Annotated in this window: 123 protein-coding genes, 3 pseudogenes and 1 CRISPR repeat array (2 of these 127 only partly in view); of the genes and pseudogenes, 26 read left to right on the forward strand and 100 right to left on the reverse strand. The window is 71.8% G+C overall.

Annotated elements, in window-relative coordinates:
* From ACN20G_RS33160 to ACN20G_RS33180, 5 genes are all read right to left on the reverse strand, one after another.
* Positions 1-176: the 5' end (the start) of an ABC transporter ATP-binding protein gene (locus ACN20G_RS33160; protein ID WP_424217435.1), read on the reverse strand. It extends 592 nt beyond the left edge of the window; the window shows 176 of its 768 coding nt (coding positions 1-176); the start codon lies at positions 174-176; the stop codon falls past the left edge of the window.
* A gap of 67 nt (positions 177-243) precedes the next feature.
* Entirely contained in the window at positions 244-1,284 is a 1,041-nt protein-coding gene (locus tag ACN20G_RS33165) for an ABC transporter substrate-binding protein (protein WP_424216946.1), read from the reverse strand.
* A gap of 79 nt (positions 1,285-1,363) precedes the next feature.
* A complete protein-coding gene (locus tag ACN20G_RS33170) occupies positions 1,364-2,239 on the reverse strand; it encodes an ABC transporter permease (RefSeq protein ID WP_424217436.1) in 876 nt (291 codons plus the stop codon).
* A 5-nt stretch (positions 2,240-2,244) separates the two neighbouring features.
* Complete coding sequence (locus ACN20G_RS33175; protein WP_424216947.1) at positions 2,245-3,360, reverse strand: LLM class flavin-dependent oxidoreductase; 1,116 nt, start codon at positions 3,358-3,360, stop codon at positions 2,245-2,247.
* Between the two features lie 363 nt (positions 3,361-3,723).
* Entirely contained in the window at positions 3,724-4,032 is a 309-nt protein-coding gene (locus ACN20G_RS33180; protein ID WP_424216948.1) for a hypothetical protein, read from the reverse strand.
* Positions 4,033-4,680: 648 nt separating this feature from the next.
* Here ACN20G_RS33180 and ACN20G_RS33185 point away from each other — a divergent pair.
* Complete coding sequence (locus ACN20G_RS33185; RefSeq protein ID WP_424216949.1) at positions 4,681-5,862, forward strand: serine hydrolase domain-containing protein; 1,182 nt, start codon at positions 4,681-4,683, stop codon at positions 5,860-5,862.
* A gap of 49 nt (positions 5,863-5,911) precedes the next feature.
* Here ACN20G_RS33185 and ACN20G_RS33190 read toward each other — a convergent pair whose 3' ends face one another.
* The 3 genes from ACN20G_RS33190 to ACN20G_RS33200 all read right to left on the reverse strand — a co-directional run bounded on the left by ACN20G_RS33190 (position 5,912) and on the right by ACN20G_RS33200 (position 9,381).
* The gene (locus ACN20G_RS33190; protein ID WP_424216950.1) at positions 5,912-6,811 is read right to left on the reverse strand and encodes an NAD-dependent protein deacetylase; all 900 of its coding nucleotides are present in this window, start codon (positions 6,809-6,811) and stop codon (positions 5,912-5,914) included.
* Positions 6,812-7,081: 270 nt separating this feature from the next.
* On the reverse strand, positions 7,082-8,266 hold the full coding sequence (locus ACN20G_RS33195) for a cytochrome P450 family protein (RefSeq protein WP_424216951.1): 1,185 nt from the start codon (positions 8,264-8,266) through the stop codon (positions 7,082-7,084).
* 173 nt (positions 8,267-8,439) lie between these two features.
* Positions 8,440-9,381 carry a hypothetical protein gene (locus tag ACN20G_RS33200; RefSeq protein ID WP_424216952.1) on the reverse strand — a complete coding sequence of 314 codons (942 nt, stop codon included), beginning with the start codon at positions 9,379-9,381 and terminating at the stop codon, positions 8,440-8,442.
* Between the two features lie 310 nt (positions 9,382-9,691).
* Here ACN20G_RS33200 and ACN20G_RS33205 point away from each other — a divergent pair, with 310 nt between their 5' ends.
* A complete protein-coding gene (locus ACN20G_RS33205; RefSeq protein ID WP_424216953.1) occupies positions 9,692-10,573 on the forward strand; it encodes an SAM-dependent methyltransferase in 882 nt (293 codons plus the stop codon).
* A 72-nt stretch (positions 10,574-10,645) separates the two neighbouring features.
* Here the strand turns inward: ACN20G_RS33205 and ACN20G_RS33210 are convergent, their stop codons facing one another.
* The gene (locus tag ACN20G_RS33210) at positions 10,646-11,167 is read right to left on the reverse strand and encodes a hypothetical protein (RefSeq protein ID WP_424216954.1); all 522 of its coding nucleotides are present in this window, start codon (positions 11,165-11,167) and stop codon (positions 10,646-10,648) included.
* A 154-nt stretch (positions 11,168-11,321) separates the two neighbouring features.
* Here ACN20G_RS33210 and ACN20G_RS33215 point away from each other — a divergent pair, with 154 nt between their 5' ends.
* Entirely contained in the window at positions 11,322-12,152 is an 831-nt protein-coding gene (locus tag ACN20G_RS33215; protein WP_424216955.1) for an SDR family oxidoreductase, read from the forward strand.
* Positions 12,153-12,169: 17 nt separating this feature from the next.
* Here the strand turns inward: ACN20G_RS33215 and ACN20G_RS33220 are convergent, their stop codons facing one another.
* The 25 genes from ACN20G_RS33220 to ACN20G_RS33340 all read right to left on the reverse strand — a co-directional run bounded on the left by ACN20G_RS33220 (position 12,170) and on the right by ACN20G_RS33340 (position 31,895).
* A complete protein-coding gene (locus ACN20G_RS33220) occupies positions 12,170-14,482 on the reverse strand; it encodes an FdhF/YdeP family oxidoreductase (protein WP_424216956.1) in 2,313 nt (770 codons plus the stop codon).
* 423 nt (positions 14,483-14,905) lie between these two features.
* Complete coding sequence (locus tag ACN20G_RS33225; protein WP_424216957.1) at positions 14,906-15,895, reverse strand: YgjP-like metallopeptidase domain-containing protein; 990 nt, start codon at positions 15,893-15,895, stop codon at positions 14,906-14,908.
* 96 nt (positions 15,896-15,991) lie between these two features.
* Positions 15,992-17,518 (reverse strand): ParB/RepB/Spo0J family partition protein, encoded by a 1,527-nt coding sequence (locus ACN20G_RS33230; protein ID WP_424216958.1) that lies wholly within the window; start codon positions 17,516-17,518, stop codon positions 15,992-15,994.
* Between the two features lie 60 nt (positions 17,519-17,578).
* Positions 17,579-18,205 (reverse strand): hypothetical protein, encoded by a 627-nt coding sequence (locus ACN20G_RS33235; protein WP_424216959.1) that lies wholly within the window; start codon positions 18,203-18,205, stop codon positions 17,579-17,581.
* A 21-nt stretch (positions 18,206-18,226) separates the two neighbouring features.
* Positions 18,227-18,586 carry a hypothetical protein gene (locus ACN20G_RS33240; protein ID WP_424216960.1) on the reverse strand — a complete coding sequence of 120 codons (360 nt, stop codon included), beginning with the start codon at positions 18,584-18,586 and terminating at the stop codon, positions 18,227-18,229.
* Positions 18,587-18,809: 223 nt separating this feature from the next.
* Positions 18,810-19,205, reverse strand: a complete 396-nt coding sequence (locus ACN20G_RS33245; protein WP_424216961.1) for a hypothetical protein — start codon at positions 19,203-19,205, stop codon at positions 18,810-18,812.
* A 62-nt stretch (positions 19,206-19,267) separates the two neighbouring features.
* Positions 19,268-20,353, reverse strand: coding sequence for a phosphoadenosine phosphosulfate reductase family protein (locus ACN20G_RS33250; protein ID WP_424216962.1), 1,086 nt, complete (start codon positions 20,351-20,353; stop codon positions 19,268-19,270).
* A complete protein-coding gene (locus ACN20G_RS33255) occupies positions 20,350-21,402 on the reverse strand; it encodes an N-6 DNA methylase (RefSeq protein WP_424216963.1) in 1,053 nt (350 codons plus the stop codon). Before ACN20G_RS33255 ends, ACN20G_RS33250 begins: the two co-directional genes overlap by 4 nt.
* 67 nt (positions 21,403-21,469) lie before the next feature.
* Positions 21,470-21,916 (reverse strand): hypothetical protein, encoded by a 447-nt coding sequence (locus tag ACN20G_RS33260; RefSeq protein ID WP_424216964.1) that lies wholly within the window; start codon positions 21,914-21,916, stop codon positions 21,470-21,472.
* A 49-nt stretch (positions 21,917-21,965) separates the two neighbouring features.
* Complete coding sequence (locus ACN20G_RS33265; protein WP_424216965.1) at positions 21,966-22,889, reverse strand: hypothetical protein; 924 nt, start codon at positions 22,887-22,889, stop codon at positions 21,966-21,968.
* A gap of 130 nt (positions 22,890-23,019) precedes the next feature.
* Positions 23,020-24,024 carry a DUF3560 domain-containing protein gene (locus tag ACN20G_RS33270; protein ID WP_424216966.1) on the reverse strand — a complete coding sequence of 335 codons (1,005 nt, stop codon included), beginning with the start codon at positions 24,022-24,024 and terminating at the stop codon, positions 23,020-23,022.
* A gap of 11 nt (positions 24,025-24,035) precedes the next feature.
* Positions 24,036-24,236: a hypothetical protein gene (locus ACN20G_RS33275; protein ID WP_424216967.1), complete on the reverse strand. Its 201-nt coding sequence runs from the start codon at positions 24,234-24,236 to the stop codon at positions 24,036-24,038.
* Positions 24,233-24,625, reverse strand: coding sequence for a hypothetical protein (locus ACN20G_RS33280; protein ID WP_424216968.1), 393 nt, complete (start codon positions 24,623-24,625; stop codon positions 24,233-24,235). Before ACN20G_RS33280 ends, ACN20G_RS33275 begins: the two co-directional genes overlap by 4 nt.
* On the reverse strand, positions 24,622-25,050 hold the full coding sequence (locus ACN20G_RS33285; RefSeq protein WP_424216969.1) for a hypothetical protein: 429 nt from the start codon (positions 25,048-25,050) through the stop codon (positions 24,622-24,624). The genes ACN20G_RS33280 and ACN20G_RS33285 overlap by 4 nt, the downstream gene beginning before the upstream one ends.
* A 15-nt stretch (positions 25,051-25,065) precedes the next feature.
* Entirely contained in the window at positions 25,066-25,365 is a 300-nt protein-coding gene (locus ACN20G_RS33290) for a hypothetical protein (RefSeq protein WP_424216970.1), read from the reverse strand.
* A 53-nt stretch (positions 25,366-25,418) separates the two neighbouring features.
* Complete coding sequence (locus tag ACN20G_RS33295) at positions 25,419-25,724, reverse strand: hypothetical protein (protein ID WP_424216971.1); 306 nt, start codon at positions 25,722-25,724, stop codon at positions 25,419-25,421.
* A gap of 88 nt (positions 25,725-25,812) precedes the next feature.
* Positions 25,813-25,983: a hypothetical protein gene (locus tag ACN20G_RS33300; protein ID WP_424216972.1), complete on the reverse strand. Its 171-nt coding sequence runs from the start codon at positions 25,981-25,983 to the stop codon at positions 25,813-25,815.
* A gap of 288 nt (positions 25,984-26,271) precedes the next feature.
* Entirely contained in the window at positions 26,272-26,736 is a 465-nt protein-coding gene (locus ACN20G_RS33305) for a hypothetical protein (protein ID WP_424216973.1), read from the reverse strand.
* A 138-nt stretch (positions 26,737-26,874) separates the two neighbouring features.
* On the reverse strand, positions 26,875-27,666 hold the full coding sequence (locus ACN20G_RS33310) for a hypothetical protein (protein ID WP_424216974.1): 792 nt from the start codon (positions 27,664-27,666) through the stop codon (positions 26,875-26,877).
* A gap of 89 nt (positions 27,667-27,755) precedes the next feature.
* Positions 27,756-28,898, reverse strand: a complete 1,143-nt coding sequence (locus ACN20G_RS33315; protein ID WP_424216975.1) for a hypothetical protein — start codon at positions 28,896-28,898, stop codon at positions 27,756-27,758.
* Between the two features lie 67 nt (positions 28,899-28,965).
* A complete protein-coding gene (locus ACN20G_RS33320) occupies positions 28,966-30,048 on the reverse strand; it encodes an AAA family ATPase (RefSeq protein WP_424216976.1) in 1,083 nt (360 codons plus the stop codon).
* A gap of 29 nt (positions 30,049-30,077) precedes the next feature.
* A complete protein-coding gene (locus ACN20G_RS33325; RefSeq protein ID WP_424216977.1) occupies positions 30,078-30,425 on the reverse strand; it encodes a hypothetical protein in 348 nt (115 codons plus the stop codon).
* Positions 30,426-30,577: 152 nt separating this feature from the next.
* Positions 30,578-31,165: a hypothetical protein gene (locus tag ACN20G_RS33330; RefSeq protein WP_424216978.1), complete on the reverse strand. Its 588-nt coding sequence runs from the start codon at positions 31,163-31,165 to the stop codon at positions 30,578-30,580.
* Between the two features lie 146 nt (positions 31,166-31,311).
* Positions 31,312-31,491 (reverse strand): hypothetical protein, encoded by a 180-nt coding sequence (locus ACN20G_RS33335; protein WP_424216979.1) that lies wholly within the window; start codon positions 31,489-31,491, stop codon positions 31,312-31,314.
* Complete coding sequence (locus ACN20G_RS33340) at positions 31,488-31,895, reverse strand: hypothetical protein (RefSeq protein ID WP_424216980.1); 408 nt, start codon at positions 31,893-31,895, stop codon at positions 31,488-31,490. The genes ACN20G_RS33335 and ACN20G_RS33340 overlap by 4 nt, the downstream gene beginning before the upstream one ends.
* A 284-nt stretch (positions 31,896-32,179) precedes the next feature.
* On the opposite strand from ACN20G_RS33340, the gene ACN20G_RS33345 reads away from it, so the two are divergent.
* Positions 32,180-33,418 carry a helix-turn-helix transcriptional regulator gene (locus ACN20G_RS33345; RefSeq protein ID WP_424216981.1) on the forward strand — a complete coding sequence of 413 codons (1,239 nt, stop codon included), beginning with the start codon at positions 32,180-32,182 and terminating at the stop codon, positions 33,416-33,418.
* Positions 33,419-33,551: 133 nt separating this feature from the next.
* On the opposite strand, the gene cutA is transcribed toward ACN20G_RS33345, so the two are convergent.
* The 14 genes from cutA to ACN20G_RS33415 form a co-directional block, all read right to left on the reverse strand.
* Complete coding sequence (gene cutA, locus ACN20G_RS33350; RefSeq protein WP_424216982.1) at positions 33,552-33,875, reverse strand: divalent-cation tolerance protein CutA; 324 nt, start codon at positions 33,873-33,875, stop codon at positions 33,552-33,554.
* Between the two features lie 141 nt (positions 33,876-34,016).
* Positions 34,017-34,256: a hypothetical protein gene (locus tag ACN20G_RS33355; protein WP_424216983.1), complete on the reverse strand. Its 240-nt coding sequence runs from the start codon at positions 34,254-34,256 to the stop codon at positions 34,017-34,019.
* Positions 34,253-35,041 (reverse strand): N-acetylmuramoyl-L-alanine amidase, encoded by a 789-nt coding sequence (locus ACN20G_RS33360; protein ID WP_424216984.1) that lies wholly within the window; start codon positions 35,039-35,041, stop codon positions 34,253-34,255. The genes ACN20G_RS33355 and ACN20G_RS33360 overlap by 4 nt, the downstream gene beginning before the upstream one ends.
* Positions 35,042-35,104: 63 nt before the next feature.
* Entirely contained in the window at positions 35,105-35,458 is a 354-nt protein-coding gene (locus ACN20G_RS33365) for a hypothetical protein (RefSeq protein ID WP_424216985.1), read from the reverse strand.
* A gap of 36 nt (positions 35,459-35,494) precedes the next feature.
* Positions 35,495-36,046 carry an RNA polymerase sigma factor gene (locus ACN20G_RS33370; protein WP_424216986.1) on the reverse strand — a complete coding sequence of 184 codons (552 nt, stop codon included), beginning with the start codon at positions 36,044-36,046 and terminating at the stop codon, positions 35,495-35,497.
* A 4-nt stretch (positions 36,047-36,050) separates the two neighbouring features.
* Positions 36,051-36,473, reverse strand: coding sequence for a hypothetical protein (locus tag ACN20G_RS33375; protein ID WP_424216987.1), 423 nt, complete (start codon positions 36,471-36,473; stop codon positions 36,051-36,053).
* Between the two features lie 215 nt (positions 36,474-36,688).
* On the reverse strand, positions 36,689-38,923 hold the full coding sequence (locus ACN20G_RS33380; protein ID WP_424216988.1) for a hypothetical protein: 2,235 nt from the start codon (positions 38,921-38,923) through the stop codon (positions 36,689-36,691).
* Position 38,924: 1 nt separating this feature from the next.
* Positions 38,925-40,013 carry a hypothetical protein gene (locus ACN20G_RS33385; protein ID WP_424216989.1) on the reverse strand — a complete coding sequence of 363 codons (1,089 nt, stop codon included), beginning with the start codon at positions 40,011-40,013 and terminating at the stop codon, positions 38,925-38,927.
* A complete protein-coding gene (locus ACN20G_RS33390) occupies positions 40,013-40,939 on the reverse strand; it encodes a hypothetical protein (protein WP_424216990.1) in 927 nt (308 codons plus the stop codon). Before ACN20G_RS33390 ends, ACN20G_RS33385 begins: the two co-directional genes overlap by 1 nt.
* A gap of 46 nt (positions 40,940-40,985) precedes the next feature.
* Complete coding sequence (locus tag ACN20G_RS33395) at positions 40,986-41,885, reverse strand: hypothetical protein (protein WP_424216991.1); 900 nt, start codon at positions 41,883-41,885, stop codon at positions 40,986-40,988.
* Positions 41,882-46,843 (reverse strand): phage tail tape measure protein, encoded by a 4,962-nt coding sequence (locus ACN20G_RS33400; protein ID WP_424216992.1) that lies wholly within the window; start codon positions 46,841-46,843, stop codon positions 41,882-41,884. Before ACN20G_RS33400 ends, ACN20G_RS33395 begins: the two co-directional genes overlap by 4 nt.
* A gap of 92 nt (positions 46,844-46,935) precedes the next feature.
* Positions 46,936-47,094 carry a hypothetical protein gene (locus ACN20G_RS33405; RefSeq protein ID WP_424216993.1) on the reverse strand — a complete coding sequence of 53 codons (159 nt, stop codon included), beginning with the start codon at positions 47,092-47,094 and terminating at the stop codon, positions 46,936-46,938.
* A gap of 212 nt (positions 47,095-47,306) precedes the next feature.
* Positions 47,307-47,888, reverse strand: coding sequence for a hypothetical protein (locus tag ACN20G_RS33410; RefSeq protein WP_424216994.1), 582 nt, complete (start codon positions 47,886-47,888; stop codon positions 47,307-47,309).
* 51 nt (positions 47,889-47,939) lie between these two features.
* The gene (locus tag ACN20G_RS33415; RefSeq protein ID WP_424216995.1) at positions 47,940-48,428 is read right to left on the reverse strand and encodes a hypothetical protein; all 489 of its coding nucleotides are present in this window, start codon (positions 48,426-48,428) and stop codon (positions 47,940-47,942) included.
* A gap of 212 nt (positions 48,429-48,640) precedes the next feature.
* Here ACN20G_RS33415 and ACN20G_RS33420 point away from each other — a divergent pair, with 212 nt between their 5' ends.
* The 4 genes from ACN20G_RS33420 (at position 48,641) to ACN20G_RS33435 (ending at position 50,122) form a co-directional block, all read left to right on the forward strand.
* The gene (locus ACN20G_RS33420; protein ID WP_424216996.1) at positions 48,641-49,303 is read left to right on the forward strand and encodes a hypothetical protein; all 663 of its coding nucleotides are present in this window, start codon (positions 48,641-48,643) and stop codon (positions 49,301-49,303) included.
* 42 nt (positions 49,304-49,345) lie between these two features.
* The gene (locus tag ACN20G_RS33425) at positions 49,346-49,576 is read left to right on the forward strand and encodes a hypothetical protein (RefSeq protein ID WP_424216997.1); all 231 of its coding nucleotides are present in this window, start codon (positions 49,346-49,348) and stop codon (positions 49,574-49,576) included.
* 165 nt (positions 49,577-49,741) lie between these two features.
* Complete coding sequence (locus tag ACN20G_RS33430; RefSeq protein WP_424216998.1) at positions 49,742-49,897, forward strand: hypothetical protein; 156 nt, start codon at positions 49,742-49,744, stop codon at positions 49,895-49,897.
* Between the two features lie 60 nt (positions 49,898-49,957).
* Complete coding sequence (locus ACN20G_RS33435; protein ID WP_424216999.1) at positions 49,958-50,122, forward strand: hypothetical protein; 165 nt, start codon at positions 49,958-49,960, stop codon at positions 50,120-50,122.
* A 16-nt stretch (positions 50,123-50,138) separates the two neighbouring features.
* On the opposite strand, the gene ACN20G_RS33440 is transcribed toward ACN20G_RS33435, so the two are convergent.
* The 10 genes from ACN20G_RS33440 to ACN20G_RS33485 all read right to left on the reverse strand — a co-directional run bounded on the left by ACN20G_RS33440 (position 50,139) and on the right by ACN20G_RS33485 (position 55,627).
* On the reverse strand, positions 50,139-50,564 hold the full coding sequence (locus tag ACN20G_RS33440) for a hypothetical protein (RefSeq protein WP_424217000.1): 426 nt from the start codon (positions 50,562-50,564) through the stop codon (positions 50,139-50,141).
* On the reverse strand, positions 50,561-50,800 hold the full coding sequence (locus ACN20G_RS33445) for a hypothetical protein (protein ID WP_424217001.1): 240 nt from the start codon (positions 50,798-50,800) through the stop codon (positions 50,561-50,563). Before ACN20G_RS33445 ends, ACN20G_RS33440 begins: the two co-directional genes overlap by 4 nt.
* A complete protein-coding gene (locus ACN20G_RS33450; RefSeq protein ID WP_424217002.1) occupies positions 50,797-51,204 on the reverse strand; it encodes an HK97 gp10 family phage protein in 408 nt (135 codons plus the stop codon). Before ACN20G_RS33450 ends, ACN20G_RS33445 begins: the two co-directional genes overlap by 4 nt.
* Positions 51,201-51,620 carry a DUF6093 family protein gene (locus ACN20G_RS33455; protein WP_424217003.1) on the reverse strand — a complete coding sequence of 140 codons (420 nt, stop codon included), beginning with the start codon at positions 51,618-51,620 and terminating at the stop codon, positions 51,201-51,203. The genes ACN20G_RS33450 and ACN20G_RS33455 overlap by 4 nt, the downstream gene beginning before the upstream one ends.
* Positions 51,613-51,921, reverse strand: a complete 309-nt coding sequence (locus ACN20G_RS33460; RefSeq protein WP_424217004.1) for a hypothetical protein — start codon at positions 51,919-51,921, stop codon at positions 51,613-51,615. Before ACN20G_RS33460 ends, ACN20G_RS33455 begins: the two co-directional genes overlap by 8 nt.
* Before the next feature lie 913 nt (positions 51,922-52,834).
* Positions 52,835-53,158, reverse strand: a complete 324-nt coding sequence (locus ACN20G_RS33465; RefSeq protein ID WP_424217005.1) for a hypothetical protein — start codon at positions 53,156-53,158, stop codon at positions 52,835-52,837.
* 56 nt (positions 53,159-53,214) lie between these two features.
* On the reverse strand, positions 53,215-53,403 hold the full coding sequence (locus ACN20G_RS33470; protein WP_424217006.1) for a hypothetical protein: 189 nt from the start codon (positions 53,401-53,403) through the stop codon (positions 53,215-53,217).
* Positions 53,400-54,449 (reverse strand): major capsid protein, encoded by a 1,050-nt coding sequence (locus tag ACN20G_RS33475; protein ID WP_424217007.1) that lies wholly within the window; start codon positions 54,447-54,449, stop codon positions 53,400-53,402. The genes ACN20G_RS33470 and ACN20G_RS33475 overlap by 4 nt, the downstream gene beginning before the upstream one ends.
* 1 nt (position 54,450) lies before the next feature.
* On the reverse strand, positions 54,451-54,927 hold the full coding sequence (locus tag ACN20G_RS33480; protein WP_424217008.1) for a head decoration protein: 477 nt from the start codon (positions 54,925-54,927) through the stop codon (positions 54,451-54,453).
* Positions 54,928-54,952: 25 nt separating this feature from the next.
* Positions 54,953-55,627, reverse strand: a complete 675-nt coding sequence (locus tag ACN20G_RS33485; protein ID WP_424217009.1) for a hypothetical protein — start codon at positions 55,625-55,627, stop codon at positions 54,953-54,955.
* A gap of 113 nt (positions 55,628-55,740) precedes the next feature.
* Here ACN20G_RS33485 and ACN20G_RS33490 point away from each other — a divergent pair, with 113 nt between their 5' ends.
* Positions 55,741-56,238, forward strand: coding sequence for a hypothetical protein (locus tag ACN20G_RS33490; RefSeq protein WP_424217010.1), 498 nt, complete (start codon positions 55,741-55,743; stop codon positions 56,236-56,238).
* Here the strand turns inward: ACN20G_RS33490 and ACN20G_RS33495 are convergent.
* From ACN20G_RS33495 to ACN20G_RS33510, 4 genes and pseudogenes are all read right to left on the reverse strand, one after another.
* Positions 56,195-57,811, reverse strand: a complete 1,617-nt coding sequence (locus ACN20G_RS33495; protein WP_424217011.1) for a hypothetical protein — start codon at positions 57,809-57,811, stop codon at positions 56,195-56,197. The genes ACN20G_RS33490 and ACN20G_RS33495 overlap by 44 nt on opposite strands.
* A 54-nt stretch (positions 57,812-57,865) precedes the next feature.
* Positions 57,866-58,591: a hypothetical protein gene (locus tag ACN20G_RS33500; RefSeq protein ID WP_424217012.1), complete on the reverse strand. Its 726-nt coding sequence runs from the start codon at positions 58,589-58,591 to the stop codon at positions 57,866-57,868.
* 104 nt (positions 58,592-58,695) lie between these two features.
* Positions 58,696-59,400, reverse strand: a pseudogene (locus ACN20G_RS33505) (terminase large subunit domain-containing protein); the annotation flags it as partial.
* Positions 59,387-59,938 carry a hypothetical protein gene (locus ACN20G_RS33510; protein ID WP_424217013.1) on the reverse strand — a complete coding sequence of 184 codons (552 nt, stop codon included), beginning with the start codon at positions 59,936-59,938 and terminating at the stop codon, positions 59,387-59,389. The gene ACN20G_RS33510 and the pseudogene ACN20G_RS33505, both read right to left, overlap by 14 nt.
* A gap of 208 nt (positions 59,939-60,146) precedes the next feature.
* Here ACN20G_RS33510 and ACN20G_RS33515 point away from each other — a divergent pair, with 208 nt between their 5' ends.
* Positions 60,147-60,620: a HalD/BesD family halogenase gene (locus tag ACN20G_RS33515; RefSeq protein ID WP_424217014.1), complete on the forward strand. Its 474-nt coding sequence runs from the start codon at positions 60,147-60,149 to the stop codon at positions 60,618-60,620.
* A 56-nt stretch (positions 60,621-60,676) separates the two neighbouring features.
* Positions 60,677-61,608, forward strand: a pseudogene (locus ACN20G_RS33520) (IS5 family transposase).
* Positions 61,609-61,623: 15 nt separating this feature from the next.
* On the opposite strand, the gene ACN20G_RS33525 reads toward ACN20G_RS33520, so the two are convergent.
* The 17 genes from ACN20G_RS33525 to ACN20G_RS33605 form a co-directional block, all read right to left on the reverse strand.
* Entirely contained in the window at positions 61,624-62,127 is a 504-nt protein-coding gene (locus ACN20G_RS33525; protein ID WP_424217015.1) for a hypothetical protein, read from the reverse strand.
* 37 nt (positions 62,128-62,164) lie between these two features.
* On the reverse strand, positions 62,165-63,613 hold the full coding sequence (locus ACN20G_RS33530) for a ParB N-terminal domain-containing protein (protein ID WP_424217016.1): 1,449 nt from the start codon (positions 63,611-63,613) through the stop codon (positions 62,165-62,167).
* Positions 63,606-64,280 (reverse strand): ParB/RepB/Spo0J family partition protein, encoded by a 675-nt coding sequence (locus ACN20G_RS33535; protein ID WP_424217017.1) that lies wholly within the window; start codon positions 64,278-64,280, stop codon positions 63,606-63,608. The genes ACN20G_RS33530 and ACN20G_RS33535 overlap by 8 nt, the downstream gene beginning before the upstream one ends.
* A gap of 332 nt (positions 64,281-64,612) precedes the next feature.
* Positions 64,613-65,671 carry a serine hydrolase domain-containing protein gene (locus ACN20G_RS33540; protein WP_424217018.1) on the reverse strand — a complete coding sequence of 353 codons (1,059 nt, stop codon included), beginning with the start codon at positions 65,669-65,671 and terminating at the stop codon, positions 64,613-64,615.
* Positions 65,672-65,765: 94 nt separating this feature from the next.
* Complete coding sequence (locus ACN20G_RS33545) at positions 65,766-66,872, reverse strand: glycosyltransferase family 4 protein (RefSeq protein WP_424217019.1); 1,107 nt, start codon at positions 66,870-66,872, stop codon at positions 65,766-65,768.
* Positions 66,869-67,408, reverse strand: coding sequence for a dCTP deaminase (locus ACN20G_RS33550; protein WP_424217020.1), 540 nt, complete (start codon positions 67,406-67,408; stop codon positions 66,869-66,871). Before ACN20G_RS33550 ends, ACN20G_RS33545 begins: the two co-directional genes overlap by 4 nt.
* Positions 67,405-67,938, reverse strand: a complete 534-nt coding sequence (gene dcd / locus ACN20G_RS33555) for a dCTP deaminase (RefSeq protein WP_424217021.1) — start codon at positions 67,936-67,938, stop codon at positions 67,405-67,407. The genes ACN20G_RS33550 and dcd overlap by 4 nt, the downstream gene beginning before the upstream one ends.
* Complete coding sequence (locus ACN20G_RS33560) at positions 67,935-69,164, reverse strand: bifunctional metallophosphatase/5'-nucleotidase (protein WP_424217022.1); 1,230 nt, start codon at positions 69,162-69,164, stop codon at positions 67,935-67,937. The genes dcd and ACN20G_RS33560 overlap by 4 nt, the downstream gene beginning before the upstream one ends.
* Positions 69,161-70,486 carry a UDP-N-acetylglucosamine 1-carboxyvinyltransferase gene (locus ACN20G_RS33565; protein ID WP_424217437.1) on the reverse strand — a complete coding sequence of 442 codons (1,326 nt, stop codon included), beginning with the start codon at positions 70,484-70,486 and terminating at the stop codon, positions 69,161-69,163. The genes ACN20G_RS33560 and ACN20G_RS33565 overlap by 4 nt, the downstream gene beginning before the upstream one ends.
* 341 nt (positions 70,487-70,827) lie before the next feature.
* Entirely contained in the window at positions 70,828-71,007 is a 180-nt protein-coding gene (locus tag ACN20G_RS33570; RefSeq protein ID WP_424217023.1) for a hypothetical protein, read from the reverse strand.
* Positions 71,008-71,048: 41 nt separating this feature from the next.
* Positions 71,049-71,249, reverse strand: a complete 201-nt coding sequence (locus tag ACN20G_RS33575; RefSeq protein ID WP_424217024.1) for a DUF5999 family protein — start codon at positions 71,247-71,249, stop codon at positions 71,049-71,051.
* Positions 71,250-71,508: 259 nt separating this feature from the next.
* The gene (locus tag ACN20G_RS33580) at positions 71,509-71,982 is read right to left on the reverse strand and encodes a hypothetical protein (RefSeq protein WP_424217025.1); all 474 of its coding nucleotides are present in this window, start codon (positions 71,980-71,982) and stop codon (positions 71,509-71,511) included.
* A 50-nt stretch (positions 71,983-72,032) separates the two neighbouring features.
* Positions 72,033-75,053 (reverse strand): lantibiotic dehydratase, encoded by a 3,021-nt coding sequence (locus ACN20G_RS33585; protein ID WP_424217026.1) that lies wholly within the window; start codon positions 75,051-75,053, stop codon positions 72,033-72,035.
* The gene (locus ACN20G_RS33590; protein WP_424217027.1) at positions 75,053-75,217 is read right to left on the reverse strand and encodes a hypothetical protein; all 165 of its coding nucleotides are present in this window, start codon (positions 75,215-75,217) and stop codon (positions 75,053-75,055) included. The genes ACN20G_RS33585 and ACN20G_RS33590 overlap by 1 nt, the downstream gene beginning before the upstream one ends.
* A 171-nt stretch (positions 75,218-75,388) precedes the next feature.
* Positions 75,389-75,823 carry a hypothetical protein gene (locus ACN20G_RS33595; RefSeq protein ID WP_424217028.1) on the reverse strand — a complete coding sequence of 145 codons (435 nt, stop codon included), beginning with the start codon at positions 75,821-75,823 and terminating at the stop codon, positions 75,389-75,391.
* On the reverse strand, positions 75,820-77,682 hold the full coding sequence (locus tag ACN20G_RS33600) for a glycoside hydrolase family 15 protein (RefSeq protein ID WP_424217029.1): 1,863 nt from the start codon (positions 77,680-77,682) through the stop codon (positions 75,820-75,822). The genes ACN20G_RS33595 and ACN20G_RS33600 overlap by 4 nt, the downstream gene beginning before the upstream one ends.
* Positions 77,683-77,816: 134 nt before the next feature.
* Positions 77,817-79,124: a UDP-N-acetylglucosamine 1-carboxyvinyltransferase gene (locus tag ACN20G_RS33605; RefSeq protein WP_424217030.1), complete on the reverse strand. Its 1,308-nt coding sequence runs from the start codon at positions 79,122-79,124 to the stop codon at positions 77,817-77,819.
* Between the two features lie 177 nt (positions 79,125-79,301).
* Here ACN20G_RS33605 and ACN20G_RS33610 point away from each other — a divergent pair, with 177 nt between their 5' ends.
* Complete coding sequence (locus tag ACN20G_RS33610) at positions 79,302-80,561, forward strand: helix-turn-helix transcriptional regulator (RefSeq protein WP_424217031.1); 1,260 nt, start codon at positions 79,302-79,304, stop codon at positions 80,559-80,561.
* Positions 80,558-81,091 carry a flavoprotein gene (locus ACN20G_RS33615; RefSeq protein ID WP_424217032.1) on the forward strand — a complete coding sequence of 178 codons (534 nt, stop codon included), beginning with the start codon at positions 80,558-80,560 and terminating at the stop codon, positions 81,089-81,091. Before ACN20G_RS33610 ends, ACN20G_RS33615 begins: the two co-directional genes overlap by 4 nt.
* A 457-nt stretch (positions 81,092-81,548) precedes the next feature.
* Positions 81,549-81,824: direct repeats of the CRISPR family, unit length 32 nt; unit sequence CGGGACCTCCCCCGCACGCGTGGGCGCCGGCG.
* A gap of 205 nt (positions 81,825-82,029) precedes the next feature.
* Here ACN20G_RS33615 and ACN20G_RS33620 read toward each other — a convergent pair.
* The 11 genes from ACN20G_RS33620 to ACN20G_RS33670 all read right to left on the reverse strand — a co-directional run bounded on the left by ACN20G_RS33620 (position 82,030) and on the right by ACN20G_RS33670 (position 87,989).
* Entirely contained in the window at positions 82,030-83,448 is a 1,419-nt protein-coding gene (locus tag ACN20G_RS33620) for an RNA-guided endonuclease InsQ/TnpB family protein (RefSeq protein ID WP_424217033.1), read from the reverse strand.
* A gap of 56 nt (positions 83,449-83,504) precedes the next feature.
* Entirely contained in the window at positions 83,505-83,768 is a 264-nt protein-coding gene (locus ACN20G_RS33625) for a hypothetical protein (RefSeq protein WP_424217034.1), read from the reverse strand.
* Between the two features lie 73 nt (positions 83,769-83,841).
* Positions 83,842-84,105: a hypothetical protein gene (locus tag ACN20G_RS33630; RefSeq protein ID WP_424217035.1), complete on the reverse strand. Its 264-nt coding sequence runs from the start codon at positions 84,103-84,105 to the stop codon at positions 83,842-83,844.
* Positions 84,106-84,387: 282 nt separating this feature from the next.
* Positions 84,388-84,708, reverse strand: a complete 321-nt coding sequence (locus ACN20G_RS33635) for a VRR-NUC domain-containing protein (RefSeq protein ID WP_424217036.1) — start codon at positions 84,706-84,708, stop codon at positions 84,388-84,390.
* Positions 84,705-84,959 (reverse strand): hypothetical protein, encoded by a 255-nt coding sequence (locus ACN20G_RS33640; RefSeq protein WP_424217037.1) that lies wholly within the window; start codon positions 84,957-84,959, stop codon positions 84,705-84,707. The genes ACN20G_RS33635 and ACN20G_RS33640 overlap by 4 nt, the downstream gene beginning before the upstream one ends.
* Before the next feature lie 190 nt (positions 84,960-85,149).
* A complete protein-coding gene (locus ACN20G_RS33645; protein WP_424217038.1) occupies positions 85,150-85,341 on the reverse strand; it encodes a hypothetical protein in 192 nt (63 codons plus the stop codon).
* Complete coding sequence (locus ACN20G_RS33650; protein WP_424217039.1) at positions 85,338-85,604, reverse strand: hypothetical protein; 267 nt, start codon at positions 85,602-85,604, stop codon at positions 85,338-85,340. Before ACN20G_RS33650 ends, ACN20G_RS33645 begins: the two co-directional genes overlap by 4 nt.
* A 69-nt stretch (positions 85,605-85,673) precedes the next feature.
* Positions 85,674-85,982, reverse strand: a complete 309-nt coding sequence (locus ACN20G_RS33655; RefSeq protein ID WP_424217040.1) for a hypothetical protein — start codon at positions 85,980-85,982, stop codon at positions 85,674-85,676.
* A 264-nt stretch (positions 85,983-86,246) separates the two neighbouring features.
* Positions 86,247-86,465: a hypothetical protein gene (locus ACN20G_RS33660; protein WP_424217041.1), complete on the reverse strand. Its 219-nt coding sequence runs from the start codon at positions 86,463-86,465 to the stop codon at positions 86,247-86,249.
* Positions 86,466-86,532: 67 nt separating this feature from the next.
* Entirely contained in the window at positions 86,533-87,528 is a 996-nt protein-coding gene (locus ACN20G_RS33665; RefSeq protein WP_424217042.1) for a ParB/RepB/Spo0J family partition protein, read from the reverse strand.
* 164 nt (positions 87,529-87,692) lie between these two features.
* Positions 87,693-87,989: a hypothetical protein gene (locus ACN20G_RS33670; RefSeq protein WP_424217043.1), complete on the reverse strand. Its 297-nt coding sequence runs from the start codon at positions 87,987-87,989 to the stop codon at positions 87,693-87,695.
* A 403-nt stretch (positions 87,990-88,392) separates the two neighbouring features.
* On the opposite strand from ACN20G_RS33670, the gene ACN20G_RS33675 reads away from it, so the two are divergent.
* From ACN20G_RS33675 to ACN20G_RS33690, 4 genes are all read left to right on the forward strand, one after another.
* Positions 88,393-88,899: a helix-turn-helix domain-containing protein gene (locus tag ACN20G_RS33675; protein ID WP_424217044.1), complete on the forward strand. Its 507-nt coding sequence runs from the start codon at positions 88,393-88,395 to the stop codon at positions 88,897-88,899.
* A gap of 143 nt (positions 88,900-89,042) precedes the next feature.
* Positions 89,043-89,684 (forward strand): hypothetical protein, encoded by a 642-nt coding sequence (locus ACN20G_RS33680; RefSeq protein ID WP_424217045.1) that lies wholly within the window; start codon positions 89,043-89,045, stop codon positions 89,682-89,684.
* Positions 89,685-89,723: 39 nt separating this feature from the next.
* Positions 89,724-90,869, forward strand: a complete 1,146-nt coding sequence (locus ACN20G_RS33685) for an MAB_1171c family putative transporter (protein WP_424217438.1) — start codon at positions 89,724-89,726, stop codon at positions 90,867-90,869.
* Entirely contained in the window at positions 90,866-91,462 is a 597-nt protein-coding gene (locus ACN20G_RS33690; protein WP_424217046.1) for a phosphatase PAP2 family protein, read from the forward strand. Before ACN20G_RS33685 ends, ACN20G_RS33690 begins: the two co-directional genes overlap by 4 nt.
* Positions 91,463-91,522: 60 nt before the next feature.
* Here ACN20G_RS33690 and ACN20G_RS33695 read toward each other — a convergent pair whose 3' ends face one another.
* Entirely contained in the window at positions 91,523-92,497 is a 975-nt protein-coding gene (locus tag ACN20G_RS33695; RefSeq protein ID WP_424217047.1) for a recombinase zinc beta ribbon domain-containing protein, read from the reverse strand.
* A 204-nt stretch (positions 92,498-92,701) separates the two neighbouring features.
* Positions 92,702-92,950 (reverse strand): DNA-binding protein, encoded by a 249-nt coding sequence (locus ACN20G_RS33700; RefSeq protein ID WP_424217048.1) that lies wholly within the window; start codon positions 92,948-92,950, stop codon positions 92,702-92,704.
* Positions 92,951-93,142: 192 nt separating this feature from the next.
* Here ACN20G_RS33700 and ACN20G_RS33705 point away from each other — a divergent pair, with 192 nt between their 5' ends.
* Positions 93,143-94,657, forward strand: a complete 1,515-nt coding sequence (locus ACN20G_RS33705; protein ID WP_424217049.1) for a tyrosine-type recombinase/integrase — start codon at positions 93,143-93,145, stop codon at positions 94,655-94,657.
* A gap of 98 nt (positions 94,658-94,755) precedes the next feature.
* Here ACN20G_RS33705 and ACN20G_RS33710 read toward each other — a convergent pair.
* The 4 genes and pseudogenes from ACN20G_RS33710 to ACN20G_RS33725 form a co-directional block, all read right to left on the reverse strand.
* A pseudogene (locus ACN20G_RS33710) lies at positions 94,756-95,022 on the reverse strand (hypothetical protein); the annotation flags it as partial.
* A 167-nt stretch (positions 95,023-95,189) separates the two neighbouring features.
* Positions 95,190-96,713: a serine/threonine-protein kinase gene (locus tag ACN20G_RS33715; RefSeq protein ID WP_424217050.1), complete on the reverse strand. Its 1,524-nt coding sequence runs from the start codon at positions 96,711-96,713 to the stop codon at positions 95,190-95,192.
* Between the two features lie 87 nt (positions 96,714-96,800).
* Positions 96,801-97,478, reverse strand: a complete 678-nt coding sequence (locus tag ACN20G_RS33720) for a response regulator (RefSeq protein WP_424217051.1) — start codon at positions 97,476-97,478, stop codon at positions 96,801-96,803.
* Complete coding sequence (locus ACN20G_RS33725) at positions 97,475-98,890, reverse strand: sensor histidine kinase (RefSeq protein ID WP_424217052.1); 1,416 nt, start codon at positions 98,888-98,890, stop codon at positions 97,475-97,477. Before ACN20G_RS33725 ends, ACN20G_RS33720 begins: the two co-directional genes overlap by 4 nt.
* A 133-nt stretch (positions 98,891-99,023) precedes the next feature.
* On the opposite strand from ACN20G_RS33725, the gene ACN20G_RS33730 reads away from it, so the two are divergent.
* The 4 genes from ACN20G_RS33730 to ACN20G_RS33745 all read left to right on the forward strand — a co-directional run bounded on the left by ACN20G_RS33730 (position 99,024) and on the right by ACN20G_RS33745 (position 102,460).
* Positions 99,024-99,944, forward strand: coding sequence for an ATP-binding cassette domain-containing protein (locus ACN20G_RS33730; protein ID WP_424217053.1), 921 nt, complete (start codon positions 99,024-99,026; stop codon positions 99,942-99,944).
* Positions 99,941-100,792, forward strand: coding sequence for an ABC transporter permease (locus ACN20G_RS33735; protein ID WP_424217054.1), 852 nt, complete (start codon positions 99,941-99,943; stop codon positions 100,790-100,792). Before ACN20G_RS33730 ends, ACN20G_RS33735 begins: the two co-directional genes overlap by 4 nt.
* Before the next feature lie 193 nt (positions 100,793-100,985).
* On the forward strand, positions 100,986-102,227 hold the full coding sequence (locus ACN20G_RS33740) for an SDR family oxidoreductase (RefSeq protein ID WP_424217055.1): 1,242 nt from the start codon (positions 100,986-100,988) through the stop codon (positions 102,225-102,227).
* Between the two features lie 77 nt (positions 102,228-102,304).
* A complete protein-coding gene (locus ACN20G_RS33745; RefSeq protein ID WP_424217056.1) occupies positions 102,305-102,460 on the forward strand; it encodes a hypothetical protein in 156 nt (51 codons plus the stop codon).
* Between the two features lie 54 nt (positions 102,461-102,514).
* On the opposite strand, the gene ACN20G_RS33750 is transcribed toward ACN20G_RS33745, so the two are convergent.
* Both ACN20G_RS33750 and ACN20G_RS33755 read right to left on the reverse strand, forming a co-directional pair.
* Entirely contained in the window at positions 102,515-102,811 is a 297-nt protein-coding gene (locus tag ACN20G_RS33750; RefSeq protein WP_424217057.1) for a hypothetical protein, read from the reverse strand.
* 136 nt (positions 102,812-102,947) lie between these two features.
* The gene (locus ACN20G_RS33755; protein WP_424217058.1) at positions 102,948-104,171 is read right to left on the reverse strand and encodes a saccharopine dehydrogenase family protein; all 1,224 of its coding nucleotides are present in this window, start codon (positions 104,169-104,171) and stop codon (positions 102,948-102,950) included.
* A 179-nt stretch (positions 104,172-104,350) separates the two neighbouring features.
* Between ACN20G_RS33755 and ACN20G_RS33760 the strand changes: the two genes are divergently transcribed.
* From ACN20G_RS33760 to ACN20G_RS33775, 4 genes are all read left to right on the forward strand, one after another.
* Complete coding sequence (locus tag ACN20G_RS33760; RefSeq protein WP_424217059.1) at positions 104,351-105,076, forward strand: TetR/AcrR family transcriptional regulator; 726 nt, start codon at positions 104,351-104,353, stop codon at positions 105,074-105,076.
* Positions 105,077-105,270: 194 nt separating this feature from the next.
* Positions 105,271-106,599 (forward strand): extracellular solute-binding protein, encoded by a 1,329-nt coding sequence (locus ACN20G_RS33765; RefSeq protein ID WP_424217060.1) that lies wholly within the window; start codon positions 105,271-105,273, stop codon positions 106,597-106,599.
* A 491-nt stretch (positions 106,600-107,090) separates the two neighbouring features.
* Positions 107,091-107,933 (forward strand): carbohydrate ABC transporter permease, encoded by an 843-nt coding sequence (locus ACN20G_RS33770; RefSeq protein WP_424217439.1) that lies wholly within the window; start codon positions 107,091-107,093, stop codon positions 107,931-107,933.
* Entirely contained in the window at positions 107,930-108,817 is an 888-nt protein-coding gene (locus ACN20G_RS33775; protein WP_424217061.1) for a carbohydrate ABC transporter permease, read from the forward strand. Before ACN20G_RS33770 ends, ACN20G_RS33775 begins: the two co-directional genes overlap by 4 nt.
* 837 nt (positions 108,818-109,654) lie before the next feature.
* On the opposite strand, the gene ACN20G_RS33780 is transcribed toward ACN20G_RS33775, so the two are convergent.
* Positions 109,655-110,059, reverse strand: a complete 405-nt coding sequence (locus ACN20G_RS33780; protein ID WP_424215958.1) for a transglycosylase SLT domain-containing protein — start codon at positions 110,057-110,059, stop codon at positions 109,655-109,657.
* Positions 110,060-110,343: 284 nt separating this feature from the next.
* Positions 110,344-111,125 carry the 3' portion of a GNAT family N-acetyltransferase gene (locus ACN20G_RS33785; protein WP_424217062.1) on the reverse strand. It continues 610 nt past the right edge of the window, so the window shows 782 of its 1,392 coding nt (coding positions 611-1,392); its start codon lies beyond the right edge, outside the window; its stop codon occupies positions 110,344-110,346.

Genomic DNA, 111,125 nt, shown 5'->3' on the forward strand with positions numbered 1-111,125 from the left:
AATCCGGCCACCACCCGCAGCAGACTGGTCTTGCCGCAGCCGGAGGGCCCGACCAGGACCACGAACTCCCCGGCGGACACCCGCAGGTCCACGTCGGCCAGCGCGGTCACCGCCCGTTCGCCGGCCCCGTACCGCACCGAGATCCCGGTCAGCTCCACGACCGGCTCGGCCCGCACGACCGCGACACCGGCCGCGCCCGCACCGGCCGCGCCCGCACCGGCCGCGCCCGCACCCGTCCCGTCGTCAGCGCGCGGCACGGGCCAGCTCCTCCACCGCGAGCGCCCGCTCGAACACCGCCGTGTCCGGCACCGCGTCGACGGCCTTCTGCCCCTTGAGGAACTCCGCCGCGTCCCGCAGGTTCGCCGCCAGCTTCCCCGGCTTGCCGGGCGTGCCCAGGTACTCCGGGCCCGCCTGCTCCTTCGCGTCGAGCAGCACGAGCTCCGCCAGCTGCCGCTTCGCCTCGTCGGCCGGCAGCCCCAGCTCCGCCCCGATGGACTTCGCGGCCCGGTCCGGCTCCGTGCGGGCCTGCGTGACCGCCGCGTCCTGCGCCTTCACCCAGGCCGTGACCACCTCGGGGTGGGCGGCGGCGAACGCGTTCGTGACCACGCCCAGGTCGGCCGTGGGCTTGCCCCGCTCCGCGAGCTGCCGGCTGCTGACGAGCACCTTGCCGTCCTTCTTCAGCTCGCCCAGGGTCGGCGTCCACACGTAGGCCGCGTCCACGTCCCCGCGCTTCCAGGCCGCGAGGGCGTCCTGCGGCTGGAGGTCCACGATCGACACCTTCGACGGGTCGACTCCGGCCGCCGTGAGCGCCGCCAGCAGCGAGTAGTGCGCGGTCGACCCGAAGGGCGTGGCCACCTTGCGGCCCGCCAGGTCCTTGACCGAGCCGATCCCGGACTTCGCGACGAGCGCCTCGTTGTCCCCGATCAGGTCATGCACCCACAGCACCTTGTACGGGATGTTCAGCGGCGCCGACAGGCCCTTGGTCACGGGGCTGGAACCGGCCAGGCCCAGGTCCACGGCGCCGGCGATGACGGCGGTGTTCACGTCGCCCCCGGACTCGAACTTGACCCACTTCACCGTCACGTCGGGCAGGGCCTTCTCCAACAGGCCCTGGTTCTTCACCACCAGATCGGCGTTGGGGATCGCCTGGTACGCGATCCGGACCACGGGCCGGTCCCCGCCCTCGGCCGTGTCCCCACCACCCCCGCAGGCGGTCGCGCCCACGGCGGTCAGGGCGAGGGCGGCGGCGAACAGCAGGGTGCGTCGGGACGGGTTTCTGGGCATGACGGATCTCCGGTGTGAAGGGTGAGGACAGCGAGAAGGAAGGGGGAGGGGCGGGGTGGGATGGGGATGGGGGGCGGGCTCAGGCTCGGCCGCGCCACGGCACCGCCGAGCGCTCCAGCAGCCGCAGCAGCGCGTCTAGGACGATCCCGGACACCCCGATCGCGAGGATCCCCGCGATCACCAACGCCGTCTGGTTGTAGCGCTGGGCGTCGCGGATCATGCCGCCGATGCCGGGCACGCCGTTGATCGTCTCGGCCGCGACCACCGAGGTGTACGCGACGCCCACGGCGATCCGCACGCCCGTGAGGATCTCCGGGAGCGCCGCCGGCAGGCGCACCGACAGGAGCAGGGACACCGGCCCGGCGCCCAGGGCCCGGGCCGCCTCCACGAGGTGCCCGGGCACCGCGCGCACCGCCGCCGCCGTGGCCGCCGCGATCGGCGGCAGCGCGGCGATCACGAGCAGCCAGATCTTCGGCGCCTCGTCGATGCCGAACCAGATCACCAGCAACGACAGGTAGGCGAGCGGGGGAAGGGTCCGCAGGAACGTCACGGCGGGTTCGAGGACCACGGCCAACGGCCGCACCGTCCCCAGCAGCAGGCCCAGCGGCACCCCCACCAGGACGGCGTACGCCGAGCCCGTCCCGATCCGCCCCAGGCTCACGCCCAGGTGCTCCACGAGCAGGTGCCCGCCGTAGCCGCGCACCCCGTCGTGCATGGTGGACGCGAGGAGGAACTGCCGCCACACCTCGCCCGGCGAGGGCACCAGCACCCGGGGCCACACCCCGGCCGACACCACCGCCTGCCACGCCGCCAGCAACACCGCCAACGCGAGCAGCCGCAGCAGCCCCCAGCGCACGGCGAGCCGCCACCGCGCCCGCGCCGGCGAATCCGCGCGCCGCGTTCCCGGGCCGTCGGGGGCCGGGGCGGCCGGGGTCTCGGCCGGGGCCGTCGTCAGCGCGCTCACGCGGCCGGCTCCGCCGTCAGGGCCCGGAACCGGGGCGCGACCTCTTCGCCGAACCGATACGCCTCCTCCAAGTGCGGGTACCCGGACAGCACGAACTCGTCGATGCCCAGCGCCCGGTACTCGGCCAGGCGCGCGGCCACCTCGTCGTGCGAGCCGACCAGCGCCGTGCCCGCGCCCTCCCGGACCAGCCCGACGCCCGCCCACAGGTTCGGCGCGACGGTGAGCCGCGCCGCGTCGGCGACGCCGCCGTGCAGCGCCGTCATTCGGGCCTGACCTGTGGAATCCATGCGGGCGAAACGTTCCTGCGTCGCCCGTACCGCCTCCGGGTCGATCCCGGCGAGGATCCTATCGGCCTCCGCCCATGCTTCCGCCGCCGTGTCCCGACTGATCACGTGCACCCGCAACCCGAACCGCACCGTGCGCCCCACCGCCCGGGCCCGTTCCCGCAGCCGCGCCACACGCTCCGCGACGGCCGCCGGCGGCTCCCCCCACAGCAGTTGCACGTCGGCCCGGCGAGCCGCGACCTCCTCGGCCGCCGGGGACGCGCCGCCGAAGTACAGGGGCACCGGATGCCGCAGCTCCGGATCGGCCAGGCGGGCGCCGGCGACCCGCAGGTGCGCGCCCTCGTGGTCCACCTCCCGCCCCGCCAGCAGCTCGCCCAGCACGGTCATGACCTCTTCGGTGCGCGCGTAGCGCTCGTCGTGTCCGAGGGTGTCGCCGTAGGCCCGCTGTTCGGCCGGATCACCGCCCGTCACCACGTTCAGCGCGATCCGGCCGCCCGCGAACCGGCGGAAGGAATCGGCCTGTTGGGCGATCAGGGTGGGACTGGCGAAACCGGCCCGGAAGGCCACGAGGAACCCGATCCGGCTGGTGTGCTGGGCCAGCGCCGTCGTCACGATCCAGGGATCGGCGCACCCGAGCCCCACCGGCGTCAACAGGGAGTGAAAACCCGCCTGTTCGGCGGCGCGCGCCACCTGTGCGAGGTACGGGATGTCGGCCGGACGCCGCACGGCGGCCTCCGTGCGCCCCTGCACGACGGTGGCGCCGCCGGGATGACGGCCGTCACCGCCGGTGGGCAGGAACCAGTGGAACAGGACGGGGTGGTGCGACATGAGGGGACCTCGACGGGACGGCAACGCGCCGCACCCGCCGTCCGGGCGCGGCGGAGCCACGCGCACGGGCGCGGGGGCGGTGAGGCGGTGCGGAAGGGAACGGGAAGCGGGCCGGGGGGCGCGGGGAGCCCTCAGGGGCGCCGGCGGATCAGCGGATCAGGGGATCGGCGGATCAACAGCCGGGCGAGGGGCGGGAGAAGGCCCGACACAGCATGGTCGACACACGCAGCAGATCCACGTGACGACGCGAGGTGAGGGAGGGGGCCATGGGCCCCATCCTGTCGGCGGCGTTCCGCCCCGCGCAACACCTGTCCACATCCCGGACGATACCGTCCCGTATCGCGGGCGAACAGGCGGTCGGCCCTACCGCGCGGGAGTGGCCTCGCTCCTCGCCGGTCCCCCGTGAAGCAGGAGTTGGGCGAGGCCCGCCATGGACACGAGGGCGCCGATCGTGTACCAGAGGCCGTCCGCGAAGACGCCGGTCAGCAGCGTTCGCGCGGAGGGCCCGGCGGGCAGCTCCGCGGGGTCGAGCCGGTCGAAGAGGATCGGCGCGGTCAGGGCGGTGCCGACGGCGATGCCGAGTTGGATGGCGGTGTTGAAGACCCCGGAGGCCGAACCCGCGTGCCGCTCCGGGATCCGGGCGAGGGCGAGGTCGGCGAGCGGCGCTCCCACCAGGCCGGGCCCCGCCCACCCCGACCGGCCCGGGGGCGGCGCGGGAGCGCACGCCGACAGGGCGAGGAACAGGGAACGACGAAAAGGTGTGTGGCGAGGCCCGGGCCGAGGGACACCGCCGTCCGGACGCACGTCGGAGTTCCGCCACGATTGGGGGCGGAACACCGGGAAGCGACTCGGGACGAGCGCTACAGGGCCTGGGAGATACGCCATCACCTCGAAACACGGCGCCGACCCCGGGGCGGGGAGCGGCGGAATCCCCCCAGGCTGTCCGGGCCGGGAGCCCCGGGCGACCGGATTGCGGACGGTGGGGGCCGGGGCGTACGCCCCCGATCGGCTGGGGCGGAAGTCCGGCCTCCGTACCGCTTCCGTGCCGCGGCCGTGTCGCACGCGTGTCGCTCCGTGCCGTTCCCGCGGCGCGTCCGGTGCGGGAGGGGCGCGGCGAAACCGACGGCGCGCGCCGGAGGCGACCCCGAGAGAACTCGGGGTCGTCCCCCAGGGGTTCACCTCGCGCACCCCTCGTGGATCTCCGGGTGTGCCCTCCCCCGTGCGGGGGATCCGCCGGCGGGGTCAAGATCGTGAAGATGGTGCTCGTTCCCGAGGGACACGGGAACACCCAACACCCGCCCCAGCCACAGGAGTCACCCCGTGAAGACCGTCACCCGCGCCGCCATCGCCGCCCTCCTCGTCGGAGCCACCCTGGCCCCCCTCGCCGGCGTCGCGTCGGCCGCGACCGACCCCGCCGCCCGCACCGCGCCTGCCCGTGCCACCGCCGAGACCACGACCCCCAGCGCCGGGGTCCTGGCCCTCCGCGAGGCACTGAAGGGGGTACCGGACGCCGATGTCTCGGCCGCGCTCATCAGAGTCGGCGGCACCGAGACCTGGTCCGGGTCGGCCGGCGTCCGCGACCGGATCACCCAGGCGCCCGCCAGGCCCGACGCCCGCTTCCGCGCCGGTTCCACCACCAAGATCGTCACCGCCGCCACCGTCCTCGACCTCGTCGCGGAGGGCCGGGTCGAACTCGACGCCCGCGCCGACCGCTACCTGCCCGGCGTCTTCCCCGCCGACTTCCCGAGCGACCGCGTGCCCACCGTCCGACAACTCCTCGACTACACCAGCGGCCTGCGCGACGGCGCGAGCCTCGGCGGGACCGAGGACGAGCTCTACGCCAATCGCTTCCGCACCCTGACCCCCCGCGAGGTCGTCCGGGCCTCCCTGGCCGCAGGCTCCCTCTCGGCGCCCGGCACCGTCCAGCGCTACGCCAACATCCACTACACGGTCCTCGGCCTGCTCATCGAGAACGTCACCGGGGACAGCTACGCCCACCAGGCCGAGCTGCGGGTGTTGCGCCCGCTGGGGATGCGGGACTCCGGCTTCCCGAAGGGCGGGGACCCCTTCGTGCACGGCGTCCACAACCGGGCCTACGAGCAGATCGGCGGGAAGCGGGTCGACGTCACGGAGTGGAACATGACGGACCGGCGCGCCGCCGGCGACCTGATATCCACCACCGCCGACCTCGAACGCCTCGTGACCGGCCTGTTCTCCGGGAAACTGCTGCCCACCCCGCTCGTGGACACCATGCTGAGCCTGCCGAGCGGCCCGGTGGAGTACGACGGGAACCGCCGCTACGGCATGGGCTTCCAGCGGCTCGACCTGGGCGGCGGCAAGGTGATCTGGGCGAAGACCGGATCCCGCCCGGGCTACCACACGGTGATCGGCGCGGACCGGGGGCTCACGCGCACGCTGGTCTACTCGGTCAACGCGGAGAGCGCGAAGGAGGACGGTGAGAAGCTCGCCCAGCGCTTCGCCCTCCCGGGCTTCCTCGGCTGAGGCGGGAGGCGGGTGGCGGGCCGGATGAACGGGGGGCGGGGGCGGGGGCTCAGGGGGGTGGTGCGGCCGGCAGACGCAGGCCGAGGCGGTCCGCGACGGCCGTCAGCGTCGGGCCCAGGGGAAGGCCGATCCGCAGCGCGGCGTGCCGGTCGCCCCGGGTGGGGGCCTGGTTCACGATCAGGACCGGGATCCGGGCCTCCGCCGCCTGGCGGACGAAACGAAGCCCCGACATCACCGTCAACGACGAGCCCAGGACCAGCAGGGTGCGGGCGCCGGCGACGATCTCACGACAGTGCGCGACCCGCCGGGGCGGGACGCTCTCCCCGAAGAACACCACGTCCGGTTTGAGGACCCCGCCGCACACCTCGCAGGGCACCACGACGAAGTCGACGACCTGTGCGTCGGTGAGGTCGGCGTCCCCGTCGGGATTGAGGGCGGCGGGCGTGGGCGCGAACCCGGGATTGGCCTCGGCGAGCCGCTCCGCGAGCGCCCGACGGCTGCCGAGGGTCCCGCAGTCCAGGCAGATCACACGGTCCAGGCCGCCGTGGAGCTCCACCACGTCCTCGCTGCCGGCGGCCTGGTGCAGCCCGTCGACGTTCTGCGTGATCAGACCCGAGAGCAGATCGGCCCGTCCGAACGCGGCGACGGCCCGGTGGCCCGCGTTCGGGCGGGCCCGGCCGAAGGTGCGCCACCCGAGATGGCTGCGGGCCCAGTAGCGACGGCGGGCCGAGGGCGCGCCCGTGAACTCCTGGTACGTCATGGGGGTGTGCCGGGTCAGGCTGCCGCCGGGGCCCCGATAGTCGGGGATGCCGGACTCCGTCGAGATCCCGGCGCCGCTGAGCACCACCACGCCGCCCGCGCGCAGGGCGTCGGCCACCGGCTCCGGGTCGGTGCCGGCGGGGCTCGGCTCTCCGTCGGGGGTCCAGCTCAGCGTGGGACGCGTCCGCATGCGCCCAGCCTACGAAACCCCCCGCCCCCACGCCGACCCGGCCCGCGAGGGCGGGTCGGGGGCGTGGCGTGGGGGCGGGCCCGTGGGACCGGCCCGGGGCCGGAGCTCGGGTGTGGCCGGATGCGTGCGGACCCGGCCACGCCCGAGCCCGAAGCCTGAATCCCACCCCCGGCCCGGGGGCGTCATCAGGTGACGGGGAGGGGGCGGCCCGGCCACACCCACACGCGCACTCGCGCCCGGGGCCTGACCCTCACCCCCGGCCCCGGGGTGTCACCAGGTGACGGGGAGGGTCTTCGTGCCCCGGATCAGGGTGCCCGTCGTCCATTCGGGTTCGGGGGCCTTGCGGTCGTGGGCGAGGTCCGGGAAACGTTCCAGCAGGGCCCGCAGCGCGATCTCCGCCTCCATGCGGGCCAGCGGCGCGCCCACGCAGAAGTGGATGCCGTGGCCGAAGGCCAGGTGGCTGCGGTTTTGGCGGTGGATGTCGAAGCGGTCGGCGTTCTCCCACCGTTCGGGGTCGTGGTCGCTGCCCGCCAGGCAGACCAGGAGCGCGTCGTCGGCCGCGATCGCCGTCCCGTGGAACTCGACGTCCTTCAGGGCGCGGCGGTAGGTGGAGTTCTCCACGGGCCCGTCCCAGCGCAGCGTCTCCTCGACGGTCGGGCCGAGGAGCCGGTCGGGATCGGCGCGCAGGTCGGCGAGTTGGTCTGGGTGGTCGAGCAGGGCTCGGACGGCGTTGGCGATCAGGTTGACGGTGGTCTCGTGCCCGGCGATGAGCAACAGGTAGGCCATGCCGACGAGTTCGTCGGGGGAGAGGCGGTCGCCGTCCTCGTCGCGGGCGCGGATCAGCGCGGACAGCAGGTCCTCGCCGGGCCGGGAGCTCTTGGTCTCGATGAGTTCGCGGAGGAAGGCCACGAGCGCGGACAGGGTCTCGGGCATCCGCTCGGGGTCGGTGGGGGCCACGAGCTCCTGGGACCAGGCGCGGAACCGGTCCCGGTCCATGTCGGGGACGCCGAGGACCTCGCAGATCACGGTCATCGGCAGCGGGTAGGCCAGTGCGGCCACCAGGTCGGCGGTGTTGGCGTCCTGGGTCGCCATGGCGTCCAGCAGTTCCCGGGTGATCTCCGCGACGCGGGGCCGCAGGGATTCCACGACGCGGGAGGTGAACGCGCCCACGACCAGCTTGCGCAGCCGGGTGTGCCGGGGCGGGTCGGCCTCCAGCATGTTGGTGGCCGCCGCCGCGTACGCGGGGTCGAGCGCGAGCGCCGCCGGCGGGGTCTTGCCGAAATCGGGGTGGGTGAGGGCCTCGCGCCCGGCCTCGTACCCGACGACGAGCCACAGGGGCATGCCGTCGCGGAGCACGATGCGGTGCACGGGGCCCTGCCGGCGCAGGGCCTCATAGGTCGGGTAGGGGTCGGCGACGAACTCCGAACCGGGGTCCTCGAAGGTCAGATGCGACATGACGACACGTTAGCCCGAGCCGGCCCCGGTGACACCCGGTGGGCGGGAATCCGGCGCCCCGGTGGACGGTTGACGTCACAACGGGGCGCCGGGGTCGGAGGTCGGGCGCGCTCGCGTGGGAGATGCGGCCGACGGTCGGGCGTCGGCGGACCGGGCCGCCGACGCCCGGTCTCTCAGCGGCCGGCGCGGCGGCGGCGCAGGGCCACGAAGCCGAGTCCGCCCGCCGTGAGGGCGGCGGCCCCGCCCACGCCGGCGAGCAGCGTGTCGGTCCCGCCCTCGGCGCCCGTGCCGCCGGCGGCGACCCCGCCCTTCGGGACGACGGGCGCGTGCGTGGCGTGGGTGGCGGTCGGTTCGGGCCTGGGCTTGGGCGGCACGGGGGTGGGGGTGGGCCGCGGGCGGTCCTGTTCGCTGTGCCATCCGTCGGGGTGGAGGACGCCGACGAAGCCGTTGGCCTGGTTGAGTTCGTAGCGGAAGCCGTTGACGGTGGCGGTGGGGTGGTCGGGGCCCAGGTTCGCGATGCGGGCGCCGTTGAGGGTGATCCAGGCGGTGTACCCGCCGCCGGGCAGGGTGTGCACGTGGGCCACCGCCCCGTTGGAGAGCGACAGGTCCTGCTCGTCGGGGTCCGGGGTGGGGGTGGGCGTCGGGGTCGGCTTGGGCTTCGGCGGGGTCGGCGTGGGGGTGGGGGTCGGGGGCAGCGGACGGGGGCGGTCCTGTTCGCTGTGCCATCCGTCGGGGTGGAGGACGCCGACGAAGCCGTTGGCCTGGTTGAGTTCGTAGCGGAAGCCGTTGACGGTGGCGGTGGGGTGGTCGGCGCTCAGGTTCGCGATGCGGGCGCCGTCCAGGGTGATCCAGGCGGTGTAGCCGGCGTCGGGCAGCGGGAAGACGTGCGCGACGGCCCCGTTGTCGAGGGTCTGGCCCTGGCCCTGGCTCTGGTCCTGGCTCTGGGTGCCGGGGTCGGTGTCGTCGTGGGGCGTGGCCGTGCCGGTGACGGAGGTGTCGGCGCCGGGGGAGGTGTCGGCGTCGGCGGCGAGGGCGCTGCCGACGGGCAGCGCGAGCGCGGTGATCAGGCCGGTCGTGGCCGCGACCGTCAGGCTGCGGCGGAAGGTGGTGCGCATGGGTCCTCTTCACGGATCACGGTGGTGTCGCCCGTGCGGCGGCATCAACGACGCTAGGAGGCCCGCCCGGCGAACGTCCGTCGGATGTGTAACGAATGTCCGATTCTGTTGCGACGGTCACGTAAAGCAATGAACCGGTCAAGACCTTCCCTCGTCCGGGTCAACCGGCCCCGCCCGCCCTCTGATGCGCGGGCGCGCGCCGGACGGGCCCACAGCGCCCGCCGCGCGCCCTTGTCCCCGTCGCCCGCCCCTTCGAGGATGACCAGTGCACGGGCCGCGCGAACCAGGACGAAACGCACAGGGGTGGAGCATGACGACGGAGCGACCGACCCTCCGGGAGGACCCCGCGCCCGAACCCTCGGGGGACACCGCCCGCCGGGTGGGAGAGTTCTACGACGCGACCGAACTGGCCTGGGAGGCGACGCTCGGCAGGTCGACCCACCACGGCTACTGGGACGACCCCGCCGACACCTCCGTCCCCCTGGACCGGGCCCAGGACCGCATGATCGACGTGGTCGGCCTGGCCACCGGCCTTGTCGCCGGTGGCCGCCTGCTCGACGTGGGCTGCGGCCGCGGCCAGGCCGCGCTCCGGCTGGCGGCCGCCACCGGGGCCCGCGCGGAGGGGGTCTCGGTCAGCCCGTTCCAGATCGCCGTGGCCGGCCGGAGCGCCGTCGAATCGGGGCTCGCCGACCGCGTCGCGTTCCGCGTCGCCGACGTGGCCGCGCTGCCGTACCCCGACGGCGTCTTCGACGTGGCCCTGCTGATGGAATCGGCCTGCCACTTCCCCGACAAACCCGCCGCGCTCCGCGAGATCCGCCGCGTGCTGCGGCCCGGCGGGCGACTGGTGCTGGAGGACGTGCTGACCGCGCCGTGGGCGGGAGCGGAACGCTGGGCGGAGGTCAACGCGCTGATCCCCGTCTCCTTCGTCACCAGCGGCACCTGGGTCGAACTGCTGGAGGCGCAGGGCTTCACCTCGATCACCGTGCACGACCTGAAACCGCACGTGCGCCCCACCTACGCCGCGCAGCTCGTGAACCTCGCCCGCAACCGGGAGGCGCTCGCACGCCGCATCGGCGAGGAGCCGACCGCGCTGATGGAACGGCTGTGCCGGGCCACGTCCGCGCTGGGGGAGGAGGGCGTCATGTCCGTGGAACTGCTCACCGCGGTCGCCCCGGGGGCCGCCACACACTGACCACGCCCCCTGACCACGCCCACGGACCATGCCCCCTGACCACGCCCGCCGGCGCCCGCGGACCGGGTCCGCTCACCGGGCCGTGTGGTCCGGGTGGCCCTTGGTGCGGCGGCGTTCCTTCATTTCGGCCTCGTACACGTGCGGCCTGCCCTCCAGCAGCTCCTCCCGCAGGGCCCGTTCCACCTCGGCGAAGGGCGCCCAGTAGGTGCGGTCGTACTCCTCGACGAGCTGGAAGGTCCAGTGGCCGGGGACGACGTTGCGCCCCAGGATCTCCCGTTCCACCCGGTCGGCAGCGGCCCCGTGCCCGGCCTCCCGCAGCAGCCGGACGGCGTCGTCGAGCTTCAGGTCGGCGCCGCCGGTGAGCTGGTGGAAGGTGTAGAGGGCGCCCCGGGCCCGGATCGTGGTCTCCCACGCCTCCGACAACGCGCCGAGCGCGGCCACGGTCGCGTCGTCCGCGCCTGCGGGCCGCCGGTGCCGGGCCGCCGGCCGTTCCTCGGCCGGGTCACGGCCCCGGTCGTCCCCGGTACGGTCGCCGCCGTCGCCCCGACCCCCTGCGTCGCGTCCGTCCCGCCCGCCGCGTGCGTCTTCGTCCATGCCCGGAGCCCTTCCCGCCCCCCACCCCGCGCACGCGCCGCCATCCGTGGCACCCGACTCGCCACCACGCCATCGCGCCACCACGCCATCGCGCCACCACGCTCCCACCGTGCGCCCTTCGGGGCCCGCCCGGGCCCCGGCTACGGTGCCGGGCATGCGGATCCTCGTCGTGGGCGGCAGCGGACACCTCGGACGGAGCCTGGTGCGTCGCGCCCTGGCCGCCGGACACCGGACGGCGAGCACGTACCACCGCCGGCCCGCGCCCGAGGGCACCCCCGACGGCGTCGACCGGTACCGGCTCGACATCCGCGACCCCGACCGGATCGCCGCCCTGTTTCGACGCTTCGCCCCCGACGCGGTCGTCACCTGCGTGTCGGGAGGCGCGGACCGGGAGGTGACGGCCGACGGACCGGCCCGCGTGGCCCGGATCGCCGCCGAGACCGGCGTCCGCCTCGTCCACGTCTCCAGCGACGCCGTCTTCGCGGGCGACCGGGCCGCCGCCTACACCGAGGACGACGCACCCGACCCGGTCACCCCGTACGGGGTCGCGAAGGCCGACGCCGACGCCGCCGTCCTCGCCGCGCACCCCGGCGCCCTCGTGGGCCGGCCCTCCCTCGTGGTCGGCGACGGCCGCTCCCGCCACGAACGCCTGGTCCTCGACCTCGCGGCGGGCCGGCGCGCCGGCGCCCTCTTCACCGACGAGATCCGCTGCCCCGTCCACGTGGCCGATCTTGCCGAGGCCCTGCTGGAGGGGGCCGCCCGCGGCCTGTCCGGCGTGCTGCACCTCGGGGGTGCCGATCCGGTCAGCCGGTACGAGCTCGGGCGGCTTCTCGCCCGCCGGCACGGGTTCGACCCCGGTGCGCTGCCCACGGCCCGGCGGGCCGACTCCGGCCTGCCCGGTGGTGTCGACGTCCGCCTCGACAGCACCCGCGCCGCCCGTCTCCTGACCACCGAGCTGCGCGGCGCGCGCGCCTTCCTCTCCTGACGCCCCGAGGTCCCGGGTCAGATGACGACCACGGCCTCCGGGCCGCTGTCGGGTTCGCACCGGATCAGGACCGACTTGTAGGCGGGCGTGTTGCTGACGTCCGAGGTGTGGTCCAGGGGCACCAACACGGTGGCCTCCGGCATGTACGCCGCCGCGCAGCCCCGGGCCGTCGGGTACGCGACCACCTTGAAGTGCGCCGCTCGTCGCTCCCGCCCGTCGGGCCACTCCGACACCAGGTCCACGTACGCGCCCTCGACCAGGCCGAGGGTGGTGATGTCCTCGGGGTTGACGAGGACCACCCGCCGACCGTCGCGGACACCCCGGTACCGGTCGTCCAGGCCGTAGATCGTGGTGTTGTACTGGTCGTGCGACCGCAGGGTCTGCAGCAGCAGCCGGCCCTCGGGGATCTCCGGCACCACCATGGCGTTCACGGTGAAGTTCGCCTTCCCCGTGTGCGTGGGGAACGTGCGGCTGTCGCGCGGCGCGTGCGGCAGCGCGAAGCCGCCGGGCCGCCGGACCCGCGCGTTGAACCCCTCGAACCCGGGCAGCACCCGCGCGATCCGCTCCCGCAGCGTGTCGAGGTCGGTCGCGAACCCCTCCCACGGAATGTGATCCTCCGACCCCAGCGCCGCCCGCGCCATGCCGCACACGATCGCGGTCTCCGACCGCAGCGTCGGCTCCCCCTTCAGCCGGCCGCGCGAGGCGTGCACCAGCCCCATCGAGTCCTCCACCGTCACGAACTGCGGCCCCGCCGCCGTGCGGTCCTCGTCCGAGCGGCCCAGCGTGGGCAGGATCAGCGCGCGCCGACCCGTGACCAGGTGGGAGCGGTTGAGCTTGGTGGAGATCTGCACGGTCAGCGCGCACCGCCGCACCGCCTCCTCCGTGACCGGGGTGTCGGGGGCGGCGGCCACGAAATTGCCGCCCATGCCCACGAACACCCGCACCGCCCCGTCGCGCATCGCCCGGATCGCGTTCACCGAGTCCAGCCCGTGGCGCCGGGGCGAGGTGAACCCGAACTCCGCGTCCAGGGCCGCGTGGAAGGGCTCCGGCATCCGCTCGAAGATGCCCATCGTGCGGTCGCCCTGCACGTTGGAGTGCCCGCGCACCGGGCACACCCCCGCCCCCGGCCGCCCCACGTTGCCGCGCAGCAGCAGGAAGTCCACGATCTCCCGCAGCGTGGGCACCGAGTGCTTGTGCTGGGTCAGGCCCAGCGCCCAGCACACGATGACGCTCTTCGACTCCAGGACCATCTCGGCGGCCCGCTCGATCTCCGTACGGGTCAGGCCGGTGGCGGCGAGCACGTCCGCCCAGTCCGTGCCCCGGGCGTCCGCCGCCCACTCCGCGAACCCGAGCGTGTGCGCGGTGATGAACTCCTGGTCCAGCACGGTGCCCGGCGCGGCGTCCTCGGCGCGCAGCAGCAGCAGGTTCAGGGCCCGGAACAGCGCCAGGTCCCCGCCGGCGCGGATCTGGAGGAACAGGTCGGTCAACGGGGTGCCGGCGCCGACGACCCCGCGCGGCCGCTGCGGATTCTTGAACCGTTCGAGACCGGCCTCGGGCAGCGGGTTGACGCTGATGATCCGGCCGCCGTTGTCCTTCGTGCGCTCCAGGGCGGCCATCATGCGCGGATGGTTGGTGCCCGGGTTCTGGCCCGCGACGATGACCAGGTCGGCGTGGTGGATGTCGTCGAGCGACACGCTGCCCTTGCCGACGCCCAAGGTCTCCACCAGCGCCGAACCCGTCGACTCGTGGCACATGTTGGCGCAGTCCGGCAGATTGTTGGTGCCCAGCCGACGGGCGAAGAGCTGTAGCGCGAACGCGGGCTCGTTCGGCGTGCGGCCCGAGGTGTAGAACACGGCCTGATCGGGATCGTCCAGGGCCGCGAACTCCTCGCCGACGATCTCGAAGGCCCGCTCCCAGCTCACCGGCGCGTAGTGCGTCGCGCCCTCCTCCAGCAGCATCGGATGCGTCAACCGCCCCTGCTGCCCCAACCAGAACCCGGACCGGCCCAACAGATCCGTCACCGAGTGCCGCGCGAAGAACTCCGGCGTCACGCGCCGCCGCGTCGCCTCCTCGGCGACGGCCTTCGCGCCGTTCTCGCAGAATTCGGCCTTGTGGACCTTCTCCTCCTCGGGCCACGCGCAGCCGGGGCAGTCGAAGCCGCCCGGCTGGTTCACCCGCAGCAGGGCGCGGGCGCCGCGCACGGCGCCCATCTGCTCGTGCGCGATCCTCATGGCGTTCGTCACGGCGTGCACGCCGACCGCGTGGTGTGCGGGCGCGCCGATCCGGGGGGCGTCCTGCACGGGGTCGGCTGCGGGCGCGCGGCTGCTCATGGTGCTCCTCGCTGAGGGTCTCCCGACCCCTCGCGGCGTGGATCACCGCAGGTCAACGAGGGCAGGGACCTCGTCACAGTACGACGGACGTCCCGAAACGGACACGCCCCCAAAGCCCCCTCCTCCCCAGGCCCGAGGCCCCACGATCCCCACCCGAAAGTCCCCCGCCCGGCCCGGCGGCGAGGCCCGTGCTCCCCGTGCCCGACCGTCTCCCTGTGAGGAGGGCACGCGTCCTGGGCTCGCCCGGCGACGAGGAGGCGCGCCCCTGATCGGCCGGTGCTGTCGTCTCCGATCCGGGCCCTTCCTCGGCCTTCTGTCCCCCGCCTGTCCCCCGTCCGGGGGTTGTCGCGGGTAGATGGGCCTCGGATTGCGGGAAGGTGAGGAGTGCCTGAGCAGGACTTTCGTGGAACTGGGTGTCGCCGTTCAGGATTCACGCTGCCGAAGGTGGCGGCGGTCGCTCGCGGGGGACAGCACCATGCGCTGCTCGGTCCGTGACCAGCCGCAGAGCCTGCGGAGCCGGTTGAGGTCCGGGTGGGCGCCCGGGTCGTCGTGATTGCAGGGGACGAACCGGCCGCCCAGGAACAGGTAGAAGAGTCCGTACTCCTCGCACTCGGCGTGGCCGGGGCGGCGTCCGGTCCAGAGGGTGACGCAGGTGGCGCGGGGGTGGTCGCAGTCGTCGCGGTAGCGGCCGGTGTAGGCGCACCAGGAGATCATGCACTCGGCGGCGTGGAGGGTGTTGGGTTTGGCCCCGCAGGAGGGGCAGGTCGGGAGTTCCTGGGGTGGGAGGGTGAGGTCGCCGCGCCACAGGCCGGCGAGGGTGCGGGCGAGTTCGGGGGTCGGCTTGATGCGGTGGTGGATCCGGCCGATGTAGTGGTGGAGGTCGAGGGGGGTGAGTTGGGCGAGGCTCCAGTTCAGGGTCAGGGACGGTTGGCGGAGGGTGTGGAGGTGTACGCGTCCGGTGGTGCTGAATCGGATGGTTTCGTAGCGGCGGGGGAGCTTGGCGGCGTTGTTTTTCAGCCATTCTTCTCCGGCTTCGGCGAGGTGGTTGATCAGGATTTTGGTTGCCTTGTCGCGGTTCGTGGTGGCGAACGAGGGGATGGTGATCGTCGGTTGGGTGGAGGGCGCCAGGGCGGTGCCGGCGAGGTGCAGGCGGTGGGCGACGCCGAGGACGAGGATGTTGCGGGTCGTTCCGAGGGCGAGGGTGGGGCCGTTGCGGGTGGCGTTGGCGGCGAGGCGGCGGTAGATCCACTCGCGGCGGCGTGAGACGAGGTCTTGGGCGTCGGTGTCGGTGAGGGTGTGGGGGCCGCGGACGGTGATGTCGCCGGCGGGGGAGACGGTGAGGTCGGTGGTGGTGCGGTTGCTGGTGCGGATGTGTATGGGTTGGCCGCCGAGGCTGGTGGTTCGGGTGGTCATGGTGGGGGCTCCGTTGGCGGGGCGGTGGTGAACACCGCCCCGCATGGTTGAATTCTGGTTCCGTTGCGGGTGTGGGTCGGCCTGGGTGGCGGTGGGCTACTGCTTCGGCTTCGAGGCCGGTCCGAGCCTGCGGCGCAGGTCCTCGATCAGCTCGGCTTCGATCTCGTGCGGGGTGTAGCCGTGGGCGGTGAGGTGGTCCCACCAGCGGAGCATGGAGGCGGAGGGGGCCCGCCAAGCGGCGTCGTGCATCACCTGGTCTTCGAACATGGCGGCGACCTCGGCGAAGAGCAGCGACCAGCGTCGGGACTTGGGGAGGGTGGCGATGGTCGGCCCGAAGGGGTCCTTGCTGCGGTCGTGGTCGCCGTTGGCGTTCGCGTTGGGGTCGGCCAGGCCGAGGAACTTGGCGACGAGGGTGGCCGCGTTCGTGGATCCGGTGTGGCGTCGGTACTCGTAGGAGGTGCCGGTGATGACGGAGAGGATCAGCGTCCAGGTGGCGTCGTCGGCGTCGCCGGAGGCCGCGCACAGGCTGGTGACGAAGTCGCGGCGGACGGTCCGGGCCTGCCGCCACGCCTTGTTGTAGCGGATGACCTGCCGGCGTTCCTCGGCCGCCTCCTCGCTGGCCTTGGGGGTGGCGCCGGCCTGCTTCGCGGCGTCGGTCAGGTCGTGCTCGGCGGCCTTCCAGTCGGTGCACACCAGCTCCATGACGGCAGACGTGGGCGAGACGGCTGCCGCGTGCCCGGGGCAGCGGACGTGTGCTTCTTCGGTGAGGGGGTTGCCCAGGGTGGTCACGAGGTCGGAGAGCGCGCGGACCGGGCTGCCGGTCCAGTGGTTGGGCAACGGGATCACCCTCACCCCGGCGGCCTTCAACTCGGTGATCATCCGCTCGCGCACCGCAGCTTCGGAGACCTGCTCCTTCAGGGCGGTGAGGGTGTGCGCCCAGTGGCCCCGTGTGCCGTCGCCCTTCTTCGTGTCGCGCATCTTGGCCCGGAACAGGGTGGATATGGCGCCCGGGATCGTTTCGACGGACTGGAGGTCGGCCATCTCGATCAGGTCGAAGTCGGCGCGGACGGCCTCGTCGAGGTTGCGGTCGGTGAGCTTGGCGGCCGTCGGGGCGGCGGCGACGTCGGCTGCGGTGAGGCCGATGGTGCGGGCGGCCCGTACCCGCTGTTCGTCTCCGAGGGGCATCAGGGCCAACTGGTGTGCCACGTCAAGGATGTCGCGGCCGGTGGGGTCGGCGCGGTACAGGTTCTCGGAGAGGGAAGAGATCAGGGTCTCGTCGTCGGCGGCCCGCAGGTCCTCGCGGATGAGGACCGGGACCAGGCGGACGGGGTCGCCGGCGGCGATGGCGTACTCGGCGGCGAGTTGGGCGGCCTTGAGGCGGCGTTGCCCGGCGACCACGCCCAGGCGGCCGTGGTGCATGCCGCCCTGGGGGCGGACGACGAGCGGAGTGGTGACGCCGATGGCCATGACGGAATCGATCAGGCCGGGGTCGGGCTCGGTCGAGTTGTCGTCGTCGTCGCGGGCCTTGCGGTGGTTGAAGGCGTCGATGAGGAGTTCGCGGGGGTCGGCCCAGCCGAAGGTGCCGAGGTGCTGCACGGTGCCGGGCTCGGTGGTGGTGGTCATGGTGAGGGCTCTCCTTGCGGGGGATCGAGGGGCGGGGTGTGCTCCCGCCCCTCGGGATGGTCAGTTGGCCGGTGGGGTGGTGGTCGCGGGGGCCTTCTTCTTCGCGGGGCTCTTTTTGGCCGTGGCCTTGCGGACGGCGGGCTTGTCGGTGTCGGGGGCCGGGCTGCGGGGGGCCCTGGTGCGGCGGACAGCGGGGGCCGGTGTCGCGGGGGTGGAGGCCGGGGTGTTCGTGGGGGGCGGCGTGCTCGCCTTGCCGGGCTCGGTGGCAGCCGCGGCCCGACTCTTGCGGGCTGGCCTGGCGGGGGGTGCCTCTGCCGGCTGGACGGGGACGGTGGTGAGGATCTTCCCGGACTGGGTGAACACCGCCCGGTAGCCGTCGAGGACGGGCAGGAGGCGGGTGGTCATGGTGTGCATGACGGCGTCGGGGTTGATGTCGGCGCCGGCGACCATGACGCCGGCGTTGAAGGGGCGGTCCTGCCAGGGGGTGATCGTGAAGTGGATGCAGAAGCCGTCCCAGAGGCGTCGGGCGGTGAGGGCGGCCCCGTCCGTGCGGTGCATCGTGAGGGAGAGGTCGAGCAGGATCTCGGGGGGTCCCCAGGAGCTGTCGAGGTGGTCGGCGAGGATTTCGGCGACGGTCTGCATCTCCTTGCGGGCGCGCTGGCGGTGGCCGAAGGCGGTGATGGACACGGTGGGCTCTTTCGGTTGGCGTCAGAGGGTGGCGGCGGTGATCGCGGCGATGACGTCGGGGTGCAGGCCCTGGAGGGTTTCGGTGTCGGTGTCGAGGCCGGCGAAGACGATCGGGCCGACGAGGGTGCGGGGGTCGGGGTCGTGGCCGAGCTCCCGACAGGCCATGTCCGCGACGAAGTTGGAGTACTCGCCTCGGTTGAGGGGGCTGCGGGCGATGATGGCGACGGTGCCGGTGGGGTGGGGGATCCGGTCGACGACGCGGCAGGGGCCGAGGAGGGCGCGGGCGACGGTGCGGTTGACCTCGGTGGGGCCGGACGTGTCGGGGATCTCGTAGGTGCGGTGGTGGCCGGCCTCGTCGACGCTGATCACGGTGGTGGGCATGGTGGCTCCTTCTTGGGGTGTTCGGAGTGATGAGGGTGGTGTTCCGGGTGTGACTCCCCCTCCCTCATGCCTTAATTCTAGTGCCTTCAAGGGGGGCGTCAACTGTGAACGCGCAGGTCAGGCGGTTCGGCGTGGGGCGTTGTGAGGGCGAGGGGAGCCCGGGCTCCCGGGGCCGCCGGACCCGGCCGGGGCGAGGTGGACCGGCGCCCGGCGGCGCGCGGCGCTACAGGGCCCTTCGGGCCGGGGTCCAGGAAGCGGTGGCGGTGATCATGGCGGCGTCGTCGGAGTGCAGGCCGCGCAGGGTGTCGGTGTCGGGTTCGTAGCCGACGAAGACGGCCGGGCCCACGAAGTCGTAGGGGACGAGCCCGTGGGTGCCCAGCTCGTAACAGGCGTAGCGGGCAGGTCCGTTGATCGGCCCGGCGTCGGCGTCGCGGGGGCTGCGGGTGAAGACGAGGATGATGCCGCTCGGGCGGTGTATCTCGGCGACCAGGTCGGGGACGTCGACGAGGGCGCGCGCGACGATGGTCGGCCGGTCGGTGGAGAGGTCGGTGTGAAGGTCGGGCAGCTCGTAGGCGCGGGTGCGGCCGTCGGGGCTGACGCGGATGGCGATCTCGGGCATGCGGGTTCCCTCTTCGTTGTGTTGCGGATCGGTTCCGCTGCGGGGGTCTCGGTGCCCGCAGGTCAAGCGGCGTGCTCCAGGCCCTCGTGCACCCTGGTCAAGTAGTTCGCCGTCGTGCGGCGCCCCACGTAGCGGGCCAGCGCCGTTCCCGCCGGCGGCCGGGGCGCGGGCCCGTGCGCCCGGTCGAGGGCGGCGGCCCGCTCGATCACCTCTCCCATCGACAGGCGGTGTCGGAACGTCGCCCCGACGGAGGCTTCGACGGTCGCGTACTCGGCTGCGGCCTCGGGTGCCAGCCGTGCGGCCAGGACCAGATCGGAGGTGCAGCCCAGCACGCAGAACCGGCACGACAGGCGAGACATCCCCCAGTCGTAGGCGCGGTGGTAGGGCAGGCCCGAGCGGGCGATCTCCCGCCACACGTCCGCGTCCGACCACGAGTGGATCGGCCGCCAGATCGTCACCGTCTTGCGGCCCGAGCTGGCCCCGGTGTCGGCCTGCACCGGTGCGAGTCGGGCCCTGGCCGAGGACTCGGCGGCCCGCTGTCCGATGCACGACAGGATCCGCACCGGCCGGGTGATCCCCGCCTGGCGGGCTTCTCCGGCCAGGGCCGTGAACAGCTTCCGGATCGGGCCTCGCTTCAGGTCGGACGTGCACCAGCGTGCTCGGGCCGAAGGCCAGGCGGGTGCCACCGTCGCGGCGTTCGGGTCGGCGCCCTGCCGCGCAGCCTCGGCGTGGGCCTTCGCCCGCAGGCGCTCGTGCCGGCGGACCGTCCGTTCGAGGAGGGAACCGTCGGCCCGGACCACCGCGAACCGCGCCCCGAGCAGTACCGCCTGCCGCTCGGCAAGTTCACGGGCCCCGGGCCACTCGGCGTCGCCGAGGTCCGCGTGCACCACGACCAGCTGCCCACGTGCACCCAACGTCCGGTGTCGTGCGGCCACGTGGGAGGCCGCGGCCTGGCTGTCCTTCCCCCCGCTGCTGCTGACCACCACGTAGTCGGCGGCCCGCAGCAACTCGTTCGGATCCTCCGGCGCGACGGCGTGGGGGGCCGGTGCGAGACCGGTGGCCGACACCGGCAGCAGGGTCAGCTGTCCGGCCGGGACCCCGAGGGCCGCGTGTCTCCGCGAGCGGCCCCAGGGTCGCGTGGTCCTCACGCGACCCTGGCCAAGAACGCCTGTGCCCGGCGTACGTTCGTTGCGAGCCGCAGGGTGCCCACCACGGAGTTGCGGTGCTCGATGACCTCCCGAGCCCGCTTGCGGGCGTCCTCGACGGCGCGGGCGTTCGCCAAGGAGTCGTCGCAGGCCACGGTCACGTTCGTCCCGTTCCCGTTGGTGAGGCCCCAGACGATCGCGTTGGTGGCCGCGCAGGAGGCGGCGATGGGGTCGATGTCGACCATCGCCCAGGTGAACTCGGCCGGGTCCATGCCGTGGCGGCGGATGACCTGGGCAGCGGCCCGCATCAGGCCGCCGGAGCCGGCGGCCGGGTCGAGGATGCTGTCCCCGGGCTCGGGAGGCATGACCGTGATGACGGCCATGGTCTCGGCGATCGGGGGCGGGGTGTGGAACTCTCCGAGGCCGTCGCGGGCGCCGTGGGAGCGCAGCATCTGGATCACGTGGGACAGGACGTCGGCGTGGGCGCGGTCCTCGGGGGCGTGGTGGCCGGTGAGGCGGAGCAGGCCGGTGCGGAGGGCCGCGTGCACGACTTGGCGGACGGCGTACCGCTCGTTCTGCGCGAGATCCTGCTCCAGCCAGCCGTGGATGGGCAGCGCCCGGTCGACGAGGTGGGGGTAGGACATCCAGTGCTGGGACCAGATTCGGGCCAGCAGCGGTATCAGGTCGTCGGTGGAGAGGCTCATGATCTGCTCGCCGAGCGGGGGCCCGTCCGGGTCGCGTTGGGCGACCAGCGCCAGTGCGGCGACCGCGCCGATCGGCATGGCGATGTTCGAGCCGCCGTGGGCCGTGTGCCAGGCGTGCGCGACGGACTCGGCGATCTTCACCGCGAGGTTGTCGGCCCAGCTGGAATCGGCCGCGATGCCGGTGAGGTCGGGCCGGGCGGAGGTCGAGGAGGGCGTGGGGAGGATCCGCGGCGTGGTCGGCTTGGGCCGGGCAGGGGTGGCCGGGAGCAGGGCCGGGGTCGAAGCCTTCGGGAGGGGAGCGGGCGCGGGGTCGTCGTCGGCGAACAGGTCGAGCTGCGTGAGCTGCATGAGGCGTCCTCGAAATGGGCCGGGCACCCCTCGCGGGAGGGGTGCCCGGGGCGGAGGGAGGAAGGGGCTACAGGGCGGCGCGGAGGTTGCGCAGCAGCAGGGCGTGGAGGTCGGGACGCCGGCGCCACAGGACGGCCGCGTGCCAGGTGGCCTGGGCCTCGTGGTCGCGGCGTTCGGCGTCGCTCAGGGGCACGCGGACGACGGGGCCGAGCGGCCCGGCCGGCCACGAGGGGCGGTGGCGTGCGACGGACCGCACGCTGTGCCAGAGCGCGCCGGCGTACAGGACCTCGTCGCTCTGGCGTTCCGGGGGGATGCCCTCCAGGGAGCGGACGCGCCGGGGGTCGGCGGTGATTCGGACGGGCAGGGCTCCGTCCGGCCGGGCCAGCCAGAGTTCGGGGTAGGGCTGGTCTTCGGAGTCTTCGACCTCGATGACGAGGACGTTGAGAGCGACGGCCAGGCCGTGTGTGGCGGAGACGTAGCCGTAGGCGACACGGTCGCCGGGGCGGAAGTACACGATCACTCCAAGACTTAAAAGCAGTGCCAATTTGGGTAAGGGTGTGCGGTCATCGCCAGGAGGCCGGCAGCAGGGCCGGGCTGAAGGTCACCCGGATGTTCCGCCGCTCGCCCTCGACGGCGTGCAGCATTGCCTGTTCGCGGTGCGCGTCCTGCTCCGCCACGGACAACGCCGTGTCGACGCGCGCCCCGTGACGCCCCTCGGGCCAGCTGCTCCGGACCGAGTCGCGGTGGGAGCGGTGCATGTGCCACAGGAAGTCGGCGAGCAGCTCCTCCGCCGGACGCTCGTGGAGCGGGCGAGAACCCGTGTGCCGGGCGTAGTCGGGGTGGGCGGGGACCTCCAGGAACCTGGTGTCGGCGTCGGTCGGTGCGTCGGTGTACAGCGTCGGGGTGTCGTTCGGCCGGTCGATCTCGATGACCACCCGGTTGTGCGCCCACCGCATGTGGCCGTCGACGGTGCGGTAGAGCACGGACAGGCGGTCGCCGGGCGCGTACTTGCTGAGGGTCACGCCGAGCGGGCGCACGGAGGGGACGACGGTCTTGGCGGCGCGCGCCCGGCGTCCGGAGGCCGCGCACCGGCCCAGGCACCTTTCGGCGGCGATGGCGGCGGCCTCGGTGTCCCCGGCGGCGTCGGCGACCATCCAGGCGGTGAGTGCCGTGTGGAACGCGGCGGCGGTGACGGCGTGGATGGTGCAGGAGGGGTGCCCGCCGATGCGGCGGATGTCCAGGAGGCGTTCGGCCTGCTCGGGCGGAACGCACCGGTGGCCTCGGTCGTAGGTGGGGTTGCGCAGGTCGGCGTGGGCGTGGGGGCCTCGGTGTCCGCAGAGCTGGCAGAGGACTTCCCGCCAGGTTCCGGCGGGGCCGGGGTAGCCGCTGACGGCGGTCCATCCGCGTCGGCGGAGTCGGTCGAGGGCGATGGCGGCGGCGGCGATGTTCTCGGGGGTGACGGGCAGGCCGTCAAGGTGGTCGGTCATCTGTTCCTCCTGGGCTGTGGGTGAGGGGGGCGGCGGGTCCGCCCCCCTCGTGGTGGGGGTTCCCCCCTCACTCCATGCCTTAATTCTAGTTCCATTCAAGAGGGCGTCAAGAAGAAACCGAGCCCCCGGCCTACCCCTCCACGAGCTTCGCGGCCATGTCCTGAGCCGACATCCGGCCGCCCACCGCGTCGTACGGCAGCCGCTCCGTCCAGCTCAGGTCGCTGTTCTCCAGCGTCACCACGGTCGTCGTCGCCTTCAACGTCGAAGGGACGCTGAGCGACTTGGCGTTCACCCGCAGCACCTCCAGCCAACGCCCGCGCGACCGCACGAAGTCGCCCTTCGCGAAGTCCTCGCGCCCCCACACCTTCGCGCCGGCGGCCTCGGCGGCGGCGACAACGCCACGCCAGTGCTCCAACTGCTCCAGCACCTCGTCGCGGCGACGCGTCAACTCGGCCACCGACTCCGGGTTCCCCAGGTCCCAGCCGTGATCGACCTGCCCGGACAGGATCCGCTCCAGGCCCCGCCGATCGGCCTCCAGCCGCTCGATCCGCCGCAGGCTGCGCGGCACGTTGTTGCGGGCCTGCTCGTACCCGGCGGCGGCCCGCCGCCGGTTCTCGTGGTGGACGACCTTGGCCTCCTCGGCGAGCGACGCCCGCATGTGCCCGTCGATGCGCTCCTGGTCCCGCTCGGCCCGCCGCTGCGAGTGGTGTCCGACCAGGATGGGCTGGCCGAACGGAATGTGCCGCATGATGTCGCGCGCCGCGGCCTCCCGCCCGGCGGCCCGGGCGGAGGCCCGGTCGGCCAGCGCCTCGGCTCGCTCCGCCCGAGTCTGCGCCCGTTCGGCGCGTTCGGTCTCTGCCTCGGCGAACGTGCGGCGCACCGTTTCGTCGACGCGCACCTCCACCTCGTGGCCGGCCGCCCGCAGCAGCTCGGCGGCCCGCTCGATGACCTGCGAGTCCGCCTGGTGGTCCCGCGAGTGCGGCAGGTACCAGAAGCCCTGGGTGCGGCTCCAATGGAACTTGGCCCGACCCCAGCCGAACTGGCGCGTGCCGAGGATGGCGGCGGTGCCGTCCCCCTTGCTGGTGCCGGTGACGATGGTCCCGCCGGCGCGGGTGTGCTCGATGGTGATGGACACGGCGGCCCCTTTCAGGTCGAGATGAGGCGCAGGGCCGGGTGCCAGCCGTCGACCAGGGCGACGGTGGCGGGGTCCTCGCTGGTGAGCCGGCATCGGGCGTCGGGCCCGCTGTCGGCGGTGGCGGTGACGGTGAAGGCGATCGGCCGGCCTTCGCGGCCGGCGAGCGGCAGGCCGTTCTCGCCGCGTACGAGGACGCGGGCGCCCGGCTTCATCCGCCGGCCTTGGCGGCACGGGCCAACAGGAGCGCGGTCCTCATGCACACGGCCCAGTCCGGCCTGTCGAAGGCCAGGCTCAGGCACACGCGGTGAGCGGGGCTGGAGGTGTTCAGGAACGTCTCCTCGTCCTGCCCGGCAAGGCCGGCGCCCGCGGCCAGGTCCGTGAGGAACTCGGCGTACTGGATGCTCGGGTCCTCCCCGGTGTCGATCACCGAACCCCGGGCCTCCCACGCCGCCAGCATCAGGACGTCCGCCTGGAACTCGGGCTCCAGCCCCCGCCACAAGACGCTGTCCCCCGAGAGGTCGCCGGCGCCGTCATCGTCGAGGGCGGGCTCCGTCGTGCTCGGCCGGCGAAGCCATGTCAGGATCTGCTGCGGAGTGGTCATGCGAACACCTCGTTGTCCGTTTCGGTGGTGGGTGATGCCGCTTGAGCGGCGTAGAAGTGCAGGGCGACCAGCAGCCCGGCCCATCGGCTCTGCGAAGTGACGAGGGCGGCGGCCCGGCGGGCGTGTTCGAGGTCGTTGAGGAGGGCCCGGGCGGATCCGCCGTTGCGGTGGAGGGTGAGGCGCACGGCGCCCATCAGGAGGCGCATGTTGTCGCCGACGGGTCCGGGCGGCGCGGTCGGGGGCCTGTTGCGGGCCCGGTAGGCGCATCCGAGGAGGATCCTGCCCTGGTCGGACGGCGAGCAGGAATCCCAGGCGGCGTGGAGGGGCGGTACCTGCTCGATCCAGGTCTCGGGGTGGTGGGCGGTGGAGTCGAAGAAGTGACCGGCGATGCGCAGGGCGGCCTCGGCGGTCAGCCGCTGTTGCACGGCTCGTCCTTTCTGTCAGGGGCGGAGGTCGTCGACGTCGCGAAGGAACGCCTTGGCGTTGGCGCTGTGGCCCTGCACGTGCAGGGCGCAGGCCGCGTAGGCGGCCGTCCAGGTGCCCGTGTCGAGGGCCGCGAGGTGGTCGGCGAAGGGCCGTTCGGCGCGACTGTGCGCGGGAAGGGCCCGGTGGTGCCTGGTGATGATCTCGATCGTGAAGCCGAGGGCGTCCGTGCGCTGTTGGTCGGTAAGGCCGAGTTCGGCCGCGACCTCGCGGGTGGCGGCGGCGAGGTGTGCCGGCGGCTCGGTGGGGCTGTTCACGGTGGTGTTCTCCTGTCCGGGTGGGCGCGCCGGAGCGCGCCCACCCGACCCGATCAGTAGGAGGCGACCCCGAAGAACAGCCAGCCGCGCTCGCCGTCCCCCAGGTCGATGGGGATGGCGCCGGCGGGGCCCCACTTGGAGTCGAACCGGCCCTCCCTCAGGAGCTCGTGGGCGCGGGTCTCGGCGTCCATCTCGCTCTGTACCGGTTCGCCCGCGACAACCTCGTATTCGTCCTTCTCGGCGATCGAGCCGGTGTAGCCACCGTGTCCGTGCAAGTGGCGGGCCTCCATGACCGCGTGGCTGAAGGCGAGTTCCGGCTGTTTCCCGGGGCCGGTGGTGAAGAAATCCAGTGCTCCCACGATGTCCTCCTTGACTGTCCTGCTTATGACTTAATTCTAGTTCCTTCGTGGGGGGCGTCAAGCATGAAGTTCCAGGTCGAGCGGAATGTCAGCGGATCCGGATCCGGCTGCGCCCCGTGCGGATCGGGGAGGCGGGGCGCCGCATCGCGACGGTGCGCGGGGCCTGCGGGCCACCTGTCGGCGAGAGGGTGTCCGGGTGCTCCGGCGGCCAGGTCGTGAAGTGGTGCGCGTCGTCCGGGTTCGCGCTGGTGGCATTCATGCGGGTTGCTCCTGGGTGTCGTTCTGGCGGAATCACCTTGAGGTGATGGCTAAATACTAGTTCCAATACAGGAGGTGTCAACACTTGAAATCGCAGGTCAGGCGGTGTGTGTGATCCATCTCGGTGCGCCTGTCCGTGGCAGGGGGCAGGGTGCTGCGCGAGGGTGCGCCCGTTCGCGCGCCCAGGGGTTCGCGTTCCGCATCGCTCCACGGTGCTGCAGGTCGGTGAGCTGCGGCGGGGGTGGGTGGGGCGGACGGCGTCTGGGGTCCAGGGCGCGGTCGTCGGCCGTCAGGCGGACGCCTGGGCGCTCGTTGTGGCGCGACGGCCTCGCGTGCGAATCGTGGCCGCGCCCGCCGCCCGAGATCTGGCCCGCATGTCCAACGCGCGACAGGCTCCGCACAGCGGCTCCCCGGCGCGGCGGTGGCCTTGGACTCCGCTCGTCTCCCCGCACACCCCCGCCCGCGAGGGCAGCGCCTTGGGCAGGGCGGGCGCGTTGGGGGACGCGCCCCGCTCGCGCCCGTTGACCCACAGGCGGGCGGCGCACACCCCGTCGAACGCGCTGCCGTTCGGGCGCACCCGGTCGTAGCAGGCCGCGAGGACGGGACAGGTCTCGCAGGCCCGCATCAGCGGGGCGGTAGCCCGGCGCAGTGTCGACAGGCCGGCGTTGACCTGATCGGCGGACAGGACGTAGGCGGGCTGGCCCTGGCAGGCGGCGCGGTCCACCCAGCCGGTCATGGCGGTGCTGTTGATCACGCGTCCTCCGATGTTGAGGGCCCGTCGCGGGCGGGTTGGTTGCCGGCCTAGTTGGCCCCGTGGCTGGCGCGCACTTTGATGCTGTAATCCGTCAATCACGCAGGAGTAGTGTGCCATCTGTGGCCGTCAGTTTACGGCCTAATTCTTGCGCCGCTGTCCACGGGTGGCCTTCTGCGTGGCCCGTATGGTGGCAATGGCGGCCGAGGCCGCCTCCGACAGCTCCGACACCGGCTGGGCGCCTTCAGCGAGGACCTGGGCGTCACGGGCCCTCTGCCGAGCCTCCCGCGCTTGGCGCGCCTCGTCCGCCTGCGCCCTGCGCGCCTGCCGCTCCGTGGTCCCGCACGCCCGACACCGCCGCCCCGGCCGATCGGGGTGTGCGACACACCCCGTCGACCCGGCCCCGACCGGGGCCTGTTCGACAGGCGAGGCCGAAGCCCCCGGCGCCTCGGCGGCGGGGGTAGGGGGGTTATTGGTGTGAGTACTTGTTTGACCCCCCGACTCTCCGCCCTCCGGGGAGCCGACCCCCGGGGAGCCGACCCCCGGAAACCCGGGTTCGGTGGTCTGGTCGACCTCGACCTTCGCGCGCCGCCGCGCCAACCGCTTCGCCTCCGACTCTCGGAACTCCTCGGCCGCCCACGGCTGCGCCGTGTCGTAGACCTCCGTGATCGACGTCCAGGTGCCGGCCTTGGCCCTTTCCCGGACCACCCGGTAGTAGCCCAGCTTCCGCAGCTCCCGCATCGCCGTGCGCACCGCCTCCACACCCTCCTTGCCCGCCCGCGCTATCCGCTCACCGGAGACCGCCCAGTCGTCCGGCTTGGCCAGCAGGTAGACGAGGATGCCACGCGCCCGGAACGACAGGCGGGTGTCGTCGATGGTGGCGGTGGGCAGCACGGTGTACCCGGTGCTGAGGTGGCGGCGAAGGATGGTCACAGCGGGGGCTCCAGAACGGTTGTACGGGGTTCAGCGGGGCGAAAAAAGGGGGAGCGGCCCCCGGGGTGGATCCGGGGGCCGTACGGTCGTCAGGCGGCCGTGGAAGGCGCCTGGGGCGCGGGGCTGATGCTGATGGCCCGGGTGGTCCGCTTCCGGGACGGCCGCATCGGCACGACTAACCCGGCCGCCTTCATCAACGCGATCATCCGGTCCGTGTCCGGGGTCATGGGCACCGTCAGGTCGGCCTCGTCGAACGCGTCGACCATGGCCTGCACGTCGACCTCCTCCTTCTCCTTCCCGCCCGTCCATCGCAGGCTGTTCTCGCCGTAGATGCCCTCCGGGGCGGAGTCGAGGGTCTTGCGGATGAGCTTCTTCGCCGCATCCGCGCGCCGCCACCGCTCGTGTGCGGCCACGTACTCGGCCAGGGCCTCGGCCCGGGCCTCGTCGTCCTGGACCAGGATCGTCTGGGGCGCTGTGCCCGGCTCCTGCTCCGGCCAGCACGACCGGACGAAGGGGCAGTTGTCGCAGACTGCCGACAGACCGGGACCGTCGTGGTCGCGCCGAAGATCCTCGGGGTCGCCGGCCTCGTGGACCCGTTCCACCCACCAACGGGCCTGCTCCAGAAGCCATTCGTCGATCGGGATCGTCTGAACGTGCTCGGCGCCCGTGTCCCGGCAGATGAACCGGAACCGGACCGCCTGGACGTTCAGCGGGCCGAGCCGGTGCAGGTACCGCTGCCCCGGTATGTCGGCGAACCCGACCCGCCGCAGCAGATCCACGTACAACAGCACCTGCCGCATCTCGGCGGCCGTCGCGCCGAACCGCACCACGCGGTCCCAGCCGCCCAGGCTCTTGGTCTTGATGTCCTCGACCGTCACGACGTCGGCCGGGACCCTGGGCCGGTGTCGCTTCGGAACGCGGGCCGCGGTCTCGGCGTCCAGGTGCACCGCGTCGATGTGTCCCCGCACCACACCGTCGCTCACCTCCTTCTCGACCAACCAGCCGTCCTCGCGGCGGGCCGACTCCAGCAGGCCGGTGTGGATGTACGTGCCGAGGATCGCGCGCCGCTTGTCCGCGTGGGGGTTGTCGCGGGGCGCGCCGGCGAGGATGTAGCCGGCGCGGCGCTGGCAGATCGTGTCCGACGCCCCCAGCGCGGTCTGTCGGGAGCGGGGGCGGCGGGCGTCGTCGGTGTGCGCCGCGTCCCAGATGGACGGACTGTCCGTCATGGTCATGGTGGACTCCAGGAAGCCGCCGGGGCCCCGCGAAGGGCCCCGGCGGAGAACGAGGGTGAGGGAGGGGTCAGGCCGCTTCGTCGTCGAACTCGGGGTCCGGGGGCGCGTCCGCCTTCGCGGCGGCCTGCCGCAGGCGCGCGGCGTCCCCGGTCGGGTCGTCCAACGTCGGCGGCGCCGCCAGCGCCGCCGCCGCCCGCTCGATCGCGGAGCGCACGATCACCAGGTTCTCCCGGTCCAGCGCCCGGTCCTTCTCCGCGACCACCCACAGCCGCTTGAGGGCGTCCACGCCCTGCTTCGCGGCCGCGTCGACCCTCGGCTGCCACGCCTGCGCGAGGTCCCCCGTCAACTCCGGGGTCGCCGCCGGCTGGGTGTGCACCGTGCAGCCCATCAGCCCGAAGATCAGCCCCTCCACGGTGAAGTCCGGGAGCGGCTTCGGCCGGCGGCTGTCGCGCGGCACCTGGAACCGCAACGAGCGGGCGCCGACGATCGACGGGGCCTCGTCGCGGCGCAACCGCACCCACACCGTCGCGTCGTAGGCCAGGCTTTTGTGCCCCTCCACCCGCCAGTCCGACGAGCGGGGGATCGGGTCGCCCTTGTCGTCGACGGCTGCGACCTCCTTGCCTCGGGCCAACAGCAGCACGATCCCGGGCATCGTCCGCACCAGGTACATCACCCGGCCCCATCGTTCACCGGCGTCGTTCCACAGGTTCATCGTGGGTTTGATCTCGGCGTCCGGGTCGGCCACGAGCCGCTTCTGTCCGGCCTGGGAACGGCGGGCCCGGTCCTGTGTCCATCCGACCAACATGCGCCACAGGTTCGACACCGAGTCGATGACGAGGACGACCGGGGCCTCTTTGGCGCGGGCCGCACGGGTCGCCTCGGCGTGGACGGCTTCGAGCTGGCCGAGGATGTCGGCGTAGGTGCCGTTGTGTTCGATCAGGAGGTAGTCGGCGCCGGGGACGGCGGCGTACTCGTCGGCGGTGTCCTCGCCGAGCTGGAGCCAGTACGCCTGTCCGGTCTGCTCGGAGCCGGTGAATGCGGCGGCGACGTAGGACTTGCCGGCCTTCTCCTCGCCCTCGATGAGGACGACGGGCCAGGGGATGACCCCGGTCGGTTTCCGGGTGCGGAGTTTCGGTGTGGTTTTCGACATCACATCTCCATGAGAGTTGACGGCCTAATTCACGCGGTGCGGAGGCCGCGCAGTTCGAAGGCGGGGGACCACTCCGGGTGCCGGTCGAGCAGTAGCCGGGCGTAGCGGGATCGGTAGTCGTTGTTCAGGCGCCAGGTGTCCCCGGTGGTCGCCCGGCCGTACTCCCAGCGCAGGACCTCGAACAGCATCCCGATGCCCACGCGGTCCATGCCGCGCTCCAGGCAGTCGGCCGTCATGCCCTCCAGGCGGTCGAGGATCCACGGGTTCAACTCGTGGAACGCCTCGAATCGCTGCTGGATGGTCAGCCGGCCGCTGCCGCGCTCGGGGTGGACCAGGGGGGCCATGGGCAGCTCCAGCTGCACGGGGCTCGGTGTCACGGCCGGACTCCTTTCATCAGTTGATGGCATATTTCTACGGCATCGGGTGTTCTTCACCCAACCCCCCCTTCCTTCATGTCTCAATTCTAGTTCCATTTGAGGGGGCGTCAACCATCCCCGCCGCGCACCGCGACCGGGCGCGCCCGCCGCCCCTACGCCGAGTCGGCGGCCTTCGCGTGAACCCCCCGCGCCGCGATCGTCGACCCCGGCCCGTCGTACGCCCCCACCGTCAACGCCTCGATCACCGAAGCATCCGCCCTCCACCGCCCCGGCGACGTCCGCGCCGCAGCCGACACGGCCTCCGTGTGCTCCACCCCGGCCGTGATCGTCTCCAGTATCCACACCGGCGAACCGGAGATCGTCCAATCCGGCTCCGGCAACATCTTCTGCGCCGCGTTCATCCCCTGGTTCACGTAGATCTGCGGCACCCCGAAGATCGCCGCCACCTCGTGCGACCCAACCAGCCGCGGCATCTCCTCCGCCTTCATCGGCGCGTACCCCGCCCCCTGCTCCACCTTCAACGCGGCCAGGGCCTCGGGGTTCAACTGCCGGCCCCGCTTTCCGGGCTCCTTCGCCAGCGACACGATCAGACCGCCCGGCCACACGGCCTTGCCCGAAACGATGGCCGCGCTGTCGTACCCGAGGACCCCGCGCGGCACCCACTGCGTCGTGATCGCCTGCACCCCGATCCCGTACACCCGCGCGATCTCCTGGCGCCCCATGATCAGCGGCTTCGCCATGACGAACCAATCTCCCCAACTCGACAATGGAACTAGAATATGGGCATCTCCGGCTGTGATCCACCGGCAGGCCGCCGGGACCGCACGGGAACGTTTCCCCCTCTGCCCTTTCGGCCGCCACCCGCGCAGGCCCCCGGCGGACGCCCTCACACCAACGGGGCGAACGCCCAGCCGAAGAACACCATGAGCGTCGTCCAGACCAGCCCCACCGCCACGGTCAGCCAGGGCGAGAACCCCCACTGCCGGTCGAAGTAGACCAGCGGGTGCCGCAACACCCACAGCAGACGGGCCCGCCACCGTAACTCCTCGCGCGCGGCCCCGCTCACCTGGACACCACCGGCAGCGGCACTGCCAACGCGTAGCCCCCGCCCGCCAAGGCCCGCAGTCGCCCGCCCGCCGACCCTGCCACGGTGAGCGTCCCGTTCGGCAACTCCGGCGTGCTGTGCGCGATGACGTCCGACAGCTCCCCATCGCCGACCATCAGGACCACCAGCCAGTCCTCCTCGGCCAGCCGCACCGCGATCTTCGGCCTCGACCCCTGCCAGAGGACCATCGTCACCAGGTCGGAGGCCACGAACCGGACCACGTCCCCCATGTCCGCGGGGAGCTGCGCGTGCTGAGCCCACGTGCCCACGAGGCGCCGAACGACCGCCGCGAGCCGCAGGTCGCGATCAGTGAGAACGGCGCCCTGCCGGCCGTCGACGTCCACGGCGATGGCCAGATCCCCCAAGGGCCGGTCCGACTCGCGACGCGCGGCACGGCACCCGTCCACGAGCGCGGCCAGCGCCTCGCGGCGATTGGGGGCGACCGTCCGAGGAGGTACCGGTCGAGGACTGCTGGCGGCGCGGGCTCGGGCCGCGCCGGCGGAGAAAGCTCGGATGTTGGTCACCCGGCCATGTCACCGCCACGCCCCTCCCCATCCCAGGGGAACCCCACGGGGGAAAACCGGCGAAGGGGGGAAGCTGAGGGGGAACTGAGGGAATCATGGAGCTGCCACCACCCCCAGGAGCCACAATGCCAGAGCAGTTCGGCGCGTTACTCCGGTCCCTGCGCGAGCAGGCAGAACGGACACAGGATCAGCAGGCCGACGCGGTCAACCTGCTCTCCGGCCGTCCGACCACGACCCGCAGGGAGATCTCCCGCTACGAACAGGGGGAGACCATCCCCACCCGTCACAGCCTCGTCCCCATCACGGCCAGCTTCGGTCTGCCACCCGGAGCACTCGACCAGGAGGCCGCCGCCGCACGGGCCCGCCGGCGCGCCGCCCGAGAACACCGCGAAGGAGACGACGACATGCGCCGCCGCACCGCCATCACCGGAGGAGCCGCCCTCATTGGGACCGCCCTCACCTCCACGCCCTGGGACCGCCTCGCCCACGCCCTGGCCCGCGGCTCCAGCATCGACCAGACCACCGCCGACACCCTCGTCGGCCGTGCCGCCCAGCTCCACGTCGCCGAACTCGACTTGCCCGCCGTCGCACTCCGCGCCGACGTCGAGACCCACCTCGACACCATCACCGCCGCCCTGCCCCGCGCCGGAACCCACGAACGCGCCCTCGTCGTCGCCGCCGGCGAGACCGCCGCCCTCGCTGGGTGGCTCGCATGGGACCTCGGCGACCGCCACGCCGCCACCGGCTACTACGGCGTCACCATGCACTGTGCGGCCCGCGCCGGGCACCCGCCCCTGCGGGCCCTCGCTCTCGGCTACACCTCCTACGGCGCGACCACCCCGGGGGAAGCCCTCGAAGCCCTCGCGGAAGCCGCCCGACACGTACGTGGTCCCGGGAACGCGACCGCAGCCGCCTGGATCTACGGCCGCTACGCCGAGGAAGCCGCCCACACCGACCCGACCGCCGCCCTCTGCGCACTCGACCGGGCCCGCACCGTCTACGACTTCGCCGACAACACCGAAGCGGCCTGGGTCCGGTTCATGACCCCCGCCCGAGTCGACGCCCTCACCCTCTCCGTCTACGGCCTCCTGGGCCGCCCCGAACTCGCCACCACCGCCGCCGAAGCAACGCGCCGCCTCGGCCACGACCGTGCGGAATCCGGCGTCGTCATCCTCGGAGACCTCGCCCTCGCCCTCCTCCGAGGCGGCCGAGCAGAGGAAGGCGCCGAAGTCGCACACGAGTTCGCCACGGCGGCCGGCACCAGGCCCACGGCCATGGGACGCACCCGGGCGGGCCTCCTCGCAACCGCCGTTCCCACAAACCGCGGCGGCCTCGCGGAGAGGCTGCACGCCCTTGCCGCGTGAACGCTTGCCCACAGCCGTAGAGGTGCAGAGCCGCGCCCACGAGCACACCGTAACGTTACGGTGTGCTCTGAACGAGGCTACGGAAAAGGCCAGATGGAGGTCCCCATAACGTTATGGGGACCTCGATGGGGCGCTACTGCGGCGCGGTTTCTGCCGCAACCCACCGCAGGTAAGCTTCTGCGCCGCCGGCCAGGGGCAGAAGAATCCACTCCGGCACCTCGTAAGGGTGCTCGGCCGCGACCCACGCCCAGAGACGGTCCGCGCGGTCGGCCGGGACTTTGAAGCTGACTCGCCACTCCCGGGCAAACTGGACCTTCTGATCCCACCAGTAGACCGCGTCAAAAGGGGCGTCTATGTGGGCGCAAGCCGCCAGCCGCGCTTCGACGGCGCCCCTGGCGAGCGCCTTCGCCTTGACCTCGTCGTCGATGGTCGTCTGCGCGATCACGATGCCCGTCATGGCCCTCCTCCTACAGCGGGATGTTGCCCTCGACCCTACCCAGCCGATGCGCAACGGCCAGCGGGGGTTCCGGCCGTCGACAACGACGCGCAGAACCGGGGCCACGCGGAAGCGCGGCCCCGGTCGAGGGGAGGGCGAAGGTCAGTCCGCCGAGCTCGGCGGGGTGGGGTTCGAGAGCCAGTCCGGCAGCAGGGTGGGCATCACGGGCAGAGCCATCACACGGGTGACGGCACCCGCGACGGCCAGGACCACGGCAACACCGGCCGCGGACTGGGGGATGCCCGCCGCACCGACAATCAGGGGGAGGCCGGCGGCCAGCCCGAGCAGCGTCTGGAACAGGGTGCGCAGGGTGCGGCGCGTCGCCTCGCTCGGGCGGCTCAACGCGGGACCTTCAGGACCTGGCCCGGCGTGAGGGTGTACGGCTCAACGAGATCGTTGACGAGGGCGAGTTCCTGCCAGGGCACACCGAGCTGACGGGCGATCGAGGACAGGGTGTCGCCGGCCTTCACGGTGTACGTGTTCGCACCGCCGCCACCACCGCCGTTGTTGCCGCCGTCGCCCTTGTTCGGCGGCGAGGCGAGACGGGTCGCGATCCGCTTCCGCATGTCGTTCATGGAGAAGCCCTTCGGGTCGACCTTCCCGGGCTGCCACTCCAGGTGACCGATCACGGACTGTGCGGTCCAGCCGTACGACCGACAAACGGCCGCCGACGCTCGCTCGATGGCCTCCAGCTGGGCCGCCGGCCACGGGTCGGAGCCGTCGCCCATGTTCTCGCACTCCCAGCCGATGAAGCGGGGGTTGCCGTCGACGTCGGCCTTCGTCGGCTTCGGGAACGTGGCCTTCTCCGCGATCACCGCGTTCAGCACCGAGCTGTCTCCGGCGCCCGCGTGGTTGGCCCGGCCGTAGCCGATCAGGTAGACCACGCCGTCCTTGCCGATCACGCCGTGGCACAGCGGGCCGGGCAGGCCCTCGTAGCCGGTCGAACACAGGTCGACGGTGTGCTGGGTGCCCTTCGTGACCGTGTGGTGCACCATCACGCCGTTCACGGGCCCCCAGGCGCCGACGTGGTTGCGGTTGTGGGTGCGCCAGCCAGGTCGCTCCACGACCTTCACGCCCTCGGCGATGAGGGCCGCGAGGAACTGGTCCGCGCTCTTCGGTGTTGCCATGTCGTATCTCGGATTCTCCGCGCCCCAAGATCGAACAAGTCCGGCGTCGAGGCCGGGGGAAGGTCACGTCCCGCGCGACATCAGCCACATCTGTGCCACCATCAGCACGAGTGGGGCGACGAAAGCCGAGATCACCAGCCGCCGGGTCGCAGCGGCCTGGGTCACGTCCTCTCGACGCAGCGCCTCGCCCCGGTCCTGCGCCTGGTCGTGCTCTCCGCGCAGCGCGGCGAGACCGGCCTCCACCTGGCCGATGCGCTGCTCCACCGCCCGCTGATCCGCCCGGTACACGTCCTGGGTGACGACGTGATCCAAGCGCGCTGCCAGATGAGCGAGGTCCCCGCGCAGGTCTTCCCGGAGCTGCTGCACCGCACGGTGCAGTTCCCACAGGGTGGGCTCCGCAGACGGCGGCACGGACATGGTCAATCACTCCAGGCCCCGCGCCTACAGCTCATATTAGTGCAGTGGGTCAGGCGGAGGAGCCTCGCTTGTAAGGACTTCGGCGAGTCTGCGCCTCGCCTTGTGGAGATGGACATTGACCGTTGAAATGGTGATGTCAAGCAGATCGGCAACCTCTTGCCTAGGGAATCCGACTAGATAGTGCAACTCCACCACTGTGCGTTGAACCTTAGGGAGCGTTTCGAGTGCTGCGGAGAGGTCTGCGTAGTCGTTCGGCTCTGTCTGGTATCTGTCTAGGATGATCTCCTGTGGCGACTCTACGCGTTCTCTCCTGAGCTTTGCCCTCATGTAATCGGTGGTCAAGTCAGATGTGATCCGATATGTCAAGGCGAGAGGGTTCGGATGGGACTTGATTTTTTCCCACTTGGTATAGATGCGCAGAAGAGTGGCGCTCCATACTTCTTCGGTATCGTGATGGTTTAGCGTTCGCAGGTAGATTACGCGGGTAAGGAGCGCGAAGTGCTCGCGAATGAACGTTTCGTATTCGGAGGGAAGGGTGGAAGGGGGCAGTCCCTCCACCCTCCCTTGGCGGCTAGCCTTTTCCGTCATGCACTTAAACGTCTTTTTTCTTGGCGTTTACCTTGAGGTTGAGTGTGCCCGACCATTGAAATTCGAGCCTGTTCGCTCCCTTTGTTGCCAGGAGCATGGTGCCGGATGCGATGCAGAGCAGCGCGACCGGGGTCGTGGCTGCGGAAATGTCTGGTACTTGCAAGATGTATTCATGCATGGAATCTGAGGTCGCCGTCAGTGCGCAGATCACGCCTGTGGTCAAGGTCGCTCGATTTAGTGTTTTATGCGCAGGCAATTGGCTGCCTTTTCTTTGGGGTTTGCTTTTCCGATCCGGCGCTGCTTCGGGCGGAAGTGCTCGGATGTGGGAACTCTCGCGTACTCGGCGATGCTCGACAAGAGTTGACGCCAGTTCGAGTGAAGAAGCGGCATGCCGAGTGCGCGTACCCGGATGATCTGGTACGCGCACTCGATTCACCTGCTGATCTTGCTTCGCCCGAAGCTCGGCAGGTGATCGTGACGAGAGTGGATGCAAACCCCGTCGCATGTTCACCGGTCGAGATGTCGGCCAGCTTTACGGGTGGCTTGAAGATATCGCTAGATGGCTTGTTTTTGTGCAATGGCTATCGGCATTGAATGCCTTCAGGGGGCGCTTGGGTGGAATGTACTGAACCTCCCCTATGGCTACTTTATGATGTTAATTCTGATTTGCGGAGGGTACTGCTGCCCCACGCCGTGCGCTCGGCCGTAGTAGCTGGGTGTGGTGATAGCCGGGTCGAGGGTCACACCCCGCCACGCCCCGCCGGCCGTCCACAAGGACGTGATGTCCACCCACTTGCCCTCGGCCCGGCGCCACGGGACCGCGATCGACTTCGAGTCCGTGCTGAACGTGGCCGGCCGGCTGTTGTGCCCGTGCAGCCGGAGCACGGCGGTGCCGCCCGCTGCCTCGTACCAGTGCTCGAAGTGAAGGAACACCTCCACCTTCTCCACCGTTGCCCCGGCCAAGTCCGTTGCGAGCGCAGGGGCGAAGCCGACGAGGGAGGCGGTGAGGCCGTTGGTGGACGAGTAGTAGCCCTGGAGCATCTGCGCCCCGTGGTACGAGCTGTACGCGGACCGCCCCGTGTAGGTCCCGGACCAGGCCGCCTCGTACGTCCTCGTGACGCGCTGCACCGGCGGCGTCGTGGGCTCGGTGCCGCCGCGGTTCAGGGCACCCGTCGAGGCGACAGCCCGGCCCGTGTCCTCGACGAGCATGACCGCCGGGAACGTAGGCCCGCAGCGCCACGTCAGGGTTCCACCAGCCGGCCCGCCCCGCCACTGCACGGTCGACAGCAGCCGGTGTTGCCCACCGCCGAGAGCGGAGCCCGGCGCCGTGTACTCCAAGCGGACCCGGCTCCAGCCGCCGGTCAGGGGGGTGATGCTGCTCTGGAGCTGTCGCGAGGTCACCGTGGGCGCGGCCGTGCCGCCGGTCCGGAGCACCAGCCAGACCTCGCCGCCGGCGGCGGACGGTGACGCGTACCCGTCCACCATGATCCGGTAGTGCCGCGCCGGATCGATCGTGACCGGCAGCTCGACCCACCCGAACTCCGCGCCCACCGTTCCCTGCACGGTGTCGGTGCCGATATACGTGGCCACCACCCCCCGGGCCAGTCCAGCGAGCCGGGCATCCAGGGGTTCGCCCCGCAGGGACAGGCCACCGGCGACCGCGAGGTCTCCGAACGCGGCGCCGCCGTTCTGGTCGATCGAGGCGACGGTGCGCCCGCCGGGGGTGTTGATGGTGAGGTACTGGGGCTGCCCGGCGACGAGGGAGACGAGGGCCTGGCCCTCGGCGTCGAAGATCCGCAGCCCGTCGGGGGAGACCTCCGCACGGCTACCGGGCCCGGTCGAGGTGAGGATCGGCCGCACCACCACGTTGTCCCAGCTGACCGTGCCCGCGTACGCGGCCACAGCCCGGAGGACAATCCGGCCGGTCACCGTCTGCGGCGGCGCCCCGACCGCCGGACTGCCCGAGATCGAGAGCCAGCTCCGGCCCGGAGCGTCGGGGGGAGCCGACAGGACGCTCTCCCCGAGGGCAGCACCGTCCGGGCCTTCCCACAGCACGGCAAGGTCGGCGGACCGCCCCACCCACGAAGAGGACACGACCACGTCGGCGGCCGACCACAGCCGCGTCCCGGGGGTCGCCGGGAAGCTGCCCAGCTCGTGGCGGAAGTCCGTTGTGGCCGGGGACGTGCAGGTGACCGTGATCGCCTTCGGGGTGTCCCGCCCCGGAGTAAGCGACCACCCAGTGCCGGGCACGATCCGGGCGGCAGCGGCGTCCCCCTCGAACCCGGGGTCGGCCACGAGGTTGCCGTCGACGCCGACCGCGATCCGGTCCGGGCCCAGCCCGCCCGGTTCCACGTCCTGCCCGGTGACGGGTCGGGGCGCGCCGGCGACGGCCGCCGACGCCGGCCCGGGCCGGCCCGACGTGGACACCGCGACCAGCCGCACCCACCACGGCCCGGCGGCCGGGACCGCGACGGTCACGGATGCCCCGGCGGCGGACTCGATCGTCGCCGCCGGGTTTCGCACGTCCACCGGCACGGCCTCGTCGCCCGCCACGTGCACCTGGATCCGGGCCAGGTTCAACGGCGGGGCCACCGCGTCGGTGAAGTCACCGTCCCAGGTGATACGGAGAGCCCCGAGCGCCGGCGCCACCCACGGGGCCGTCGGCGTCGGCGGCGTCGGCCCGTTCACCGTGACCACGCCCGTGGTGCCGTCCGCCTGCACCCCGACCACGCCGGTCAGCGACCCGGCCTGGTCGTACACGTCGATGGCTCCGCCCTCCAGCGAGGCGTGCGACAGGCGGGACGCCCGTCCCTGCCGCACCACCTGCTTCTCCAAGGCGGCGAGGCGGGCCGCGAACTGCTGCACCTCTCGACTCACGTCAGCCTCCGTAGGTGTAGCGGTCGGAACGGCGCAGGTGCAGCGTGATCTGCTCGGGGTCCTTTCCGCGCGGCGGCCGGATCGTCCACCCCGTGATCCGGCACCATCCCGCGTACTGCCCCCACCCGCCGTCGACGCGCACCGGCACGTCGTCACCGACCTGCCACGACCCCACGGGGGCCGCCGGATGGTCGATGACGTCGATGTCCGTGATCTCGCCCAAGATCTGCCGGGCCAGGCGTTCGGTGCGGGCCCGCGCCGCAAGACGGTCCTCCCCGCGTTCCCCGGGCACCTCCAGCACCGATTCCAGGCGCAGACGGCCGTCCCGGACCGCGTCCACGGCCCGCCGCCGGGCCCGGCCCTCACCGGCCCCGAGAGCGATGACTACCTGGGCGAACTCGTCGCCGTCGTGGGACTGCGGCGGGGCCGAGATCACGTTGACACCAGTCGTGAAGGCGATGTCCGTGCGGCGCGTACCCAGCCGGGGCCACCCCAACCGGATCCGGCCCCGCGGAACGCCCTTCTCCCAGACGGTGTCCTCCGTCCACTCGGGCCCGCCCTCGACCTTGACCATGTCGTCCACGATGTCCCCGAGAACGGGCATCTCCCACCAGTCGGACCGGTACGGCTCGGCGGGGCTGCCCACCTTCGCCTGGCTCACGACAGGGTCGACGACGACGCCGAGGTCACCGTCCGGGGCCTCCTGCGCGTACGCCCACACGTCCCGAACGACTTTGCAGGGGTCGGCGTTCACCCACGGGCCCCGCCCGTTGAGCATCCCGTGCAGGTCGTGACGGCGGTGGAGGTAGGAGCCCCAGCCGGAGGCCTCGACGGGGAGGGCCGCCCCGTCCGGTTCGGTCCGCCACACGATCCCGCCCCACAGGCCCAACCCGTCGCGTTCCACCGTGAGCAGGGTCGCGCCCGGCGCCAGCACCTCCGTGCCGATCAGAGGCAGGCGCACTGGGATCTCCCCGCTGAACTCGCCAGCCGCGTTCAGCCGCGGCCCGAACTCGACGTCGCCGAGCTGGAGGTCCTGGAGGAGGGGCCGGCGGGTGAGAGCGTCCCACGTCCGGTACCGGTACTGCGGCATCAGTACACCCCCTCCTCGAACTCCACATCGCAGATGAGGGTGGTGGCGGTGTCGGCCTCGACGGACGCCCCCGGCGTGGTCTTGAACATCAGCATCGTTTGGACGGTCTGCGTGGTGCCGCGCAACGCCTTCGGCACGGTCAGGGTGTCCGCGACGATCACCTGTACGCGCACGTCCCCGGACGGAGCCCCGTCGTGCACGATGACCCCCTGCGCCTCCACCGTCCCCAGCCGGAACGTGGCCCAGGCGTGCACCGGTCCGAGGACCTGGAGCCCGGACAACGTCACGATGATCCGCGCAGTCACCGCCCACTCCGGCACCGCGACCGCCCACTTCCCGACCGAAGGCCAGTCCACCCAGTCCCCGACGCCACCCTTGTTCACCTCATCCTTGAGGGGGCTTGCCGTCGCCAGGCGCCGCGTCAGCCGGGGGTTGGCGACTTTCCGTAGATCGGTGACCATCGCGGCCGTCACCACCGCCGTGGACGCCGGCAGGTCCACGCGGGCGAGAGAGACCGCCGTCATTCCCGCCGGCGCCGACGTCGTGGTGCGCGGCACGTTCGGGACGACGTGGAAGTACCCGATGTCGTCCCGATCCGGGAGCCGCGTGCCCTCGTACTCCGGATCCTCGACCCGCAGCACGATCAGGTCCGACCGGGCCGCCGCCCCCGTCGGCGCGATCGGCACCACGGCCGGGCCCACGTTGTACTGCGTGTACGCGCCCTGCGCCGGCTGCGCCCCGAGCACCACTGCCGACCCGTCCGCGACGACGACGCTCGCACCGGGCGTGGTCGCGGCCGACACCCGCAGGTCATCGCCCTCGGTCACCCCCTGAGAGCCCCGGGCCAGGTCCCGGATCATCATGCGGAACGCCCGCGCCGAGTGCGTACCGCCGTGGGTGAGGAGCGGGGGGTTGATCAACGTCATCGCGAACTCCAAGAGCAAGAACAGAACAAGGGGGGGCAGGCCGGGGTCACAAGGACGGCCACGGGGCACGCCACGTGACCTCGCACCGGGTATCGGCGGTGTAGTCGCGGGCCGTCCACCGGATCTCGGACCGCCCCGGCGGAATCCGGAACTCGTGCAACGGCGGGGGCGGCACCGACCCGAGATCGGCAAGACCACCGGACTCCCGCCGCACCCACCGCGTACCGGGCCGCGTCGCGACCTCCACCCGTTCCCCGGCCGGCACGTGCAGCCCGGACAGGTCGATCACGCGGCCCGACTCCGAGTGCGTGATCAAAGGCCCGGTGCACGGCCCGGTGATCCGCACCGTCGGCCACGCCGGCCGCCGCCCGCCGTTCACGACCCACCCGCGCCGCTCGTCGGGCACAGCCACCCCCGTGGTCACGGGAGCGACGATCGGGGCCCGCAGACCCCCCAGCCCGGCAGCGGACAACCGCAGCACGAGCGCGGACTCCCGATCGTCGTAGATCAGCGGGTCGACGGCGACGAAGAGCAGATCCAGCGGGATCCACCCGGCCCCCACCCGCTCCATGCCCGCCTCGACCTCGCGCAGCCGGCCGAACACCCGGCGCGGGCCCCGCCCCGGCCAGCGCAGCCGCAGCGACGTCGTCGCCCCCGGTACGAGACGTACGGCCGGATCGTCCGCAACCTCCTGCAACCTGGCCAACACGTCCAGCGCGGCCCCAGGATCCCCCGGGGTGGCGATCCCAGCGGTCACCCGAACCTCCCGCGCCCCGTACCAGTCCACGCCGACCAGACCACCGTCCCCGAGCGGGTTCTCAGCGTCCTGAGCCCGGGTCTCCACCATCCCCAGCCCCTCCACGTCGGCCACCCGCACCGACGTGCCGGGCCCGAGCAGCACCCCGCCCACATCCATCTGCCACTCGGCCAAGTCCACGTCCGTCACGCTCGCCCTCCCCGCTGTGCCGCGCGCAGCCGTCGCATCACGGCCGCGCTGATGTCCCCGGCCGATGCCCCGGGCGAGGTGACCGTCACGGGCATCGACCCGACCAGCGGACGGGAGTCCGGCTCCCGCACGACGACGACCTTCACCGCCGGCGCCGAAGCCGGCACCGTTCGCACCGGCAGCGCCGACTGCCCCACCCCGAACCGGCCCGCGACCTCCCCGAGGACGCCGAGCGCCCGCCGCCGCTTCGACGTCGCCAGCGGGATGAACGCCTCCCCACCGGTCTCCGCCTCCGCGAACTTCACAAGCCCCTGGCCCCGCCCGGGGTAGATGCCCGGTTCCCAGATCCCGCCGGACGCGTACGCCAGACCCTTCTGCGCCTTCCCCAGGTCAGCCAGGAACTTGGCGGCCTTCGCGCCCGCGGCCTTCTTGATCTGGTCGACGGCGAGACCGGCGACCTCGATGACCCGGTCCTCGTCCAACTGGGCCGTCTCCGCGACCGTGTGCAGACCTCGACCGGAGCCCAGTGCGGCAATGATCTTCACCAGGTCGGCGAGCTGGTCACCGGCGAGCAAGCGGCCGGTCTCCTTCGCGGCCTTGTCGGCCTCGGCCGCCTTGCTCGGGCTCGCCACCGCCTCCCGCGCCAGCTTCGCCGCCGTCTCGTCACCCTGCTCCGCGAGCCGCGCCGCCAGACTCCCGTACCCGGCACCGGCGAGCTTTGCCAGGTTCTCCTGGAACGCCTTGCCGTCCTTCACCCGGGCCTGCGCCTGCACCGTGAAATCGGACAGGGAGCCCTTCGCCGCGTCGGCCAGCTTCTCCAACTGCGCGGCCATGTCCGCCACGTACTTCGCGGACCCGCCCGCCATCTTCTTCGTCAGCTCAACGCCGTCCTCGCCCATCTCCGCGAGAGCCTGCGCCACGCCCGTGCCGGCCCGCTGCGCCACCTTCACGAGGTTCGCCCGCCACTCCTGCGCCGCCGTCACCGACGACTTGAGTCTCTTCTCGAACAGCGACAGGCTGAACTCGCCCTCCTTGTCACGGGCCATCGTCACCACCGACGAGATCCCGAACGTGCTCGACCCCCTCGGCTCGTACGACCAGTCCCCGCCGCTGACGCTGCCCGACGCGTGGTAGGACACCTCCCCGCCGAACCGGCGCGCGACCTCCCCCAGGATCGCCTTCGACCTGGTCCGCTTTGCCGACGCCAGCGGAATGTACGCCTCACCGCCGGTCTCGTCCTCCGCCCAGACCCGCCACTCACCACCCCGCGCGATCTGCGCGACGTGCTGCTCCTGCCGCATACCGCCGGCCGCGTAGTAGGTGAGGATGCCGCCCTGGGCTTCGAACTTGTAGCCGCCCGCCCACGGGCCCGCAGGCTGGCCACCGATGAAGTCGTACACCGTCGTGATGTGCACGGTCCTGTCCTGAAGCGAAGCGATGGCACCGGCCAGCGCGGACACGTTCGCGGAGGCATCGCCCGTCGGCGCGGTCACCGTCACGTTCTTGCTGTTCGGGACCGCCGCGATCGTGAACCCCAAGGCCTCAAGCTGCGAACGGGCGTAGTCCGTCGGCGCCGCCACCGTCACCGTGCGCAGCCACGGCACACGGGCGATCTCGGCCTGCACGAGCTGGAGACTCGTCATCGCGGCCCCGGTCACCGAGGTCACGTTCACCGTCTTCGCCGACGGGGTCGCCGCGATGCGCGAAATCACCCCGTCCAGGCCGATCCGGGCTGCCTCCGTCGACGCCGTCACTTCCACACGCCGATCCGGCAGATCCTTCAGGCTGAACCCGAGCTCGGTGAGCTTGCTCCGCGCCTCATCCGACAGCGTCGACACCGTGACGGTCTTCTCGTCCGGGGTGGCCTTCAGGCTCTGCTGGACAGCGATCAGCTCGGCCGTCGCCTCGTCCATGCCGGCGGTCTGGAGCAGCATCGACACCTGCTCCGGAATCAGCCCTGCCGCGTCCGCCAGCCGCGCTGCCTCCTCGGCGCCCAACCCGTACCCCCGTGCTGTGGAGATCGCCGCCTGCCGGGCCTTCTCCATCTGCTCTTGGGCGGCCTCCAGCGACGCACCGACGTCCTTCCCGTTGGTCTGCGCATACTGGTATGCGGCCAAGCTGGCATCTGCGGCGCTCGTGCCCAGCCCCTGAAACGTGTCGTACAGCCGCTGCCCGTTGCGGGTGACGGTCGACAAGGTCCCGTCCATGTTCAACAGGGTCTTCCCGTACCCCTGCGTCTGGTCCACGCCCTGGCTGATGGACTCGTTCGCGCTGGACACCGCCGAGTTCAGCCGGTTCTCGGCCGCGCTGAGGGACACGGAACCGCCCGCCAAGACCGTCAGAGCCTCGTGCAGCGCGCGAGCCCGGGAATCAGCGTCGGAAGTCGAATCCGACAGCCGGCGCATCGCATCACTGAACCGCCCGAACGGCCCAACGCTGTCCGCTGCGGACTTCGCCCCCAGGGCCTGGGCGTCGGCGAGGTCCCTCGCTGCCGACATGCCGCTCTCCAGCTCGCCCTTCACCGCCCCCAGCGCCTTCGCGGCCCGCGCCGCCGCGAGGCCACGCTCGGTGTAGTCCACCGCACCGCCGGCGGCCGTCACGATCGCTCGGCGCTCCGCCTGGGCCGTGGCTTCCAACTGTGCTTGGAGCCCAGCCAGACCGGTGCCCTGGCCCAAGTAGGCGTCCGTCACCTGCCGGGCGGTGACCCCGGCCTCCTTCATGACGTCGACCAACTTCTCCTTCTCGCCGAACACCTTGGTGTCCATCACGTTCTGCGCGGCAGTCGCCCGCACGCTGTCGGTGATCGCGCCGTTGGATTCCCGCAACGCCTGGGTGAGACTGCTGACGCGCGCTTGGTGTGCTGCCGTCGCCGCTGCGGCCTTCTGCTGATGCGAGGCCAGCAGCCCAAGACCGACACCGGCCGCTGCGAGAGCCACCCCCCACGGGCCACCCAGCGCGCCCATCAGGCCGCGCGCGGCACTGCCGAGCCCAGCCCCCATCGCGCGAGTCAGCCCCTGGGCACGGGTCTCCGCACTTCGGAACGCCGCACCCATCTGCCCGATCACCGGGACACGCGCCTGGAGCACGGCCAGGTGCTGACCCATCCGGGACACGGACTCGCCGGATGCGGCTGCCGCCGCCGCATGGACCCGCATCTGCTCCCCCCACCCTCGGTAGGCGGAGACGAGCGGGCCGGACACCTGCCCCGCCAACCGGGACATCACCGGCGTGACCCGGGACGCCATCAGCATCGAGATCATGGCCAGCTGAACCGGCCCCGGCAACGCGGTGAACGCCGACACCAGCCAGCCCACCACAGACCCGATCGGTCCCAGCGCGGCCGACGCGCCCACGCCGGCGTCGATCACGAGGTTCAACGCCATCGTGATCATGTCGACGGCCGAGGCGCCCGGCCCGGCCTCGCCCACGAGCTCGGCGAGAGCGTCACCGACGGGCGCCAGGCCCTCGCCCAGGTTCTCGATGACCTCCAGGCCACCCTGACCCGCGTTGGCCAGCAGGTTCAGGCCCGACACCAGCAGATCGAACGACAAGTCCCCGAGCGCCCCGCCGACCCCGTCGAAGGCATCGCCGATCTTGTCGAAAATCTCCGCGAGGTCTACGCCGAGGCCCGGGCCGGCCAGCGTGTACAGGTCGTGCAGGTAGTCGAGCGCACCCTCCATAACGGGTGTGGCCGCCCCCAGCCCCGCCGTCGCCAACCGCGTGAACGCCTCCAGACCGGGCGCGGCCGCGGTGTACAAGGTCTGGGTCGTGGTCTGCCACTGCGACTTCAACTGCGTGACCGCACCCGCGAGCCCCTTCGTCTGCGAGGCCGCGATCTCCCCGGCCGCCCCCGTCCGACCGATGGCCGTCCGAAGCTGGTCGAAAGAAGCGACACCCTGGTGCGCGAACGCAAGCGCACCGGCCAACGCCGGTTTGCCGACGAGCTTGCTCATGGCCGCGTTGAACTCCTGCGGGTTCATCCGCTTCGAAGCCTGCTCGAAGCCCTCGATCATGTTCCGCAGGCCCTTGAATCGGCCCTCGGCGTCCCACGCCTCGATCCCCAGCTCGGCCAAGCCCTGCTTCGCACGCTTGCTCGGCGCCGCCAAGTTCGTGAGCATGCCCCGCAGCGACGTGCCCGCCTTCGACCCGAGGATGCCCGAGCGAGCCAGCATCGCGGTCGCGGTCGCGGTGTCCTCCAGGCTCACCCCGAGCTGAGCCGCAACCGGCCCCGTGTACGACATCGCGTAATAGATGTCGATCAGCCCGCCCGAGGCTGCGTTCGCACCCGACGCCAGCACATCAGCAGCCCTACCTGCATTGTTCGAGCTGAGACCGAACTGGTCCATGACGTCACCCAAATACTTGGCGGCGTCGGCGGCGGACAGGTTGTCGGCGGCGGCCAGCTGCATCGCGGCCCGCGCGTTCGAGATGGACGAGAACGAGGTCTGCCCGGCCTTCGCCAACTCGACCATCGCATCGGCCGCTTTCGCCGCCGACGTCCCCGGGATCGTGAGATCGGACCCGAGCTCGCGGGCCTTCGCCGCGGCCCGCACCATCTCCACCCCGGACGCGTTCGTGACCGCGCCCCACTTCTGGATGCTCCGCTGGTATTCGTTGCCCTGCTTCGCGATCTCCGCGATGCCGGCGACGATGCCCCCGCCGACGAGCAGCGACCGCAGGTGGTGTGCCTCCTGACGGGCGCTGAGCAGGCCCCGGTGCAGTCGCCGAGTGCCGTTTTCGCCGTCGGCACCGAGACCCCGCAGGCCACGCCGAGCAGCGTCGGTGTCGCCGGCCAGACCACGAAGGCCCGCACCGCTCGATCCGACCCGACCGAGAGTGCGGTGCATCCGGTCGACGTCCTGGCCCAGCGACCGGAGGGCCCCGGACGCGGTGCGCAGCCCGGACAGCAACTGCGCGGCGTCGGCGCGCATCTGCACGTTGAGGAGGTACGACGACACCGGGCCGGTGCCCCTTGTCCCCCACGCCCAACGATGACGCCCACACGCCCCCGAACCGTCCGCCGCAACGGCGGACGGTCCTGCTGATCAGCCTACGAGCGTTCGCGTGCCGCCTCGACCCGCTGATGCTCCTCCCACACCGGCCGCGGCACGAGGCCGATCCGCACCCCGTACCCGTCCGCCCCCTCGGGTACCTGCTCCTGCTCGAAGGCCAGCAGCTCGCACCCGACGCACCGAACGGACGTCGTCACGTACGCGTGCCGATCACCCCCGCGCTCCGCGTCCCACTCCGCCGGCCGCGTACCGCACTGGTCACACACCTCGCGCCGGTACGCGGCCCACGCCAATGCCTTTGCCCGGTCCGCCGCCGTCCACCGGCCGTCCCCGACACCGAGGAACACGCTGTGCGGTATCCGGTACCAGTCACATAGCTCCAGCTCCGCCCGGAACGCCTCGTCTGCGATCAGTCTTTTCCCAGCTCCGACACCGACACCCGGGACACCTGCTGCACCTGCCAAGCCCCGGCGAAGAGGCTGTTGGCCTCCGCGATCGGCCAGGTGTCCAGCAGCTCTTGGGCCTCCTCCACCGTCATCCCGTCCACGACCCGGCCCGTCGCGTCCCGTTCGACATGGGCCGCCGAGATCATCGCGGCCGGGAAGGTCGCCGGGTCCCACGCCTCCCCGGCCTCGGCCTGCTCCTCGCTCGCAGGGTGAGCACGGACCAGCGCGTCCAGCACGGGACGCGGCACCGGACGGAACGCCAACTCGATCGACGCCGCGTCGAAGTCGGCCTGGGCCGTGTCGAGATCGGCCTCGGCCGCCGCGAGGTCGGCGGACCCCGCCGGCGTCTCGGCCGCCGACATCCGGAGCCGGGCAGCCGTCACCTTTGCCTGGTCGAGGCGCGTTCGGGCGGCCTCGTCGTCGCAGATCCGCAGTACCTGCTCCGGGACGGGGCGGGCACGCAGCCGGGCCATCTTCGCGGCCCACGAACCGGGCTCGGGGGGCTCCGCGTCGATCGACGGCGAGCGAGTGGGGGAGGAGGGCATGGTGTTCTCCGAGGAACGGGCCCCGGCCGGTGACGGTCGGGGCGGGAGCGGTTACGGCTTGGGGGCGAGCGCGGGCACGGCGGCGTCCTGCACCGGCGCCTCGGTGATGCTGAAGCTGACGACGTGCTTGGCGGCCTCGTTGTCGACGCTGTACTGCGGCGAGCGGGAGCCGACCCGAACCGGGAACACGTCCATGGACCGGCTGCCGGGCACGTCGCCCTTCCGGAGGATCGCCACCCAGCCCACCGCGCCCTTACTGAGGAGCTGCTCGACCTCGTCGGCGGTCTCGTCCTCGTAGAACGTGAGGCTGGAGTCGTCGGCGCTGTCGGTGCCCGGGATCTTCGTCTCGAACGTGGAGCTGAGGTCGGGAGTCTCGATCGCCTGGTTGCTGATCGACCAGCCGTCGATCGCCGCGATGGCGGCGGAGAGGTCGGTACCGGCGGTCAGTTCGGCCCGGGTCGGCACGTGGCCCGGGTCCTTCACGGTGGGGAGCCAGACCACGCGGGTGACACCGCGCCGGCTGTACTTCTTGATCTGCACTGTTGTCCGATTCCGGGACGAGGGCGCAGTCGTGTCAGGCCCCGTCCCTCGACGTCACGTCAGGGAACCGGCCCTCCCCAGTGGGCTGGCCGTCCGCGAGGGGCCTCCACGGTGAGGAGCAAGAACTGCCTTCTGCCACGATACCGCTGGCCAGGGCAGGGACATTGGCAATGCGCCTGACGATGCTGCCCCTCGGGGAGTAGCCTGCGCGCATGGCTGCGGACGAGCACGACGACACCGATGGTGACGATGCACGTCGTGACGATGAGGCCGCACCGTTGAGCTGGAACGTGGACTCCGAAGGTTGGCGTGCGTTGCAACACTGGGAGCCCACCGATGAGGTCGCTGGGGCATCTGCCCGACATGTGCGGCGTTGGAAGCAGCGCCTTGCCAGTCTGAAACGCGACATAGACGTGATCCGCACGTCCGGCGACGACATCACCTTGATCCAGGCGAAGCAATACGCCTCGCCAGGGAGATCCAAGAGCGTGTTCACCACGCAACTGCGGGTCGAACAGCTGCTACAGAAAATCCATTGCAGCGACGAGCCGATCTTCTGGGTGGTCGGTGCCGAGGAAGAGACACCACAGGGATTCAGTGAGGTCGACCGTAACGAGCTCCTCGCACGGCTGAGACTGCGGGCGGCTGTTCTCCGCCAGGCTCTGGCCCTCGTACGTAGGGTGCGACGTCTGCAACGAGCAGCAGAGCGAGCCGCGCTCCGGCGTGCGTGGGGTCAGGCGGCGAGTTCCTCGGTGCTGCGGGATCGTGCTCCCTGCGGTGTGCTGCGCTTGGCGGCCCCGGTCACACCACGGGGCCCCGGACGGCTGGGCTGCGCACCTTCGGCTCGAACGTCCGTGTGGGTGCTGGCTGCCTGATCAAGGGATCGGGCCGGTGTGCCCATTCCTCAGGGAGTAGCAGTGCAGATCATCATCACCGTCCCCTCCATCGTCACGGACCACCCGGTCTTGGCTGCTGGTGGGCTCTTGGGCCTCGGGCTGGCCGTCGGCCTGCCCCTCGTGCAGCGCGGCAGTCGCGTCGTGTCCGAGTTTTGGGGCCCCAAGATCCACCGGCTGCGCCTCGTGATCGCCGAGGGGGTCGCCCCCAACGGGGCGGACACCACGGACGACGAAACCCCCCGCCACATGTAGCCCGCACCGGCCTCACGGCGAGGGGTCGCGCCTTTGGCACCCCCGCCGTGAGGCTCACCCGTACGGGCTTGCCACCGCGCGCGTGACCCGCGGGCCCGGAACGGTGGAGGCATACGCCTGAAGAAGGTCGTGGTGTACCCGCCGGACGAACGCGGGTGGAGACGGGTGAGGTTCGACGGGACGATCCTCGGGACGGCGTACCGTCTGGCGGACATCCCTGAGCTGCTGCGCCAAGCTGGAATGCAGGACCCCGAAGACCTGGACCTCACGGACAGCGCGTTCGTGGAGTGGCGGGGCGGCGGCCCCGAGACCTGGGACTGAACGCCCGGTATCCCGTGGAGGGCGTGCGCGTGCCGGCGGGCGGACGCCTACCCTGGGCGCATGCCGACGAACGAGCATGAGCACGAGGAGCAGGGCCCGCACGTCGTCACGGGCGCGCCCACCCCGGACGCGGACGCCGCCGACGAGACCGCTTCCGGCACGGTGCGAGAGGTCGCCGAGCAGCAGGCGAAGAAGTGGGCCGAACTCCTGGAACGCCTGGCCTGACCTGGGCCCGCGCACGTCAGCCCGCTGTGACCTTGAACCGGTACCGGTGGACGAGGGTCACGAGCCCGGTGTCGGCGTCCCCCAGATCCTCGGCGACGGGCTCCCGCGCCCACACCCGAGCCCCCGCCGGGGTCAGCGGGTACGCCCACCGGCCGGCGGCGTCCCTGTCGAGGACGGCCGCGCGGGTGCGGTCGGCCGCCCACTCCGCCTGATCCGTACGGCCCGCGACGATCGTGACCTGGTACTCCCACGACGCGTCCTCCCCACGGTCCGTGAGCGGTGCTCCCTCCGTCGTGCCGCCGAGGGGGTACAGCACCAGGTAGGGGAGGGGCGCGGGGCGGCCGTCCGTGCCGGTCGGTAGGACCCCGACGCCAACTGGGCGGCCGACGCCGGCGGCGAGGAGGTCCCGGATCGCGGCCGTCACCGGCGCGCGGGAGATCACTCCTCACCCCCGGCGAAGTAGGCGCCGGCGGGGCCCTCGACGGACAGCATCCCGTAGCGCAGGAAGCCGAGGGCGTCCCAATCAGGCAGGCCCGGCGTGGTGACCACCGTCAAGGTCCGCTCCCCGTCTTCGTCCAGGGCCTCGGCAACGATCACGGCACGGGCGAGGAGCCCGCGCCCGTTCACGGCCAGCACCTCGGACAGGGCGCCGTCGATGTCCTCGGACAGGGTGCTCACAGGGCGTCCTCCAGGGCTCGGGCGAGGAGCCGGGCGACGGCCGGGCCGGTGGCCCGCAGCGCCGGCCCGACGTGCGGGAACGGCGGCTGGGCGTAGCGGCGGCCGAGGCTGTCGGTGCCGACGAACCCGTACTCCAGGCGGCGGGCCTGCGGCGCGTTGCTGCCGATCTGCGCGGTGGTGACGTCGCCGCTCCCGGTGATCTCGGATTGCCATGACGCCCGGTAGGCGCCCGTGATCACCCGGGGCCCGGGCCGACCGGACGCGTGCTGCCGGATCGACGCCACCAAGAGCGCCGCCCCGACCCGGGCCGCGGCCTGGGACCCGGAGCGGACGGCGAGGCCACCCGCGTCGAAGGCAGCGGCCACCTGCACCGGATGGTTGAACGTCCCCCCGCGCTTACTCACGGCGCCCCCGTTCGGTCACGTTGCTCCAGCCACACGAGCCGTACGACGGGCAGGGATGACACCTCGCCGAGGCTCACCACGTCGTACTCCCGGCCTCGGGCCTGCGCGTCGCGGGCCTCCAGCACAACCACCCGGTCCCCGCGTTGCACCTCGGCGGCCTTGAGCGGCAGCAGCAGCCGGTACCGGTCCCGGCTCTCGGCCGGGGCCACCCCGTCCGCTTGGGAGGCCGTCTTGTCTTGCTGCGGGTACAGGCCGCCGGTGCCCAGGTACAGCACCCGGGGAGCAGGCGCGACCACCTCACCGGTGGCCGGGTCGAGGGTGCCAGGCATGGGCCGGGTCACGGCCACGGTGTCGGGCATCAGGTGTCGCTCGATGAACCGGCCGACCACGGTGGACGTGGTCTGCTGCTCACTCACCGGCCGCCGCCCACTCCCGCAGCGTGGCCAGGACGGCCCGGGTCAGTTCTCCGGGCCGGCCGTCCAGGTCAGTGCGGGCGAGAGCCGCCCGGTGCAGCATCTCGGGATTCGTCTCGGCCAGGAAGTCGGCGACGGCGCCGTGCGGGTCTTCGACCTGCACCGTGACCGAGGACAGGCCCTCGAACTCGACGCCGGCGCCGCCCGGCGCCGCGAGCAGCGTGACCTGCGCGGGTTCACCGGGCACCTGGGTCACCTGGTAGCCGGTGACGGCGGACGATAGGTCCCGGCCGTCGACCTCCACGGTCGCGTGGTCTCCGGTAGCGGATGCGCGGATATGTACTCGCAGGTCAGAAGGCGTTTTTCCCATGGTTGGAGCGTAAGCGTACTCACAGGGAAGATCGATTGTGAATATTTTGGATATCCATGCGGTGAGGGCCTTGGTGATCTACCCTTCTCGCTTAGGAGGCGAGATGTTGGGAATGGAAGCGTCAATAGGTGCACGAGCTGGTGCCCAGCTAATTCAAAGCCTTGTTGGAAAGCTTGCGAGTAAGGCGGCGGTTGTTCCGGGGTGGCCCAACTTCCACGGGGCGCTGTTGGAGCTCCATGAGTTGTTAAGGGAATGGGAAGAGGCTGCCACTAATACGTACTTATTGGCGTTTGGGCGGAGTGGAGTCGATCCTGATCGAGTGCCGGAGCTCTTGGAGCGAATTAACGTTCAGACGGGCTGGTTTGGAGGGAGTTTCCTGAAGCGGCACAGGGCGGAAATAGACCGGATTCTTAATCCCAAGCCCCCTGTTCTGCAGCGGCTTGCTGGACGCAAAGGGCGAGTTGCGGCGCGTAGGACAATGCGAAATTTGATGCGAATTTACTGTCCGGCCGACTTGGAGTTTTTGGATGCTGTGATCTATGCAAGATCCTCTTGGGTTGAGATGTACGGAAAGGGAGTTCTTGGTCGAATCCGGCGGGGGGATGTCTCGGAAGATTCCATTGTTGCGAGTCTTGCCTTGCAGACTGCCGAAGATGTCCGTACTGCTCGTGAACAGCTCGCAGCTCTGATCGTTCACCTCTATCCGTTGGGTGGGAGAAGTGGGTCAGAGTAGGTGAAGCTGTCCCGCGAACTGCCGTAGCGTTGAACACATCAACCATCCACGCTTGCTGGCTGCATTGTGGATGACGTGCCCTGACCCGTGGAACCGGTCGGGGCACGTCTGTTTTCAGCGGCGGGCCCGCGCCACTAGCGGGACGACGGACAGCACGTCCACGGCCGCCTCCGCATCGTCCGGGGCCCGCCCATCCACGTCCCGGACCTGAGCGAGCCGGCGTTCGAGCGCGGCGAGGTTCCCGGCCTGGTCGATTGTTGCGACCCCGTTGACGGTCACCCGCAGCGGTTCGGCCAGCAGCACTGCGATCCGTTCGGACAGCACCTCGTCGGCCACGGCCCGCGCGGACCTCAGCCGCTCGTACCGGGTCACCAGGTCGGCGGTGTCCGTGTCCGGCCCGAGCTGGGCCAGCAGCCACCGCAGGACAGCCGGATCCATCGTCACCTCCAAGACGAGGTCGGGCGCCACCACGACGGGGGCGCCCGGCCTCGGGGTCAGCCGGGCTTCCGCTTCACGGCCGGGGCCGGGGCGGTCTGCCAGCAGTTCAGGTTGGTGATCTGCTCGGCCACGGCCGGGTCGAACACCCCCGTGCCGGCCGTCAGCACCACCGGCACCCGCTCGACCGGGTCAAGGACGTGGACCGTCGCGGCGAGCACCCCGAGCGCCTTCACGGCCGCGCTCACAGGACCGTCGCCGTGATATGGCAGTCCGGCGCGGCCAGCACCGGCATCGCAGCGGCGGCGCCCTTGGTCCAGATCTGCACCGGGTCGTCCTGGGCGTCGCGGGTGATCACGATGCCGGGGGCGTCCTCACGCTCGATCTGCGCGCCCGCGCCCCGGGACAGGGCCAGGGACTCGGCGGTCGTGCCGTACTGCGTCTGGCCCCACTTCGCACGGTCGGGAGGCAGCAGAATCCACTTGTCCTCGGGCAGCACCCGCTTGGACACGTCGTTCTGCCACACCTGCGCCTTGTACAGGGTGATCGGCGGCAGCCCGTAGATCCCGCGCACGCTGTTGACCTGCTCGGGGGAGAGCGCCGACGTAGGGGTCTGCGTGCCGACGGCCGTCCCGTAGTACGCCGCCCGGTACGAGGCGTTCCCCGCGAGGTGGGACGCGGCCTTCCGTGAGGTGATCACCAGCTCGGGCGCCGGCGCGCCGATCGAGTCGAGGTAGTCGATCCACCGCAGCTCGTCCGCGAGCGGGTCCGCGTCCGGCGCCGACCACGGCTTCGGCGCGGTCGGCATGTTCGCCGCCGGCACCCCGTAGTCGACCTCCGTCGTCAGGCCGTTCTCCCCGAGCAGGGAGAACTTGCCGTCCACGAGGACGTCACCGGCGGCGAGTTCGAGACGGGAGCGGATCGCCTCGACGTGCCGTTCCACGTCGTCGTACAGCAGCTCCACAAGCTGGTCCTCGTCCGCGCCGCGCGCCGCGTCGAGGAGGAGCTGTTCCAGCTCGCCGACGAGGAGCTTCTGGCCGAGGCCCGGCAGGGTGCCCTCGGTGATGGTCTGCTCCGCCTGGCGGCGGGCGATCGGCACCGACGCGTCGTAGGCCCGGTACGAGGCGACGTTCACGCGCCGCTTCGTGTTCCGGATCCGCCACTTCACGTCGCGGATCCGCTGCTCGGCGAACACGTCCTGGGTGAGGAGGAAGTCGGCGGGGGAGGGGATCGACCGGGCATACACGGTCAGGTCGGCGGCGGACACGCCCTTGAGGAGGTCAGCGATCGACATGTCAGCCCACCTCCACGAACCGCAGCTGCGCCCCGGCCGGGGACGCGACGACCTTGGTCAGGTCGATGCCGCCCGGCACCCGGGACGGGATCACGACCCCGTGCCACAGCAGCGCCGCCGGGACCTTGCTCTGGCCGGGCACGAACGCGGCCTCCGAGAAGACCACGCCGGCGAGGGTCTGGCGGCCGTCGGTGGCGGCCGGGTCATAGGCCCCGTACAGGCCGGACGCGGTGATCCGACCGACCGGAACACCGGAACGGACGTAGCCGTGCGGGCCTGCGGCCGTCGGCTCCACGTAGTGGGTGTTCTTCGTCAGCTTGCCCAGGTCGACGGTGATCGTGTCGATGGAGTCGGTACCGTGCCGGGCACCGAGCCAGGTCCGGTCGCCCGTCAGGGTCGTGGTGGTCGTGGACGGAGGGATCACTCCGCTGCTCTCCTTCTGGAGGGGTTCGCCGGGCCGGTCGGCTGCGGCGTCCACGAAGCGGGGCGTGGTCCCCAACCAGTCAGCCGGTACCGGTGATCAGGCCGCGGCGACGGGCCATGTCCAGACCGGCCGCACCGGGACGCGGGGCCTGCCCGCCAGGGCGCGTCGGCGGCCCCGACACCGGGCCCCCGGCCGGCGCCGGCGGGACGGCGGCGGGCGCGGTGTGGAACAGCTCCGGGCGCCGGGCCTTGAGGTCGGTCACGGCCTCGGCGAGCGTGGTCTCGTCGGCGTCGTCGGGGACCCGAAGCAGGGCCTCGGCGTCGGCCAGGTCGTCACCGGCCGCGCCCACGCCCGCGAGCGCGGCCCGCCGGGCGGCCTGCCGCTCTCGGGCCACGGCGGCGGCCTCGCGGCGGGCGGCGGCCGACTCGCGATCTGCGAGCTGCTGCTCCCGCCGCTCCACCTCCGACAGCCGCGACGCCTCCGCGTCCCGCTGCCCCGTGATCCACTGCTCCAGTTCGGCCGCCGACCCGAACCCGAGCCGCTCCACCAGGGCCTTGGAGCCGGCGCGGGCTCCCTGGTCCTTCTCGCGGGTCATCATCTGCTGCAACCGGGCCTGCCCGATCGTCACCTGCGGCTCGGCCGCGTCGTCGTTGGACGGGTCCTCGGACGACGCGCCGAGCACGGGGAAGATCGGCCGGCCGTCGCGGCGGTGACCCAGCACGGTCGACGGGGCGGGAAGCAGGTGGCGGGGCATGACGGTAGGACTCCTCGCGAGCCCCGCGCCCACGCCACCGAGTCTACGGAGCCCCGGCCGACGCCCCATCACACCCATGACAAGATCACCGGGAAACGCCAGAGGGGGGACCTGTGGAAGAACTGAGGAAGGCGCGGTTGAAGAGCCGCGCCGTGGGCCGTGCGCTCATCTTGGGTGTGGCCGTCACCGTGCTGGGCGCCGTTGCGGCGGTGTGGCGCCCGTGGGTGGATCGCACCCCGTTCACCGCCGAAATCGTCAGCGTTCAGAAGGCCGAGGTCACCGACCCCGGACTCGTAGTAGGAGGCTGCCTCGCAAGATGGAGCGCCGATTACAACGAGGTCATCTTCGACGAAGACGGTACAGAACTCGGCAGAGCTCCCGCCGCCAGGGAAGGGACGGTCCTGGGGCCCGAGTTCGGCGACCGCATGGGCGACTGCATGTTCGTGACCCGCGTCGAAGGCATACCCGGCGGTCACGGAACCTACTTCACCCAATGGGCCGGAGGCGACAAGCACGAGATCTCGGAGGAAGACCTTCGAGCACCCGCCAAGGTCCAGCAAGAGCAGTTCAAGACGACTCGCTGGGAGGACCTTCCGGACCCGGCCGAGTAGCGGCCGGGTCCGGCTGTCCGCTGTCGACGCGGCCGAGTTCGGCCGCCACATCCTCGACCGGGTACCCGGCCACCTGGAGCATCCGCACACCGGTCTCCCGCGACAACAGCCCCGCCGTCACTGCCCGCACGACTTCGTCGAGGACCTCACTGCGGTCCACGGGGGTGTGGGGGCCGAACACCAGCCGGGCGGGCACGGACGGGCCCGCTGGCCAGCCCTCGGCCTGCCCGGCCTGGTGCAGGCGCTGCACCATCTTCAGCAGCAGCGCGTACTTGTGGGCGCGGGCCAGCCGCATCGACCCCACCAGGGCATCCAGCGGCCCCATGGACAGCTCCAGCGCGTACCCGCTCGGCACCCGCGTCGGGTCCGCCGTCCCCAACGCGACCGCCGGAAGCCGGGCGTTCGTCGCCGCCCGGTCCCGGATCTCCTCCACCCGGGCCCGCAACTCGGCCAGTTGCCCGGAGGTGTCCACCACGTCCAGGCGCCCGGACTCCCCGAGCTGGAACACCGCCCCCGGCACCACCGCCAACGGGCGCGGCCGACCCGTCACCCGATCGACCTCCGTCCGCACCCCTGACAGGCCGAGGATCGGCGAGCCCGTCGTAGCGGACGCGCGCGCCGAGTCCGTGTCCGTCTCCGCGAGCTCGTCCAACGCCTGCATCACCGGCGCCAACGCCGACCGGCCGAAGTGCTCCCCGTCGTCCACGCTGTTGGTGACGTGGACGAGGGGCACGAAGTCGATCCGGAGATCCAGCCGATCCAGAATCGTCCCGTCCTGCCGTGCGCGGACCCTGGCCCGGTCCAGCGGCAACGCGTCGACGGTCTGGCCCATCCGCAGGTCGGCCAAGTCCCATTCCGCGTCCGTCAGGTAGCAGGTGACGGCCGATGGCCTCTCCGACCAGGGATGGACCCGCCCCGTCTCCGGCTCGGGGAGCGGGCCCAGCTCGTAGGTGATCCGCCGCACCCGCGCCCCCAGCCCGCGTTCCGGGTCCTCGGGCAGTTCCCACGCCAGGTGCACACGGGTCGGGTAGTCCCCAGGGTCGCCGTCGTCGGCGAGGACCGGAAAGTAGAAGCCGGGGTCCACGGTCCGCAGCCGCACCCGGCCCCGCTCCGGGTCCCACGCCAGCAGGTACACCGCGTCCCCCAGCAACACGGCCTTCCGCTCGGCGGCCTGGAGCCGCAGCGGGAACAGCTCGGCCTCCGCCCACGCCCGCAAACGGTCCTGAACCTCGACCGCCCCCGGCACCGCGTCGTCACCGTCGGCCTCGGACACCTCGATCTGCTGGCTTCGGCCCAGCAGGTGTGCGGTCGTGGTGGTCACTAGCACGGCGGCGTCCCCGTACTCCCGCCGCTCCCGCCCCGCCTCGATGCCCGCAAGGGCCGCGAGCTCCCCGGCCTGGTTGGAGTCGTAGGCGGCGAGGACCTTGTACGCCGCGAGGCGCCGCGCGTCCTCCGCCGGCACCCAGCCCTGCCCGGGCCCCGGCCCCAACGAACGGTGCGGGAGACCGGACGGCCCGGCCATGATCGGCTTGTAGTTCAGCCACGACCAGGCATCCGACACGAACTGGCGCACACCCACTGTGCTGCTCCCAACCCCCACGCCGTCACCAGCCTAGGAGACCGGGCCCTACCGCCGACCCCCGAGGCGGCCGTCCGAGTACCCGTCGCTCCCCAAGGCGGCGCTTCCGCCGGCGAGGTGGGTGAGGGCGTGCACGGCCGCGTCCATCCGGTCCGGCGAGCCCATGCCCGCGACCCACGTCACCATCTGCTGCTCCAAGGTCCGCCACTCGCCTACGTGATGAACACGTCCCTGCTCGTACAGCTGCGCCACCGGCTCGGCCCGGAGACGTTTCCCGACCTTCGCCGTGACCGAGGTGACCGCCGGGGTCAGCATGCCGTTCGTCTCACGGCTGTCGGCGAGGTCGTTCCACGCCTGCCTGACGACCTGCTTGGTCATGTCGCCCCCGTAGTTGCTCTCCACCACGATCGCGTCGGCGCGAAGCTCCACAGCGAGCCGGCACGCCTCCCGACCCCAGGCGTCCGCACTAAGCCTCCCGGACCGGTCGTCCAGCACGTACAGGTGCCCGTTCGCGCCCTGCCCGGCCGCGATGATGCCCGTCTCGTCGCCGACTGCGGACTCCCCGCCCGCCGGGTCGACCGCGACGACGACCCGGACCAGGTCCACGCCCCGGAACGAGGCCGGGGAACAGCGGTTCGCGGTGATCCAGTCCCACTGCCACACGCCGCCGTCCTGCGGGCGCGGCTGCTGCTGGTACAGCGACCACCACACCCGCTCGCCCACCGACGCCCGGATCTCCCCGAGCGCGGCGGCGTCGTACCGCTCCGGCCACAAGGGCCCCCGACCGCCCGGCCCAACGCGTCCGACTCGGCCATCGCGAGGGCAGGCAGGTCGATGACGGTCCACCGGTGTCGTTCCTCCGCCAGCACGCGGCCGGCGAGGTCGTCCTCGTCCCAGCGGGTCTGGATCAAGATCACCGACCCGCCAGGTTCGATACGGGTCAGAAGGACTGCCTGCCACCACTCCCACAGCCGGCGCCGCATGGTGGGGGAGGAGGCTTCGGCTGCGTCCTTGATCGGGTCGTCCACGACAGCCAGGTGCGCGCCCTTGCCGGTGAGGCCACCGCCGACACCGGCCATGACCGCCCCGCCCTCCGCGTTCGCGAGGTCGAACCGGTTCGCCGCCGAACTGCCCGCCCTCATCGCGATCCCGAGCTGGGGCCCGTAGGTGAGGATCGAGTCCCGGATCCACCGACCGTGGTCGTCGGCCAGATCGGAGGAGTAGGAGGCGATCATCACCCGGTGTTCGGGCCGGCGCCGCAGGTACCACAGAGGTGCCCACCGGGCCGCCCGCCGAGACTTCCCGTGCCGGGGCGGCATCGTCAGCAGCAGGCGCGTCGGCCGGCCCGCCGCGACCTGCTCGAAGGCCCGGTCGATCAGCCCCAGGTGCGGGGCCTGCATCTCCTTCCCGTCGGTGAGGACGGCCGCCATCGCCCCGGGCGAGCGGTCCATGGCCATCTCCCGCTCGACCTGCACGAGGCGGGCCCGGAGGGTAGGGGTCGAGGCTGCGGCAACCTCCCGCCGGCGCGCCGCGGGAAGCCCGCGGTACGCCCGGAGGACCGCAGCCTCCTCAACCCTGGCCATCCCCGGCCGCCGGGTCCCCGGCGAGCCCGATCAGCCGTTCCAGCTCAGCGAGTCCGGGAGCCTCGACCTGCACGGCGCCGCCGTCCGCGCCCGTGATCTCCGTCCGCACCGGCAGGTTGAGTCCGAGCAGGTGGTTGGTGCGCTCGATGATCCGCACGGCCCGGTCCACGGCCTGTAGAGACCCGTCCCGCACGGCCGCGCGGTACACGGAGAAGAACAGCCGCTCCAGCCGCTCGGCCTGCACCGCCCGCAGCTCGTCCGTCGCGCTGTTCAACGCGGTCGAGCGTTCCGCGAGGGCCTTCGACACGTCCTTGCACGCCAGCTCGATCAGCCGCCCGTCCGTGGGCGGCTCCCCGCCACGCCGGTACACCTCGATGCCGTACCCCTGCGGGTAGGCGACACCATCGGAGTTCACGGCCGGGTCAGCGGCGAGCTTCCGGGCGATCGTCAGCCAGTCGACACCGGCCAGCTTCAAGTCGATGGCGTCGGCGCGGCGCTGGGTGATCGCCGCCCTCGCGGCCCGGGTGGGGCGGCCCATGGCTCTCCTGGGACCCGCACCCCACCTCCCCATGATCCCGTACCGGCCGGGCCGCCCGAACACGCCGATGCCGGCCACGGAACCCGTGACCGGCATCGGCGCCTCGACCGGCGCCCTAGGACCTGTCCGGGCGATCACTGAGGTGACTGCGCTCAACACCCGTGAATCTCGTTGTTGAAGGTCTCACCGAGTGAGGTAGAAGGGCGGCATGGATACCGCCGTACTTGAGCAGATGCTGGACGAGACCTTCGATCACGCTGTCGTGCACCACGGATACACCAACTACATGCGCGACTACGAGGTCATCGTCTACGCGACGGCTGATCCCCGTACCGGCATCGCACCGTCCCACCTGCGGTATCTCTTCCGGTACTGCGTTGAGGCCCGGTGTGAGACGTCGGTGCCGGCGGAGACCTGGCGGGTCTCCTTGGATGACCGGCTCATCGACCATGAAACCGGTGTTGACCTCGACGGATACGTCTGGGGCGTGAAGTGGCACGACCTGTACCCGGGAGCCAAACTCCTTCCTGAGTCGGAGGCGACCCGCCGCTGGTCGAAGGCCGTTGGGATCGACTTTCACGAGGTGCGCATTGAAACCAACGCGCACAACGTGACCTTGCTCTTCTCGGACCTTCAGGTGAGCGAGGTCCCAGTCGGATACGCACCCTTCGTCACGGAGTAGGGATCAGGGTTCGTGTGATCTTGTGACTGCCGTCTGTCTGGGTCGTTCTTCCTGCCATGGGGCGGGGTGATCTGAGTGATGCCGAGTGGGAACGGCTGCGGCCGTTCCTGCCGGTCAGCAACAGGCGTTGTGGCCGGTGGCGGAATCATCGGCAGGTGATCGACGGGATTCTGCACCGGGTTCGAACCGGCGTGCAGTGGCGTGACTTGCCCGAACGGTTCGGGCCGTGGAAGACGGTCTATGAGCGCCACCGGTTGTGGTCGGCCGACGGAACGTGGGAGCGTCTGCTCCAGCAGGTCCAGGCTGAGGCCGATGCCGCAGGCGAGATCGGCTGGGACGTCTCCGTTGACTCCACCATCGTGCGGGCGCATCAGCATGCGGCTGGCGCCCGCACCGATCCGCCGCCGGCTAACGGGTCAAAGGGGGACGCGCCAGCAGAACACCAGGGCGAGACGCCGTGGCAGAGCCTCGCCGCCTGCCTGGTGGAGGTGGTGCGGGAGGTGAGGGTTTGGGCCGCTCGCGCGGCGGGTTCACGACCAAGCTCCACCTGAGCGCGGATGGCCGCTGCCGCCCGCTGTCTCTGATCGTCACGCCAGGGCAGCGGGCTGATTGCACGCAGTTCACGGCGGTTCTGGAGAAGATCCGGGTCCCGAGATTCGGGCCGGGCAGGCCCCGCAAGAAGCCCGACAGCGTCGCCGCCGACAAGGCATACAGCAACGGGCCCTGCCGCAAGTACCTGCGGCGCCGCGGCATCCGGCACACGATCCCGGAGAAGACCGACAGGCAGGCCGCCCGCCTGCGCAAGGGTTCACGCGGCGGGCGGCCACCCAGCTTCGACGAAAAGCGGTACAAGAAGCGCAACACCGTCGAGCGAGCCATCAACCGACTCAAGCAGCACCGGGCGGTGGCCACCCGCTACGACAAGCGCCGATACGTCTATCTCGGCACCGCCACCGCCGCAGCCCTCACCATCTGGCTCCGCACATGATCGGCCGGACAAGTCCTAGAGCAGCGGCATCTGCCCCCGCACCCGCCAGGCCCGCGCCCGGCCCGGCCGGTTGGGAATGCTCGACAACCCCCGCGCCCGGGCGAGGTGGTGGGCGAACTGCCAGTTCCGGCACGTCGCGAAGGCCGGGTCGCCGGCCCGGGGGTCGTCCTCGGGGATCGCGTCCGCTCCGAACCGGATCGGGCGGGCACCCCGCAGGGTCACGCGCAGGCCCAGCACCTCCAAGTCCGCGTGCTCCTCATCCGACGCCGCGGCCTCGAAGGCCAGATGGGCGTTGTCCGCCCACCGGCTCGTCACCCCGCACAGGTACCAGGCCAGCGGGGGACGTGCCTCGTCCAGCACGCCCCCCATGTGCTCCAGCTCGGGGGACACCAGCCGGCTGTAGGTCCCGTGCAGGGACCGGGCGCAGTGCCGCGTCAGGTCGACGCCCGTAACGTACTTGAGCCACAGGTACCGGTAACGCCCGCCGGTACTGTCGATTTCTATCTCGGGTGCTTTCATTTCCCCCTCCGGGGGTTAGGGAATTCATCCCCTAATTCTATTCAGTGGGGAAATTGGGCGCAAATTCCGCATCTCGAATTGCGCAGGCTTCCATCAGAGCGCGCACCAACGGCTTGTGTCGGTTGTGACGGTAGCCACCCGGGTACTCCATGTTGAACTCGCACTCCAACGCCGCGCGGCGCCGCTCCGGCGACAAGGCGCGCGGTCGACGGCACACCGCGTAGATGTTGCCCCCGGTCTCCGACCCCTTCACCTCCACCTCCCCGAAGAACCGCAACATCAGCTCCCGCAACGACGCCTTCGTGTGGTATCGCTGCATCGTCCACACGCCCTGCTGAAACGTCGCCGAGAAATTGTTCTCGTCCAGGAAATCCAGAGCACACCGATATTTCTGGGACGTCATCCGCGTCCGGTTCGGAGACTGCTTCTGCTGAACACTCCCCAGGCTCCGGGTCCCCGTGACGAACACGCCGTCCTCCGACAGCAGCGAGTTGCACGCCGTCAGCACGAACTCCTCGAACTCCAGCGACGTGATGCTGTTGATGACGGAGTCCAGCACCACCACGTCGTACAGGCCCCGCGCGGGAACATCCCGCTGCAAATCTCGGATCTGCGACACCGACGCCGCCACGTCCAGCGACCCGGCAGTCCCCCCGGTCCGCACGTGCGGCTCGTACCAGTGAGCGTCGTGCCCCTCCGCCCGCAGCCGCTTGATGTACGCGGCCTCACCGGCCCCGAAGTCCACGATCCGCACCGGCGTCGACAACGTCGCCAGCAGCGGCAACACGTGCCGCTCGTACGTGGACGACCGGTTCGAGGCGCCGTCCTCGCCCGCCAACCGGTGCATCTGGCACTTGTGCTGGTTGTACGCCTTGATGTCCACGCCCGAGTAGTCGTAGACCCCGTACTCCCCGTCCAGCCACTCGATCAGCTCGTCCGCTTCCTGCACCGACACCCGGTAAACCAGCAGCGGCACCCGCAGATCCCGGCACACCACCGCGTAGTCCTGGTTGAGGATCACCCGCCCGGCGTGATCCGCGACGATCGACCCCCACGCCCCGTACCGGGTGATCAACCGCCGGATCTCCGACTGCATCGCCACCCCCGCCCGGGCCCGCACCGAGATCAGGTCCGGCTCCAGCCACGACCACCCGTGCACGTCCTCCGGGCACGCCGGCACCCGCACCGTCGACGTGTCGGTCTCCACGCTGTTGTGCAGCAGGTTGAACCGGATCTCGTCGTGCAGCTTCACGTGCTGGTCCAGCACGATCGCCGGAACCTCCCGCACCCCCAGCGCCGCCAGCGACTTCGTCCGCTGGTGACCCGCGACCAGGACACCCGTCTTGTTCACGATGACCGGCTTCACACACCCAAACAGGTCCAGCGATCGCTGGAGCCGCGCGAACGCCTCCTCGGACAGGCGCCGCGGGTTGTAGTCCGCCGGCCGCAACCGGTCCAGCGGCATCGCCTCGCGAAACTCAGGCACCCGCCACCGCCGACCCGGCCGTACGGCCGCGACCGTCGAGCGCCCAGTGAGCGAACCCCGCGTCCGTCGAATGCCCGTCCACGTACGCGTTGTGTGCCGCGTTCAGCCGCTCGACCTCCTCCCGCGTCACCTGCACCCGGGTCGAACCCCACTGCACGTACCCCCACTGGAGGTAGTCGACCTCCACGTGATCACCCTCGGTGTCCCCGGTCTCCGTGGGCAGGGCCGACGGCAGCTCCACCCGGTCCAGGAGGTCGTCCAAGGCGTTCTGGTCGTAGCCGGTGCCCGCCAGGTCCGGGAGGTCACCAAGGATGTCCGCGAGCAGCAGGTGGTCGTACCCGGCCAGGTCCGACGTCCGGTTGTCGACCACGACGATCTTCGCCGCCGTGTCCTCGTCGACGTCCAACCACGTCACCGCGATCTCGTCCCACCCAAGCTCGCGCGCGGCCTTCGCCGTGTGGTTGCCCGCCAGGATCTCGGCCGGCCGGCCCGTCAAGCTGCCCCGGTTGACGACGATCGGCTTGTACTGCCCGTGCGTCGCCAAGGACTCCGTGATCGCGGCCAGATCCCCCGTACGGGGATTGCGGTGGTAGCCGATCAGGTCCGCCAACGGGACGGCAAGGCTTGCCAGCGACTCCGGGATGCGAGGAACAGGGGACGAGGGCACAGGGACTCCCAGCCCGCGCCCACGCTTCGACCCTAAGTGATTGGAGAGGCCGGCCCCCTGCTCGTTTCTTCCTCTGCCTATTACTCCATTCGCGGCGCTGCACTGGTGAGCGGGCGCGGCTAGGTATCGGAAGGTCATGTTCCGGCTGTGGTGAGGCTCTCGTCGTGGGTGCGGCGTGGCGGTTGTGGGCCTTCCGCTCCGGCGGCTATCCGGCCCGGGGCGGACTGCCCGCCCCGGGCTTCGGCCAGCGGCCGGGGCCCTTCCGTGTCGCAATGTGTGTCGGCGATTCTCCTTCTACCGCCGGTGACCTGCGGCGCCTTGTTCCTGACGGGTCACCGAGTGTTGGCGAGGGTGTCTGCCCACCGGGAGCGGAAGGTGTTGCGGATGGTGGTGAGGGGTTCGCGTTCGCGGGTGAGGTGGAGCTTGTTGGTGAGGAGGGTGGCCCAGCGTTGTTGGGTGGGGGCGATCCAGGTGGCGGTGCCGGTGAAGCCGTAGTGAACCCAGATGTCGTCGGCGGGGGTGGTGCCTGGGGCGGGGTGCCAGAAGAGGCCGCGGGCGGGTGCGAGGTCGCGGGTGTGGACGCGGAGGGATTCCTTGACCCAGCTGGCGGAGAACGCGGTGCCGGGGGTCGGGGCCAGCGTGTGGCGCAGGAGGCGGGCGAGGTCGTCGGTGGTGGAGAAGGCGCCAGCGATGCCGCAGACGCCGTTGAGGAGGCGTGCTGAGAAGTCGTGGGCGGTGCCCTTGAGGTGGGTGCCGGTGTCCTGGTCGAGTTCGGTGGGTGCTGTGCGGGTCGTGAGATGGGCGGGGAGGGGGCCGAACCGGGTCTCGTTCATTCCCAGGGGGGCCCAGATGCGTTGCGTGGCGGCCTTGTCCAGGGGTTGGTCGGTGAGGTGTTCGATGAGGTACCCGAGGACGAGGGCGGCGCGGTCGGTGTACTCGACGGCTTCGCCCGGGGGGCGGTGGAGGGCTTCGTGAAGGACTCCGGCCCGCACGGTGGCGGGGTCGGTCCCGTAGAGGTTGCGAAGGTTCGCGCGCAGGGGCATTCCCGCCGTGTGGGTGAGGAGTTGGTGCGCGGTGACGGCCCCGATGGGGTGTCCGGAGACTTCGTCCCAGGTGTCGCCAAGGGGGGCGTGGAGGTCGAGGCGGCCTTCGTCTACGAGGGTGCCCAGAACGGTCCACACGGCAGTGATCTTGGTGAGGCTGGCGATGTCGAAGACGGTGTCATGTCGCATCGGCTGGTCGGGGTGGTCGGGGGTGAGGAACCCGACCGCTCCTTGGGCGTGGATGCCGTCGGGGTCGCCGATGGCCCAGACGGCGCCGGGGTAGGCGTTCGAGCGGACGCCGGTGGTCAGGAGGTCCGTGATGGCGTCGATGTCAGGGGTGTGGCGCACGGGGGTCTCCCGGGTGTGATGTGTGGCGCGGGCGAGGTGCCAGCGTAGTGACGCGACCGGCGGGTGTGACCCGCGCCACGGACCTGGGGAGTGGTCAGGTGAGGGTGGTGCCGAGTTCGGTGATGGCTCGGATGGTGGTGGACAAGCGGTGGCGGGCAGCGTTGGCGCGGCCGGCGTCACGGAGCTCGCCGAGGAGGCTGGTGGAGTCGCTGAGGAGTTCGAGGGTGCGGGCTGCGATGTGTGGGGTGCGGAAGTCGGTGGTCTGGGCGGTGTCCCCGAGGGCTTCGGTCAGGCCGGGGACGGGTTGGTACAGGACAGGCAGGCCACAGGCTTGGGCTTCGAGGGCGACCAAGCCCATGGCTTCCAGGGTGGTGGAGGGCATGGCGAGGAGGTCGTGGTCGGCCATGACGGACCACAGCCGGTGGCGGGGGAACCAGCCGAGGTAGCGGATGGGCGGGCCTGCCGGGTGGGTCGTTCGCAGACGGTCGGCGAGGGCGGTGTACTGGGCGCGGGGGGCCGCGACGGACAGTTCGATGCGGGGGGCGAGGGTGACGGCGCGCAGGAGAAGGTCCACGCCCTTCTCCTCGGTGAGGCGTCCGGCGTAGAGGACGCGCAGTGGCGTTCCGGGGCGGCGGGGGCGGTGCTGGGGCGGGGAGTCCAAGAGCTGGTCGGGGATACCCCAGGGGATCCTGTGGATCTTGTGGGGGTCGATGTTGGGGGTGATGGTGCGGAGGCGGTCCGCCATGGCCCAGGTCGGGACGACGATCGTGGTGGCGGCGCGGGCGGCGTGGGTGAGGACGGAGCGTTGGTCGCGGTGCTGTTCGGCGAAGAGGAGGTCGGTGCCGTGGACGAAGGCGATGCCGGGGCGGTCGGGGAAGGCATGGAGTAGGGCGGGGGTCGCTCCGAACGCGAGGTGGTGGAGGTGGAGGAGTTGCGGGTTGGCGGGGCCGGCTGCGGTCTTGATGGCGTGGGCGAGACGGCCGACGTAGGGGGTGAACCCGGGGTCGGTGATGCTCTTGCCGGGGACGTGCAGGAGTTCGATGCCAGTGGGTGTTTCGGGTGGGGTGGGCTCGGTCGGGGCCAGCATGAACGCGCGGGCGGGGAAGGCGGCGGGGGCACCGCTGTAGAGGTCGAGGAAGAGTTCGACACTGCCGCCGGCGCTGGGATAGGGCAGGTCGAGAACGGTGACGAGAGAGGTCATCGGTTGCTCCCGGGGGCCAGTTCCTCGTGCAGGCGGGAGGTCTCGACGCTGGTGGAGGTCCGGTACTTCAGGCCAAGCCGCTGGTAGTCCGCGGGGGCGCCGTGGGCGTGGAAGAAGACGAGCTTGCCGAAGGTCTGGCCGGCGTGAACGCGGACCGGGGTGGTCGCGCGGATCTCCAGGGTCCAGGGGATGGCGTGGCCCTGGTGGCCGAGCGGTGCGGAGACGTGGACCCAGATGCCCAGGGAGCCGGTGGCGTGATCGCCGTTGAGGAACTGGGCGTAGACGCTGCTCGCGGTCCGTTCCAGGGTGTGGCCGAGGTAGAGCGTGCCGGGCCGCAGGATGTACCCGTCGGCCGGGATGGTGACCTCGGTGTAGGGGGTGGGGGCGGCGGCGTCGAGGGCGCTGGCGCACACGCGCAGGGTGTTCCCCAGGCGCCAGTCGTAGGCGTTGGGCGAGACGCGGGCGGGGTCGTAGGGGTCGATGGTCAGGGCGCCGGTGGCCTGGGCGTGAGCGATGGCGGGGCCGGTGAGGATCATGCGGCGACCTTGGTGTGGAGGTCGCGCCAGTACTCGGAGGGCCGGGGGCCTTCGGCGGCCTGGTATTTGCCGTTGTAGGGGGCGATCTCGCCGGAGGAGACGAAGAACATGACCTGGCCGATCTTCATTCCGGGGTAGACCCGCAGGGGGCAGGTGGGGGTGAGCATGAGGGTCCACTGGCCGTGGAAGCCGATGTCGCCGATGGGGGCGGTGATCTCGACGAACAGGCCCAATCGGCCGACGGAGGAACGGCCGAACAGCAGCGGGACGAAGGTGTCGGATCCCAGGTGCTCCTCGGTGTGGCCGAGGTAGAGCCGGTTGGGCTGGAGGACGTATCCGGCGTCGTCGATGGTGATGGTCGTGGTCGCGTTGTTCCGGTGAGCGTCCAGCACGTCATCGGTGTACACGCGCAGGGTCGATCCCAGGCGCACGTTGTAGCTGTTGGGGTTGACCTGCTCGGGAGCGAAGGGCGTGATGCGCAACCGCCCGTCGCCGGCGGCGGCGGTGATCTCGGGGCCGGTGAGGATCATCGAGAGTCTCCGGGGGTGGTGAGGAGGAGGCGTAGGACGTCGGCGATGGGTGGCCCGGTGTGGGTGACGGTGGCACCGGGCAGATGGGCGGCGGCCAGGTAACTCGTGGTGGTCACGGTCGTGGCGATGGGCGGTGGCGGGGCCGGTTGGACCACCAGGGGGCCGAGGAGCGGGGTGAGGCGCTGGATCAAGGCGTGCAGGTCGCGAAGGTCCGGAGGAAGGGAAACGGTGACGAGGGTGTTTCCGAACGGTTCGATCTCGGCGAGGGCCTCGCCGGTGAGTCGGGTGCCGAGCCGGGTCGCGCGGAGGGCGGTCTCGTTGAGGAGGACGACGTCGGCGGCCCCCTCGGCGTGGACGGTGGCGGCCAGGGCGGCGATGAGGGCGGAGCGGTCGATTACGCGGTTGTGGTGAGCCGGACGGACACGCCCCAGGTCGGTGTGGAGTCGCTCGCCGAGGGCCGCGATCTCTCGACGGACCTTGGGCAGGACGCGCGGAGCGGGCGGGGCGGTGGAATCCGCGAACAGGGCCGTGGCCCCGGTCCAGGTCCGGTCGGCACCCGCAGGTGTGGCCGCGGCGAATCCACGTCCGAGTTCGCGGCCCTTGAGGATGATGGTTGCCCCGACGCGCACGGGCTCTGGCATGTCGCTGTGGCAGTGCCCGGAGAAGATCACGTCGAAGAAGGGCAGCTCGCCGGCGAGGTTCCGATCGTGGTCCACTCCGGCGTGACTCAGCAGGACCCAGGTATCCACGATGTGGTGGTGGGCCAGCAGCAGGGCCCGCAGTGCCTTCACCGGGTCCACGGCGGTAAGCCCCTCGCGTTCGGAGCCCGGTATCGTCGCGAACGCCGCCTGCCCGATCACGCCGGTGACGGCTACGCGACGACCGGCGATGGCCACGTGGTGGAGGGGCCGGAACCTCGGCCGGTCGTGCGTGTCGACGACGTTCGCGCAGACGGTGATCCGCCGGAGGCGTTCGTCCTCCAGATGGTGCCGCCAGCCGTGGTTGCCGGGGGCGACAACGTCGTAGAGGCCTGTGAGGATCTTGCGCTCGGGCCGGCCTCGGCCCAGGAGATAGTGGCCGGTGCCCTCGAAGAAGTCCCCGCAGTCCACGATCAGGTGGTCAAGGCGGGCGACGGCGAGGTGGTCGATGATGCGCCCGGCTTGGGGCAGCGCGGAGTGGAAGTCGGTGGTCGAGAGTATGCCGTTCAGCGTGCGAGCGTTGTTCACGGCGTCACCGCGAACACGTCGGCCCCGAGCGAGGCCAGCTTGCCGGGCAGGTCGGTGTATCCGCGCCGGAGCTGGTCCAACCCGGTGAGGGTGGTCACCCCTCGCGCGGTCAGACCGGCGATCACCAGCGCCGCACCGGTGCGGATGTCGGTCGCGACGACCTGCGTCCCGGTGCACCTCTGGGGACCGGTCAGCCGGCATTCGGTCGGGGACGTCTCCTCGATGGCCGCGCCCAGCTTCCGCAGTTCGGGGATCAGGTTGCCGTGGCGGCCGGGGTTGAGGGCGTCGGCGAACCGGTGCGCGCCGGGGAATCCGAGTGCCAATGCCATCAGCAGGGGCTCGAAGTCGGCATCCAGGCCGTCGGGGGCGAGGGAGGCCAGGGCTTCCACGGGCCGACCGGTCGGCTTGGTCCCGTGTCCGTCGACGTACAGGGCAGTCCCTTGCATGTGAACGGGGATCCCCATACCCAGGAGCTTGGTGACCAGCGGCAGGACGTCGCGTTCCAGGACGCCGTCGATTCGCGCAGTGCCGCCGGTGGCGATGACCGCGCAGGCAAGCGTTCCGGCTTCGATCTTGTCCCCCGGCACCCGCCAGGTGGGCAGGAGCACGTCGGATGCGATGGTGGGAGCGGGGTCCAGCGAAAGAAGGGCCTCGGTCGCCTGGACGGACCATCCGGTGGTTCGGAGCACATCGAGGACCGTCAGGGTTTCCGGGGAGAGATTCGGGTTGCCCAACCGAAGCGGTCGACGGCCGATCGTGGCGCGCAGCACCGCCGCGATCGTGGCCCCCCGTGACCGGAAGGGCAACTGGTGGCGGACGGCGGAGATCTCGCCTTCGCCCGACCGACGCACCTCGTAGCCCTGGGCATCGGCTCGAACACGGTCGCCGAACGCCTCGTAGATCCTCAGGTGGAGTTCCATCCCGCGGTCTCCGATGCGGCAACCGCCCGGCCAGGGCAGCCGGGCGAGTCCCACACGGGCCAGCAGCGCGGGCACCAGGTAGTAGGAGACCCTGATCCGGGCGGCCAACTCCCGTTCCGGAGAGCACTCGCCCGCAGTGTTGGTCACGATCATGGTGCCGGAGTCGCCCACGGGCCGGTCCACATGGGTACCCATGGTGCCCAGCAACGCCACCAAGACCTCCACATCGGTGGAGGCGGGCAGGTTCTCGATCCGAACGGGCCGCATGAGGGTCGCGGCCGTGGCGATCAACGGCAACGCCGCGTTCTTCGACCCGGACACCGTCACGGCCCCGGCCAGTGGGGCGCCGGGCCTCACACCCAGGGCGGTCGCGTTGGAGGTGGAGAGGGGCGCGGAGGTCATGGTGACCGGCTTGTCGGGCGGGTAGCTGTCCCGGTATCCGGCGACGGTGGTGGGCAGTTGGTCGGTCAACGGGGTCTCCGGGAGGTTGGGCCAAGGAGGCGGGCCGGGTTGGTGGGCGGTTATCGGCCGGGGGCGAAGGGCGCGCTGGTGAGCATGCGGCCGGTGCGGTCGCAGATACCGAGGTACTGGACGCGGGTGGCGACGTTGGGGCGGGTTTCGGGCCAGGCGGCCCAAGCCTCCGCGAGGGCGTAGGCGCCGCCCGGGGCGGTGTGCAGGAGGACGAACTCGGCGTCGGCGCCGGGCCGGGTCTCGACGGACGTGACGCGGGTGGCGGCCAGGGCCTAGGTGGGGTGGTCGGCGGCCTGGGTGGAACCCCAGCCCTGGAACAGGGCGGCCCCCAGGCCGCTCGACGGGGTGGGGATGAGGGTGCTGGGGAGTGCGGTCGGGGCGGACACCCCCGGCACGATTCCCGTGTCCGTGCCGGGGGTGCCAGCGGCGAGGCAGATCCCGGTAGCGGTCACGAGGAGTCCTACCGCGACCGGGCCGCCGATCGGGTGGGCCTTCAGGCCGTCACCCGGGGGCGCACGCCCGGCCGGCGCGGGGCGATGACGCCGCCGTCGGGGAGGAGACCGCCGCCGTCCTCGAACAGGAGCACGCCGTTGCAGAGGGTGGTGACTCCGTGCTCGGGGCCGCCGGTGACGACCTGGGCGGCCTCGCGGTCGGTGGCGTCGGCCGGCGGGCAGGCCGGTTGGTGTGTGCACATGGCGGGCTCGCTCCCAGGTGTCGGGTGTGGGTGTTGGGCCCGTACCGGGCGGGCGAAGGGGAGCACCGCCCGGCACGGGGGTAAGAGGGGGTGGAGAACGGATCAGCGACGAACGCCGCGGGCTCCACGACCCCGGCTGATCAAGCGGACTCCGGGCCGTGGTTCCCGGCGCGCGGCAGGTGAACCACGTGTCGGTACCGGGCCGGACTTGCCGCACGAGGAGACCCGCGGGCGGTCCGGCCTCAAGTCGGGGGCAGGATCAGGGCCTCGCGCCGGCCTGCCGGCGGTGCTCGACCACGACCTCCTGGATGAGTTCGCGGACGATGGCCGAGGCGTCTCCTTCGACGTCGTCTCGCTCGCGGGCCTTGTACGACTTCGGCCAGTAGATCTCGCGGTAGGACCGGGCCTTGACCGTGTTCGCGATGGTCGGCCTGAGCTCGTCGGGGGTGGCGCTGCCCGTCTCGACGTCGAACACCCAGCAGTTGGTGAGGCCGTTGTAGATGGCGTCGATCGGGGCGTAGTGCTCACGCTCGGCGGTGCCGGACATGGAGATGGCCAGGTGGGGGTTGGCGGCGATGGTGAGCATGATGTTCAGGTAGTTCTGGCGGCGGGCGATCAGCGTGTCCCGTCGGGTCTGGGCCTCGATGGCGCCGGCGATCCGTTCGGCGGCGGCGGTGACGGCCTCGGCCAGGGAGGGCGTGTCGGCGCCGGTGGTCGGGTCGTTCGAGGGCATGGGTCCTCTTCTCGTGAACGGGTTGGGGTGATCCGGGTTGGTCCCGGAAGTCAGCGGGCGGGCTTGGCGGGCGCCTGGTGGTGGGTGCGTGCGAGGGCGGCGGCTCGGGCCAGGCGCCGGGCCAGGATCCGGTCCTCGTTGCTGGGCAGGGCCCGGTGGAGGTGGGTGGTGACCAGGTGGGCGAGCGCGTCGAGCGGGGCGGGCCCGCCGGCGTCGGCGAGCGCCCGGCGGTAGACGGCGGCGGTGTCGTACAGGCGTTGGAGGGCCGGGGGCTGTGTGGGCGGGGTGGTGGGGGCGGCGTTGAGGACCGCGCGGCGCAGGTGGTCGGGCAGCCGGGGGCCGGGCAGCGGGGGCAGGCTCACGAGGTGCGCGCGGGCCCGGCGACCGTCGCCGCCGTGGCTTGCGACCGTCAGGGCGAGGACGGCGACGGCCGCGCTGCTCACCCGGAGTGTGTCCGGGGTTTGGTGGGCCAGGTGGGTGGAGGCGGCGGCGACGTCCTCGGCGAGGGCGAGGAGGTCCCCGCGCCCCCACGCCCCGACGTGGGGGTGGTGGGTGGGGTGGGAGAGCCGGCCGGCGAGCCCGCTGGTGATCAGCGTGTGCCCGAGTGCGCCGAGCGCGCTGCGCACCGGGTCGACGAGCCGTCGGGCGTCGACCCGAACGCACAGGTCCAGGTGGTCCGGGTGCGGCTCCGTCCACACGGTGGTGTCGGTGTTGAGGCCGGTGGCGTGCTGGTGCCAGGCGTCGAGGATGTCGCGGTTGCGCAGGTCGGCGCCGTGGATCCGCAGGCGGGGTCGGAGTCCGTCGCCGGGCGGGATCGGCCGGGCCCCCAGCACGGGCCGGGGCGGGGCGGGGGCGCGGCGGCGGGGTGTGGTGGGGGTGCGGTGGAGGTGGGCGGCGATCTCGACGCGGCGTCCGCCGGTCCAGCCGTAGGCGTCGGGGTCGGGCTCGGGGCTGAGGATGACGGGGATCGGCGCGCCGGCGATCTCGTGCCGCAGGATGTCCTGGTGCGCGGGCTCGTCGAGGTCGAGGGTGAGTTGCAGGCCCCACAGGGAGGCGCGGACGTGCCGGGGGATTCGCAGCTCGGCCCGCCAGCGGCCCAGCGCCCGCGCGAACTCCTCGGCGGGGGCGTCGAGGCCGGGCAGGGGCGCGTCGATCAGGTTCCAGCGGGGCGGGGAGAGCTGGACGCGGCCCGAGCGCAGGCCGGGCAGGAACGGCAGGTGCACCAGCAACGACCCGAAGTCGAGGCCGTCGCCGAAGGGGAACCCGAACACCCCGCACCCGCTGACCGGGAGTTCGGACAGGAAGCGGACCAGCGGGGGGATGTGCCAGAACTCCTGGAGGGGGTTCATGCGGCGGGGCTCGATGCGGCGGCGGAGTTTGGGGACCCACAGGTACAGGCCCTCGTCGTCGGCGGCGATCATCACGTCGGCCGGGGTGAGGACGTCGCCGCGGCCGGGGTCGAGGTGGTCGCCGACGTTCAGCACGTACGTGGTGAGCAGCGGGGTTCGGGCGATCTGCGACGCCTTGGGTCGCAGCGCCGGGTAGGAGAGCTGGACGGGGAGGGCCTGGGGCCGGTGGGTGGGGGCCTGGCGCAGGGAGTCGGTGATCCCGCCGGGGTGCCGGCCGAGCAGCGGGACGAACCGTCCGCCGGTGAGCTTGCCGACGTCGGCGGCGTCGATGACGCGCAGCGTGTACCGGCCCTCCTCGACGTCGACGGTGCCGGCCGCGTCGAGTTCGAAGGTCATGTCGACGGCCGGCGGCGCGACGGGCTCGGGCAGGGACGCCGCGAACTCGGTGATGTCGACCTCGTCCTTGCCGGTGGCGGCGGCGTGCTGGAACAAGGCCGCCAGCCGGCGGTCGCGGATGGTCGGGGCGGGCGGGGTCAAGGGCCGGGCGCCGAGGTACCCGTCGGGGAAGCCGATGCCCCGAGCCGGGTCGACGGCTTCTTCGACTGCGACCGCGCAACCCGTGCTCCAGCGGGCCACGAACGCCTCGCGCCACCGCCGCCAGTGCGCGGGCTCGACCGGGTCTTGGCCCAGGCGCATCATCAGCTCGGCGGCCCGCGCGATGTCGGGACGGACCCGCTCGGGCAACACGACCTCGGCGTCCAGGTGCAGGTCCACGGAGAGCGGCGCACGCGTCGAGGTCACCGAGTCCATCACGCGTGCGAGGTCGGCGCGGGCGGGACCGCCTTCGTGGGCGGGGCGCCCGTTGTGGGCGGCCATCCGACGCTGGATATCCCGCAGCGTCTCGACGGTGCCCGCCACGGCCGGGATGTCCTCCGCGCCGGCCAGATCGAGGGCCGCGAGAACAGCGCCGAGGGCATCCGGCTCGGTCGACGGCGGACGAAGGCAGGTGATCAACGCGCGGGCCTGCACGAGATCGCTGACGATCGCGGCGGCCGTGGCAGGGTCCGCACCGTCGGCGACGGCGATCTCGGCGAGATCACCCACCGTCGAGGGCCCGCTCCGAGCCGCCTCCAGGATCTGCTCCACCACCCCCGTGGCCTCCACCAGGACCCGATCGACGGTGGTCTCCTGCAAGGCCACGGCCCGCGGCAACCACGACACCTCGACCCACGGCCCACGCACCGACATCGCCGTGTTCGTCACGACCGACAACCGGGCGAGGAGCTCGGGGACGGCCTCCAGCGCGTCGGCGAGCTGGTGCAGCCACAGACCATCGGCCCGGACCACGGCCCGATGCTGCTCACCGACCCGCACCCGGGCCACCGTGCCGTCCACGACGCCCTCGGCGACCCCGGCGGCCAGCCCGAGCGGCGTCGGCCGGCCCCGCCGCATTCCGTAGCGGATCAACGCCCGCACCGCCCGCAGGGCCTGCCGCGCGTCGAGCACCCGCTCGGGGGCACCTTCGAGACGGTCCAGGGAAGCGGCCAAGTCACCGCTCAACGCCCGCACCATCTCCCGCAGATCCCCGTCCTGCGCCCACACCGTGCGCAGCCATCGGGACAGGTCGGCCGGGTCGGCGTCCGGGGCGGGCCAGCCGCCCGGCGGGGCCTGCGGCACGCGCGCGGTGGTCCGCAGAAGGACGGGGTCGGCGACGGAGTACATCACTGTCCGACCTCCACCTGGTCGGCCAGGAGGAGCAGCAAGGTCCGCAGGCGCTCGAAGGACGCGTTCGTGCCCGGGATCGGTTCGCGGACGACGACGGGCCGCCGGGGCGGGACGGGGGGTGCCTGGTTGTGGGGAGCGGGGCGGGGGGTGGTGCCGGACACGTGGGACTCCTGGTCGCTGGGCGCGCCGTACCGGAAGACCGGCGAGGCGCGAAGGCGGTGGGGGCGTGCGGGCGGGACTCGGAGGGATGGGGCCGCCTCGTCGTGGCGGGGGTGAGGGGACGAGGCGGCCCGGCTCAACGGGACCGGGCACAGGACCCGGCAGCGGCCCTGTTACGGGGCGTCGTCAGGTTCCGGCAGCACCCCGGCCGCGAGGAGGGCCCCGGCGAGGGTGATGCCGTGCGCGTGCAGCGGCACCCCGAGCACGCGGTGGATCGCGCGGAAGACGTCCGAGAAGACGACCGGTTCGACGCCCGCCATGTCGGGCTTCCAGCCGTGCCGAATCCATGTACGGGCCACGCGCCCTTCCTCGTCGCTGAGAGCGCGGGTCGGGGTGATGGTCTCCGGGGAAGGGGCAGCGACCTGGCCGTCGACCACGGCCTGCACAGCCAGAGAGGGCAGCGCCATGTCGCTGCGGACCCGGATACGGTGCAGCACTGCTTGGAGCGAGTCGTCACCTACGAGGGCCTGCGTTTCCTCCCAGGAGGCCCCGCGCAGCAGGGCCGTCACGGCGATCACCTCGTGGGTGCCGATCAACAGAGCGTTCATCGGGCCGCTCCCCGCGCGGTGGGGTCGAAGGCCCCGGCCCGCTGCAAGGCCACAGCGGCGGAGACCACGCCGGCGTGGCTGAACGCCTGGGGGAAGTTCCCGAGCATGCCGGTGCCAGGGCGGGGGTGGTACTCCTCGGCCAGCAGGCCCAAGTCGTTGGCGAGGCCCGCGAGCTGTTTGAATACGGCCGCGGCCTCCTTGCCCCGGCCCATCGCGGCCAGCGCCTCGGCCAGCCAGGCCGAGCAGACCAGGAACCGCCCCTCGTCGCCGGGCAGGCCGTCGACGGAGGTGTCCCCCGAGGTTCGGTATCGGAGCACCAGGCCGTCGTCGTCGGTGAGGTCGGCCAGCACCGCGTCCACGGTGCCGACGATCCGGGGGTGTGCGGCCGGCAGGAACCCGTAGCGGGGCAGCAACAGCGCGGAGGCGTCCATCTCGGCGGACCCGTAGGACTGGGTGAACGCGCCCTTCGTGGTGTTCCAGCCGTGGGTCATGACGTGGGCGTGGATCACGTCGGCTTCGGCGTGGAGGTGTGCTGCGAGCCCGGGGTCGTGGACGGTGGGCACGTCTCGCGAGGCGACCAGGCGCGCGGCACGGTCCACCGCCACCCACGCCAGCACCTTCGAGTGTACGAAGTGCGGCAACGCGCCGTCCGGAAGCCGCACCTCCCACAGGCCGCTGTCCGGAAGTCGCCAGTCCCGCAGGGCGGCCATCCCCATGGCCACGGTCAACCGAGCCGAGGCGGCCGTCCACCCCACCCGACTCGCGATGATCGTCAACGCGTTGGCCAAGCTCCCGTACACGTCCAACTGGTGTTGCTTCACCGCCGCGTTTCCCACCCGCACCGGGCGCGAATCCCGCCACCCGCTCAGGTGATCCACCGTCCGCTCCGGCAACTCCCGCTCACCGGCAATCCCGTACATGATCTGCAACGAGGAAGGGTCAGGCCCGACGAGATTCACGATCCAGTCCCGCCACGCCGTGATGGTCTCGACGTCCCCACCGGCGGCCAGCGCCGACACTGCGACATCCCCGTCGCGGATCCACGCGGCCCGGTAGTCCCAGTTCCGCACCCCGCCCTTCTCCTCCGGCAGCGAGGTGCTGGCCGCCGCGAGCAACGCCCCGGACGGCTCGTACTGCAAGGCGCGCAGGGTGAGCATCGACCGCTTCACGAGGTCCTCGTACTGCCCCCGGTAGGTGCAGTTCCGATCCAGCCACACGGCCTCGCGTGCAGCGTCGGCCGCACGCCGGTTTCGCGGGGTGATCGGCCGTGCCGGACGCTGCCCCATCGACAGCACCAGGTCACAGGTCCCCTGACCAGCGGTGCCCACCACCGCACCGTCCGCCTCGTCCACCCGCAGGTCACATCCCGCCGACGCCGTCAGGTACAGGACCTGCCCGCCGGCCTCGAACCGCCAGCAGGACCACCCGGCGCGGTCGCGTTCCCGAACGACGACCGGCACCCGCAACCCCTCGTCAAACCGCGGCCGCACGATGATCTCGGCTGTCAACCCGGCGCCCACCGTCACCGTCCGCGTCACGTGCACACCCGGGCCCTCGGGCATGTGGTCCAACAGCGTCACCTGCGCGCCGCGCGGCCACGACGGGCTGGTCCACAGGGTCCGCAGCACGCCCCCGGGCCGGTAGGCGCGCGACACGACGACGTCCCCGCTGTCGACGGGACGGATCGTGCAGTGCCCGTTGTCGGAGGTGCCCAGCAGGGCCGCGAAGACCGCCGGGCCGTCGGCACGCTCGTAGGGGGCGTAGAGGAGCGATCCGGCGCTGTCGACGAGAGCCGTACCGCGTCGGTTGCTGAGTAACGCAAGCTGCTCGATCGGGGGGTTGGGCTCGACGTTGAGCAAGGCGTGTCCTTACGGGTTCGGGCAGGGCTGTGCCGTCTGGCAAGCAGCCCGCTGCGGGTGGGGACGGTGCAGGGCGCGAGGTCGCGCGAGGCCGTGACCGTTGACGGCCTTGGCCGCGATGGCCGTTGTGGGGATCAGGGCGTGATCGTGACGATGTCGGCGCCCAGGGCGGCGAGCTTGGAGGGCAGGGTCGCGAGGCCGTGCCGGACCCGGCCGGGTTCGGCGATGGTGGTGACGCCTTTGGCACGCAGGCCGGCGATCAGGAGTGCCGCGCTCGTGATCGAATCGGTGGCTTCGACGCTCGCTCCCACGAGCCGCTGAGGACCGTCGAAGTGGAACTCGGAGTCCGAGGTCCGACGGATCGACGCCCCCATCCGGAGCAGGTGGGGGAGCAGTGCCTGCAACGGCTCGGGGCGCAACGCGTCGGCCACGAAGTGGCGGCCCGGGACGCCAAACGCCATCACCGTCAACAGGGGGATCAGAGATGAGTCGACGCCGTCGACCCCGGCCGTCAGGCTCGTGCCGGGGCCGGACGCGGGAGGTTGCCCGACCGCGTCGACGAACAGGGAGCCGGCCCGGTAGACCGCGATGGCCCCCAGCGGGGCGATCACGGATTGCAACGATGCGGCGTCGTGCTCCGAGAGGGCGTCGATGCGGGTGCTGCCGCCAGTCACCGCGACGGCGGCGGCCACCGCCGCGGCCTCGGCCTGGTCCCCGGGCACCGTCCATGGGGAGAGCGCGAGCGGCGGCGCGAGCGGCGGCGCCATCTTCACCGTGTTGCCCGAGACCTGCACGGACCAGCCGAGGGATCTGAGAGCGTGGACCACGACCCGCGAGCCCTGCGCCAGGTGCGCGCCCTCCAGGGACAGAGGCCGTGCCGCGACCAAGGCCCGCAGCATCGCCGTGATCGTCGCCCCCCGCGACGGCACGACGAGCCGGTGCCGCACCCGCCCGCGCCCGGACCCGCCCTTCACGACGAACTGCGTGTCGTCCACGGTGACGGAGTCCCCGAACGCCTCGTACATCCGGAACTGGGCCTCCAAGCCCCGCATGTCCAGCCGGGCCTGCCCCGGCCACGGCAGCCGGGCGGCTCCCCGCCGTGCGAGCAGCGCGGGCACCAGAAGCACCGCAGCACGAACCCGCTCGGCAACGGCGTGGTCGAGTGCGTGCACCCCCTGGGGTTCGAGGACCGTCACCTGCTCCGGGCGACCCAACGGGCGGGTGACCGGTGTACCCATCCCCTCCACGAGGGCCAGCAGCAACGCGATGTCGCTCGTCTCGGGAACGGCGGAGATCTGCACCGGCCGCATGGCCGCCGCAGCCGTCGCGATCAAAGCCGCAGCACTTCCGGGTGCACCGCCGACCGTGACGACACCGGTGAGCGGCGGGCCGGGGCGCACCGCGATCACGTCCATGGCGGTTCGGCGCAGGGCAGCGGACATCCATGCCTCCAACGGTGTGAGAGCCGGCGGGGAGCGGCAGACCTCAGGAAACCGGGAGCGAACCATCAGCGGCGATCACCATGCACACCCTGCATCGACTATGCAGAACCCGCATAAACGACAAGGGCGTTCACTCTAGGCTCGGCAAGCGGGGAACGATGGTGGGGAGAGGGAGCGATGAGCGAAGCCAGTGACTACGCGAAGCGAATCGGCCAGGTGATCCGTGCCGCCCGACGCCACCACGACTGGTCGCAGGCCCGGTTGGCGGACGTCGTCGGCTACAGCCAGTCGAAGATCAGCCGCCTCGAATCCGGCACCGGCAAACCGGAGGTGACCCTGGTGAGGGCCATCGCCGAAGTGCTGGGCATTCCACTGGAACGCCTCGGCCTGTCCGCTGCCCCTCATCCCCACGACGAGGAGGCCGACTTGCGTCGCCGCACCATCCTGACCGCCGCCGGCGCCACCGCGATCACAGCGGTCACCGACACCCGCCCCGCCCACGCCCTCATCGGCGTACTGATGCCGTCACCCACCCACCCGGCAACCCGCGCATCCGAGAACCTGGACGTGCTCCACGCCCGCACCACAGCCGTCCGTGCCCAGTGGCACGGCTGCGACTACACCGCCCTTGCCCACGATCTCCCCGGCCTGGTCTCCGACCTGCGGCACCACGCGGCGACCACCCCCACCGAACGCGCCCACCAGCTCTTGGCGACCGCCTACCAAACGTGTGGTGGCCTGCTCCTGAAACAGGGAGACACCGGCACGGCCTGGCTCGCGGCCACCCGGGCGATGGCCGCTGCGGAACAGACCGAAGACCCCGCCGCCCTCGCAGCGGCCTCGCGACTCCAGGCACACGTACTGCTCCGCGACACCCACACCCAGCAGGCCGTCACCCTTGTGCAACACGTTGCCGCCCCGCTCCTCGGCAGCTACGACAAACGCACCCCCCGCTACCTCGCCGCCCTCGGCCTCCTACTCCTTCGCGGCGCGACCGCCGCCGGCCGCAACAAGGCCCCCGACACCGCCGCGGCCTTCCTCGCCGAGGCCCACGAGGTCGCCCGCTACGTCCAACTCGACTCAGTCGACGGCTGGGCGGTGTTCAGCCCCACCAACGTCGAACTCCACACCCTCGCCCACCACGTCACCAACGGCGACACCACGGCCGCGCTGCGGGCCGTCACCACGCTCTCGCGCCGCCACATCCCCGTACCGGAGCGCCGCGCCGCCCTCTGGCTCGACGCCGCTCGCGCCTTCGACCAGCGCGACCGCCTCACGGACGCGGCCTGGGCCATCGGCATCGCCGAGACCTGCGCCCCGCAGGAAGTCCAGCGCCCAGCCGTCCGCGCGCTGGTCCGGGGCCTGGCCGCCCGCGACGGAGCCCGTACGATTCCAGAGCTGCACCAGCTCGCCCGCCGTATCGGAGCCCAGCCATGACCGGCAAGCCGTTCCTCATCATCGTCGTCTCCGGCGCCGGCCCCGCGCCCCGTGTCACCGTCCTCATCGAGGAGGCACAGCGCCGCGGCTGGGACGTGGGAGTGGCCACCACCCCGATGGGTCGCAGCTTCATCGACACCGACAAGGTCCAGGACCTCACCGGCCGGCCCGTCCGCTGCGACTGGCGCAGCAGCCCGACCGATCCCCCCGAGTCCTTCCCCCCGGCAGCCGGCCTCATCGTGGCCCCCGCCACGTTCAACACGGTCTGCAAACTCGCGGCCGGCTTCGCCGACAACCTGGCACTGAGCATCGTCTGCGAGGCCGTCGGCGCGGGCGTGCCCACTGCCGTTCTCCCCTACGTCAACACCAGCCTCGCCGCGCACATCGCGTACCCCCGGGCCTTGGCCGACCTACGGACGATGGGCGTCAAGATCGGCAGCCACCAACCCCACCAGCCCAAGCAGGGCGGCGCCGAAGACCGGTACTGCTGGAACGAAGGCCTGGAACTGATCACCAACCCGGTGCGCTGAAACAATCTGCTTCGTGCGGTCATGGGTGCCGCTACGACGCCGCGATGCCGTCCCTGCGTGCGGAGGCTGTGGCGGGTGGCCGCACCAGAACCGATGCTGGGACGCGACATCTGCCGCACGCACGTGCCCCGGTTCCGTGCCCCAGCAGGCACGCTGGGCAAAGCGGGATCTCCGCCGCACGCGCAGGTGCCGGTTCGAGAGCTACGGCCCTCGCGGGCCCCCCCGCACGTGCGGGCGCCAGCTCCGACGAGTGTCCTGCAGTCGCAACTTTCCGGGACCTCCCCGCACGCGCGGGCGTCGGGTGAAAACGGCCGGAATGCTCCCGATCGGAATAGGACCTCCCCCGCACGCGTAGGCGCCGGTTCCAGTTGGTGGTGCTCGACGAAGTCGATGAGGGACCTCCCCCCCCGCACGCGTGGGCGCCGGATGGCCTTAGGTCAAGCGGGTGGTTGCGGCGCGGGACCTCCCCCGCACGCGTGGGCGCCGGCGGGCGCGTCGTCGGGGACGGCAAGCCCAGACGGGACCTCCCCCGCACGCGTGGGCGCCGGCGCGATGCCGCCCTGTTCGTGTTCAGCTTCCGGGGACCTCCCCCACACGCGTGGGCGCCGGGACGCGGCCGGGGTGCGGGTGCTTCACGAGGCGGGACCTCCCCCGCACGCGTGGGCGCCGGATTTGGGCTCCTCGCGGACGTGAGGGACGATGGGGACCTCCCCCGCACGCGTGGGCGCCGGAGTCTTTGACCTGCGCGTTTGTTCGTGATCATGCCCAGTTTTGGCAAGCTTCACAGAATCCGACATTTCGCCCGACCGGGCGCGCTGTGCAATTGGGGAGGCTGAGGGATTGCTGCCCCAGTTGGCCCTTGCGGGCCTTCCCGCTTCTTCCTGCCCGCCTCGGCGCACACGGGGCGCACCTGAGGGCTTACGTGCAGTCCACGGGCGTTACAGCCCCCATCCAGGGGTCTGGTCCGGGTTGGGACCGGACGGTGTTGCATGAGCCTTGATGTTGCGGGCAGCGTTTGCGTCCCGGTCGAGAACCATACCGCACTGCTGACACCTGAACTCGCGTTCATTCAAAGTCAGTTGGCTGTTGTGCCATTGGCATTTCGAACATGTCTTGGAGGACGGGAAGTAGGTTCCGACGCGCGCGACGACGGCTCCGTGCCACGGTGCTTTGTACTCGATCTGGCGGTTCAGCTCGGCGAAGGAGGCGTCCAGGATGCTTCGGTTGAGCCCGGCTTTCTGGCGCACGTTGCGGCCGGGCTTTTCGGCGGTGCCCTTGGCGGACGCGGTCATGCCCCGTGTGTTGAGGCTTTCGAGGGCGACCTCGGCGTACTGCTCGACAAGCCGCTTGGAGATCAAGTGGAGAGTCGAGTTCCGGCGGGCGGCGAGATCGGCGTGCAGTCGGGCCACACGGGCCTTGGCCTCCTGGTAGCCCTTCGACTGCCCGCCCGCGCCTCGAACGTAGCGGCGGGCCATACGCCGCTGCTCGCGTGCGAGCTTCCTGGCCGTGCGCTCAAGAAGTCGAGGGTTGTCGATGACGGTGGTGGGCTCGGCGTCGGGTGCGAGCCGTAGCGGGTCGGAGAGGGCAACGAGGTGCTTCACGCCCAGGTCGGCGCCGACTCGCCCGGCCTTCCGCTGCCGCGGGTTCGGGCCGGAGGGCAGCTCGACTTCCACACGGCAGAGGACGGAGGCGAACCAGCGGTGCCCCTCGCGCCGCACGGTCAGCGACGTCACCGTGGCACGGCCGGACTCGATCTCGCGGATGAGGGGTTGGGCGGTTTGGTGCAGGCGGACCGTGAAGGCGGGCTGGCCGCCGCCTCCCGGGATGCGGAGACGGCGGGGGCCTTCGAACCGGATCTCGGGCTTCTTGACGTTGTGCACGAGCCGGAACCGTTCGGGAACGTGCCCCTTCTTCTTGAACCGGGGGTAGCCGACGCGGGGCCCGGCCCTGCGCCCGGCGTGGGAGTCCCGCCAGTTCTTCCACGCTGTGGCCGCATCCTCGAAAGCCGTGTAGTACGCCCGGTTGTTGACCTCCTCCCACCATCGGAATCGGGGTCGCCGTTCCACGCCACGGGGGAGCGGTCCGATGAACTCGACGTCGCGGGTGGCCCGGAAGTGGGCCTGGGCGTCGTTGCGAGAGGGCGTTTTGACCTTGGGGGCCTTCTTCGCCGCCTCGGCCGGGTCCATGCCCTGTTCGATCAAGAGGTCACGGCCCCGGGTCCAGAGGTCGTGGGCGTCGACCATGAGGCCGAGCGCGAAGTTGTAGCCACAGCGGGCCGCGTTGGCGTAGCGCCGTAAGACCTCGGTCTCGGCGGGCGACGGGTCGAGCGCGTACCGGTACGCGCGGATGATGGTCACGCGCGCATGGTGGCAGCCCCCACTGACAACGGTCCGGCGAGGTGGTGCTCGCCCTATCAGCCCCGCGATGTGGGCACCGCAGGGATCGGGGTCGTTGCGGTGCCGGTGAGCTGGGCGACGTGAACGTCGCGAGGGTCGGCGTCCTCTTGGCCGAGGCGCATGTGGTGATGCCACACGGCGTGACCCACGGTTCGGGGGCGGCGCGCGGTGGGGGCGTCGACCTCGTACGCGAATGTGGCTCCGGATTCGCCGACGACCGTCACGAGGTACTTGACCGAGGGTGAGGAAACCGGGGCGGTGCCGGCGGGAGGTGCGGCCACGAGCTGCTCCTTGAACGTTTGAACGGGCCCGATCCGAACGAGAGCGGATCGAGCCCGTGATGAGGGCGACGAGCTAGCGCGCTTCGGGCCCGCCGACGTACTTCGCCCATACGCCACCGCCCGTCGGTGTCGCGTGCGACTCCGCCTGGTAGTGGCCGGCGGGGCGGAAGGCCGTGTGGGCGCCGGTTCGGATGCGGTAGGCGAAGTTGGCGGCGGCGGCCGGTGTGGGGTGATCCGAGATGTGTGCCTGCTCTCCCGGTCGTTCGCGGAGCTCGCGCGCCGTGCGAACGGCGTCGCTGTCCTCGGAGGGCGGCAGGCTGTCGAAGCGGGGGAACATGCTCAGGCTCCTTCGAGGAGGGTTTCGGCGAGGTCTCGGATGCGTGCGGCAACCCGGAACTGTTGATCGTTCAGGTGATCGCAGAGTGTATTGGCGAGGTCTGATATCTCGCGGAGAGCACCCAGCGTCGAGTCGTTCGGGGCGGTGAGCGCGGTCGTGGTCACCGGTAGTTGCAGCGGCAGAGCAGCGTGACGGGGGAGCACCAGCTGTCGCAGGCGTTGCACCAGGTGGCGCCGGGGGTGGGGGGTTCGGTCGGGGGAGTGGTCATCGGGTGGTCCTCGGTCAGAGCTTGTCGGGGAGGGTGGCTCTCGGCCCGGCGGGGGCGAGGGTGGCCACGATCAGGGGCATGTCGCGAGGCCGCCACAGGGCGGCTTCGAGGCCGCAGGCGGCGAGGTGGGTGAGCCAGGTTCGCTGTTCGGGCCGGACCCGCCCGGTGTCGGTCTTCAGCTCGACGAAGAGGGTTCGCCCGGCGGCAGGGTGGCCGAAGACCTCGTCGGGCCAGCCGGCGTCGGAGCGGCGTGAGTTGTGCGTGTGGTAGGCGAGTGTCCACCCGCGGAGTTCGGCGAGGTGCCGTACCTGCCGGCGGAACTGTTCCTCGGTCACGACGTGGGCCGGGGGGTGTACGTCCAGTCGGAGATCGCGGCGAGGAGGACGCGGCGGTGGTGGGCCGCGAGCGGGTCCGCTTTGGGGGTGCGGGCCGGGGTTGCCGGTCTGTTTCGGCGGGGGCGTGTCCGTTCCCGGAGGACGTCCTGCGCGCGGTACCGCTCGGCGGTCAGCTCGGCGACGGGGTGGCCGTATTGCTCGATGGCGAGGTGGTCGTCCAGGTCGAGCGGTGTGGTGGTGTCGGTAGGCATCTGGGCTCCATGGGTGGGCCGGGGCCCGCTGTGGGGGCGGGCCCCGGCCGGAGGGGGTGGCTCGCATCGGGCGAGCCGGGTCCGGGCGGGTGGGGGCGCGGGAGTCTCTACCCGCCCGGAGGTGTGGGTTCAGGTCGTGCCTGCGGCCTGATGATCAGACCGTAACACGTTGAAAGTTGACGGCCTAGTTCTAGTCGCAGTGCATCACCTCTTCCGGGTTGTGGAGGGTGGTGGTGGGGCTCTGGTTCCAGCGGACGCGCAGGAGTCGGTCACCGGTGAAGGGGTCCGTCGCCCAGCCGGCGACAACCCCGAACGTCGGGCCCGCTCCGGCCTGGGGCAGCCTCGCGACCTGGTCGCCTTCGCGGAAGTCCTCGAAGGTCACGCTGCGCCTCCGGTCACCAGCAGGTCGAGGCCGATCCCCCAGGTGGGGGAGATGTGGGTGTTGAAGCTGGTGGTGCCGTCGTCGGCGTGGAGGGTGCCGAAGGTCCAGTCGCCGGCCCCGCCCTCGGTGGGGCGGGTGAATCGCAGCTCTCCGACCTCGGCGGTGGGGATCGTCAGGGTGACGGTGTCGTGGTGTGGGCGGGTGACCTTGTAGCCGGTGCCTCGCGTGAGGGCGGTGCGGGTCATGAGGTCGCCGATTTCCATGATGACCTTTCTGGTTGACGGCCTAATTGCGCAGCTAGGGACGTTGTCCCTATGTCTCAATTCTAGTTCCTATGGGTGGGGTGTCCAGTCCTGGGCAACGTCCAACACGCCGTCCACGATGACCCCGACGGCGACCCGACCCGCGCCCACCTTCCGCGCCCACCGCCAGCCCAGTGCCGCCTTTCCGGCCGCCGACACCCGGACCGCATTGCTGTGAGGTGGCCGACTGATCCATCCCCGACGCAGCAAGAGCGCCGAGGCCGCCGGCGGGATGGCCCACCATCGGCCCGCGATGACCTCCCCGTCGGGCTGACGGACCACACGCGCGGACGGGTCGGCCGCCACGAGGTCCAGGTCCTCCTGCTGCCGTTCCGTCATCCGCTGCGGATGCACAACCGGCGTGAGCGCGATCTGCCGCTCCCGGCACGACAGCAGGAGTTCCCCCGTGGGTCGTGCGTGCTGCCACACGCCCGGAGGGGTTGCGGTGCGCGTGCCGCACGAGCTGATCGACCTCCCACGCGGTCCGATAGCCGCCCGGCGCCCCGTCGAACAGCCTTAACACCTTGTGGGAGGCGAACTCCTGCTCCCGGCCGTGGGGTCTGGGTACCCTGACCCAATCCCGGCCGTGCCTGAACGCTGTGCTCACTCGAACAGCCCTTCCTGTTCGACGGGCGGGCCGGGTCGTCGGGCTTCCGGGCGGGTGGGCCGCGGCTGCTCTCCGAACAGCGCCGGCGTGCCGTCGGCGGCCGGAGCGGCCGGGATGCGGGTGGGGCCGCTGGGGACCGGCAGGGTGAGCGGGGCCTCGGTGTCGAAGTCCCCGTCGGTCATCATCTGCCAGTTGGGGCCGGGCTGCTGGGCCATGGTGGCCTCCTTGTCGGGTGGTGGCGCGGGGGCGGGGCGGCAGGCCCCGCCCCCGCTGGTCGGAAGATCAGGCGGCGACCAGTTCATCTTCGCGGTTCGGCGTCGCGGCCTCGGTGGGCTCCACGGGGGCCTCCTCGACGGCCTGGACCGGCGCGCCGGCCTCGGCGTCGGGGTGTACGACGATGGCCTTGGCCTCGGCGTGGGCGCGAGCCTGCTTGAGCTGGAACCGGGCCTTCGCCAGGGACTCGGCGACGCGGGTCAGCTGCTCCTCCCGGGCGCCGATGCCGCCTTCCAGCGCCTCGGCCAGCTGGAGGGGGTCGGTCTTGGCGAGCTCGTCCAGCAGGGCGCGGACCCGCTCGATCTGGTCGAGCCGAGAGCGGGTCCGGGCGCGGGTGGCCGCGCGCTCCTTCTTCTGGTCCTCGGACAGGTCCTCGGTGATCATCGTGACGGCCTGGGCCTGCTGCTGACGCATGGCGTAGGCGAAGTGCACGATTTCGTTGTCGGACTTGAAGTCGCCGGCCGTGAACTTGGCCAGGATCGCGCCCTGGTTGGCGAAGGAGAGTTCGGAGATCCGGACAGCGGCCTGGGTGCCGATCTCCCCGGCCGTGACGACCTGCTGGAGTTCCAGGCGCAGGTCGAGGAGCTGGAGGCGCACCTTGACGTAGGTCTTGGTCTTCCCGAAGTCGGCGGCCACGGACTCGACGGTGGCGCCCTCCTCCTCGTCCAGGACGCGCTGGTAGGCGTTGGCCTCCTCGAAGGGGGTCATGTCCTCGCGGGTGACGTTCTCCGCGACCGACCTTTTGAACGCGCGGAGGTTGTCCTTCTCGGAGTGGACGTTGACCTTGATGGTGGTCTTGCCCAGCATCTGGACGGCGCGCCAGCGGCGCTCGCCGGAGATGATCTCGTAGCCCTTGACGTCGGGGCGGACCTCGATGGCCTGGATCTGCCCGTAGGTCTTGATCGAGTGGGCCAGCTCTTCCAGGGCCTCCTGGCTGAAGTACGCGCGGGGCTGGTTCTTGTTGGGGTGGACCTGGGTGACCTTGACGGTGCGGGCGATCGACATGGTGTGTTCCCCTCCTGGTTTTCGTTGAGGTGTTCCCTCAACTTCATGTCTTAATTCTAGTTCCTATTTGGGGGGCGTCCAGGTGTGGGTGGATCAATGAGCGTGTTCTGGGTCACATGTCGCGGCTTGGGGCGCCGCAGGTCAGGCGAGCGTCGGCTCGATTCTCAGTGCTCGCGCCAAGGTCGGACCTCCAGCGGGACGCCGCCGGGGATCGCCGTGGCGCACGCGGCGCGGATCGGGCAGGTGGTGCACACGGATGTCGGGCCGTCGGCGCCCTCTTGGGGGCGGCAGGCCGCCAGGCTCCAGGCGATCGGCGCGCCCAGCGCGCCGGCCTGCCCCGCGTGGAGGTCCGTCAAGGCCATCAGGGCGGTGACCGTCGAGGCCGGATCGGCGTGACCGACCCGGTGGCCGTTCGCGCGCGGTGCGCGCGCCAGTGCGGCAACGCGCTGCGGGTCGATCACGATCTGCTGCCCCCTTTGGCCTCCACGGTCACCCGTGAGGCCGGCCTGTGCCGCCCTGCCGGTGTGTCCCGGCAGGGGTTTCGTACCCCGAGGTCGGTTTGCCCGGACTCCCCATGCGGCCGGCTGCGCGGAGCGCATGCGCAGCGGCAGGATGTGGTGTCAGTGCTCGCGCCTATCCTGAGCCGATCTCGCGCAGTGCGACATGGTGACCTCGTTCTGCTCGCGGGCGAGGAGGTGAAACCGGCCTGGATCGGGAGAAACATACCCTTGGGTAGGCTATGAGTGTCAAGTGATCAAGACACCGTGGCGTGATGCAGTGGAATCTGTCACGCAAGTTTGACTAGGGTGTGCCGACACAGCAGGTGGTGGATAGGCCCGACTCGGGCGTGAGGAGGTGGGGGCGGTGGCGGACAGCGCCGGCCCCGGCGTGCCCGGAGTGATCGCCGAGCGCCTGGAGCGACTGATCGCGGAGCTGCATCCCCCGGACCGCGGCCCCTACTCCGATCGGGAGATCGCGCGCCGGGTTCAGGCCGCGGCCGGTCCCGGCGATCCCACGATCACGCACGCCAGCATCAGCAACATCCGTAACGGCACCGTCCGGGCGCCGAGCATCGACAAGCTCGCCGCCCTCGCCAAGCATTTCGGTGTGCCCGTCAGCTACTTCATCGACGACGACGTGGCCGCAGCGACGGACAAGCGCCTCCTGGAGCTGAAGGAGAGCGCGGCGCAGGCCCGTGCGGCCGACGAGTTGGCGGAAGTCCTGGAAGACCAGAACGTGCGCGCCATCGCCTTCCGGCTGGCCGGCCTGAGCACCCGCACGCTGAGGGGCATCCGCACGATCGTCGAGGGGTTCCGAGATACCGAGGGGTTGCCCAAGATCGGCGACCCCAAGGCCGACGGCTCTAAATGATCATGATCGTAAAGCGAAACCCGCAGGTGAGTTCCGATTCACCGGAAGAAACAGGATGGAACCTTCCGGATCACCGGTTACTCTAACCCCGGCGCCGAACCCATCGGCGCGTAGAGATCCGGGGGGGACTGTGGAGTACCACCATGTGGAAGCGCATAATTCGCAGGAAGATCGACCCCTTCGAAGCCATCGTGGCGCGCCTTCCCATACATGCCCCGTTCGACCTTGACAGGTTCCTCGAATCGCTGGCGGTGGAGCGGAATCGTCCGCTGATCCTCATCGAGTTGAAATCGACGGAAGCCCTGCCGTGCGGCATCTGGGTGAGCACCGAAGAAGCGGACCGCGTCTACTACGCGCGCGCCGCCGACCCTCTGCTCCGAACCCAGATCATCCTGCACGAGGTCTCCCACATGCTGTTGAACCATCGAGGCCCCGCCGCAGAGCAGCAGGTCATCGACGAGGCCGGAATGGCCGCACTCGCGGCGCTCTCCAGCGACGGGCAGAGATACGGTACCCACCCCGCCGCGACCTTGAGGGCCGAAGCCGACCGCATCCGCGCTCAGGCCGCCGCCGTCAGGGCAACGGACGACGAATTGGGCATCGACCCGGCAGCATGGCTCGCCCTGCTCGCCCGCACAACCTACAGCGGTCAAGAAGCCGATGCGGAACGGCTCGCCTCCCTCATACACGAGGCGGCGAGTAGATCCGAGGCCAAATCCCGCACAGCAGATGGCGAGGAAGTCCTGGGGCGTCTCGATGCGGCCTTCGGGCACCCGGCCACCTAAACGCACAGAAAGACCAGCACCATCAAAACAGCAATTGTCATCGCCCTTTGGGCAGTGGCCTTTTGGCGCCTGCCCGCCGCTGTCCGAATACCTCGCCAGCGACCCCTGTGGACCGCATTCGCGGCGGTTGCAGTCGGTTGCACCATAGCCCGCCCCAAGGTGAAGTCTCTGATCATCGAGCCGACGGGCATCGTCAACTTCGCGACCCTGCTGCAACACGGCATCGGCATCATCGGTTCGGCCGCCGTGCTGTTCTTCGTCGTCACCATGGCCCGCCCCGAAGCACTACGTTGGGCGCGCCCCCTGCTGTACGGGAGTGCGGCCGGAGCCATCGGGCTCCTCGCGCTGCTCTTCGCCCTCACACCGCGCCCGGCCGAGGTCGACAACTTCTTCGCCGCGCAACAGGGCGTAGCCGCGGGCACGGCCTACTGCTTCGTCTTCCTCGGTTACCTCTGCGCCGCCATGGCCGTCAGCAGCCAACTGTTCTGGGTCTACGGCCAGCGTGCGGCGGGCCGCCCCCTTCGGATCGGTCTGCGGCTGCTCGGCGCCGGCACGGCGGTCGGGGCGCTCTACACCCTGTGGCGCATCGCCCACATGACCGCCCACCTCGCCGGATGGCGCTTCCCCGTAGGCGACGAGGCCGCCCAGACCATCGCCGACGTCATCGAGTACGCGGCCATCGCCCTGATCATCCTGGGCAACTCCGTTCCGGCGGGCGGTGTGCTGATCCGCTCCCTGTTCTACGCGCGGGCCCTGCGCGAGATCACACCCCTGTGGGACCCGCTCGTGACGACGGCCCCGGACGTCGTTCTCGCCGAACGGGTCGGGCGCAGCCCGCGTTCTCGACTGCACCGACGCGTCATCGAGATCGCCGACGTCATCCTCATTCTCCGGGCCTACGCCTCCGAAGGACTGGTTGCGCGAGCACGGGCGGCGGCCCGCCAGTCCGGCCGCCCGACCGAGGAGGTGGCCCTCCTCGCCGACGCGATGTGGCTGCGCACCGCGTGGGAGTCCGCGCGCACCGGGGCTACCGCACCCGACAGCTCCGCCCTGTTCAGCACCGACCCGACTCGGCAGCACGCCACGTTCGACGCCGAGGTCGCCTACGTGCGGCGCTTGGCCAAGTTGTTCGCCGATCCCGTCGTCCGACGGTTCGCGGCCCAAGAACAGGGGCAGCCGGCGTGACCGCAGTCGAGCCCGCCGCCCGGACGACCGTCCTCACCAGGTTCGGCACCGACGTGTTGGAGCCGCGCACGTGGATCATCGCCGTCACCGTGCTCATGGGCTGGCACGCCGACCACCTGACAGGGGTCGCCTGGGGGATCGTGGCGGCCGGGTTCTGCGGCGTCGTCCCCATCCTGTGGATCAAGTGGGGGCAACGGCGCGGCCTGTGGGGCGACCGGCACGTCCGCCGCCGACAGGACCGACTCGTCGTCATCCCCGGGATCCTGGCCTCGGTGGCGGCCTGCGTCACCCTCATGTTCGTCTTCCACGCTCCCGGCGAGATGGTCGGCCTGGTCCTGGCCATGCTCGCGACCCTGACCGTCATCCTCGCGATCACCACCGTGTGGAAGATCTCGGTCCACACTGCCGTTTCGGCCGGTGCCCTCGCGATGCTCGCCGCGGCCTACGGGCCGTGGGCCTGGGCCGGGGCGCCGCTCGTCGTCCTCGTCGGCTGGTCGCGGGTCCGTCTCCGCGACCACACCCGCGCGCAGGTCATCGCCGGCGCGGCTCTCGGCCTCGTCGTGGCCCCGGCCGTGTTCCTGTGGGCGAGCTGACCACGCCCCGAACCCAAAGAGGGGCGGTGCCCACCGTGAGGTGAGCACCGCCCCTCTTCGTCACGCCTCCAGGGCCGGTTCCGGATCCACCCCGCCGAACGGGCGCCTCCACAGGATCTCGATCCGCCGGTGCGGATCCCGAGACCCCTTCCCCTGCCCTGCGGGCAGGATCCGCACCTTCTCGGCCACCAGGCGCACCACGGCCCGCTTGGACGCGAAGGGCGCGGCGTTCCACCAGGCGACCAGCTCCTCCGCGCTCCCCACGGGCAACGGGGCGGCCAACTGCTCCAGGTACCGCAGCCGCTCCCGAGACGCCTTGAGATCGGCGGCTGTCGCCGCCAGGGCGGCCTGGTGTGCCTTCGCCACCATCTGGCCGCGCAGCGCCCGCACCGTGGCTTCTCGGGCCGGCCCCTCGTCCACGTACTGCCGCAGGCGCTCGACCTCCGCGACCACGTCCCCGTGCAGTTGCAGCAGGACGTGGAGGAAGCCGGGGCGCAACACCTCGGCGAGCACCTGCTCGGCCACGGCGCTCTCGGCGCGGTGCGCCTGCATCCGGACCGCGCCGCACGACGTCGCCCCTTCCTCGGCAGGGGCGGGACATCGGATCGAAGGATCGGCGCCCTCCGTTGATCGGGCACCGATGACGGCCGTCCCACACCGTCCGCACACACCGAAGCCGTGGGTCAACAGGTACTCATGAGCGTCGGGAGGTGCCGGACGGGTGGAGGCGCGGGCATGTCGCTCCGCGCGAATCGCCCGATGCTCGTCCGGGGTCAGCACCGTCTCGCCGAAATCGGGAATGGGTTCCCCCTCGGCGTCGAGGCCGGCGAGGCGCGGGTGCTCCAGCGTCTTGACGAAGGACTGCTTGGTCCACAGGTTGCCGCGTGTCGTGCGGCTACCCGCCGCGTTGAGCCACGACACCACGGCTGCCTGGGACTCGTGCGCGAGGATCCGTCCGGCCGCGCGCCGGAGGAAGCCGGCTTCGTCCGGGACGACGTTGCCGTTCCCGTCGTACCCGCAAAGGCGCTGCGCCATTGCCATCTCCTGTCATCGGAGGCACCGATCGCCTACCGATGAGGTGCACACACCTATCTAACTAGGCCGACAACTTTCAATCCACTCAGTCTGTTTTTCCGCGATGTGGTCGCGATGAAACCGGCAGGTGGCCGGGACAATTGAGAATCATACAGTGATATACATCACTCTTCTGGGTGTGTGATGGCCTCGAACTGTGCCGGTCTAGCCGGGCTGGACGTGCAGCACCCGCCACAGCGACGCCGTCGCCACACGGCACGTCGAACCGAGCGGGATCACGGCGGCCGGGAACGCCCCGCTCTTGATCAACAGGTACGCCTTGTCCTTGCCAATCCCCAAGGCGCGCGCGGCAGTCGCCACCGACACCGTAGGAGGAAGCTCCAACAGCTCGGCCATGCTCATCGCGGACGCCTCGATCGGCGCCCCGGTCGTACCGAGAACAGAAACGGACATAGGTGGAAACATCCTTCGCCCCCGCGCCACCTGGCCAGAAGCCTACCGCCGTGCGCGAGGCGTCCCGCCCGCTACAGAAGGATGAGGAAACGAACGGAACACCTGGGTGCCATGAGGGGAGAACGCGCCATGTTCAGGGGGAGCATCTACAAACGCTGCAAGTGCACCGAGCCGAGGGTCGGACCGGATGGGATGCCGCTGCTCACCGCCTCCGGGAAACCTGCCCTGCGTGAACTCGGCGCAGACTGCCCCCGCTTGCGCGCCAAGGAGAAGCAGCACGGCAGCTGGTACTACTACCTCCAACTGCCGGATGCCATCGACGGTCAGCGCCGCCGACCCAGGAAGGGGGGGTTCCTCACCGCCAAAGAGGCGGAGAAGGCGGCGCAGAAGCTCTGGGACGAGGCTCACCAAGGTGTTGACGTCCAGAATCGGGAGAGTGTTGGCGACTACCTGAACCGTTGGCTCGCCATTCGAGTGGACCTCAAGCGCAGCACCCGGGCCGACTACCGAGATTTCCTGGACCGCTGGTTCCTCCCTCTGCTTGGGCACCTGAAGTTGAGGGACCTGCGCACCCGCCACATCCAGGCGATGTTCGAGGCGGTCTGGGCCGAGAACAAGGTCAGGGAGTCCAACGCCCGAAAGCTCGAAGAAGCACAACGGGTTCAGGCCGAGGCGGGCGAGGCATGGCGTGCAGCTCCGACCGCCCTTCGGAGCGAAACCAGAGCGGTCTGGGAGGCCGCTCGCGCGAGCACGGCCACAGCGCGCCAGCTCGATCGCCGCCCTGCCGGCCCAGGGACCCAGAAACGGATGCTGGACGCCCTTTCGGGAGCCCTGCGCATGGCCGTGTCGGAGAAGCTCATCAACCACAACTGGGCCAACGACGTCATCATCCCTCGCTATCAGAAGCCCCGTGCCCTTGTGTGGACACCTGAACGGGTCGCCACCTGGAAGGCCACCGGTAGGAAGCCCAGCAGCGCCATGGTCTGGACGCCCGAACAGGCAGGCAGATTCCTGGACGCCGCCGCAGATCACCGGTACTACCCGATCTGGCACCTGCTCGTCTTCCGAGGACCGCGGCGAGGAGAAGCACTCGGTCTCACCTGGTCCGAGGTCTCCCTCGACCACGCCTTCGCGAACATCGTCCAGCAGCTCGTCTCAGCCGTCGACGGCAACGTCTTCGTGGACACCCCCAAGAGCCAGAAGGGAATCCGAACGATCAGCCTGGACCAGGGCACCGTCGCCCTCCTCAAGCAGTGGAAGAAGGCCCAGGCCAAGGAACGGGCCGCCGGCAAGGCCGCTCACCGAGACGACCCGGAGAACCACCCGGCCTACGAAGAGAACGACTTCGTGTTCACCCAGCCCAACGGATCCCCCGTCAACCCCGACATCCTCACCAAGGCGTTCAATCGCTTCGTCCGCCGTTTGGACGTACCGCCCGTACGCCTGCACGACCTGCGCCACTGTGCCGCCTCCCTTTCCCTGGCCGCAGGACTGCCCATGAAGGCCATCCAGAACCTGCTGGGGCACGCCAACTACGCCCTGACCGCCGACACCTACACCACGCTCATGCCGCACATGGAACAGGGGGCTGCCGACGCCGTCGCGGCGCTGGTGCCGCGCTCGTTGGAGACCGGAGTCCAAGAGGTTCCTGCTCCGATCCGGATGCAGCTCGTTCCCGTCGACCGGGAGGACCGCCCCGCCGCGTGATGCCGGTCCCCCGTTTGTCCCCCGGAGGGCACGAAAGAGGGTCACTTGCCCGCCAAGTGACCCTCTTTTTGCGTGAACTGCAGCTCAGGAAGTTATGCAGCCTCCTCGGCGACGGCCTTCGCGCCGTTCTCGCAGAATTCGGCCTTGTGGACCTTCTCCTCCTCGGGCCAGGCGCAGCCGGGGCAGTCGAAGCCGTTCGGCTGGTTCACCCGCAGCAGGGCGCGGGCGCCGCGCACGGCGCCCATCTGCTCGTGCGCGATCCTCATGGCGTTCGTCACGGCGTGCACGCCGACCGCGTGGTGTGCGGGCGCGCCGATCCGGGGGGCGTCCTGCACGGGGTCGGCTGCGGGCGCGCGGCTGCTCATGGTGCTCCTCGCTGAGGGTCTCCCGACCCCTCGCGGCGTGGATCACCGCAGGTCAACGAGGGCAGGGACCTCGTCACAGTACGGCGGACGTCCCGAAACGGACACGCCCCCGAAGTCCCTTCCTCCCCAGGCCCGAGGCCCCGCGATCCCCACCCGAAAGTCCCGGGTCAGTGGGGGTTCGGGGGGTTGGTCGTGTCCTGGTAGCGGGGGCCCGCGTAGGTGCGGAGGGGGGTGTGGAGGCGTTCGACCGGGACGTGGGCGGGGTCGGCGTCCTTGTAGAGCATGAAGCTGCCGTCGGGCCACTGTTTCGGGACGCGGTGCTTGATCAGCCAGTCACGGGTGGGTTCGGCGCCCTCGCGGAACCAGACCCTGATCCCCTTCTTCCCGAGGGAGCCGGACGGGGAGAGGACGCCGAGGGCGATCCGGTCGACCGCGCTCCAGGCGACGGTGAACGTGCGTTTCCCGCTGTCCCTGGTGACCGTGAGGCCCTCGTGGTCGACGGTGATGACGTCGGACGTGGCCGATCCCCATCGCAGCGGTGCCCAGGCCGACTTGAGGATCACCGGGAGGGCGAAGGCGACGACGGCGGCGAGGATGTGGCTCCGCGTCGGGTCGGGGTCCGGGAACAGGGTCGGGCCGACCTGGAAGATCCAACTGGCGGCGGCGAGCATCAGCCCCAGAACCACGCCTTCCTGGGCGTGCTGTTTCGCCGCCTGGAACACGATGTCCGAGGAGGAGTCGAGCTTGACGGTGACCCGGTCCGGCGTCCGGTCCGGCGCGCGGTCGGGTCCACGGTTCGGTCCGCTGTTCGGCTCGCGGTCCGGCTCGCGGTTTGGTGCGCGCCTGCTCTCGCCGTGCGTGCCCCGGTCCGGCCCGGTCGGTGGGGTGCGGGGGCGGTCGCCCAGGAGGGCGAGGGCCTCGGCGTGGGTGGGCCGGTGGGCGGGATCGCCGTCCAGGAGGCGGGTGAGCAGGGGGGCGAGCCGGCCCGCGTGCGGGGCGGGCGGCGGCGGGGCGTTCAGGGCCGCCAGGGGTTCGGCCGCCGGGAACGGCAATCGTCCCTCGACCGCCGCGTACAGCGTCACCCCCAGCGAGTACAGGTCGGCCGCGCCGCTGGGTTCCGCGCCCAGCCACCGCTCCGGGGCCGTGTACCCGGGGGTGCCGACGACGAGACCGGTCCCGGTCAGGCGGCTGTCGGAGCGGTCCACCGCGATCCCGAAGTCCGTCAGCAGGATCTCGCCCCCGGGCGTGAGCATGATGTTCGCGGGTTTGACGTCCCGGTGGGTGATGCCCGCGTCGTGCACGAACCTCAGCGCGTCGAGCAGGGCCCGCGCGATCGGGAGGACGCGACTCTCGGGCAACGTCCCGTCCGCCTTGAGCCGTTCGGCGAGGGACTGCCCCTCCACCAGTTGCATGACGATCCAGGCGGCGCCGTCGATCTCCAGGACGTCGTACACGGTGACGATGTGGGAGTGGTCGCGTAATCGGGCGGCGTGACGCGCCTCCCGCGCGGCCCGTACGAGGAGTTCACGCCGTTCCTCCGCCGGCACGTGCCCCAGGCGCAGCTCCTTGACGGCCACCCGCACCCCGAGCACGGTGTCCTCGGCGGACCAGACCCGACCGAAGCCGCCCGACCCCAGGAGCCGGGCCAACCGGTACCGCCCCCCGATCAGTTGTCCCGCCACCGCGTCCATGCGCTCCCCCTCCACGACCCGCGTCCGACGCCCGGACACCGGCCACGATGGTGCCACCACCCCGGGGGCGCGGTAAACGGCGCGGACTCACGGGGCGACCGAGACCAGGCCCAGTTCGTAGGCCGCGATCACCAGGTGCACCCGGTCCCGGGCGTCGAGCTTCGACAGCAGCCGCGACACGTGCGTCTTCGTCGTGCCCACCGAGATGAACAGCTCGGCGGCGATCTCCGGGTTCGACAGGCCCCGCCCGACCAGCGTCAACACCTCCCGCTCCCGCTCCGTGACCTCCTCGGCCCGCCGGCGTGCCGCCGCGCTCGGGGTCGGGGAGCCGCCGGCCGGCGGACGCTCGGTGAACGCGGCGATCAGCCGACGGGTCACCCCGGGCGCGATCAGCGCGTCCCCGGCCGCGACCACCCGCACCGCGCCCAGGATGTCCTCCAGCGCCATGTCCTTGACGAGGAAACCGCTGGCCCCGGCCCGCAGGGCCCCGAGCACGTGCTCGTCCTCGTCGAAGGTGGTCAGGATCAGCACCCGGCTCGCGGTGGGACCGGCCGTGATCCGGCGGGTGGCCTCGATGCCGTCCATGTCCGGCATCCGTATGTCCATCACCACCACGTCCGGCTCCAGCTCCGCGACCGCGGCCACCGCCTCCACACCGGTGCCGGCCTCGCCGACCACCTCCAGGTCGGGATGGTCGGCCATCAGCACGCGCAGTCCGGAACGGACCAGGGGCTGGTCGTCGACGAGAACGACGCGCACGGTCATCGCGGGGAAACCTCCGGGGTGGTGGAGCGGTCGGTACGGGGACGGTCGGCGGTGGCGCGGTCGGCTGCGGGACGGTCGGCCGTGGTGCGGTCGGTCGCGGGACGGTCGGTGCCGGTGCCGGTGCCGGTGCCGGTGCCGGTGCCGGTGCGGTCGGGTGTGGGGGCGGGGGGCAGGGGCAGGCGGGCCGCCACGCGGAAGCCGCCCCCGGGGCCGGGTCCGGCCGACAGTTCGCCGCCGAGCAGGTCGGTGCGCTCCCGCATCCCCACGAGCCCGAAGCCCGTGCCGCCGACCGTGCCGCCGCCCGTGCCCCCGCTCCCGGCCCGGGTCCCGCTCCCGGCCCCGGTCCCGCCCGCGCCGCCGGCTGTGCCGGGGCCGCGGCCCTCGTCGACGACCTCCAGCAGCAGCTCCCGCGCCTCGTGCCGCACGTGGACCCGGCACCGGTCGGTGCCCGCGTGCCGGGCCACGTTCGTCAGGGCCTCCTGCACGATCCGGTAGGCCGCCAGGTCCGTCTCGGCCGGCAGCGGCCGGCCCGCCGCCGTCCCGCTGCGCCGCAGCTCCACGCGCAGCCCGGCCGCCGCCGACGCCGTCACCAGCCGTTCCAAGTCGGCGAGCCCCGGCAACGGCCCGCGTTCGGGTTCCCGGCCCCCGCCCGCCTCGCGTTCCGCGCGCCGCAGCGAGACCAGGGTGCGGCGCAGCCCGGCCGCCGTCTCGCGCCCCAGCTCCTCGATCACGCGCAGGGACTCGGCCGCCTCCTCCGGCTGGGTGCGCACCACCCGGCGCCCGACCCCGGCCTGGAGGGCGATCACGCCCAGGCTGTGGGCGACGCCGTCGTGCAGCTCACGGGCGATCCGCAGCCGTTCGGCGGTCACCGCCTCGGCCACCTCCCGTGACCGCAACTCCACCGCGTGCACCCGGCGTTCACGGAACAGCAGCCCGGCGGTGCCGGCCGCGGCCAGGGCCAGGGCGAGCAGGATCCCGTTCACGGCCACCCCGTCCCCGTGCGCGAACGCCCCGATCGCCAGCGCCTGCACGAGGGCCGTGCCGAGGACCGCGCCCCGGGCCGGCGGGCCGGAGCGGACCGCGATCACGCGGGCCAGCAGGGCGTCCACGCCGAGGTAGCCGAGGAACTGGGCCTGGAAGGCGGGCGCGAGGGAGGCGTGCAGGGAGTCGGGGCTGCCCACCACGACGGCGGTGGTGCCCACGAGCCCGAGCGCGAGGGCGGCGAGCGGGGCCCGGCGGGCCGGGACCGTCAGGAGGGTGAGCGCGAGCAGCGCGATCACCGCGTGCACCGTGCCCGAGGCGCGGTTCGCGGTGCCCGCGGACAACACCACGACCGCGACGTAACCGAGGGCCCCCGCGATCCCGGCGGCGCGACCGCCCGCCGGCGACGACATGATCGTTCGACTGCTCATGGCGTGAGGGTAACGGCCGCCCCGGCCCCGGCACATCGGCCCGGGGACATGCGACCGGGGGCCGATCCGGGGCCCCGCGCGCCGGCCCGCGGGCCGATGCCCGGCCCCGGTCCCCGCCGGCACCGTGTTCCTCGTGATCAACGTCAACGAACTCACCAGGACATACGGCCGCAAGACGGTCGTCGACCGCCTCTCCTTCACCGTGCGACCCGGCCGGGTCACCGGATTCCTCGGCCCCAACGGCGCCGGCAAGTCCACCACCCTGCGCATCCTCCTCGGCCTGGACGCCCCCACCTCCGGCACCGCCACCATCGACGGCGTCCCCTTCGGCACACGGCGACGCGGACTCCGTCACGTCGGGGCCCTCCTCGACGCCGGGCACGTGCACGGCGGACTCACCGCGGCGGCCCACCTCGGAGCCCTGGCCCGCGGCAACCGGATCCCGCGCGGCCGGGTCGAGGAGGTGCTGCGCGAGGTCGGCCTCGGCGAGGCCGCCCACCGCAGGATCGGCGGCTTCTCCCTCGGCATGCGCCAACGCCTCGGCATCGCCGCCGCCCTCCTCGGCGATCCGCCCGTCCTGCTCTTCGACGAGCCCGTCAACGGCATGGACCCCGAGGGCGTGCGCTGGGCCCGGCTGCTGTTCCGCCGACTGGCCGGCGAGGGCCGCACGGTCCTGCTCTCCAGCCACCTGATGGCCGAGATGGAACACACCGCCGACGACCTGGTGGTGATCGGCCGCGGCCGGTTGATCGCGGCCGAGCCGCTGCCGGTGTTCGCCGAACGGGCCCGGGGCCACACGGTCACCGTCGCCGGCCCGCACGTCGCGGACCTCGCGCCGCTGCTGACCGCCGCCGGCGGCTCGGTGCGCACGGAGGACGCGCACGACGGCACCCGGCTCCTGGTCACGGGCGTACCGGCCCGCCGGATCGGCGGCCTCGCGCACGAGCACCGGATCCGCGTCGACGAACTGAGCACCGCCACGGCCTCCTTGGAGACCGCCTTCATGCAACTGACCGCCGAGAGCGTCGAGTACGGGACGGAGACCACCCGATGAGCACCACCACCCCCGCCGCCACCCCCGCCACCCCCACCCCGATTCTCGATTCCACCGCGGCCGGCGCCCCCGGCCCCGAGGGCGGGTTCCGGGATCTGCTCGCCGCCGAGTGGATCAAGCTCCGTTCGCTGCGGTCCACCGCGTGGACGGTCGGCCTGACCCTCCTGTTCGCGCTCGGCGCCACCGCCGTCACCGCCCTCACCGGGGACCGCCCCGCCGGCGCCGCCTTCCTCCCGTACGTCGCCTATCCGCCGGCCGGTTGGTGGACCCTGATCCTCGTGGCCTCCGTCTCCGGCGCCCTGGCCGCCGTCGGCGAGTACAGCACCGGTCTCGTCCGCACCACCACCGTCGCCGTACCGGCCCGGGGCGCCGTGGTCCTGGCCAAGGCCGGGGTCGTCGGCGCGCTGTGGACGGCCGTCGGCGCGCTCCTGTCCTGCGGCGCGGTCCTCACCGCCCATCTCCTCACCGGCGGCCGTCTCGCCGACCTGCCCCTCGACGCCCCCGGCGTGTTCCGCGCGATGATCGCCTCCGCCCTCCTGGCCCCCGTGTGCGCCTTGGTCGGCCTCGGCCTCGGGGTCCTCGTCCGGCACGCCGGCGGGACGATCGCGATCGCCGTGGGGGTCCTGGTCATGCTGCCGCCGCTGTTCTCGGAGCGCGAGGCGTGGTCGGCGCAGCTCAAGCACTCCATGGTGCTGCCCGCCTGGAACCGGCTCGTGCAGACCTGGGAACCCGACCCGTCGAGCCTGAACCTCCCGGCCGGCGTCCCCGGCTCCTGGCTCGTCCTCCTGCTCTGGCCCGCCCTGGCCCTCGCCCTCGCCGTCCTCACCGTCCGCCGCCGCGACGTGTGAGCCCGCCCCCGCCCGCTGACCGCTGCCCGATGACCCACCACCCGATCACCCGCTACCCGATCACCCGCCCCTCGCACAAGGGCGGACCCCTCCAACGCGGGGCCGCCCATCCGTCGTCCGCTCACACCCGACCCGCGAGATCCCCCTCGCTACGCTCCCGGAAAGACCCCACGAGGAACGGACGACCAGCCCCATGCCCCCGCGCACCGTCACCCCCACCCAACGCGGCTTCCTCATCGTCAACTCCCACCCCGAGGGCTGCGCCGCCTCCGTCCGCCGCACCTGGCAGGCCGTCCCGAACGGTGCGGCGGCGCACGACCCCGCGACCGAGGGGGCCGCCCGCGCGGGCCGTCCGCCGGTGGTCCTCGTCCTCGGCGCCTCCGCCGGCTACGGCCTCGCCATCCTCGCCGCCGCCCTGCGCGGCCACGGGGCGCGCGCCGTCGGCGTCGCCTTCGAGGCCCCCGAGAACGCCCGCCGCACCGCCTCCGCCGGCTGGTACCGCACCGCCGCCCTCGCCGACCTCGCCCGCGCCGAGGGCCACGACGTCACCTTCGTCAACGCCGATGCCTTCTCCGACACCGCCAAGACCGAGGTCCTCGACCTGATCGCCGAACGGTACGGGCCCGTCGACCACCTCGTGTACTCCCTCGCGGCCCCCCGCCGCACCGATCCCGCGACCGGGACCACCCACCAGTCGGTGATCAAACCCCTCGGCGCGCCCTACGAGTCGCCCGCCCTGCGCTTCTCCGACGACGGCACCCCCGAGGCCGGCACCGTCCGCCTCGAACCCGCCGACGACGCCGAACGCGCCGACACCGTCGCCGTCATGGGCGGGGCGGACTGGCGCCGCTGGGTCGAGGCCCTCGAAGCCCGCGACCTCCTCGCCGAGGGCTTCGCCACCGTCGCCCTCTCCTACGTCGGCTCCGAACTCACCGCCCCCGTCTACCGGCAGGGCACCATCGGCGCGGCCAAGGAACACCTGGAGCACACCGCCCGCGAACTGCACGCCCACCTCGCGGCGCGCGGCGGCCGCGCCCACACCGTCGTCGCGGGCGCCGCCGTCACCCAGGCGTCCACCGCGATCCCCTCCATCGCCCTCTACACCGGCCTGCTCTACGACGTGCTCGGCCCCGAGGGCTTCCGCACCCCCGTGGACCAGGCCGTCGACCTGTGGGACCGGCTCACCGGCGCGGCCCCCCTCGACCTCGACGACCGCTCCCGCGTCCGGCTCGACCGCTGGGAACTCGACGAGACCGTCCAGGACCGGGTGCGCGCCCTGTGGGCCGATCCGGCCGGCTCCGTCGCCGGCAGCGAACGCGGCGTGGCCTGGTTCGCGGCGCAGGTCCGCGAGCTGTACGGCTGGGACCAGGCCGGCGTGGACTACGCCCGCCCCACCGAGACCACCGTCCCCTGGCCCGCGCCCCGACCCGCCTGAACCCCACCCCCGCCGCAGGGCGCCGATCGGGTCGGCCCTAGACTCGCGAGTCGTTTCGCGACCAGGAGGACCCACGGATGATCCGGCACGAGCAGGTACCGGACGAGACGCCGATCCACTCCGCGCTCGTCCGGGAGCGCGGCGACGTTCCCGCGCAGGTCAGGGCCGAGGCGGAGCGACTGCTCCGGGAGACCGAGCGGGTGATCGACTTCCGGCGCGGACACGCCATCTGAGCCGAGCACCGGCCGGCCGCCGGCGCCCGCTCCGGCGCCTGCTTCGGCGTCCGCTCAGGCGTCCCCTCGGACATGATCCGGGGCCGGGGCCGGGGGAGCGGGGTGCTCGTGGTGGTGCGCGCGGACGAAGAACAGGTTCGCGGCGCCGGGCCGGATCTCGAACTCCCCGAACCGCCCGCTGTCGGGATCGGCCTCCAGGTGCACGACCAGACCGCGCTCGGCGTCCACGTTCAGGGCGACCTCGGTCCCGTCGGGCAGGACCACGGCCAGCGAGGTCACCCCGTCGATCCGGCGCGGCGGCTCCTCCTCGTCGTCGGAGGTCCGGCAGGAGACGGAGAAGGCGACGTCCACGGGCGGGCTCCGGATCGCATCGACGGGAGGGACGGGGGAGGAAGGGGGGAGGGACGGGGGCACGACACCCCCAGTCTCCGCGCCCACGACCCCCCGCCCCGACAGGACACGCGGTCGGCCCGCCGGAAGGGACGGCCTACTGCTCCCGCAGCCCCCACGGGGAGTCGTGCGCGGCCAACAGGTCCAGGAACGGGCGCGGCGGGAACGACTCCGGGCCCCGGACCCCGCTGCCCGACCACACCCCCGAGGCCAGCAACTCCAGGGCCACGACCGGGTTGAGCGCCGTCTGCCAGACCACGGCCTGCGAGCCGTACTCCTTCATCGACCACTCGTTGTCGACCACGTGGTACAGGTATACCTCGCGGGCCCGGCCGTCCTTGACGCCCTTCACCCAGGTGCCCGCGCAGGTCCGGCCCCGCATGCGGTCACCGAGCGCGGCGGGATCGGGCAGGCTCGCGGCCAGCAGGTCACGGGGCGCGACCCGGGCGGTGCCGCCGTCGGCCGTGCGGACCTCCACCGGCTCGGTGGAGTCCAGGCCCAGGGCGTGCAGGGTCCGCAGCTTCTCGATGAAATCGGCGCCCAGCCCGTACTTGAACGTGACCCGGCCCGCGTCCACCCACCGGGGGATCAGCAGCACCTCCTCGTGCTCCACGTTCACGCACTCCACCGGGCCGATGCCGCCGGGGAAGTCGAAGACCTCGGGTTCGCTGAACGGGGCCGTGGTGAACCAGCCCCGGTCGCGCTCGTGGACCACCGGCGGGTTCAGGCACTCCTCGATGGTGGTCCAGATGTTGAACGAGGGCGCGAACTCGTACCCGTCGACCGTCAGATCGGCGCCGTCCCGGACGCCGATCTCCTCGATCTCGTCGAAGAGCTCGTCGGCCGCGTAACGGGCGAACACGTCCGACAGGCCCGGCTCCACGCCCATGCCCACCAGGGCGAGCCGGCCCGCCGCCTCCCACGCCTCGGCGCGGGCGAACTGCTCGTCGCCCAGCTTGACCCCGCACTCCTCGTGCGGTCGCTCCGGATGCGGCCGGGACAGGGACATCGCCATGTCGAGGTAGTCGACGCCGGCGTCGAGGGCCGCCTCGAACAACGGCATCACGAACCGGGGGTCGGTGGCGTTCAGCAGCATGTCACAGCCCTCGGCGGCGAGGAGCGCGGCGACCGCGCCCCGGTCCGAGGCGTCCACCCCACGGGCGACGAAACGTTCCGCCGGGTCGTCGACCGCCGCGACGGCCGCCTCCGCGCGCGGCAGGTCCCGGTCGGCCACCACGAACCGCTCGAAGAACCCGCGCCGCGCGGCGATCCGCACGATCGCCCCGCCGACCCCACCGGCCCCGACCAGCAACACACGCATGATCCGATCCTTTCGCCGGGTCCGGACGGACATCCGGACGCCCTGACCTCGATCAAAGCCGCGGTCTCGACCTAAGGTCAATGGTGTTGGCATAAGGCCGACGCGCGCCCGGGCGACGCCCCGGGCAGTGCCGGGCAGCGGCCCGAGCGAGGCCCCCGAGAGACCCCGGAGGAACCCCCATGGCGAAGAAAGTGGTCGGCGAGGGCGAACGACGCCGCCGCCGACCGACCAGGACCGGAACCGTGCTCTCGGAGCGCGTCATCGTGGAGACGGCCCTGCGGATGCTCCGCGAACACGGCAGCGCCGGCCTGTCCGCGCGCCGCCTCGGCACCGCGCTCGGCGCCGACCCGAGCGCCCTCTACCGCTACTTCTCCGGCATGGACGACCTCACCCTCGCCATCGGCGACGAACTGATCGGCCGCGCCCTCACCGGCTGGTCCCCCACCGGGGACTGGCGCCGTGACCTGCGCGAACTCGGCCTGCGCATCCACGCCGCACACCTGGCGCACCCCCAGGCCGCCGTGCTCACCGCGGCCCGCGTCACCGGCCGGCCGCGCGAGATCGCAGGCGACGAGATCGTCCTCGGCATCCTGCGCACCGCCGGCTTCCCCGACCGCGACGCCGTCCGGATCTACCACGTCTTCATCGACCAGAGCCTCGCCTTCGCCGCCCTCGACGCCGGCTCCCTCGCTCTGCCCGCCGACTCCCGCGAGGCCGACGAGGGCATGTGGGAGACCACGTACGCGCGACTGCCCGCCGACCGCTACCCGCACATCGCCGCGACCGCGCCCCTCCTCGCCGAACGCATGCCCCACAGCGCCTACCCGGCCGCCCTGGACATCCTGCTGGCCGGCGCGGCGGCCGAACTCACCGCCGGGACCGGGCGATGCGATGGGCACGTCTGACGTTGCGCCTGACGTCGTGCCCGACGTTGCGCCTGCCGCAACCCGCCGCCCCCGACACCGGCCAACCTGCCGGCCGAGTGTCAACACCCCTTGCCCGGTCGCCGCGACCGTGCTTAACCTCCTGCGTGTTGTGCACCTTGAAACGCCCGTTGCGCACAATGCAACGCGTAACGCCTTTTCTGGAGGGACCTCCCGTGAAACTCCCCGCCGCGTTCACCCGCACCGCCGCCTTACCGACCACGGCCCTCGCCCTCACCCTCGCCGCCCTCGCCACGGCCTGCGCACCCCAGACCGCCGCACCCGGCGCCGGAGCGGGGGCCGACGCCAAGACCGGCACCGTGCGCGTCTGGCTCTTCCGGGAGGTCGACAACACGCCGAAGGAGAAGGTGGTCGACCAGGCCGTCACCGCCTTCGAGGCCCGCAACCCCGGCACCGACGTCCAGATCGAGTACATCCCCGTCGAATCCCGAGCCCAACGCGTGAAGGCCGCCTTCAACGACCCCAAGAGCGCACCCGACCTCATCGAGTACGGCAACACCGACACCGCCGGACACGTCAAGGACGGCGGACTCGCCGACGTCACCGCCGAGTTCGACGCCTGGCCCGAGGCCAAGGACACCGACCCCACCGCCCGCCGCTCCGTCACCGTCGACGGCAAGGTCTACGGCGCCCCCCTCTTCGTCGGCGTCCGCGCCCTCTACTACCGCACCGACGTCTTCCGCGACCTGGGCATACAACCCCCCAAGACCCAGGACGAGTTGATCGCCACCGCCAAGAAGATCCACGGCGCCCGGCCCGAACTCCACGGACTCGCCGTCGGCGGCGCCTACACCTACGGCGCGCTGCCCTTCGTCTGGGCCCACGGCGGCGAACTCGCCGGCACCGGCACGGACGGCACCCACAAGGCCGCCGTCAACAGCGAGGCGGCCCGCAAGGGAATCACCGCCTACACCTCCCTGTTCGGCGACGACAACTGCCCGGCCGCCACCTGCGCCGCGATGGGCGGCAACGCCACCGTCACCGCCTTCGCCTCCGGCAAGGCCGCGATGGCCATCGCCGGCGACTTCAGTCGACCCGCCGTCGACGCGGGGCAGGCCAAGGGCAAGTACGCCGTCGTGCCCCTGCCCGGACTCACCCCCGGCAGCATCGCCCCCGCCTTCGCCGGCGGCAACAACATCGGCGTCCTGCGCGGCACCGCGCACCGCACCCTCGCCGTCGACCTCATGAAGTCCCTCACCGGCAAGGACACCCAGAGCCGGCTCTTCGACGCCATGGGCTTCCTGCCCACCTACACCGACGTCCGCGCCAAGGCCGCCGCGCGGGAGCCCTTCGTCAAACCCTTCGTCGACACCCTCGCGGCCGGCACCAGGTTCGTGCCCGAATCGGCCGGCTGGGGCAAGATCGACTCCTCGCTCGTGCTCCCCACCATGTTCCAGGAGATCGTCAGCGGCCGCGCCGACGTGCCCACCGCAACCGACGCGGCCGCCGCCAAGATGGACGCGGCCTTCGCCGCCGCCCGATGACGGGCCACGCCGACGCCGGCCGTGCCGGTCACGACATCGCCGGCCGTGCCGGCGGCGGTGGGGGCCGTGCCGGTGGCGGGGGCGGCGGCAGCGGTGGTGGCGGGGGCGGCCGTGGTGGCGGTGAGGCCGGGTCCACCGGCGCGCTCACGACACCCGGGCCCTCCGTCCCGCCCCCGGCCGGCCGCGAGCCCGGCCACGGCGCCGGCGCCGACACCGGTCGCGAGCACGATCGGGACCACGGGCCGGAGCGCGGGCCGGATCGCGGACCGGACCACGGGCCGCACCGAGGGCCGGAGCCCGGACCGGACCACGGACCGGACCACGGGCAGGAGCGCGGGCCGGAGCCCGGGCCGGAGCGCGCGCGCACGGGCTGCCGCACGTCGAAGAGCGCGCGCTCCGACCGCACCCCCGGGCACCCGCCAGGGCACGCAGCCGCCCGCGCGCGGACCCGACGCCGTGCCGGCGGCGGCGCCACCCCGTGGCTCTACCTCCTGCCCGCCCTCGTCGTCCTCGGCGCCCTGCTGCTCTACCCGATCTGGCAACTCGGGCTGATCTCCTTCCTGGAGTTCACCCAGGCGCAGGTCAGCGGCAGGCAGCCGACCTCCTTCCAGGGCCTGGCCAACTACACCGAGCTCTTCTCCGATCCCCGCTTCCGTGAAGTCCTGCTCACGACGGTGGTGTTCGCGGCCGCGTGCGTCACCGGCACCCTCGCGGTGGGCTGCGCGCTCGCCGTGCTCCTCACCCGTGTGCGCCCCGCCGCCCGACTCGCCCTCATGCTCGCCGCGCTCGGCGCGTGGGCCACCCCGGCCGTGACCGGATCCACCGTGTGGCTGTTCCTCTTCGACCCGGACTTCGGGCCCGTCAACCGCGTCCTCGGACTCGGCGACCACTCGTGGACCTACGACCGGTACAGCGCCTTCGCCCTCGTGCTGCTGGAGGTGGTCTGGTGCTCGTTCCCGTTCGTCATGGTCACCGTATACGCGGGCATCAAGGCCATCCCCGCCGAGGTCCTGGAGGCCGCGGCCCTCGACGGCGCCTCGCAATGGCGCATCTGGCGCACGATCACGGCGCCGCTGCTGCGGCCCATCCTGACCGTCGTCACGATCCAGTCGATCATCTGGGACTTCAAGATCTTCACGCAGATCTACGTGATGACGGGCGGGGGCGGCATCGCCGGCCAGAACCTCGTCCTCAACGTGTACGCCTACCAGACGGCGTTCGCGTCCTCCGAATACGGCCTCGGCTCCGCCATCGGCGTCGTGATGCTGCTGATCCTGCTCGCCGTCACCCTGCTCTACCTGCGCCTGCTGCGCCGTCAGGGGGAAGAACTGTGACCACCACCGCGACCCGCCGCCACCCCTCAAGCCCCGGCCGCGCACGCCGCGTCGCCCGCGCACGCCGCCCGGGCCGGGCCCTCGCCGACGCCGCCGCGCTGCTCGTCGCCGCGCTCGTCGCGTTCCCGCTGTACTGGATGGTGCTCTCCGCCCTCAAACCGGCCGGCGAGATCCAGTCCACCGACCCCCGCCCCTGGACCCTGGCCCCGACCCTCGACTCCTTCCGCCGGGTCTTCGAACAACAGGACTTCGGACGCTACTTCCTCAACTCGCTCGTCGTCGCCGGCGCGGTCGTCCTGGCCTCGGCGCTCATCGCGTTCCTGGCCGCGACCGCCGTCACGCGGTTCCGCTTCCGGTTCCGCACCACCCTGCTGATCATGTTCCTGATCGCCCAGACGGTCCCGATCGAAGCGCTTACCATCCCGCTGTTCTTCCTGATGCGGGACCTGGGCCAACTCAACACCCTCGGCGCGCTGATCCTGCCGCACCTCGCGTTCTCCCTGCCGTTCGCGATCTGGATGCTGAGGGGCTTCGTCAAAGCGGTCCCGGAGGCCCTGGAGGAACAGGCCGCGCTCGACGGCGCGAGCCGCACCCGCTTCCTGTGGCAGATCCTCTTCCCCCTCGTCCTCCCGGGCCTGGTGGCGACCAGCGTGTTCTCGTTCATCTCCACCTGGAACGACTTCCTGTTCGCGAAGTCCTTCATCATCAGCGACACCGGCCGCTCCACCCTCCCGATGGCCCTGCTGGTCTTCTTCAAACCGGACGAGAACGACTGGGGCGGCATCATGGCCGCGTCGACGGTCATGACCGTCCCGGTACTCGTCTTCTTCGTCCTCGTCCAACGACGCCTGGTCTCGGGGCTGGCGGGGGCGGTGAAGGACTGAGGGGTGGGGGTGGGGTTGGTTGTGCGGGGTGGGGGTGCGTGCCCGGGTGCGGGTGGGTTGGTGGTTGCGGTGGCCGCCTGCCGGCGGCGGGTAGGTCAAAGGCGTTTCCTGGTGGCGGCGGGGTGGGGTCGGGGGTTGGGGTGCGTTGCCGTCTGCGGGCCGGTTCGTGGCTGGGGTGGCCGCCTGCCGGCGGCGGGTAGATCAAAAGCCTTTCCCAGGGGCGGCGGGGAGGGGTCTGGGGCGGTGGTGCGTTGCCGTCTGCGGGTGGGTTGGTGGTTGCGGTGGCCGCCTGGCGGCGGCGGGTAGGTCAAAGGCGTTTCCCGGTGGCGGCGGGGAGGGGTCTGGGGCGGTGGTGCGTTGCCGTCTGCGGCGGCGGGGTGGGGCACGTGGGGTCTGCGGTCGCCGGGGTTGCTTGGTGGGTGTGGTGGGGTGCGTGCCTCGCACGGTCTGGGTGCGTGGTGGGGATTACCGTGGGCATGTCCCGGCGTATCGCGTGCTGGGGACCTGGCCCGGCCCCGTGTGGGCCGGTGGACGGCCACGGATCCAGGCCCCGGCTCCCCTCCGCCGCCCCTGGGAAAGGTTTTTGACCTGCCCGCCGCCGGCAGGCGGCCACCCCGGCCCGGAGCCGGGCCGCACCCGGGCACGGACCGTGCCCGAGACCCCTCCCCCGCCGCCCCTGGGAAAGGTTTTTGACTTGCCCGCCGCCGGCAGGCGGCCACCTTGGCCCCGGGCTCGCCCGCGTTCGGGAATGCGCGCAGGGCCCCGGCGTGGTTGCCGGGGCCCTTGCGGGTGTCGCTGTGTGGCTGGTGCCTGTGACGCTGTGTGGCTGGTGGTGGTTTAGTACCAGTGGTGCTGCTGCCAGAAGTTCCAGGCGCCGACGGGGCTGCCGTAGCGGGTGTTCATGTAGTCGAGGCCCCATTTGATCTGGGTGGCGGGGTTGGTCTTCCAGTCGGAGCCGGCGGAGGCCATCTTGGAGGCGGGGAGGGCCTGGACGAGGCCGTAGGCGCCGGAGGCGGTGTTGGTGGCGGTGTGGTTCCAGCCGGATTCGCGGGAGACGATGTTGTTGAACGCGGCGAACTGGGCCGGGTCGGGGATCATCTGCTGGGCGATCGCCTTGGCGTTCATCGGGGCGGCCTGGGCGGGCACGGCGGCGAGGAGGGAGCCGGCGGCGGCCAGTCCCACGACGGAGGCGGTGACGGCCTTCTTGGAAGCGGAGATGGAACGCAGGGCGAAGCGGGACACGACAACGGAACCTTCCGTCGGGAACAGGACCGTCACCCCACCGAACCCCACCACACGACAACGGTGACCACGGGGCCGGGACAGCGACACGACCCGACCGAAGTGAACCCGGATCCGCCGCTCGGCGACCTCACCACCATCACCCGACCCCCAACCCGCCGGCAAGCACCCCCCGATACGAACACCCCTCGTAGACACCCCCACCCACACCCCCCAACCCACACCCCCAACCGCCCCGGGACTACGGTCCACCCTCGTATGTGACCTTCGCCCTGTGCCCCGCCTCACCCCCCGACGGGCTCGATCTCGCCGTCGGTGACGGTGGCGTCGCGCGGTGTGGGGGGTGTTTCGGGGGTTCGGGGCCATGCCGTCGGGTCGTCGCGGTGGTTCGCGAGGCCCCGGGCCAGTACCCGGGTGAGGGCTGCGCGGTGGGGGGTGTCCGCGGGGATGCGGAGGGCGGTCAGCAGGGCGTGGGCCGGCCGTGGTTCGAGGTGTCCGTACACGTCGTGGTAGCCGGCCCGGAGGGCGTGGAACACCGACATGCGCAGCTCCGGCACCCGTGCGGCGGCGTGCAGGGCCGGGGCCTTGAGGGGCCAGGGGACGGGGCCCGAGACCTCCAGTACCCGGCGTGCCCGGCGGGTCAGGGCCTCGGACATGCCGGGCGCGAGCAGGTGCGCGTCGCGGCCGAGGACGCCGGTGTAGGACTGTTCGACCGTGCGATGGTTCTCGAACCAGTCCACCCACAGCGAGTACTCCACCGGTTCCGCCGGGCGTTCCGCTTCCAGGCGGCGGCGGTAGCCGGCCCACAGCAGGTCGGTGGGTGCCGCGTCGGCGAGGTCCGCCAATGCGAACCCGATCTCGCACGTCACCCAGTAGTCGTCGAGCAGGTCGAGCAGCCCGAGTGCGAGCCGCATGCGTCCGGGGACCGTCAGTCGGTCGTCCGCGAAGAGCATGTGGGCGTGGGCGTGGGCGACGTCGTTCGAGGCGTGGGTGCCGTCGGGTGTGCGGCCGTCGGTCCAGAGCCGGTCCGCGAGGGGCCCGATCGGCACGACGCCCTCCTCCGCGA

The sequence above is a fragment of the Streptomyces dryopteridis genome (assembly GCF_049606955.1).
GTDB lineage: Bacteria > Actinomycetota > Actinomycetes > Streptomycetales > Streptomycetaceae > Streptomyces.

Excerpts from the sequence above, each read along its gene's own strand:
- ACN20G_RS33165 (WP_424216946.1), bottom strand. The coding sequence starts at position 1,284 with ATGCCCAGAAACCCGTCCCGACGCACCCTGCTGTTCGCCGCCGCCCTC.
- ACN20G_RS33175 (WP_424216947.1), bottom strand. The coding sequence starts at position 3,360 with ATGTCGCACCACCCCGTCCTGTTCCACTGGTTCCTGCCCACCGGCGGT.
- ACN20G_RS33190 (WP_424216950.1), bottom strand. The coding sequence starts at position 6,811 with ATGCGGACGCGTCCCACGCTGAGCTGGACCCCCGACGGAGAGCCGAGC.
- ACN20G_RS33195 (WP_424216951.1), bottom strand. The coding sequence starts at position 8,266 with ATGTCGCATCTGACCTTCGAGGACCCCGGTTCGGAGTTCGTCGCCGAC.
- ACN20G_RS33200 (WP_424216952.1), bottom strand. The coding sequence starts at position 9,381 with ATGCGCACCACCTTCCGCCGCAGCCTGACGGTCGCGGCCACGACCGGC.
- ACN20G_RS33205 (WP_424216953.1), top strand. The coding sequence starts at position 9,692 with ATGACGACGGAGCGACCGACCCTCCGGGAGGACCCCGCGCCCGAACCC.
- ACN20G_RS33210 (WP_424216954.1), bottom strand. The coding sequence starts at position 11,167 with ATGGACGAAGACGCACGCGGCGGGCGGGACGGACGCGACGCAGGGGGT.
- ACN20G_RS33215 (WP_424216955.1), top strand. The coding sequence starts at position 11,322 with ATGCGGATCCTCGTCGTGGGCGGCAGCGGACACCTCGGACGGAGCCTG.
- ACN20G_RS33220 (WP_424216956.1), bottom strand. The coding sequence starts at position 14,482 with ATGAGCAGCCGCGCGCCCGCAGCCGACCCCGTGCAGGACGCCCCCCGG.
- ACN20G_RS33225 (WP_424216957.1), bottom strand. The coding sequence starts at position 15,895 with ATGACCACCCGAACCACCAGCCTCGGCGGCCAACCCATACACATCCGC.
- ACN20G_RS33230 (WP_424216958.1), bottom strand. The coding sequence starts at position 17,518 with ATGACCACCACCACCGAGCCCGGCACCGTGCAGCACCTCGGCACCTTC.
- ACN20G_RS33240 (WP_424216960.1), bottom strand. The coding sequence starts at position 18,586 with ATGCCCACCACCGTGATCAGCGTCGACGAGGCCGGCCACCACCGCACC.
- ACN20G_RS33245 (WP_424216961.1), bottom strand. The coding sequence starts at position 19,205 with ATGCCCGAGATCGCCATCCGCGTCAGCCCCGACGGCCGCACCCGCGCC.
- ACN20G_RS33255 (WP_424216963.1), bottom strand. The coding sequence starts at position 21,402 with ATGCAGCTCACGCAGCTCGACCTGTTCGCCGACGACGACCCCGCGCCC.
- ACN20G_RS33265 (WP_424216965.1), bottom strand. The coding sequence starts at position 22,889 with ATGACCGACCACCTTGACGGCCTGCCCGTCACCCCCGAGAACATCGCC.
- ACN20G_RS33275 (WP_424216967.1), bottom strand. The coding sequence starts at position 24,236 with ATGAAGCCGGGCGCCCGCGTCCTCGTACGCGGCGAGAACGGCCTGCCG.
- ACN20G_RS33280 (WP_424216968.1), bottom strand. The coding sequence starts at position 24,625 with ATGACCACTCCGCAGCAGATCCTGACATGGCTTCGCCGGCCGAGCACG.
- ACN20G_RS33300 (WP_424216972.1), bottom strand. The coding sequence starts at position 25,983 with ATGAATGCCACCAGCGCGAACCCGGACGACGCGCACCACTTCACGACC.
- ACN20G_RS33315 (WP_424216975.1), bottom strand. The coding sequence starts at position 28,898 with ATGACCATGACGGACAGTCCGTCCATCTGGGACGCGGCGCACACCGAC.
- ACN20G_RS33320 (WP_424216976.1), bottom strand. The coding sequence starts at position 30,048 with ATGTCGAAAACCACACCGAAACTCCGCACCCGGAAACCGACCGGGGTC.
- ACN20G_RS33330 (WP_424216978.1), bottom strand. The coding sequence starts at position 31,165 with ATGGCGAAGCCGCTGATCATGGGGCGCCAGGAGATCGCGCGGGTGTAC.
- ACN20G_RS33345 (WP_424216981.1), top strand. The coding sequence starts at position 32,180 with ATGCCAGAGCAGTTCGGCGCGTTACTCCGGTCCCTGCGCGAGCAGGCA.
- cutA (WP_424216982.1), bottom strand. The coding sequence starts at position 33,875 with ATGACGGGCATCGTGATCGCGCAGACGACCATCGACGACGAGGTCAAG.
- ACN20G_RS33360 (WP_424216984.1), bottom strand. The coding sequence starts at position 35,041 with ATGGCAACACCGAAGAGCGCGGACCAGTTCCTCGCGGCCCTCATCGCC.
- ACN20G_RS33365 (WP_424216985.1), bottom strand. The coding sequence starts at position 35,458 with ATGTCCGTGCCGCCGTCTGCGGAGCCCACCCTGTGGGAACTGCACCGT.
- ACN20G_RS33370 (WP_424216986.1), bottom strand. The coding sequence starts at position 36,046 with ATGACGGAAAAGGCTAGCCGCCAAGGGAGGGTGGAGGGACTGCCCCCT.
- ACN20G_RS33385 (WP_424216989.1), bottom strand. The coding sequence starts at position 40,013 with ATGCCGCAGTACCGGTACCGGACGTGGGACGCTCTCACCCGCCGGCCC.
- ACN20G_RS33390 (WP_424216990.1), bottom strand. The coding sequence starts at position 40,939 with ATGACGTTGATCAACCCCCCGCTCCTCACCCACGGCGGTACGCACTCG.
- ACN20G_RS33410 (WP_424216994.1), bottom strand. The coding sequence starts at position 47,888 with ATGCCCTCCTCCCCCACTCGCTCGCCGTCGATCGACGCGGAGCCCCCC.
- ACN20G_RS33420 (WP_424216996.1), top strand. The coding sequence starts at position 48,641 with ATGGCTGCGGACGAGCACGACGACACCGATGGTGACGATGCACGTCGT.
- ACN20G_RS33435 (WP_424216999.1), top strand. The coding sequence starts at position 49,958 with ATGCCGACGAACGAGCATGAGCACGAGGAGCAGGGCCCGCACGTCGTC.
- ACN20G_RS33465 (WP_424217005.1), bottom strand. The coding sequence starts at position 53,158 with ATGGATCCGGCTGTCCTGCGGTGGCTGCTGGCCCAGCTCGGGCCGGAC.
- ACN20G_RS33475 (WP_424217007.1), bottom strand. The coding sequence starts at position 54,449 with ATGTCGATCGCTGACCTCCTCAAGGGCGTGTCCGCCGCCGACCTGACC.
- ACN20G_RS33485 (WP_424217009.1), bottom strand. The coding sequence starts at position 55,627 with ATGCCCCGCCACCTGCTTCCCGCCCCGTCGACCGTGCTGGGTCACCGC.
- ACN20G_RS33510 (WP_424217013.1), bottom strand. The coding sequence starts at position 59,938 with ATGGGCCGCCCCACCCGGGCCGCGAGGGCGGCGATCACCCAGCGCCGC.
- ACN20G_RS33515 (WP_424217014.1), top strand. The coding sequence starts at position 60,147 with ATGGATACCGCCGTACTTGAGCAGATGCTGGACGAGACCTTCGATCAC.
- ACN20G_RS33525 (WP_424217015.1), bottom strand. The coding sequence starts at position 62,127 with ATGAAAGCACCCGAGATAGAAATCGACAGTACCGGCGGGCGTTACCGG.
- ACN20G_RS33545 (WP_424217019.1), bottom strand. The coding sequence starts at position 66,872 with ATGACCTCTCTCGTCACCGTTCTCGACCTGCCCTATCCCAGCGCCGGC.
- ACN20G_RS33550 (WP_424217020.1), bottom strand. The coding sequence starts at position 67,408 with ATGATCCTCACCGGCCCCGCCATCGCTCACGCCCAGGCCACCGGCGCC.
- dcd (WP_424217021.1), bottom strand. The coding sequence starts at position 67,938 with ATGATCCTCACCGGCCCCGAGATCACCGCCGCCGCCGGCGACGGGCGG.
- ACN20G_RS33565 (WP_424217437.1), bottom strand. The coding sequence starts at position 70,486 with ATGACCTCCGCGCCCCTCTCCACCTCCAACGCGACCGCCCTGGGTGTG.
- ACN20G_RS33575 (WP_424217024.1), bottom strand. The coding sequence starts at position 71,249 with ATGTGCACACACCAACCGGCCTGCCCGCCGGCCGACGCCACCGACCGC.
- ACN20G_RS33580 (WP_424217025.1), bottom strand. The coding sequence starts at position 71,982 with ATGCCCTCGAACGACCCGACCACCGGCGCCGACACGCCCTCCCTGGCC.
- ACN20G_RS33585 (WP_424217026.1), bottom strand. The coding sequence starts at position 75,053 with ATGTACTCCGTCGCCGACCCCGTCCTTCTGCGGACCACCGCGCGCGTG.
- ACN20G_RS33595 (WP_424217028.1), bottom strand. The coding sequence starts at position 75,823 with ATGAACGCTCTGTTGATCGGCACCCACGAGGTGATCGCCGTGACGGCC.
- ACN20G_RS33605 (WP_424217030.1), bottom strand. The coding sequence starts at position 79,124 with ATGTCCGCTGCCCTGCGCCGAACCGCCATGGACGTGATCGCGGTGCGC.
- ACN20G_RS33610 (WP_424217031.1), top strand. The coding sequence starts at position 79,302 with ATGAGCGAAGCCAGTGACTACGCGAAGCGAATCGGCCAGGTGATCCGT.
- ACN20G_RS33615 (WP_424217032.1), top strand. The coding sequence starts at position 80,558 with ATGACCGGCAAGCCGTTCCTCATCATCGTCGTCTCCGGCGCCGGCCCC.
- ACN20G_RS33630 (WP_424217035.1), bottom strand. The coding sequence starts at position 84,105 with ATGTTCCCCCGCTTCGACAGCCTGCCGCCCTCCGAGGACAGCGACGCC.
- ACN20G_RS33640 (WP_424217037.1), bottom strand. The coding sequence starts at position 84,959 with ATGCCTACCGACACCACCACACCGCTCGACCTGGACGACCACCTCGCC.
- ACN20G_RS33650 (WP_424217039.1), bottom strand. The coding sequence starts at position 85,604 with ATGGAAATCGGCGACCTCATGACCCGCACCGCCCTCACGCGAGGCACC.
- ACN20G_RS33655 (WP_424217040.1), bottom strand. The coding sequence starts at position 85,982 with ATGACGGAACGGCAGCAGGAGGACCTGGACCTCGTGGCGGCCGACCCG.
- ACN20G_RS33660 (WP_424217041.1), bottom strand. The coding sequence starts at position 86,465 with ATGGCCCAGCAGCCCGGCCCCAACTGGCAGATGATGACCGACGGGGAC.
- ACN20G_RS33665 (WP_424217042.1), bottom strand. The coding sequence starts at position 87,528 with ATGTCGATCGCCCGCACCGTCAAGGTCACCCAGGTCCACCCCAACAAG.
- ACN20G_RS33680 (WP_424217045.1), top strand. The coding sequence starts at position 89,043 with ATGTGGAAGCGCATAATTCGCAGGAAGATCGACCCCTTCGAAGCCATC.
- ACN20G_RS33695 (WP_424217047.1), bottom strand. The coding sequence starts at position 92,497 with ATGGCGCAGCGCCTTTGCGGGTACGACGGGAACGGCAACGTCGTCCCG.
- ACN20G_RS33700 (WP_424217048.1), bottom strand. The coding sequence starts at position 92,950 with ATGTCCGTTTCTGTTCTCGGTACGACCGGGGCGCCGATCGAGGCGTCC.
- ACN20G_RS33705 (WP_424217049.1), top strand. The coding sequence starts at position 93,143 with ATGCCGCTGCTCACCGCCTCCGGGAAACCTGCCCTGCGTGAACTCGGC.
- ACN20G_RS33715 (WP_424217050.1), bottom strand. The coding sequence starts at position 96,713 with ATGGACGCGGTGGCGGGACAACTGATCGGGGGGCGGTACCGGTTGGCC.
- ACN20G_RS33720 (WP_424217051.1), bottom strand. The coding sequence starts at position 97,478 with ATGACCGTGCGCGTCGTTCTCGTCGACGACCAGCCCCTGGTCCGTTCC.
- ACN20G_RS33725 (WP_424217052.1), bottom strand. The coding sequence starts at position 98,890 with ATGAGCAGTCGAACGATCATGTCGTCGCCGGCGGGCGGTCGCGCCGCC.
- ACN20G_RS33735 (WP_424217054.1), top strand. The coding sequence starts at position 99,941 with ATGAGCACCACCACCCCCGCCGCCACCCCCGCCACCCCCACCCCGATT.
- ACN20G_RS33740 (WP_424217055.1), top strand. The coding sequence starts at position 100,986 with ATGCCCCCGCGCACCGTCACCCCCACCCAACGCGGCTTCCTCATCGTC.
- ACN20G_RS33745 (WP_424217056.1), top strand. The coding sequence starts at position 102,305 with ATGATCCGGCACGAGCAGGTACCGGACGAGACGCCGATCCACTCCGCG.
- ACN20G_RS33755 (WP_424217058.1), bottom strand. The coding sequence starts at position 104,171 with ATGCGTGTGTTGCTGGTCGGGGCCGGTGGGGTCGGCGGGGCGATCGTG.
- ACN20G_RS33760 (WP_424217059.1), top strand. The coding sequence starts at position 104,351 with ATGGCGAAGAAAGTGGTCGGCGAGGGCGAACGACGCCGCCGCCGACCG.